The following is a 115,343-nucleotide window of genomic DNA, read 5'->3' on the forward strand; positions in this document are numbered from 1 at the left end:
ACCCCTGTTAGGCCATTATTAGTGACATGATAATAAACTTGGTTATTTAGGCCTTGAATACTGATGTCGTCAACAGTCAACTGAGTATTATTAGCAAGAGTTGTCAGAGTACTTGCGCCATCTTCGGTTGATGTCAATAATGCTAAACCACTTTCATTAGCTGCGTAAACTGTATCACCTGTCTGTGCGATAACTTTGTTTTCATCAACCAAGTCACTGCTTTCACCTTGATAGGCCCAAGCCTGCCACGTATCGTAGTCTCCAGCAAACACATAGCCTACAGTGCTGTTATGTTTAATTTTGTAATACCTTTCTTGGACGGGTGCTAACGCGACGACTAGATCTAAGATCTGATATGCAGTGCCGGTAACACTATCCTCGTTGGTATCTGTGCCAGCGGGAGTCTTACGAATATTAATATCTTTATCTGTGATAATGATATCTCCCACCGAAAAACCGTATTGTAAATTAGCCATACATTGATGGCGATCGTAGATTGTCTTTGGATAAAGCTGGCTTTGTGGCTCAGTTAAGGTAATCGCTTTGGCAATAGCAATACGTTCAAACATAGCACTTAAACACACAGCATCTTGCTCTTGTGCAATACAGTGAAATTTGCCTTGTTCTAACACACAGGTTTCACCAGTGCTTAATGTTAAAAAGTTATATCGCCAAATATCCTCATCTGTATTTTGATTATACTCGGGTGCTTGATAGTCAGGTAAACAAAACTCTACTCCTTCCATCAAACACTCTACATCAATTTCAGTGGGTAATTCAGCTTGGGTTATATAAAGTTGCCAACTTGCAGCTTGAAACTTGTTATAGAACCCCTCATCTTGCCATACCGGCTCATTTGCCCAGCGACAAATTCTAGTCGGGCCACCATTATAAGCTGCATAGGCAGCTTGGGTTCTTTCACTCCAGTTATTGGCCGCTGATACACAAGATGCTTGCTCTGCGTTCTGCCATTCAGAATAAAAAATTTCCATGGCGTATATCATGTTTTCAAATATCTGCCAGCCTTTGCCTTGATTAATTTCGCTGAAATGCCAACGGTCATCGACTTGCATCATGCCATGCCCATGCCCACTGTCACCGCGCATCATCTTAGTTTTGTTATCTACTATTGAGTGGAAATAATGACTCCAAAAAGTCTCTTGATTGGCCACGGTTTTTATGGCGTAGACCCAAGCAGCTACTTCTTCATCTGAGGCATCAGGCTTACGTACAGATAAATAATATTCTGCAGCCACTTTGATGACTGCGTTCAATTCGTTCATGTAGCGATTTCTTTCCGTCACTAGATCCTGACCACTATCGAAAATAACTTGGCTTAGGTAATCATCCACAAACTTAGGATCACCAAATGGATCAATATCACAGTAAGAAGGGGCTGTACCAAAATTCCAACTGGTGTTTTGGGTGGTTTTTCCTGCGCATAGGTAGTAGTTTTCAGTATCATTTGGCGCAGCTTGAGCTTTGATAAATGGCAACACACATAAAAGTAAAAGCAACAACTTGAGCATTTTTCCTCCTTATATATAAAAAAATATAAAAATATATAAAACTTATTTCTTAAACATAGGTATCAGACTTTAAAAATAATTTGCTTTTGATACAGCTTATAAAACACCAAATAACAAGCAGCACAGAAACATAAGGCGAACACCAACGAGCCAAAAGTAGGGGATATTATTTGGCTAAAATAATCCCGATATAACATGCCCTTAAGACTCGTTTCACCTACGGGTATCATTAATAAAGCTCGAGCAAATAATCCTGAAAACACAAAAAAACCAATGGCATTTACCCCAAACACCACAAAGGGTGCACTCCATTTTTTATAACCTTTAATATCCAGTAGCCAGATTAAGCCTGCTAATATGGCGCTTGCCCATCCAGAAGAAACCAATACAAAACTGGAAGTCCATAGCTGTTTATTAATTGGCACTACTAAGCTAATTAAATAACCAATCAGTAACATGGCAATACCATAAATAAGTAGTTGTTTGGCTTTATCAGCTGTTTGCAAAGATTGGTTAGTTAAAATGTTTGCCGCAAATACGCCAGTAAGTGCAGAGGCAACAGTTGGAACAGTGCTTAATACCCCTTCAGGGTCAAATGCGAAGGGTTGCGCAGTTTTGTAATATAGGTGCTGACTGCCAAGTATAAGATTATCAAGCCAAGCGGCTAAGCTATTACCATAAGCTAATTCGCCCATATAGGTATTGCCCACACTGTCTTGATAGGGAACAAATGCACTTATCGCCCAGTAGCCACTTAAAATGCTGACTAAAATATATTTTTGGGTTTTGCTGCTGACATAAAAAGCGATGTAATAAGCAATAACATAAACAATCGCTAAGCGTTGTAATACACCGAAGAATCTTATTTTATAGAGCCTATCCTCAACCCAACTAAATGTTTCGCTTTGAAAATTTATATAAAACAGAAATAAGAATAAGCCCAACCCGAAAAGTTTTAAGGTCCGAGTCCATACTTTTAAATGTTGTAATGGCTGGGTTTTAGCTCGATTAATGACGAGCCCTATGGAAATGCCCATCATAAAAACGAAAAACGGAAACACCAGATCAGTGGGCGTAAGGCCATGCCAATGGGCATGTTTTAAAGGTGCGTAAATGTTTGCCCAACTGCCAGGGTTGTTGACTAACACCATAGCGGTAATAGTCATCCCTCTTAATACATCAAGGGCTAACAACCGACTCTTAGAGCAACGAGACAACACACGCTCTGCATGAGCATTCAATAGTTTAATCAAGCTAATTCCCTCAATTGCTTACTCGCATATACACGCACAAATTTTTCTTTGGGGAAGCCACTTTACTGGCTAGCCAAAGATTTTATAAAACATGGATAACCTGAGATCGACTTAGTTGTTTAAAACTGCTTCGTAAATTAAGGAAATAATGCTGCCGTACTTACCCGTTTCAAACTGCTTTCCTTTGAAACTATAGTGTTTATCATCTCCCTCAATCAACGAATGTCGGGTATTCGTCAGCAGTACTATGGCTAAATCATGCTCCGGATCGATAACGGTTACTGTGCCTGTCCATCCAGTGTGTCCATAGGCCGATGAGCTAGCGTATGGACCAAAATGCCATTTTAATGCACCGTTATTATTACGGCGCCAGCCTAAGCCAAACGTACCATCACCGTCATCGGGCTTAGTGAACTGATCTAAAATACTTTTGTTGAAAAAGTGTTTGTCGCCATACCCTCCACCATTTAATAGGGTTTGCATTAATACGCCGATTTCAAAGGTGGTTGAAAACAAACCAGCATGGCCTGCCACCCCATCAAAAGAATGAAATGCTTTTTCATCATGCACTTCACCTTGCAATACGTATTTACGCACATTATCAAATTCAACCCGCCCGCCTCGAGTGGTGCCATGTACTTCAGTAGCAGCAAACTGTTGTTTATATTTACCTTTTTCAAGTGGGTTAAATAAAGTATTGGTTAAATTCAGTTTTTGATAAATATGTTGTTCAACATACGCATCGAGTGCTTGGCCAGTTAGTCGCTCAATTAACATACCGAGTAACATAAAATCTGTGTCGCTGTACATGCGCTTAGTGTGCCTACCAACGGTAAAAGGTACGTTATTAAGGATCAGCTTTTTGGTCTTTTTATCATTTTGCGAATAAAAACTTTCGCCCAAATTATTGTCTTTAGTAAAAAAGCGAACTTGAGGTGCATAACCCGCGGTATGAGTTAAAAAGTCTTTAACCAATCGAGAATCTCTGCCGCCATTTTGATATTCAGGTAAATAATAAGAAAGAGGTTTAGTCACATCCAACTTACCTTGATTGACTAGGGTCATTAGAGCGAAGTTTGTGGCAAACATTTTGGTATTTGAAGCAATATCAAAAATAGTGTCTGTTTGCATGGCAGCAGGTTGTGCTAACACTTCCCCACCGTCTGCAAATTTTCTAGCATAACCGTAGGCCTGATGTTTAATGATCTTACCGTCTTTTAAAACCAATAAAGCTGCACCAGGAAAACCTTGTTCAATATCTTGGGTAATTTGCTGATCAACTAAGGCAAAACCCTTTGCCATTTTTCCTTTGCTTTGTGAGGATTGATCCACCAGCTCTGGATAGGGAATGACGATATTAATGCTTGCCCCTTCAGGCATTACATTTTCGACTCTAAGAGTATTGTTCCCATTTTTTGTACGACGTTTTAAACTGTATTGATAACGATTACCCGCGACCATTGGCGAGGCAATAGACAATTTTTCTCCATTAATGAAAATATCAGCCGAGCTAGCATCTATATTCTGAATAATGATCTCACCACGACCTTGATAACTCTTAAATAATGCGCGGTCATTGACTAGCTCCCTACTACTGCGGTTTTCTTCTGGTTCGGGAAATTGTTGGTCGATTTGACCGCGCTTTGCTCGATAGACTATTTCAACTGCCGGCTCTAACTCAACTTGATAACGCCTCCATAAAATTTCCAGAGTTTTAGGTTTATATTTTTTTAATAATGCAAACAAGGTGGCAATGGTTTTGGTATCAGCTTTTCCATTGATATTCCAAGGCAGAAAGTGCATTTGAAAGGCTGTAAGGGTATCAATAGTAGCACTATCCAAAATCCCAGTTTCAGTGATCCCATAACCATAACGATTTAACGCTTTTTGTACTAAACCAATATTCGGCATATCCAGCTGAAATATTTGCCAGTATTCATCTACATCCGACTTTTCGTACCATGCACCTATGCCAGCTTTGTACAATTGATGCCATGGAAACCTAGGTCCAGGATCAGGCTTTCGTGAAGGGGCAATATCGGCATGCCCCACCACTTGGGTCGGACCAATATCAGGATTTCGAGCCAGTATATCTTGAGATAGTTTAATTAATAATTGAATTTGTTCGGGATCATAATCTGGATAAAGGCAGTTGACACTATCACTGCCGTCTTTTGTTAAGGCTGTATTTTCTGAACGTTTGCATTCGGGTATATTGACTATTTCGATACCGATAGATTGATCATTTAAATCTCTTCTCCCTTGCCAATAACTTGATCCCGCGTGCCATGCGCGATCTTGTTCATCAACCAGTCGATAAATTTTTAAATCGCTCTCAGCATAACTATTGTCATGTTTTTCTGGCAATAAATAATGAGAACTCACCCCACCTTCATTTACCAATTCCTCTACTGAGCGCTGATAATTTATCGCGGTATAGTGCATCACTAAAAATTTAATACGTTTGCTGTAATTTTTAGAGGGCAAATCTTCTATAGGCAGAGATGAACAACTAGTAACAAAAAGCAAACAAATTGCTATCAAAACCCCGAGAGTTTTTGTTGTGTTATCTAGACGCAATAAGTACCTGGAAAAAAAAGACTCTGGCTTCATGTGAAATATACAATTCCTAATTAATGTTATTGTTTGTAGCTATGGTGATGAATACCTGTAGTTATCGATGACACAGTAGTACTTAAAAAATCTATACAAACTAAAATTTATATCAAGCTACATCACTACCAACTTACCACACCAGATCTTAATGTAAATAATTTATTACATAAAAGTCAAAAATCAATAATATTTTAGTCGTAATGTTTAAAATATTTATTAGGCTCAATAACAAACTTAATTGCTTGAAAAACTAACTCACGATAAACCATCAAAATCATGACTGCCCTTTGACACACTGACTTGATCCAATAAATAGACAATAGATTGATAAGGCAAGCCGCTATGTTGGCTTAAGCCTATTTCACAAGTTCGACTATTGCTTATACCCCGCTGGCAATCCGCTGGTACTTGTTCCTTTAGAGGCATTAAGGCGCTTTTATTTAACGCTGGCAAGAAAAAGCCTTTATCCCCTGCAAAGCCACAACAGGCAATATCATTGGGAATAATCACCTTCTCGCTACATTGTTGAGCAAGGGTTGTTAGGGCCTTTGCTCCGTCTAACTGAATACTGCTACAGGTTTGATGCAACATAATAGGGTCTGACGTTTTTGTGATTGTTAGTTGAGGCACTACATAGCTGAGCAAATATTCAGATAGTTCCATCACGTCTGCTTGCTTCAATTGGCTTAATGTCAGTGCACACGGGCTTGCATCGGTAACGACTGGCCAACGTCCACCTTCAGATGCCATATCCACAGCATCAATAAACTCTTGGGCTTTTTGTTCCGCTAAGGTTTGATTACCTTTTGACAACCAAGGTTTACCGCAACACAAATTATCAACAGATTTTGGAATGATTAATTCTATCTTTGCCTTATCTAAAACAGAGGCTAAAACGGTGGAAATTGAACGTTTATCAACAGCTTTTTGATCAGCGGAAAACACTCGATTGGCACAGGAAGTGACAAACACTACTTTCTTGGTATATTGTTGATTTGCTTGAGTGTCTAAGATTAAGGTTGATCTAGTCGGGTTATGAACAACCAAATTATTTGCACTATCAGCGCCACTTGGCCAACTACTTTGCCACATAGGTATCTTTTTAAAACTAAGTTTATTCAACCCAGTAAATAAGATTTTTGTATTCTTAGCCCCCATTACACCAACAGTGCTGGCTAGTAACTTCAAGCCTTTATTAGCGGCCCAGACAAATTTAGCAAAATGTGTTGCGCTTAATTGCTGTATTGCTTGAGAGTGATTATTTTGCTCTCTCAATGCATGGATAAACTGCCCTGTATCAATACCCACTGGACATTGTTGCGCACAAAGCCCAGTGGCAGCACAACTATCAATCCCGTAAAACTGATAACTTTTTAGTAGTTCTTGATAATCAGCTATTTCTTCAGGCGTTAACAAGCCTTGCTTATTTCTTTGCTTTAAATCAGCTATATTGCGCCAAACAGCAATACGCTGTCTTGGGGTTAAGGTGTAATTTTTTGATGGGCATACAGATTCACAAAATCCGCATTCAATACATTTATCAATAATATAGTGAGATTTAGGTAAGGTTTTCAGATCTAACAAATGGGCGTTGGCATTGTCATTTATTATCACACCTGGGTTAAGTATGTTTAGAGGATCAAAGGCTGTTTTTATCGATCTCATGATTTGGTAGATATTTTCGCCCCATTCCATCTCGACAAAAGGAGCCATGTTTCTGCCTGTACCATGTTCAGCTTTCAACGAGCCCTCAAATTCAATAGCGATGAGACGGGAAACCACTCCCATAAATTGGCTATAACGATTAACCTCAGCTTCATCTTCAAATGACTGGGTAAATACAAAATGTAAATTTCCATCTAATGCATGGCCAAAAATTATCGCGTCATGGTACCCATACCGGTGAAATAATTGATGTAGTTTATTCACACCATTGGCCAACTCCTCAAGAGGTAAAGCAACATCTTCAATAATAACCGTTGTGCCTGCTTCTCTTGCTGCCCCTACTGCAGGGAACATACCTTTACGTATGCCCCATAGTCTTTCGATTTCATCTGTGTTTTGGGTAAAGGCTTTTGCTGCAATCAAATATGCATCACAATTATTAATGTGCCGCTCAATGTTGAGGAGTTTACTTTTTAGCTCCGACGCCGTTTTAGACGAGACTTCAATAAGTAAACCTGCATGACGGGAAGACAACTGCTCTACTGCAATAAAATCTTGCAGCTTATCTGTGACAGAATTTAATGCGGTGCCGTCCATCAATTCTATGGCAGACACAGATTCATCAGCTAATTTTCGCACTAACTCACAAGCAATTTGAATATCATCAAACACATACAAACCCACTGCTGAAAATGGTTCGACGGCTATAGTGTGATAAGTAATATCTGAGATAAAACCTAAGGTTCCTTCAGAGCCGATCATTAAATGACTGATGATATCTATTGGATCAGAGAACTCCAATAAGGCGTTAACCCCATACCCCATAGTATTTTTCAAACGATACTTATGGGCTATTTTTGCGGATAACTCTGGGTCTTGTTGCACTGAATTGGCTAAGTCCGACACCTGTTCAATTAACTCAGAATTGTTGCCAATAAACTGCTGCCGAGACAATAAGTTTGCGGTGTCTAATACACTGCCGTTGGCCATCACAATCCGCATATCAGCTAAAGTATGATAACTATTATTTTTTACTCCGCAGCACATACCCGAGGAATTATTAGCAGCTATTCCCCCAATTTTACAGCTATTAATCGAGGCTGGATCTGGGCCAATTTTACGCCCATAACTGGCTAGTGAACGGTTGGCATGTGCACCGATTACCCCAGGTTGCAGTTTTACCTTTTTACCTTTTTCTAAAATATTTATCTGGTTCCACTCATGGGACAAGATGATTAAAACGGAATCGGTGATAGCTTGACCAGATAAGCTAGTACCAGCAGCTCTGAAAGTGATGGGCACCAAATACTGATTAGCCAACTTGATCACTGCAATTAGTTGATTTTCATTCTGCAGTTTTAACACCAGTTTTGGTACTAAACGATAGAAACTTGCGTCTGTGCCAAAAGCGTACCGTTGCAGCTTATCTGAAATAATTACACTTTCATCAAGCATCGCTTCGATGGCACTAACAAAGACTGTGAACGAATTTCCTGTCATTTTTTTAGGCACTTTTTCTATTCCAATATTACACAACACAGTCTTTATTCCATGCAAAATCAGCACAGGAATAGTGTCGACCTATCAAACCAACGTTATTATTAATAAACTAACATAAAGTATGAATATTTTATTCTAAAACTTCAAATAAAAACTTAACTACCTATTACTTTTATATACTTAAGTCGTACTTTACAATAATTGTGCTGGAAACATCATTAAGTTCCATGTTATAAAATCAAAAATAATTTATTACTAAATGAAGTTATAGTAAATGTCAGCTCTTGTAAAAATTAAAGCGATACAAAACTCACTATCAACCAGCGAAGCAAAAATAGCTTCATTCGTATTAAAGTCATCAAATGCAATAAGAGACTTATCTTCTCAGGAATTATCTAGCGTAATTGGCATCAGCCAATCGAGTGTTATTAAGTTTACTCAAAAGCTGGGATATAAAGGTTACCCAGCATTTAAACTAGCCATAATAGATGCATTAAATAGCGAAACTAACGATCCTAAACTGCATGGCGAAATCACCCTCAAATCAAGTTTGCCACAAATATCGGACATATTACTGAATAGTAAAATGTCGGTACTGACAGAGACAAAAATACTAATAGAACAAGCGTCATTAGAACAAGCTGTAAAGTTAATTACCTCAGCAAATCGTATTCTTATATGTGGATTAGGCGGCTCCGCTCTAGTGGGTAAAGACTTTTCATACAAATTACAAAAGCTTGGTTTCTCCGCTTATGCAGAACCCGATGGACATGCACAATTAGCTTTTGTATCAACTTTCAAAAAGGGCGATTTAGTCTTTGCAATCAGTGAATCAGGACAAACAAGAGAAATTAAATCAGTAACCGAACAAGCAAAAGAAAACAATAGCTCGGTCATCTCATTAACCAAATACGGAGCAAACCCAGTTTCAGAAAATGCTGACGTCAAACTGTATTCAATCGCAGAGCAAGAATCATTGCGACTATCTTCAATTTTGGCCAGGACCTCACAAGAGTTTGTTATCGATATTTTGTTTATTGCCCTAACTCAAGCTTCTGGTCAGGGCCGTAAATTGCTAGAAAAAAGTAATCAGGCAGTAAAGAAGTTTCGAGGAAACTAGGGCCTGTTTATCTTTGCTGTATGTTTTTGCAGCGAGTTGCGCGGCATTTATACAATAAAGCACGATTGTGGTGTAGTTGTTCTACATGAATGAGTGCTGAAGCATTAGAAATGCCGCGCAAACGCTGTCCTACGGATTCGTTTTAAAAGCTTTTTACTCTTTGTTGCAGCATTTCGACTTAATCCATTAGGCCTTCAAAGCTGCGCCGCGATTAAAAAGCTTTTAATTAGAACAAAAAGTATACAGCAAAGATAAACAGGCCCTAGTTGTTATACTTGGTACAAGTTAGTCTTGATACAATAAATATTGGGCTCTTTGGCGTTTAAACTGATTAACGCCATTTTCCCAAGTATCACTAATTTCTTCAGCCGTTTTGCCTGCCATTATCATCTTCCGTAACTTATCCGTGCCAGCCAATTTATCCATAAAGCTTGGGGACTTGAAGAATTTAGCGTCATGCATTTGAAAACGTTGATACCATGCAATCAATAGGCTTAAATCAAGCCCCTGAATATTGACACTTCTCAAGTCTTGTCCTGTTAACGCTTTATCCATCAACTTAGGCTTGAGTGCGCTCCCAGGAGTTGAAATTGGCGTAAAATTAAAATCACCAATAAAGTATTGGTCATGACCTAAGACTTGAAAAGGAAACTCAGTACCGCGACCTAAACTCACATAACTTGCTTCAAAAAATGTCAGCGATGGATACAACTGAATTGATTGATCGTTTGGTAAATTGGGACTGGGCTTAATTGGCAATGAATAACGATCGGCTCTGGAATAATGCTTAACCGGTATTACCTCTAAATTAAGCCTGTTTTCTGTATTTAGCCAACCTTCGCCTTTAATCATCAAGGCTAACTCAGCTAAGGTCATGCCATGTAAAATTGGGATAGGGTGCATGCCCACAAAAGAGCTAAATTTTTCTTCTAAAATTGGTCCATCAACATACTGAATATTAGGGTTAGGCCGGTCAAGTACAACAAATTTTACATTCGCATCCGCTGCAGCTTCCATCATGTAATGCATAGAACTTAAGTATGTATAAAAGCGCAACCCCACATCTTGAATATCAAAAATAATCAGGTCTAAATTAGCTAACACTTCTGATGATGGCTTTTTGTTTTTACCATAAATGGAAATAATAGGCAGATTAGTTTTAACGTCGATATTATTCTCTACTGCCGCCCCCGCATCATGATTTCCTCTAAAGCCGTGTTCTGGAGCAAATATACTTTTGACCTCGACTTTTTTACTCAATAAAAAATCGACTAAATGTTGGCCATCAACCGTAGAGGTTTGATTAACCACTAAACCAACCTTTTTACCTTTTATTAAGTCTTGATATTCAGACCACTGTTCAGCACCTACAAGTATTGATTGTGCCTGAACTTTAAAGCTAAAAAACAAAAAACAGCAGAGCCAATTGATCAAAATATATTTAAAACATTTCATATTATTTTGACTCACTCACAGATTGGTCCACAGCTTTTCTTAAAAAACCATTGTTTTTATTTAATAGCAGCTTTGCTTCATCAACTGGCAAACCTGTTAACACCAATAAAATTGCAAGTTTGGCATTATTACCTGCATTGGCGAGAGCCTGGGTAGCGGTTTGTACATCACAGGTACTGGCTTGCATGACAATCCGTATTGCTCTAGCTTTTAATTTTTCATTACTGGCAAACACGTCCACCATTAAATTTTCATAACTTTTGCCGGTTTTTATCATGCTAGCAGTCGTAAGCATATTTAAGATAAACTTTTGCGCTGTGCCCGATTTTAGACGAGTGGAGCCGGTTAATGCTTCGGGTCCGACTTCAGCACAAATGCCAATATCTGCTTCTCTAAGTAAATCAGCATCTGGATTACAGGAAACCCCTACCGTTTTAGCCCCGAGCTGTTTTGCATACTTTAATGCAGAGATGGTATAAGGTGTTCTGCCACTTGCCGCTATACCTACCACTATATCGTTTTTAGTGAGTTGCTTTTGCTTAAGCTCAGTTATCGCTAGCAGTGGATCATCCTCCGCCCCTTCTACCGCTTTATACATGGCACTTTCACCACCAGCAATTAATGCTGTAATTTGCTGCTCAGTGACACTAAAAGTTGGTGGGCACTCAACTGCATCGAGTACTCCTAGACGACCACTGGTACCTGCTCCTATGTAAATTAATCGCCCCCCTTTAGCAAAGGTTTTGATAATTTCTTCAACTGCTAATGCAATTTCAGGAATAGCCTGCTGTACAACTAAGGCTACCTTTTGGTCTTCTTTATTTAACGATTCCAGTAGGGATTTTGTATCTAACAAGTCCAAATCCATGGTATCTGGGTTTCGGCCTTCCGAAGCCATGAATTGTAGCTCTTCAATCAATCTTGACTGTTCTTTGTTCACGTCGCCATTCATAACTACGCATTCTCCTTGTGTTCAATAAATAACAATTTTTCTGCTAAAAAGCAGGCTCCATCCAAAGCATCACCTTTAGCGGGAATTAACATTTTTTGGATTATCGGGTCGAGATAAGGCTTAGTTGGCTCAGCAAGCCCTCCCAGTAAAACCACAGGCAATTGATGGTTTTCTCGGGTTTTATAAATCAGTGTTTCTACATTTTTTACGTGTTGAGATAAAACAGCTTTTGCCACAGGGCAAGTTTTATTCAATTCAAAAACCAAAGGCGCTAAGCTGGCAAATTCGCTAGGCAAAGCCGTTGTTGACCACTGGATAAGTTTATCTCTGCCACCAGAAATCTTATGACACAAAACTTTGCCTAACTGGCTGACAATTTCGCCTTTTTCTTCTAGTTCTGAGAGTATAGTTTGAATAATTAAAACCCCTAACTTTGCTCCGCTACCTTCATCTCCAATGGTAAAGCCCCAGCCACCTTTTAATGTGCTGTTACCATCATCTGCTAGCGTAGCTCCAACTGACCCTGTACCTAATGCAACCACAGTTACAGAATCGCCAGCATTGGCACCATACAAGGATGTTTCAGCGTCAGTAAAAAGTGCAAAATGGGCAAACCCCTTAGATAAGTATTGGGTAAACTTAGCTGACTTATCTACACTACCCGCTCCTGCAAGTCCAAGCACAATAGCGATATTCTCTTTGTTAGCACCTGATAGCGCTAATAATTGCTCCACTAAACTTTCACAGGTTTTTAGAGCTAAATCAAAATCATTGGTTAAAGAAGAAGCGCCACCGCTCACTTGCCATTCTTGCTTGCTTGGCAAGTGTTGTAATCGAGCAAGTGTTTTGGTTCCTCCGCCGTCAACGCCTAGAATATACGTTGCATGGTTATCGATAGAATTCATATCTCACGTCTCACACAGGTATCAAGTGTAGGCTCTTTATGAGAGCCCAAACAACAAACTAAAAATGACACAAACGCACCTATACATAATTGCCAAGTAAAACCTAAATCAAATATCAAGTCTTCAGGCAACAGCATTGACATCACATAAGGTTGGAAGCACAAGGTAATTAGGAAACCGATTACCAAAGCTAAAAGGACTGAGCTTGCATTGCCACGTTTAGTAAACAAGGCAGTTAAAAACACACCTATCAAACCGCTATATGAAAATACCATTACGCTCAGGGCAAACTTTAATAACGGCATATCGGTATACCGCTGCCAATAAAAACAAAGGATTGCCATTAGACATAAAGTCACCGCAACTATCGCCATACCTACCTGGCCTGCTTTTACATAATGTACTTCTGGCACATTCGTAGTTTGCTTTTCCTTAAATGGCCGATATAAGTCGTTTACCAAAACAGACGACATTGAATTTAAACCAGAATTTAAAGTAGATAGCGCAGCAGCCACAATTCCTATAGTGACCAACCCACGCACGCCTGCTGGAATTTCATTCAACACGTAGTACATAAAGATAGTGACTTTTTCACCTTGAAAGCTTTGAACTAATTCACTACTAGCAGATATCTGCATAATGTCAGGGCGTTGGTACAGAATAAACAAAAGTAAACCAATTATGATAAACAACAACATCACAGGTATCACTAAAGCAACCGATAACAACATGGCTTTATTGGCTTCTTTAACATTTTTACAAGTTAAAATTCGCTGAGTCATATCTTGGTCGAGTCCAAAGGCTGCAAAGTTAAGTAACACAAACCCCGTAATCGCCGACCAAAAGTTAAATACCCCCGAAGATGAAAAATCCCAATCAAACTTTAACAAGGTTAATTTTGAATCAACTCCTGGTGCTGGATGTTGCAAAGCATCAATTATTTGGCCAAAACTAACAGGAATAGCCTGATACAAAAAATAAATGACGAACACAGCCGCACTGACATAAACAGCACATTGGATGACATCACCATAAATAACCGAACGAATCCCCCCAAACACGGTATATAACAGGCCTGCTCCAGTTAACACTAAAGTAGAAATAATAATACTCTCAGCGTGAATGTTGCCAAACAAAATCATTGATACCGCTAATGCAGCCATATATAAACGGGCTCCGCTGGCAAAAATGCGACCAAACAAATACATAATCCCTGCTTGTTTTTTAGCCGCACTACCCATACGTTTTTCGAGTAGTTCGTAGACCGTAAATACTTTATTTTGATAGAATTTCGGGATCAGTATAATACTGACCAGTATCGCTGCGACTACCGCACCAATATTGGTAGCTAAATAAGATAAATCCCCTTGATAACCTTGATCGGGGCCCCCCAAAAAGGTAGCGGCTGACTGCGAGGTTGCCAGGACAGAAATAGCTACCATCCAGGTTGGGATAGTGTTGCTTCCAAGAAAATAATCTTGGGTATTGGTCGATTTCTTACGATTAAAATAAAACCCTGAGCCCATTAACAAGGCGCCATAAAGTCCGAAAACAATCCAGTCCAATGCAGAATATACTGAAACCATAATCCCTCAATTAAAATAATAAAGTAAGAGTAAGAATAAATTATTCTTACTTTACCATAAAAATGTAATTAAATATATTTTTTTGACTATTCTATTAACAAGTTTATTACTGATAGCCTAAGCAAAATAATCAAATAGATATAGGTAAATTCCCAGTCGCTTTAATTTGTCCGGTAATGATTTCAGCTAAACTATTAAAAGCGGGCCCAGTATGTCCGGTTGAACCAAGTGCTTGATATGTCTTCCCATCAAAACTTGCTAATACCCAGTCGGCACTTTGATTAAATTTATCCAATTGATAAGGCGCTTTCAAAGAAACAAAAATACTCGTTAAGCCATTTTGTTTTGCATACTTTAAGATAGTCAGCGACAAGTCAGCGTTACTCTTATTATTGATTTCCTGACCTGCAATAACATCGACAGCCTGACCTAACTCCACAGCCGTTTCTTGGCTATCACTAGCAACAATCACCAAGTCGCTATCGTCAATTTGTTCAAAAGTGGTTAATAAATCTATATCCCTTAGGCTAGAACTTGTGATCTCCCAAGGCTGATTGCCTAATTTCAGAGAAATATTATTTAAAGCGTAACTCATCGCCTTCGCCTGATCTTCTTTTGGAAACACTAAATGTAATTTTTTGGCTTGCATAATTTGTTTTGGGATCGCTTGATTCGCTTTGATCTCAACAATAGATTGGTCGGCTAATGCCTTTTCCTCAAGGCGGTGCTCTGTTGAGGATAAAATAGTATTTGCCAGGGCAAGTTTGGTTGCAACTGTCTCGGTAGACAGATCTAACTCTTGTTTTAATTGACTCACTCTGGCTGCTGAATCTTCTATTTGCCCCAGAGATAACTCTCCAGATATGACTTTATCCACTAATAATTCGAGCAATGCTTTAAATTTGGGAATATCTGATGGTTGCCTAATACTCATAGGCATCATGGCAATGTCAGCCCCTGCATTAAAGGTCTGGATAACGGCTTCTTCTTGGGTGAAAAAATCGGCAACACCTGCCATATTTAATGCATCGGTAATAACAACACCGTCAAATCCCATACGTTCTCTTAGCAAGTCCGTTAAGATCTTTTTAGACAAGGTAGCCGGTTTCAACATACTCTCGCCGTGTCGATTAATTAATTCACTGTCATCTAACGCAGGGTACTGAATATGAGCCGTCATGATCATTTTCACATCACTATTATCAATGGCATATTGGAAAGGTAATAAGTCCACTGATTCCACTGTCTCAAAACTATGGTTTACTTTAGGTAATCCCGTATGACTATCGGTATCCGTATCGCCATGACCAGGAAAATGTTTTAAGGTACCTATTACCCCTTTTGCTTGCAGGCCTTCAAGCATAGCAGCACCTAACTGGGCGACCACATTTGGATTTTCGCCAAAAGATCGCACATTAATCACAGGGTTGTTGGGATTAATATTGACGTCAACATTAGGCGAGTGATTGACATTCACCCCTAACGCGGCCAGCTCAGAACCAATCACCTCGCCTACGACCCTTGCATACTTAGTCCCATGATTTTCATAGGTCGCGCCTATTGCCATATTGCCGGTAAAAGAGGTAGCAAGTTCACGGGGTAAACGCACCACTCTTCCACCTTCTTGATCAACAGAGATCAACAAAGGTTGGCCGCTTTTAGACGATAATGCAGCTTGCTGTAACTCTTGGGTTAATTGAATGGTCTGTTTAATATCAGTAAAGTTTTCAGCAAATAAAATAATTGAGCCTAATGAGGTATCACGGATTAAATCTTTTAAATCATCAGGTAATTCGTTGACTGGCGTAATGCATCTATTTTCGTATGTAAATTCCACATGCTCAGTTAAATCAGCACAATAATAACGAATATCGAGCATTATTTTTTGCGCTATTTTCTGTGCAATAACCTCCCGCGATGGAGGAGCCGAATACCAGACAATAAGGGCGACAAAAACAACTAACATAAACCCTAAAAATAATTTACTCTTAATTCGATTTAACATATTTCCTCGTAATTACTGTTTTTTATTGTGAAACTTTAAAAAGTGTGGGTATTGCTTTGCATTAGGCAATTTTAACTACTGGTTAATACGACTAAAATTCAAGTCGTCATAGTCAAAACTAGCATCGATATCATCATGCAAGCGCTCCATCATTAGACCAATGACATTACCCTTTTCATCTGTGTTAAAACGTGCGATTGCATCACCTTCTAAACTTCTATCGTCGTACCAAACAACAAACTCATGCCCTTGGTGTTCTAACATGTCACCTAACAATTTTTTTGATTTTAAGGATTGAAATCTAAGTTGACCATTTTTGAGGGAAACCTTTACTCGTCCAAACCAAGGATCTTGATAAATACCAGCATAGGCAGTTAAAGGTAAAAGTACTTTAGCTCTTTGCGGTTTGGTATTTGAGATAGATTTAGCGGCATTTTCTGCAATCCGTTGTGCTTGCCTTTCTTGCTGTTTCGACAGCTGAATTGCCAACCAATCTTGTTGTTGAACATCCATAAACATTTGCACTATGCTGTGCATAAGGGTACTGCGTGCATAATACGAACTTTGATTGATGAGTACGATAACGCCTAGGTCAAGTTCAGGAATTAAGGTGATATAAGCTAAGTTTCCAGATAACGTGCCTGTATGGGATACTCGCTTATAGCCATGCATATCAGCTAACCCCCAACCTAAACCATAAGATTTAAAATTTGTGTTGTGGTATTTTTTTTCATCGTCATACACAGATAAAATAGTATGCGGCGACCACATGGTAGCACTTTGTTCCTCACTAAAGAGCCTGACACCTTTAGCGGAAATACCTTTATTTAACTGAGTGTCAACCCAAGTCAATAAGTCACTCACACTACATTTAATCCCTCCTGCAGCCGCCATCACACTAGATTTATGATAAGTTTGATTACGTTTTACAATTTCAATTTTGTTATTAATTACACTATGAGGCTGAGCAATATTTGTCATCTGTTGTTGAGGTACGGGCCCAGCAAAACAACGCTGCATACCTAAAGGAGCCATAATGTTTTGTTCAACAAACTCTTCCCAAGACATACCTGTAATTTTAGCCACTACTTCGCCAGCCACGATATACAGTAAATTATCGTAGGCGTATTCACTTCTAAATCCAGAAGCAGGCTTTAAAAACTTTAAGTTGTTAATGATTTCTTCACGACTAAAACCCGCAGGTTCAGGCCACAGCATTAAATCGCCTGCAAAGCGCGCCAAACCACTACGGTGAGTTAACAAGTCAGCCACGGTAAACTCTTTTGTTACCCAATCGTCATACAGAGCAAAATTAGGCAGAAAGTCCACCACTTTACTGTCCCAACTGAGTTTGCCTTGGTCAATTAATATCGCCAAAGCTGCACTATTAAATGCTTTGGTGGTAGACGCTATTTTAAATAAGGTATCTTGATCAACAAGATCTGGCTGATTAATAGCTTGAAGGCCATAACCTTTATTCAATAAAATTTTGCCGTCTTTTATCACACCTATAGCCGCTCCCGGTACTTTAAATGTGGCCAGTGTTTGTTGTACTAACTGGTCTACTTTATGTTCACTAAAATATGGTTTTTGGGCAAATGAAGTTTGTGATATGGGCAAACAAGCACAGGCAAAAATAAGCGATAAAATTTTCATAAATAACAACCTATAGATAACGTTTAGATATTAAAAAACCATAATCCAGCGCTTTATAAAAAAGCAATACCGTAAAACGTATAAAGGATTAGCGTTAATGCCCCGCCGAACAATGCATAAGGCAATTGGGTTTTCACATGCTCTAATAATTCACAACCCGAAGCTAAGGCAGAAACTGCTGTTGTATCTGATATAGGTGAACAATGATCACCAAATACTCCACCGCCTAGTATGGCTGCTATGATAAAAGAAGGAGGTAGCTCTAGTGCTTGAATTAGAGGCACACCAATCGGGATCAAAATAGCAAAGGTTCCCCAAGAGGTACCAGTAGAAAAAGCAATAAAAGCCCCAGCTAAAAACAACATAGGTGCAATCATAAATATAGGTAATGAATCACCCACAATTTGCGCAACATACACACCAGTACCAAGCACTTTTAAACTAGCGCCTAGAGTTAATGACAAAAGTACAATACTGACTAACGGTAGTAATTCTCCCATACCGTTAAAGCCAATTTTAACCAGTTGATGATGAGTAAACTTTTTGCTCGACAACAGCATGGTGTAGGCAACTAAACATGCACTTACTGTTGCATACAATACCGACTTAGAACCACTTCCATTGGCTAATGTGCCGTTTCCGGTCCAAAACATAAAACCGATCATCCCAAGCACCATAGTCAACAAAGGAACAATCATAAATCTAGCTTTTGTAGGGACAAATTCGTGTTTGTGGGTTAACTCAGTTTCAACCTTTGATTCAGCACGGGCTAATGGGCCATGTAAATTGCCAGTGAAGGCCGTATACCAGACCATGATTAACGCTATGATTGGGTAGAAGTTTAAGAGAATGGTACCCCACATAATTTCAGCGGCACTTTGTTCTAAGTCATAGTTACTTAATAAACCTAAAACAAAAGCGCCCCAACCATTTAATAACACTAGAATACAAATAGGTGCGGCGCTACTGTCGATAATATAAGCCAACTTAGCTCGGCTCATTTTATAACGATCAAACAAACCTCTAGAGACGATACCTGCAGTTAAAATAGACAAGTTACTTTCAATAAAAATGGCCATGCCTGTGAAGTTAGCCATAAAGGCTACTTGCCGTTTATTTTTGCCTAAACCTTTAGAAATAACGTATTCAACCATAGCGGTTACACCGCCAGAGTGGCGCATGTAGGCTAATACTGCACCTATGATTAAACTAAACATCAGGATACGAGTATTGCCAGGTGAATTTAAAATAGTCACAATTCGTTCTAGGGTTGCCACGGCGCCATTAAAAACCATGCCAGCACTAGTGTCAGACAATAAAAGTTCAGAGCTGAAAATAGCCAGCAATAAGGCTAAAATAACTTCTTTTTTCCATAACACTATGACTACAGCAACAATTGGTGGTAACAACGAATACCATTCCATATTCAACCCTTTACATAAATATTATTAACCTAAGCATACTGACAAATAAAAATATAATATTCAACAAATAAAAATAATTGGTAATTATTTATTACTATGTAGTTCTTGCGCAAAATACGCTCGTTAATTGGTATTAGCTGTGATTGAATATTTCTTGATAAGCGAATAGCCCTTGGCTGCCACCCGTGTGAATAAAGAGTATATTGCTATCTTCATGGAAAACCCCTTGTCGACACAGATCTATCAGGCCAGCCATACCTTTTCCGGTATAGACAGGATCCAAAATGACTCCTTCGTGTTGAGCGCTAAGGGTTATGGCTTCAATCGTTTCATTAGTCGGAATACCGTAACCTTCACCATAATAGTCTCCATTAGCAAAAACTTTACCTTTAGCTAATTTTTTATCTAGGCCTAGTAAAATTAAGGTTTTCTCTAATAATACTGTTACTAAAGCCACTTGTTCGGCAGCAGGTCTACTGACACAAATCCCCATAACTGGAATATCTATTCCAGCTAATATCAGTCCAGCTAACAAACCTGCTTGGGTGCCGGCACTGCCCGTTGCAAGCACTATATGATCAAGCACAAGAGCTTGCTGTTTAATTTGGCTAACAATCTCTTGAGCACATTGTACATAACCTAAACTGCCAATTTCACTTGATCCCCCAACAGGGATCAAATAAGGTTTACGCCCTTCTTGCTTAAGTCGCTTAACCAGCTCCAAGGCGTATTCATTACTATTCACATCATCAGACACACAGTGGATCTTAGCTCCTAGCACCTTGTCTAATAAAATATTTCCATTTTGATGATAATCAATTTTAGGCGTACCTTTTACGTCCTCCAACACTAGCTCACAACTTAGACCAAATTTAGCGGCAGCCGCAGCAGTTTGACGGGCATGATTTGATTGGATGCCGCCAATAGTCAACAAGGTATCAGCGTTAGTGGCCAATGCTGCTGCCACTAAATATTCGAGTTTTCGGGTTTTGTTACCACCTCCGGCTAAACCAGTACAGTCGTCACGCTTTACATATAAGTTTCTGTTTAAAATGCTAGATAAATTAGGCATGGTCTCTAATACAGTAGGACTGTGCGATATTACAACTCGAGGAATAGCGTTTAAGTTTGACATGTATGGAACCTTAGCTTTAGAAGTGGTATTTATCTACAAACATATTGTTCATTAAATACTATAAAATTCCTAAAATATACAAATTCAGTAATAATTATTGTTTCCTGAAATTCCTTACTTTGTTATGTTAAAAACACAGTAGGAATAATTGTAAGTGATAAATATGAATGATAGACGGGCCTTTATTAAAGCATTAATTAGTTCTGCAATCGCAACAACCCTTTTACCCAATATAGCGAACGCCGAGCAAACAAACTTAACAAACACAGCATTACCAATGAAGCCCAAACGCTTGAAAGCCGGGCATACCATAGGTTTGATTACTCCGAGTAGCAACACTTGGGAAGACCAAGAAATCCATTTTGCTATAGATGTATTAAAATCATTTGGCTTTAAAGTAAAACAAGGTAAGTACATTTTTCAACGTCGCGGCTACTTGGCTGGAAATGACAAAGATCGCGCATGGGACATTAATAATATGTTCCAAGATAAAGACGTTGACGGTATTTTTTGCCTGCGTGGGGGTTATGGCTCGCCGCGGATTTTACCCTATTTAGATTATGATCTGATTGCAGCCAATCCTAAAGCCCTAATTGGATATAGCGATATAACAGCCCTATTAAACGCCATTTATGCAAAAACAGGGTTAATCACTTTTCATGGCCCTATTGCCAAGCAAAATTTTAGTGAATACACATTACAAGGTTTTAAAGATGTGCTTTTTACACCTCAAGCGAATATAGATCTTGGCACACCACCTTTATTTGAAGCAAAAGAAGGCCAAGCTGAGAAAAAGAACCGCTTAACTTTAGTCACCAAAGGAGTGGCTAAAGGCCGGTTAATTGGCGGCAACCTTTCACTTATGGTGAAACTTGTCGGTACGCCATTTGAACCAGATTACAGCGATAAAATATTATTTCTAGAAGATGTAGAAGAAGCCCCATACCGTGTTGATGGCATGTTAACTCACTTAAAAATAGCAGGCCGATTAAACAAATTGGCAGGTATAGTGTTTGGTAAATGTACCGACTGCACGGCTAGCGGTGATTCCTTAAGTATTGAAGAAGTCATCAAAGATCGATTAGGTGACTTAAATATTCCTGTCTTAAAAGGTGTGATGATTGGTCACATAAGCGATATGTCGACCATTCCAGTTGGTGCAATGGCAACCCTAGATGCCACCAACAAACGCTTGGTGTTAAATGAAGCTGCGGTTAGCTAGGAGTTTTTAATATGTTTACTTTACTCTTTAGCATGTCGAGTATATTGACATTTCAACAGCAGCCTAATATTCAACTAGAGGTAGTAGGTAATAGTAATGACTCCAAGCACTGGGCTTTTTTTGCTCCCCATGAAAACGAACATGTTTCCAATGATTACGTAGCGCAAAAAATCATAGAAAAAGGGGGGGTGTTTGTGGTGCTCAAGCAAGCTGGAAAAAGAACCGTCACCCTAGAAATTGATAACCACAAAATCAAAATCGATCCGAATAGAATGTTTACCCAAACAGGCAGGTTCGCCAGTATTAATAAGTTAAATCCAGAGCTTGCTAGCGATCCTTTGTCAATCCAAAAAGCTGAACAGCGCGCAAAAAAGTTAAGTGAATTTGTGCTGGATACACTTAGTGGAAAACAACCACCAAAAACCCTTATCGCCATGCACAATAATAGTAATGGTTATGAAGGCGACGGTAAACAAGGGATTGGCAATGTATCCATTGAGCGTTATCAAACTAAATTAAGCTCTGGTGCGCAGTATCTAATTGATGTCGCAAGTGGCCAACATGATGAAGACGACCTGTATTTTGTCACAGATAAACATGACTTTAGCACCATGCAATCACTTGGCTGGAATGCGGTATTACAAAACCCTAAGGTGGCCCATGATCCAGAGGAAGATGATGGATCTTTGTCTGTATACGCCGAAATGCAAGGTTATCGTTATATCAATATTGAAGCAGAACGTGTGACTGAAGGTTTTGGTGAAAATCATTTAGCTGTACAAAAACAAATGGTGGACTTTACCTTTTCACTACTTGAGCAAAACACGGCAAATTAGTGTGATTACCAAGGAAAAATAAGGAGCTAACTTGTCTTGTTCACCTAACAAGTTAAAACAATAAGGTTTACCTTACCTAACTCAGCTAGGTGGTAAACGAAACATTGTATTTCAATCATAAATATCTGTACTTAATGTGCACGTTCTGTGCTCATCACACACAAATATTGAATAATATTTATACCAACCAGCATAAATAATTGGCCTCTCAGCTAGGTTCTAAAAGGGCTTAATCAAAATCCGCTGGATGCATTCTGAGTGGTAACTTATTTATACCAACTGGTATTGTTTAATTATTTTCGCGACTTACTATTACTTTGACTGTAGGTCACCCTCAAATCACACTTTCTTAAAACCAGCTGACGAAAAGTATTGATAAAAACTTAAGCGCCCTTGTTCTTAACATCAACACACCATGGAATAAATTATTTTATTTTACACGCCACCATTGCCATTAATTATTCCATGTGCTAAAAGTATTTAACAAATACATTGGAAGCTCATCATTTCAACCTAGTTCCCTTTTTTTGTGGTAAGGGAAAACTGACAACAGAAGGACATTTTATGTCGAAAGTTAAGTTGGTGAAAACAGCGCTCGCTGTCAAAACCGCCCTATTAATAGGGACTAATTCTTTAGGAACTGTCTACGCTCAAGATCAAGCGTTGGAGCCCAAAGATTCAACGCAAGTTATTGAAAAAACCAAAACCAATAAACAAAAACAAGAAGAGCTTGAGATTTTAGAAGTAAAAGGCTATGCCGCCAGTTTACAAAAAAATCTCAATATTAAGCGATATGCAGATGTTGTGATGGACGCCATATCAGCTGAGGATATTGGTAAGTTTCCAGATCAAAATGTAGCCGATGCCTTAGCAAGGATAAGTGGAGTTCAAGTTGAGAGTAATTTTGGTGAAGCTGAAAGTGTTAGTATTCGTGGCACAGCTCCTGGCCTTAATCGTACATTACTCAATGGTCAGAATGTCGCCACATCAGACTGGAATGCTTTGTCACTAGGCAAAAGAGAGTTCAACTACACTTTGATTCCATCGGTTATGGTTAAACAGCTGGAAGTACATAAAAGTCCAACAGCTGATATTGATGAAGGCTCAATAGGTGGCACAGTCTTTATGAAAACTCGTAAGCCATTAGAAATGGAAACCAATAGCGGTTCCTTCGCCTTGAAAGGGCAATATAATGACTTGTCTGAACAATGGGATCCACAAGTCGAAGCCTTGTATTCCTTTAAAAACCAAGATTCTACTTGGGGCGCTTTGGTTACGTTGGCCAAGCAAGATAACCAAATCCGCCGTGACGCTATGCAGACCTATACTTGGGCTCAGGGAGACATTGGGGGTAAACAAGATGTGTGGTACCCCAGTTTAGTGGGCTCTGATCATTTTACCCAAACTCGTGAGCGTGAAAGTGGCATGTTAACGTTGCAATGGCTGCCTAGTGAACGCATGAATGTGGTGTTTAATGCACTGTATTCTCGAATGGATGCAAACAACGTGAGTCAAGCCTTTTATGGCATGGTGGGGCAAAGCATTGGCTTAGGTTCAGAGCCACAAAATGTGGTATTTGATCAAGTTAATGGCGACACAGTGTTGGCTATGGTGCTCCCTGAAATAGAAAGTGGCAGCCCATCTGAAGATGCCGAAGTTCAATTTGATACCCGTAATCGTAAGGCGTTTTTTAAGACCGAACACTATGATCTTAAGGTTGAATACGAAGGTGACAATTACTCTTTAGATGGACAAGTTGGTTACACCGAAGCTAACGGTGGTAACCGACTTGAATTTGCCACTGCATTTTTTGCCGACACTGCACTTGCTATCAATAATACCCAAGGTATTCCGCAAATGGAGTTGTTGGATATCAGTGTTCATGATACGGATGAATTCCGTTTACGTTTGATGAGTTTGTACGATCGCCCTCAGCATGATGACGAAACCTATGCCCAAGTTGATTATGAATACCACCTAAATGGCGATGTACTGACTTCCATTAAAGTAGGCGGAAAATTTCGTGATCACATGAAATCACAACGAGCTAACTTGTACGGTTCAAAAACGATCACCGATGGATATGACATCAGTTATTACGATGAGTTAGTAGTTGAGGGTGAAGCTTCATTAGCTGATTTTGATGCTGGCCCAGCTCCAGAAAACTTTATGGAAAATAGCGCATTGCCAGGTTCAATTACAGACTTCCACTTCCTAGATTTTGATGCTTTGGAAGAACAGTTTGTGGCCAATAGAGACCGTTTTAATATTATTCCGCTGTTAACCGCTGAATTTGATATTGAAGAACAAATCATGGCCAGTTACATGCGCGCCGATTTTAGCTATGAAGAATTACGCGGCAACCTTGGTTTACGTTACGTTAAAACCGACCTTGATAGCTCGTCTTGGACCTACTACGGCCCTTATCTAGATCCAGCTGAAAAACAATGGATAACTCACAGTAAAACTTATACTGATGTACTGCCTAGTGTAAACCTATCTTACAACGTTAGCCCTGAAGTAGTACTGCGCTTTTCGGCTGCTAAAGTCATGTCTCGCCCAGGTTATGGCAACTTATCTGGCTACCGTGGTTTGAACGAATCTCAATTGACCGGGGTTGGTGGCAACCCAGACTTGGACCCCTATCGTGCTACTCAATATGATTTATCCTGGGAATGGTATATCAACAAAACTGGAGGCTTTAATGCAGCGATATTCTACAAAAATATCGAATCCTATTTGACCTCTGAAGAAGTCATTGAAACTCATTATCACCAACCAAGTAATGCTGACCAAGAATATGTCATTAACCTTAAATCTAATGGTTCAGGTGGCAAAAACGTCGGGTTTGAGTTGAATTATCAACAAGATCTGTTTTATGGCTTTGGTGTTAATACTAATTATACCTATTCAAACTCATCCACCGAGTCTGGTGACATCATTCCAGGAAACTCTGAAGATACTTACAACTTAACCGTGTATTACGAAAAAGGCCCGATTAGCACCAGAATCGCCTACAACTATCGTTCTGAGTACTTCTTGTTCAATAGTCGAGGTAATGACGTATATGTTGACGGTAGCGAGCGATATGACGCGACCTTCAGTTACCGCTTTGGCAACAATACCTCTTTGGTATTACAGGCAATTAACTTAACCGACGAAGTACAAAGTCGTTATGCCGGTGAATATTACCGACATCTAGGTACTTTTGAAAATGGCCGTAAGTTTCGAGCCGGTGTGCAAATGAAATTCTAAACGATGAAGACATCGTTTCTAAAACATAACCGAATTAATGCTTGAGACATCTGTCAATCGAAACAGATGAAAATGGAGTAAATAATATGAAGTGTATAAAAATGGCACTGCTTGGATTAATAGCCTATCCATTGCTACCCGCCATGGCGGATACCGAAGATAATTATCTTTGTGGCCATCGTGTAGAGGGAAGTACAGCAACTTTTGGGCAAACTCATCATGCTTGTGATGTTGATCCCTTTGGTGATGTGGAGTTTGTAGAACAAAAGTTTTCGTCTTTAATATATGACGATCTAAACAGTGATAGCGCAAGCTACGTCGATACTCTTTATCCGGTATTACGTGATGCTGCCAGTTATTACATCAATCAGCGACAAGCTCAAGTCAGTGCTGACGAATTAGCGGCATGGCAAAATACTGTAATGGCCGTTGCCCAACAACAGTCTTATTGGACTCATTATCGTATGGGTTCTGATAGCCGTCTAAAAATGTCCCGTGGTAATAACGGCCATGGTCATGGTTTGATGCAAGTGGACGATCGTGAACACTTCAGTGATATCGAAGCTGGCAAAGGTTGGAACTTGTTTCAAAACCTGAGCTTTGCATTAGACAGTTTATATGCTGGTTGGATAGCCTATGATAGTGCCAGTTGTGCGGCGACTGAGACAGATTTATCCCATAGAGCTAAGTTTTCCTATGCCGTTTATAGCGGTGGTACTGAGCAAGGGTGCCGTTTTGAAGCCACAGATAACCAATGGCAAGCACTCGACCATGCTTTTGCAAGTGCCTGGCAAAATCAAGATTGGTTGAGCCATGTCACTGATCCCAATGCTGATGCCGTAGTTGATGCGGCCTGTTATATCGCCGGCGAAGAAGGTTGTGTGCCTTTAGGCCCCTTACCAGCGCCTAAAGCGGATATTGGCAGTATCGGAAAAATTATTGGTGAAAGCTTTGATGGTAACCCAAATACCATTGCTGCTTGTCGCGGTGAACCGAATGCCGATGCGAGTAATGTTGAATGGATACGTACAACTACCAACCCGTGGGCAACGGCCAGTATTTTAACCCTAATTGCGCGTCAAGGTGACTGGGCGCAAGTATCCTTTGAATATTCTGGCTTGGTAAATACCTGCTGGACACTGGAATACGCGATTACGTGGGATGGTTTTGAACCACCTCCTCCAGCCAACGACATACTATTTGCTTATAAACAACTAGTGTTAGACAGCGGAGAAACATGTTTGCATAACAATGGTGAATTCCATTGTGTTACACAAAGCAAAGATGCCCTTTGTTTGTTAGAAAAATTGGATCAAGTTGTTGAGCCAAATGCATTCCAATTAACTGCTGCACAATCAAGTTCACAGTCAAAAATGGTTTATGACAGACATAGTTGTTTGACTAATGTTAACAGCATTATGGTGGTAGGAGACAACCTCAAAGTACTGCAAGAGCTACCCGTTTATAACACTATTGGTGGCGACATGGTGGGTACGACTGAAGTGGGTAAAATTTATCAGATATTAGATGTGGTAGCAGATACCAAGTACCAAATAAATCGCTATTACAAAGTTTTACTGGCGGCTGCTTATACCGCTGAACCAGTCAATGAAGGTGAAGATGGGGTGGATATTCCAGCTGTTACGGGGTATTTCTTTGCAGGTGATATTAATACCTATGCAGAATATACCGAAGCGACAGACAGCCTTGCCGCTAATCCCGTCATTTTGACTACTGGTAGCCAATTCAAAGTAGATTCAGAAGAAGGTCTGAGTATGTTGGCGGAAGTCGGTGGTGCTGTCACCCTTACTATTCCAAACAATACCATTATTACTATCGAACACACCGAAGTATTAGGTGATACCAATCAAGTTTACTATCACATTCATCGTAAAGGTATAGATGGCGTGGTTTATGGCGGTACTTTAACACCACAGTTAGCACTTAATGCTGATTTGAGTGCCAGCAGTGAGCCTGCAACTACAGATGAAACCCCCAATATTGTTACCTCAGATTCTTCGCAAACTATTGTGCGTGGAGGCTCTGCTGGGTGGCAACTATTGCTACTGGGACTGATTGTAATGGTCTGCCGTATGAGCAGAAAAGCATAAAATTAACGGAGCCTTATTTAAAGACTCCCATCATTGTTTAAATGGAGACAACGATGAATAAAGTAATGAAAACCTTGGTATGTATGCTTACTTTGCCCGCGTTACAAAGTTGGGGACAAGCAGTCGATACCGAAGAGTATTATTTATGTGCCCACAAGGTGAGTAATACCACCTTCGATTATGGCACTATCCCGGCCTGGTGTGATGTCGATCCTTTTGGCTCACCTGATATTGTTAAGCAACATTTTAACGACATTATGTTTAATGGTTTTGAGTCTGAAGACACTGAAAGACAGCGTTATATGTCAGCTCTTTATCCTACTATTCGCGAAGCAGCAGAATATTATCTAGACATTCGTAAACCTAGTGCCTCAATCACCGAAAAAGCAGCTTGGCAACATGCTGTTATGGCAACAGCCAGCGTTGAAACTAAATGGAGTCACTATCTCAATTACGATCAAGATGAGCGTATTAAAATGATCCGCGGTGATAGCGGTCATGGTCATGGCATGATGCAAATTGACGACCGTTGGCATTTTAGTGCGATCAGTGAAGGTAAAGGCATGCAGATCTTTGAAAATATGGTCTACGCCTTGGATATTTTCTATAACGGCTGGCGTTACTCTGTGGCCCAAAGTTGTGTCAATGGTGAAAATGACTGGGAAGCACGCTCTCGCTCAGCCTACTCAGCCTACAACGGCGGACCGACCGACTGGTGTCGCTGGCAAGAAAGTCCTATCACACAAGATACTAATTTTAGTCAAAACTACAGCGCCAAAGCATGGGAAGCCTTAGTTGCAGATAAAAATGCCAGCGCCTCACTTGATGTGACATGTTATATGGAAGACAACATGGCTTGTATTGATGCTGCCGATGACGGTGGCACTAAGCTAAGAATTGGACTCTTATCTACTGGCAGTTTAGGCGCTCTATTAGATAATAAAGAGGGTACAAGACTTGAATACATTCGAGGTCCAGAAAATGCCTACCAAGCTGCTGATCGCTTTTTAGAGCTAGAGCGCGATGGTGAATGGGTAAAAGTAGAACTCATGAAGTACAACACTACCGATGAAACACCGCTTATTGGTTGGGTTCATGATGTAGGCAATATCACTTGGACAGATGTTAAAGCCGTGGGGTCGTTAAAATCATCATTCCCAGCTACTGTACTGGAATTACAAGATGATATTGACGGAAGTTTCATATCTGAATACGTGATCAGCTACTCAAATGCATGGAATCCAGCTGACCGAGTGGTGTTGTTACAACGCAGTGATAACTGGGTGCAAGTTGAAGTATTACGTTTCCTCGATAATAGCGAAACACCGTTAATTGGCTGGGTACCAGACAATGGCAACTTTGACTGGGTTGAAGGTTCGGTGTCATTAACTCAACAAATTGGTGAACTCACCAGTGGTACTTTAGGTTCATTACTGGATGACATAGACGGTACACGTTTGGAATATATCCGTGGACCAGAAAACGCCTATCAAGCTGCAGATCGCTTTTTACTTTTAGCCAGAGACGGTGATTGGGCAAAAGTTGAGCTAATGAAGTTCAACGATACCACTGAAACTCCACTTATTGGCTGGGTATTAGATGCTGGCACCATTACCTGGACTGAAGCTCAAGCTGTTGGCTCTTTAAAACAAGACTATGCAGCCACAGTATTAGAGTTGCACGATGCAGTAAATGGTGCGGCGCAAGGCCAATATGTGATCAGTTATTCTAATGCTTGGAATCCAGCAGACAGAGTTAAACTTTTAGAAGAAAATGGTGATTGGCTAAAAGTCGAAGTTTTGCGTTATTTAGATAAAGATGAAACGCCTAACATTGGTTGGGTTTTGGGTAAAGGTAGCTTTGACTGGATAGGTGGAGTAGACATAGTTGAAGAGCCTACAGATGCTGATCTTTGGCAATATCGCTATCTTGGTCTTGCCACGGGTGAAACCTGTATTTTGGAGCTAGGTGAGTTTCATTGTGTTGAAAACATGGCTGATGCCTTGTGTTTAAACACCATGTTTGACCGTGTAACCGAAGAAGAGGTGTTACCACTCGATTCAGAAACTAGTGCCGCTAAAGCCAAAGTGCTCCATGACCGTCACGAGTGTTTAGCTACAGTACCTTATATCCATAAAGTCGGTGACAGTATCCAAACTATGCAGGCCCTTAGCCTGTATGCACAGGTTGGTGGCGCAGATTTGGGGATCACCACAGAAGCTGAAGGTATTTATCAAATACTAGATGTTGTTGCACTTGGTCAAAATGTCTACAACCAATATTACAAAGTCAGTGTTAATGATACCTTAGGATACATTTATGCAGGCTCTGAAATATCTCCTACTGATGTTTACCTCGTTGAACATGATATGCTGCCGACCTCTAGCATCATTATTCCGCAAGTAGGTGATACCTTAAAAATCACCCAAGGCGACGGCATTGCTTTACGTGATGATACCGATGTATCAGGCAAGGTTCAGGCGCTGGTTAATTTTGACAAAGAAGTACAAGTTGAAGAGACCATCATCAAAGGCCAAGACAACCGTGTTTATTACAAAGTGACCTATCAAAATGTACTGGGTTTTATGTATGGCGGCATGTTGTCTGCAAATGAAAACACCTTAGCAGAATGGGCGGTATACACAGAACCAACACCCATAGAACCACCGGTAACGCCACCAACAACAGGTGATAAAGAGGTTGAAGTGAGACCTTTAGCATCAGGTGGTAGCTTAGACATGATGTTAGCCTTTATAGCATTATGTTTATTCATACGTAGCCGTAGATTTAGCTGATACCCAGCCCAATCTCACAGTATGATGTGGAGGCCTGTTTGTTTTTGTTTAATCACAAAAATAAGCAGGTGCTCTTTTTATCATTTTTAAATTTATATTTGTATAAGGACGCGCAATGAAGTCACTAAAGTGGACACTTGTATTGATACCTGTTGCTGGCCTGCTTTATTGGGTAGTGGCTGAAGATGAGCCTATCCGCTCTGATATCGAGTTAACTAAAAATGTTATGAGCCCGGTGTCTAATCAAGCAAATAACCCTTTCCAAACTAAAACGAGTCAAACAAACTCCAGCATCACAAACGCCGCGCCAGCAGCAGTAGCCGCGACATCCAATGGGCAAACTACTACTTTGTCACCTGAGACTCATGCGCAACGCGAAACCTTAACGCAAGAACTGGCTGAATTACGAAACTGCAAACAAACAGCAAGCTGCCCCATTGATGACAGTGACCCGCGGGCAAGTAGTTTTTTATTAGCCAAACAACTAAGCGAAAAATTACAACGCTACGCCGAACTACACAGCAGCAATCAATATTATGATCAGCAAACGGCACAAATAACCCAAGATTATCTCACCTATCCAGACGGCCATGTGCAATCAGCCGCGCTAGATTTAATGCAAGAACAAGCACCAAATACTGAGTCCGCTAAAGTGCTAATTGATGCTTTGCAAAGCAGTTATGATGGCAAATTAATGAAACAAGCCATGGAAGAATTACAACGTTATCCTGAATTAGAAGCAGCAATTACCGAACTATTTACCAATCATTTGCAAACTGGTGCATTTAACCTTGCCCAAGAATTAGCTAAAAACATTGATGATTTTATCCATGCCAATAACATTGAACAATACAAAGCGCTAGCCGATTCCCTTCCACCACGCAGTGCTAAATCCAAATACCTTAAATCTGCTATCTTAGAAGCCGAGTTTGGATTAACAGAGGTTAATCCGTAACGATTATTGGATTCAGCCGGTCAAATTAGGCTACATACTTTTGATGTCATAGGTAAATTTGCACTAGTAGTAGCAAGACCTAATGATACTGTAGAATTTATTTTGGCAAGTCTGGAACGTCTTTCAAACGCAATTCGGTTAACGATGCACGTATTTGCTTAATAAATGTTTCACCGGGGTCGGTTTTGTCAGTCAAATAATTCGGGTTCACTTCTTTCCATAAAGGATGATTAACGAAATTTTTATATTCGTAATGACCAATCACATAATCAATGGGAAATTCCTGACTCAGCTGTTTAATCAGCGCAATGTTTGCAGTTAACTGCTCAGCCGTTAAGGGTAGCGAACTGCCATTTCCGACATTTTCAATCCCAATAGCACTATGGTTTAAGCCAATAACGTGACGAGCAAAAGTGGTATTTGGCAGCAATTGGTAAACTGTGCCGTCACGATCCACTAAATAATGAGTTGATACATTTAATTGGCTGGCACTGCTTATTTTATCCCGCGAACTAGGCAACATAGGTGAGTTAAATGCATTAAATGAATCTTCTAATGTGGGAATAGAAGTCCAGTGCACCACCACCATTTTAGGTGTTATTTGGGCTTTTTGTGCTTCAATTCCATAACGAGTGTCTAGATATTCAAGTGACAACTGTTCTCGTTTGTCATTATAAATAATCGGCCATTGTACAATATCTAACGCTGAGCTTGATTGCATATCCTTATCTTGCTGCTCACCTTGTGGTGAACATGCCATAACTAAAAACAATAAAGAAATTGTACAAACACTTGCAACAATTAAACGCATAAAAACTCCTTTGAAGGCCTTAGTGAGTGTCGATTACCGCAAATTTAGAAACTCGTTTTAACTTTACAATTCCAAATGGAATAACCTATCAAGACTGAATAAAGCTTGAAAGCAACTAAGAGTGCAATATATTATTCCCCAATAACTTAATCATAGTAATTATTTAGTAATGAAAACACAAGCTCATATCTTTTATAAAGAAAATGCAATGTATATGGAAAACGTATCTATTACAGCCATTGCCCAAGATATTCCTACACCTTTCTATTGTTACTCTTATTCATCTATTTCAGAATCTTACCTAGATTATGAGCAAGCATTTTCTCAACTAGACACCTTAATTTGTTATGCAGTTAAGGCAAACTCTAATCAAGCAATATTGACATCCTTGGCAAAACTAGGTGCCGGAGCTGATGTGGTTTCTGAAGGTGAAATCCGCCGCGCATTAAAAGCTGGTATTCCAGCCAATAAAATTGTATTTTCTGGCGTCGCTAAAACCCACTCTGAAATAAGCTATGCGCTAAACCACGATATATTGCAGTTTAATGTGGAGTCTGAGCCTGAGTTACAATTAATTAGTGAGCTAGCGACAGCGCAAGACAAAATAGCGTGTATATCTATTAGAGTGAACCCAAATGTTAACGCCAACACTCATGCAAAAATCACTACCGGTAAATCAGAAAATAAATTTGGTATTCCGATCACAAAAGCTAGAGATGTCTATCAGTATGCGGCTTCTTTACCTAGCATAAAGGTGCAGGGTGTTGATGTGCACATTGGTTCTCAATTAACCGACCTAGCGCCATTTAAGCAAGCATTTGGTATGGTTGCAGAGTTTGTTAGCGTATTAAGAAAAGATGGTCATGATATTTCAATTATTGATATTGGTGGCGGCTTAGGTATCAATTACGCTGAAGACGAAACACCACCTAATAAAAACGATTACGCCCAAATAGTTAAGCAACAGCTTGGTCACTTACAGTGTAAAATTATCGTAGAGCCAGGACGCTCTATAGTTGGCAATTCAGGGATATTAGTCTCCAAAGTAGTTTATGTAAAAAAAGGCGAAGAGCGTCAATTTTTGATTATAGATGCGGGTATGAATGACTTAATTCGACCCAGTATGTATGACGCATACCATCAAATCAAACCGATAAATAGTCACAATGATAAGAATGCCTATTATGATGTGGTTGGCCCAGTTTGTGAAACAGGGGACACCTTTTCTAAAAATAGACAACTGCCAATCATGCAAGCGACTGACTTAGTTGCTATTCTTAGTTGTGGCGCTTATGGCAGTGTTATGTCTTCAACCTACAATACCAGAATGGCTGCACCTGAGGTTATGGTGAAAGATGATCAATACACTATTATTCGATCTCGCCCATGTTATGAAGAAGTTATTAAGCAAGATATCATTCCGGATTGGGTATAGAAGTCTACGGGCTACTAGCACTAAATCACTTTAATTATTTATAAATAAAAATTTAGTGCTTTTCAACATCTAGTGAGTATTTATTCCCCCTACTTCAAAGCTCCTATACCAAGACTCTCATTTCACATCGATTATATAAGAACCCCCTTATATTTATTTTTTATCCACCCGAAGTCGGCGTAATTAACCTTAGTTCAATTCTGTAGGCGCTTTCCTATACACCACTTTTCACTAACCTTATCTCATCACCAAGCTAAGTTAGTTGTATTACCTAGGGATAAGGGCAAGTTGACACTGCCGCCCCTTTGCGGGATATATTTTAACCAGTTCAAACTAAAATCAATCTCTCTTATTCCGTTAATTCAGAAATAATGAAAAACCACTGGAATAATTTATTATTTACTTTCCCGTCAGTTGTGATAATTTGATTATAAGGGAGAGTGTTTGCAGTAAATAACTATAATAATTAATAGCACTCTTCTGGCGATAAGACATTTAATGTTTATGCTAACCATACGGTGTAATGGTTGATAAAACCAAAACACCAAAAACAACTAAGGGGAGACTGCACTGTGAAATATAACAAAACCACACTAGTGCCAGTAATGTTTGGGCTTTCAAGCACATACGCTTTTGCCCAACAAACTAACGAAAACACACAACAAGAATCAACCATGGACAACTTAAGTGAGGTACTCCAATGAATACTAACTTTACTTCGAAAAGCTTAGTCCGCGAGCATACACTAAGGTGGTGCTCATCTATTCTCACCTTCTTTGCAGTGCTTCTGTTTACTGTCAATGTATCAGCACAGCAAGTGGGGGAAATTGTCGGTAAGGTCACTGGCCCTGACGGCATGCCACTGGAAAATGTTTCAATTAAGGCAAAAGGTGATGTACTGCCTAAACCTCGTTCTGCAGTGTCCAAAGCAAACGGTAGTTTTCGCTTACAACTACTTCCACCTGGCAGTTACCAAGTAACATTTACTTCGGCTAGTGGTGACACTCGAAGTGTTGATGTGGTAGTAAATCTTGACCAAAAAACGCCGTTGAACATTCAAGTGGGTGCAGACGTTGAAAAAATTGCCGTTTATGGTAATAAATTAACCACCTCAACCAATGCAGCATTGGGTAATTCACTTAATGCTGACACTTTAGCCCAGTTACCTATGGCTGTTGAATACAGCTCGCTAATTCGAATGATGCCAGGTGTACAAGTGACGTCTGATAGTGTTCGTGGCCCAAGTGCTGGTTCAAGTGGCCAAGACAATGGTTACAAATTTGACGGTGCTAATTTAGCTACGCCTTTATTCGGTATCTTAGCATCCTCTCCATCCACTCACGATGTTGCTCACGTTTCTGTTGAGCGCGGTGGCGCACGAGCCGTTGGTTTTAACCGTAATGCTGGGGTAACACTTAATACGGAAAGTAAATCAGGTACAGATAAATGGACCGGTGATATAACTTATCGTATACAAAAAGGTTCATGGCAAGCAGAAGATAAAGATGGTCTAAGCACAGAAGATGACATCGGTTTTGTGACTGCTGGCGTTGGCGGACCTATTATCGATGAGCAGCTGTACTTTTATGGTTCTTATTATACAAGAGACGATGCAAAAGAAAGTGGTACAAACGCTCGCGGCCAATTACCTGATATCACCAATGAACGTGAAGAATATTTTGGAAAGTTTACCTGGACACCAATCGAAGACATTTTAATCAATGCAAGTTATCGTAGTTCAGAAGTAACAACAACTAATCAAAGCATCGGCATCAATGATACAGTTTCAACTGCAGAGAATGGTGTAAATGAGTTTGAAGTTCTAGTATTTGATGGCTCTTGGCTGATCAATGACGATACAACCTTCAATATTTCATATGCAGAAACAACTCAATCAACCGGTTCATTTCCGATAAACGATCTTGGGTTTAGAGGTCAGTCTGGGGGCACATTAAACGTGAGTGACTTAGCGTCACAAGGCTTCTTTTCTGTACCATCTCTTGAAACACAGGAAGCCGCTGACGCTGCAGAACAAGCACTTAAAGACGCGTATAATGCAGGTGCAGCATCACTTATCGCAGCATTTGGTATAAACGGTGAAGCACTTGGTGGTGTGGGTGCAGCTTCGACTGTGAACGACAATAGATATTTGAGCAATACCTTTGAAATGACCCTTGACCACATTATTGATACCGATACTATGACCCATGAAATTCATATTGGTTATCAAGAAGAGGAAGGTTCTGAAGAGCTAACTCGTGTGTCAAATGGTTGGGGCGCAATCTCGTATTGGGGTGGCTTAGACCGTGAAGAAGGCGGTCTTGTGGCACCAACGGGTGACTCAGTTCCCCTAGGAACTATGTATCGAGCGAGAGTACAAACACGTGGTTTCAATGCTGGCGGATTAACTGGCCCACTTATTTCAGCAAGCAAATCTAAATCAATTGCGGTCAACGACACCATTTATTGGCAAGACTGGATCTTTGATCTTGGCTTCTTGGTAAGCCAAGATGAGCTTATTGGTCAAGGTCTGCGTGAGGCCGACACTACCTCTGGTTACGAAGAATCTCGTGGAACGCCATATGTAATGAAAAAAGTTGGCTTTAGTGAGACTTTCCAACCACGTTTAACTGCTACATGGGAATACAGCCATAGCGCTTCAGCCTTTGTTAGTTTTGCCAGATACAACCCTGCGGTTAGCTCACTTGCAAGAGCTGCTTCTTGGGATCGTAATACAGGCGGCAGTACGACCGATGTATACTTTGATGGGAGCGGAAACTTTCTTGATTCTCAAACCAATGTATCTTCAACAGGTAAACTGTTTGCTGATAACTTAAGCCCAAGAACCATGCAAGAATTTATTGTTGGTCATCAAATGCAATGGCAAAACAATTGGACGATCCGCAACCATTTACGTCATCGTAGAAGCTGGAACTATTGGGAAGATACTAACAACAATTCACGTATTGTTTATGATGCAGAAGACTACCAAGGCCGTGTAGATGGTTTTACTGATTTGTATCCTGATTTAGTGGCGGCAGCAAATGCAGGACAATTTGATTCACCTGAACCCAAAGAGCTTTATATACCGGTAAACAACCTAATTGGTGAGGGTACTTACGTAATTGCTCAGCTAGATGGTGCCTATACTAAGTATATTGAGGCCAGCACTGAAGTTGACTACCAATCTGAGAATTTCTTTTCGACAACATCGATTGTTTGGAGTCACTACTATGGTAATTTCGACCAAGATGGAACCACTCGATTTAGTAACGACCAAGGTACATTCATTGGCTCTTCGAATATTGCAGATAGCTGGTACGGCCAATTATGGGGTAGTTTCACCGATGGAAAAATGCGTGCAGATCGTACTTGGCAAGTTAAGAGCTTTGGTGCTTATCAGCTTCCATGGGATGCTTCACTAGGTTACTTAGCTTACTGGCAGTCTGGCCATACTTGGGCACATCAATGGGCTAGTACCTATTATTTGGAGCCTCGTGGTAACAGAAGAACACCAAGTCACTTCCAGTTGGATCTGAACTACACCCAAGACTTTGATATTATGGACAAATATAATTTGAAATTCCGCTTAGACGTGTTTAACGTATTTGACAAGCAAACAGGTTATAACCCTCAGCCACGTTACAATAGTGACGCTTTAGGTGAGTATCGTAGTCATGAAAATCCTCGCCGTATTCAAGCGACGGTATCTTTAAGCTTCTAACAGCTTAAAGTTAGTAATATGCCCGCCTTGCGGGAAATGCCAGTCAGTTCTGCTGACTGGCATTTTTTTTGATTACTTTTTGCTTATTTTCTTCACTATCTTTTCTGGGGATTTATTGAGTCCCACTAACAAAATAGCAATTTTAATTCCTACTTAAATTGAAACTAAGAATATTTTAAAACACAAAATGTAAAGCCTTTCATATAGAGAAAGATTGAAATATTTGTAAGTAAGCTCAAATAATGAGTTCATTCACAAAAAATCCACACCTCCCCTAGCCTTCCAATCAAACCTTATTAGACTAAGTTTAAAACCACTATAAACCTTAAAATACAACAACTTAAATGTATTTAACTATTTAGAAATAGCGCCATCTATCTATATATAAAACTAACCAAGGTGTTATTTCCAGTTTCTCCGTGTCACTCCCCCACCACAAATAAAATCAAATATTCCCAACAAAACAACAAAAAACAATAATTTATTCTTGTAATGATAAGTTTTATTGTTTAATTTACATACTGGTAATTTGATTAATCTACTTATTATCAAGAGACTGCCTCTGAGGCCTTTATTGAAGTGGAATACTGAAAAAAAGTCATGTCCTAAATCACTAAAAAACAAAAAACAATAAAAGTCAGAGAACTTTGAAACAACTAGTAACGTTAAAAGGAAAAGTATGAAAGCGATCAACAAATCCAAAATAGCAATGGCTGTGAATACAGCTATATTTTTAGGCTCTAGTATGGTTATACCTGCTTTGGCTGCTGAAGAAGTCTCTGAAAAAGAAGCGAAAGAAAAGGAACTGGAAATCATTCAAATCACGGGTATTCGTTCTTCGCTACGTGACAACTTAAACAATAAACGTTTTTCAGATGCCATTGTTGATTCAATTAATACCGAAGATATTGCCAAAAACCCTGACAAAAATATGGCCGAAGCCTTGCAACGTGTAGCGGGTGTGCAAATTGAACGTCAATTTGGTGAAGGTTCAAAAATCTCTATACGTGGAACATCACCTTCTCTTACTAATACCTTAGTAAATGGTCAATCCGCTAAGTCGGCTTCTTATCTACCCGGTCAAGCGGAAAGTAATGCTTTTGATTTTTCAAATATACCAGCTGAACGTGTGTCGAAAATAGAAGTCCACAAATCCGCTCGTGCAGATATAGATGCCGGAGGTATTGGCGGTACGGTTATTCTGCATACTAAAAAGCCGTTAGAACAAAAAGATGGCTATGGCTACTTCAATATAGAAGGGGAATACAATGACTCTTCAGAAAAGACCTCACCACAAATTTCAACTGCTTATAACTTTGTCAATGAAGACCAAACCTTTGGGGCATCAATAGCAGTCAGCTTACAGCAACGTAATGCCTTTCGTACGGGGTTTGAATCAGGCGGTGTGGGCAGTGGCACAGGCTTTCAACAAACTAATCCAATCGATTGCCCAACAGAGGAATGTTTAAGTAGTGATATTAAATTAAGGCATATGAATGGTCATAATTTAATTATCACCCGCCATATGGCATTAAACGGTTATACCTATGGCGACTTAGAAGCCGTTGCCGGAAACGGGGATTCTTATTGGCCAACATATGACCCAAGTAACTCTGGTGTTTGGAACAATAACACCCAAAACTGGGGCCAGTTAGATGAAGTCATGGATCCAACCTATATCGATCCAAGTTGGGGGCTTTTCTGGGGAAGTCGTAGAGACGGAGGTTTAGGTCAGACGTCTCCTTTACATGTTGGCAATATGCTTTATTCACCGGCATTTTCTAAAGAAGAAACTCGCCTAGATACTACGGTTAATTTACAGTGGGCTCCCACTGATGAGTTAAGTTTTAATCTTGAGTTAAACCAAAACAGCTCAGATCGCGATAATAAGAATGATAATTTATACGCGCAAACCTTCAGAATGAGTCAGCTTTTATATAGTAACGAAGTGCCGGGAGTCGATCCACGCTTAGTGATGGATCCAGTGCAAGATATTGTGCTGTCAGCAACCTACCCAATTGATGGGGTTAACTTAGTTCGAGGAGCTGGTTCAGTATGGAATGGTGAGAACTACTATGCTGGTGATACCAGATGGGGTGAAATGGTTCGTCGTGATTCCAATGACCGCAGCGGTACCGAAACTGAACAAAATAGAATCCATCTGACTATGGACTACGAAATAGATGATTTTAAAGTCAAACTTCAAACAGGGCGTACCACAGCTGAAAGTACCGTATTAGATCGTGCAACAACCTTGGCAACCCGATATGGCGACTCTGAAACACCTTATTCTGGTGATACTGTTGACCTTAAAATTCCAACCTATGAGGGTGTTAACCTAGGTTACGCTTATAACCCTGAAACGGGTAAAGTTTCTTGGGGTATAGAAGCCGATCCTTCTTTAACCGGTGATGAATTAGCAGCGGCACAGCAGCGCGCAGAAAACTTCTTGTTAGCGCCGACCAATGAGTTTTATGTGTTAACAGGTGGCTTGCGAAACACAGCTCGTTATCGTGAAAACACTGAAGATTTTTTCCAGGGTGATGTCACTTGGGAGTTAGATAACGACTTCTACATTGACAGTGTTAAATTTGGTGGAAAACTCCGTCAAATAAACCGCACAGAGAGCTATTACACAGATAATGCTAGGTTCCATGGTTACTCAAATGAAGTCAGCGAGTTTCCAGTTATTCTGGCAGGGGAAATTGCAGGCGGCACAGTATCAGGTTTAGATACCGCTGGTCATGACACACCAAATGAATATTTTGATATTGATCAGGCTAAGCGAGATGCATTACTAAATGATCACTTTTTAGTATTACATTCAGAAGGCACACCAAATAAAGGAGGTTGTGAAGACGCCATTGCTGCATATTCTGGTTCAAACGACTATTACGGTTGTCGCTCAGGTATGACTGAATCTGCCGGTGACTTTTATGATGTAGATGAAGAATATTTAGCCTACTATGCCATGGCCAATTTTAGCGGTGATGGTTTCCGCGGTAATTTGGGTCTTCGTGTAGTAGACACAGAGCGTAAATCTGTTGGTAATGAAGTAGCTAAAGATGAAGATGGTCAGCCATTATCTTATCCTTTAGACCCTAGTGAACCTGGCTATGTAGAAGAAAAAGCCGGCTTTAATATGTACGCACCATTAGTACAAACCAGTAGCACTAAAGACTATCTACCTAGCTTCAACTTAGCGGTTGATTTGGCAGATGATGTTATTTTAAGAGCAGCTGCTTCAAAAAATATTTCGCACCCTAGCCTAGGTCAGATGAGAAGTACCTTTTATTTGGCCACTGAGCGTTATAGGTTGTATACAGATGGGCGTCAGCAAGACCTAACTGAAGAAGGTTTAGCCGAACGTCTGCCTATGGCCTCACAACGTCGCGGGTCAGTGGGTAACTCTGACTTAGGTTCGTATACTTCAATTAATAGTGAGTTGGGGGTTGAGTGGTATTTTGATAAGTCTTCTATCTTCGCGATAACAGCGTTCCAGAAAGATATCAAGAATATGGTACGTTCTACATCTCAAGTACAAAACTTAGATCATTTAGGAGCAGAAGGCAAAACCGACAATAATGGCTACCCTGTTAATGGCGACTATGTTGTGAGCTCTTACTTCAATACTGGTGAGCAAAAAGTGAAAGGCCTTGAGTTCCAACTGCAACATGACTTGGGTAACGGCTTTGGTGGTATAGTTAACTACACCTACACAGATGTACCAGACCAAAAATTCACTAACTCAACATTCGCCTATGAAATCGGTGATATGAGTGATATTGAAACTCATGTGAGCGACCCATCGCAACGTGAGTATTTTGCGGTAACAGGTTTTAGCACCAAGACAACTGTACAAACAGAACCTATGTTTGGCCAATCGAAAGATACTTTGAATGCATCTATTTATTATGAAGATGAAAAATATTCAGCACGCTTGTCTTATAACTACCGCAGTGAGTATGCCAACCTGAGCAATAGCGAAGGAATTCGTTTTACCGACGCTCGCGCGCAGTTAGACTTTAAAGCTACGTATCAAATCATGGACAATTTAGTGGCTAGCTTTTCGATAACTAATTTAACCAACGAAAATGTCGTGTACTACTTGGATAGATCACAGATTGTGAATGATCCTGTGATTAACCATATGCAATGGATTGATGAAGTGGTTGATGGTGTTGCTACCGGTAATCGTGTAATCGCCAAAGATGAAGACGGTAACCAACTCATCGAATCTTCAATTACTGGCGAGGAAGCGTTTGAGATCTTATCTCAAGCCAGTGGCGTATCAGTAGCTGAACTGAAGCCATATTACGAAAGTACTCTTGACAAAATTACTGTTAATGAGTGGACCAACGGGCGTCGTTATTATGCTGGTATTAATTATACTTTCTAAAATGACCTGCAAGCTTATTAGCCATGCTAACAAGTTTGTTTGATGTGACGCTATATGGATCATGCTAAATTAGGTGATCGACTGATAGGCCAGCTTTCATAGCTGGTCTATTATATTGTGTAATACCATACAAAGCTTGAATTAAACTGGCTTTTAAAAGTCTCCAATTCAAAGATACGCATTCCCCTCGGTAAAAAACTTTAGCATTCTTGTTTAGAACAGGTTACATTTTAATCATGAAAAAACTGCAAACCATACAAATATAGATGAGTATCTTAACTATCACTTGTGTAAGACATTTATTTATAACCTTTCTTCATGTTTTTCTAATATTACTAGCAAGTAGTATTTCGCTCCTCGCTAAAGCCAGTACAGAAATAACGCCACAAAACAATCAAATTAACTTATCCCAAGTCCGCCATGTAGGTGAGAATGATTGTGCTTATAAAAGTCTAACCCAAGCTTATGAATCTATTGGTTATCAATTAAACTTTCAAATAATGCCATCTAAGCGGGCTTTAGTTGAATCTAACGCAGGTCGAACAGACGGCGAAACAGCACGGATCCAATACTTAGAAGAACGTTACCCTAACCTAGTTAGAATACCTATAGCCATTTGCCATATGCATCAAAATTTGTATGCTTTAAAAACCAACGCGAGTGTGGATAGGCTTGGCATTCAAGATATAAAATTAGGCATAATTAACGGTGGAGTATTTGTTGAAAAAGAGTATACCCATTACAACCCTGTCAGAGCGATCAACAACCAACAATTAGTCAACTTACTATTAAAGGGCCGTGTTGATGCTATTTCAATGGCAGACAAAACATTTTTAAAACAAGTTAATCAAGAGCAAGCATCGTTAGTTAAAACCTTGGATAGATATAACCCTACTGTGCCTTTATTTCATTACCTGCACAAAAAACATCAAGCGCTTATTCCAAAAATTACAGCAGCATTAAAGCGGTTGGAAGAATCAGGCTTTATAGCGGATGCCATTAAAAATCATCAGCCTTGAATAAATAAGGGTAGCCTAAGCTACCCATATTTAACTAACCTGATGTGATGGTCTCCTGCTCGGCATCTAAGCGTTAGCTATTTGACTCGGTGTTTGTTTTAGCCTCAGATTCTGGCTGTTCAACTTGTTTGGCTAACTCTTGATATTGGGCTCCGGCAAACTTTTCATATTCATATTTACTGATGTTAAACATGTGTGGTTTATCATCCCTACTAACGAAATAATCCTCATTTTCTTCAACAAACCGATAATGATAAGTTTTACCATTTTCAACCACAGCTAACTCAACCCCTTTTGCTGTGGGTTTCTTTTCAGAAATTTTTGTCACATTTAACTTAGAAAATGCATTCACTAATTCCTGAGCCTTATCTTTATCTAGTTCAGAATTTATATGCTCTTGTGTTTGGTTAACAGCTGAAAAACTCCAATCTTCTTGCTCTTTACTCAAGGTAAAGTCTGCACCTTGAATTTGCTCTATTGTTTTTACAGCTAATAACTTTTTATCCATCCATGCCTCTTGCCCTACAGGAAAGTCATACACATTGAGCTCCCCTGTATACACACTTTCTTGGTCTGGTAATCGATAATGCACTTGTCTAAAGCCGGGTGAAGTACCTAAATAAACTTCACCTAACACCTGCTCTTTACTAAATAGTTTCACATGGCGTTGAAAGCTATTTTCAGCGACTTCAAATCGCTGATGGCTAGCTTGTGTTGTCGCTACTGGCCACCCAGATTGAAGACTCAACAACTTGTCTTTAACTTCATTTAACTTATTTTGATCCACAGGCGATTGATGATAATCAGGTAAAACCCATTGCCCAGATGACTTCACTAAACTCAAGGTTTGTTCACCATCTTTGATGTCAATTTTATCAATTTGATTACTATCAAAATCAAAAATAGTCTGACTAATATCTGACGTATCAGGTTGCCAAACCTCTCCTTTTAAACTTACTGCAATCACTAATTGGAGAGCCAAAATCCCACTTAACCATAAAATTAACTTGTTCATATTTGCCTCCTATTGACCCGTTAATAATTGAAAATATGCTTTTTGTTTTACACGGCGGCGTACTGTTTGAATAACAGCAATCACACCTATTCCCAAAGCGGCCAACAGATAGTTTAGGTATTCCCAAAAGAGTTGACTGTCACGCTCCATAGGCGGTAGCGTGCGATTAAAATGTCCGCGGGCACGAATTGACAGTAAGCCAGTATCAGCTAAGGCATAATCCACTGCATTTGCCATTAACTGCATAGAGTGTAAATACTCACTACCACTGGCACTTCCAGCCATCCTAGTCACTTGATCTTCAAACAAATCATTAGAACTAAATACCAACAAACGAGATGACTCAGGAGAACGCTCAATTACGCTGGTTATAATGGGTGACGCATCTGTTTCTGTCGCCTCTTGTGCACTAGCAGACTCATCTTCATTACTGGCCTCTAGATTACTATCTTCAAGAAGCGGAGATGTTTTCCCAGCAAAATATGAATCAAAGCGCCCTTCTGACATCACCCCTAACAGATGGGAAGATTGCTCACCAGCGGGTGTATATGCGCTCACACCAAGTTGGGTAACCTTAGGCACAATATCAGTCGAAGACGTTAACCAGGCTTGTTCTGAGCTTTTAAATAACTCAGTTGTATTTCGACCTATCATCTTAGTTTTATCAAGTTCTATAGGTGACGCCCATGGCATAGTCACTTGAGGAATATTTGAGGTAATAATATTGTCTTGGTTAAGGGCTTCACCACGGATATCAACAAAATAAGGGTAATCAATCATGCGCATTTCTTGCACCCTTAAGCCACCCACACTTCGAGTTATGGGGATCGGAAATGCCGTACTTTGGGTATCCATCACCAGTTTATTGGATATTGATACACCATGATGCGCCAACCAGTCCTCTAGTCCACTGGTGTGTTGCTGTAAACTAAGTGATGAGCGAGATAAATTGCTAGCAAAAGGTGAGGTTGACGCAATCACAGTACCGCCTTGCATCAAAAACTGATCGACTGCAAATAAGGCTTTTTGATCTAAGCTTTCTGGTGCAGCTAAGACTAAAACATCTGCATCACCAGACACAGCACCATCACTTAAATCTTCAGATTTCACATTGAGTTCAGCCCCTAAAAACTCCTCTAATTGCCTAAATTGCTTTCCACCACCATATTGGCCGTAAGACGCTGGCGCAACTAAGGCAACAGACTTAGTAAAACCACTAGCAAAACGTTTGATTCCAGCTTCTAGGTTACTTTCAAAGGTAGATTTCTGCATATCTGCAAAAGGAATTTGTACTATCTGTTCATCCTTAATTAAGGTTAAGTAGAAATAAAACTTATCCTGGCTAAACAAGCTCGTTGCCAAGGGTTGAAAGCCATAATCTGTGGCGATTTGTGTTGCAAGATCGACATCAGAACTAGGATCAATAAATTCCACATTCAAGCGCCCTTGGGCTTGGTCGACAAAAGTTTTCAAGCTTTCATCAACTGTTTTCTTAAACTGTACAAGTTGTTCTGGCAATAAGTCATCACTCGAGACATAAGCCCTGAAGGTAAGATCGCCTTTGACTGTATCAAATAGGTTGCCACCAGCTTGGTAGGCATTTAGGACCTTTTTGATACCCCGAGTCATATCATGCTCAGGGTTACGCAACTTCACTTCAATATCACCTTGTGCTTTAGACTTAACTTCAATGAGTTCTCTAAAACCCAAGACTTGATGTTCGTCTGCATATTGCATTACCACATTAAAATAAGAGTTTACTATCGAAGACTCATACCTGTCTGCCACTTGGAACGGAACCGGTTGGATCCCATACTTTTGATTGGCTTCTTTTTCAGCCTCTGGGGAGCTAATAGGATTAATAATTTCAACTCTGACTTTTCCCTTACCCGCTATCTCATATTCCTTAATAAGATCTTTTATTTGCGGTACCAGCGGCGCTAATAATGGGTGTGTTTTATCGCTAAAATACCCTTTTATTACCAATGGCTCTTGGAGCTGCGCTAAATATCCATTGGTTGCCTCAGAAATTGAATATTGCTGACCTTCTGTGACATCTGTTCTAAGAGCAGTAAGTTGACCTAACCACAAATTTGCCCCTAAGATATTGGCAATTAACAATGCTACTGTGGCTTTCCAACGAAAATGATGCCGTGCTTTTTGGCGAGTGGCCCAACGCTCTTTTTCTAACACATACGTATTTAGAAAAATGAATACTCCAACTATGCTCAAGTAGTAATATAAATCTCTAAAATCGAGTACACCGCGAGTAATCGCATCAAATCTAGAGCCTGTGCCTAATTGTCGTAACCAGTCAGCAGCAGGACTGGCAAACAAAGATGTCACTGTGTCAGAGCCCACTAGATAAATCACACCACACAATGCACATGCACTGATTAAACTCACTATTTGATTTTCGCTTTTTGCAGACACATATAAGCCAATACTGAGGTATACAGCCCCCACTAAAAACGTCGCTAAGTATCCGGCAAAAACCGGGCCCCAGTCCAACTCACCAATTAACGACACTGTAATAGGCAAAGGTAAAGTGATAGCCAGTGCAATCAATAATAAAATTAAGCAAGCGTAAAACTTGCCTAGTACAAAACGGCTAATGGGTACAGGTTGGGTTAATAGGTGTTCTAAAGTGCCGCTACGTCTTTCTTCACTCCATAGTTTCATGGTTAAGGCACTGGCCAAAAAGATTAATAAGATTGGCATCCATTCAAACAATGGCCTCACATCGGCTATGTTTCTGGCAAAAAATGCTTCTCCCCAAAAGAAGGTAAATAAAGTCACGCCCACAAAGCTAGCTAAAAATAAATAAGCTACGGGTGATGCAAAAAATAAGGTCACTTCTTTGCTGGCAATTCGACGAATAACATTAGGAGCTTGATTAGGCTGCATGGCTAAACTCCTTATGCTGAGATTCCCCTTTTACCTTGGATAAGTTGGGGTCACTAATGTCTCTAAATACAGTTTCGAGATCTCGTTTGATTTCAGTTATTTCAAATAACTGCTGCTGTGCTGAAATCACAGTGTTGGCGATTGCCGCCATGACTTGTTGTTTTTTTTGGTTTTCAGCTATTTTAATTTCATATGAATACACATCCCTTGTATGGTTTTTGGCTGTTACCGGTTGCATATCTTCAATGCCTGCAATGGGGTTGATATGCAACAGCGCTTGCTCTCCATCCATAGAGGTAACTAAACGCACTGTTTTACTATTGCGTAGTTTATCTAAGGTGGAATCCACCACCAATTGACCACTATTGATAATCAATACACGATCACATAAAGCATCCACCTCTTGCATAATATGCGTAGACAAAATCACAGTAGCGTGTTTTGCCACAGACTTGATCAACTTGCGCATTTGTTCGGTTTGGGTAGGATCTAAGCCATTTGTCGGCTCATCTAAAATAAGTAGTTTAGGTTGGCCTAAAATGGCTTGTGCAACCCCCACTCTTTGTTTAAAACCTCTGGATAACGTATCTATGGGAGCCAGTAACTTAGAGGTAAGCTCAGTGGCTTGTATTGCCTTTTTGATCTCAGCTTTTTTAATATTTTTTGTTAAGCCTTTAATATCTGCCGCATAATCCAAATAATCAGCCACTGTCATTTCAGGGTATACAGGTAAACTTTCTGGTAGGTAACCTAGGCTAGACTGAATAGACTTGGCTTCCAACTCAAGGTTTTTACCATCTATAAAAATCTCACCTTGATTGGGTTCAATATAACCACTCAACATTTTCATAATAGTGGTTTTACCCGCACCATTATGACCAAGTAATCCCACAATCTCGCCCTGTTTAATATTAAAACTTACTTGGTCAACAGCCGTAAACGAACCGTAAGTACGGGTTATATTTTCAACACTAAGCATATGTCCTCCCATTTATCATTTTTTATATGCTTTTATTTTTTAAACGGAATGTTAGGCTAGCTAATAAAATGATTATTCAGAATACTGTGAAATCCAATGTGCATGGGCACCTAAAGGGAATGCTGCCCACACAAAAATTAGCTAACTACATTGGTGGTAGGGAATGAAAATTAATTTTCAAGGAAATTTGTGAGTTTTAATTAGCGGAATAATAATCCAATGAGGGAGTTGGAAATGATAAAGCGACGAGATCAACTCATCGCTTTACGTAAAACCTTTAAAGCTTGTTCTTCAAGTTGTCTAACCCTCTCTGCCGAGATATTAAATTTTTCACCAAGCTCATCTAGTTTTTTCTTTTCACCTTCCGCGGCTAACCAGCGGCTTTCAATAATGTACCTTTTTCTGTCATCTAACACATCTAAAGCGCCTCTTAGTGCAGCGCTATATTTGTGAATATAATCCTCTTTTTCAACTTCAGCATGAGGCATCATTGAACAATCTTCTAAAAATGTTTGATGATTGTCAAACCTAGACTCTTCTTCATTGGACTCTTGCCCTTCTCCGATAAAATAGTCTGGTTGATGAATTCTCGACTCCATATCAATGACATCAGCAGGCTCGACATCCAACTTACTCGCCACCTCATGAATTTCTTTATGGGTTAACCACTCTAGTTTCTTTTTCATCTTTTTAAGGTTAAAGAATAATTTGCGTTTTGCTTTGGTGGTGCCGAGTTTAACAAGTCGCCAATTTGCCAATATATATTCATTAATTTCAGCTCGAATATAATGAATTGCAAAACTAGTTAAACGATAGCCGTAAGATAAATCAAAACGAGGGATCGATTTCATTAAACCGACATTGCCCTCTTGTACTAAGTCTTCAATAGGTAATCCATATCCTTTGTAACCACGAGCCACATAAGCAACAAATCTTAAGTGACTCAAGATAATCTTACGCGCTGCATCTAAATCATTATTCTTTTGAAATTTTATAAATAAGGCTTTTTCTTCTTCTGCAGATAATTGGGGAATAGCCCTAACATAATTTAAATATGCCTGAAAATGCCCGACTGAAATGGCAGGCAAAGTGTTTGCTGTGATTGGCATAGTATTCATATATCACTCCTGTATTAGTATGATTTAAAGCATCAAACACAAAATAATAAGTTGAACAAAATGTCAAAAATTGACGAAAGATAAAAATATCTCAAGGCCCAAATGGGGACTGGTTTTAACTTTTCAAGGGGAAATGTCACAGAAATTAGTCACAATCTTCACTTGATATAGACACACTATAAACACTTAATTATGTGTAATACTGAGTGTATGTTATTTTATTAGCTTAATCATTAATTTAAATTTGGATGTATCAATGCTTAATAGAGATTTGGCAGAACACCATAAGCCCGTTTCTGACATATTTAGTAAAATCACTGGCGCAAAAGATTATGAGCCTTTCACGTTAAATAAAGAACAAATTGAACACTTCCATGAGTTTGGTTACCTCACAAATGTCAAAATATTTGAGCCTGAGCAGGTAGAAGTTTTACGCAAGGAATTAACCGAGATAGCTGATCCTGCCCATCCTAAACATGACTTATTTTATGAATTTCATAATAACCAATCTACCGATCCTGAAACCGTTTTGTTTCATTCACTAGGCCATTGGCGAATGACTCAAGGCTTTCATGATGCCTTATGGAATCCAGCCTTCGCTAAACCAGCCAGCCAATTGTTGGGTGACAAAGCCATACGTTTTTGGCACGACCAACTATTTTGTAAACCCGCTGGTCACGGTGGTGTAGTCGCTTGGCATCAAGATTATTCTTATTGGATAAGAACCGTGCCTATGCAGCACCTAACTTGTTGGATTGGACTAGATGACGCAACTACAGAAAATGGCTGCTTAAACTATATTCCAGGCAGTCATAAGTGGGGCTTACTGAAACGACTAGAACTAGGTGGTGAAATGGAAGCCATTTTTGAACAACTCACCGAACCACAGCAAGCACAAATCAAACCCGTACCTATGGAGCTGAAAAAAGGCCACGCCTGTTTCCATCATCCACTTATGTTACATGGCTCTTTTGCCAATAAATCGCAACGCAGCCGCAGAGCTTTGGTACTCAATGTATTTGCCGATGGCACCACAAGTGACACGGATGAAGTGATGTTACGGGGTACTGACATTAAGGTAACTAAAGGTGAAAAAATGCAAGGTAAGTACTTTCCACTTTTATATGATCCCAGCATATAACCTAATACATAAACCCTAGGAATAAATACTATAAAATAACAATTGAACTTAAACACACATTTTATTAACATTATTTTAACTTTAAAATGTGAATATCAGTAATGAAAAACCAGCACACCTTAATGTTAGTTTGTATGGCGCTAATTGGGTGTGCGCCTGTGCCAGAACCTTTAGACGACGCACCTCTTTACCCTATTCAAGATACAGTTTTGCACAGTACAGTAAAAACCTATTGTGTCGATTGCCATAATCCTGAAAATAGAGAAGCTAACTTAGATTTAGCCAGTGCAGTTAACGGCGCACTTAACGACGATCCGTACTTGTGGCAAGATGTTGCTTGGGCTATCCAAAACCAACAGATGCCACCTATAGATGCAAAAGATGTCCCCCGTCCTGACCAAGAAACCTATCAAGCCACTAGCGATTGGTTAAATGAACGCTTAATCAGCCAAGATCCCAGCCACAAAATCTTCGATGCATTTTCTCCCGAACAAGCCATGTTAGATGTGTACTGTATGAATTGTCACAATGACCCCACTCAAAAGGGACAGCTAAATCTCACCAGTTTACGAGATTCAGATATTGCTGATCACCCTGCGTTATGGGAGCAGGTTTTACGTAAGGTTAATGCTAGGCAAATGCCGCCTAAAGATCGTAAACGTCCTAACGAACAAGCCTATGCGTATTTAGTTGAGGAGATGAGCCAAGAACTAGACTCACATCACCAAGCAGATCCTAACTTAGGTCAAATTGAAACCTTCAGACGCTTAACCCGCGCAGAATATAAAAACGCCATTCGTGACCTACTAGGCCTAAATGTGGATGTAGCAAATTTACTGCCATCTGATCAAGAAAGTTATGGCTTTGACAACACCACTATGAGCAATTTAAGCGCGACTTTATTAGAGCGTTATATCACGGCTGCCCAGAAAATATCTCAACAAGTTATAGGTTTAGACACTATGCAACCCGATGGCAGTAACTACCGTAATCGCCCCGACCAGTCTCAAGAAAGCCATGTTCAAGGTCTTCCTTTAGGCACAGTTGGTGGCATGGTGGTTGATCATTACTTTCCGGTCAGTGGTCAATACCGAATTGACGTGCGCTTATCTCGGGATCGAGACGAAAAAGTAGAAGGTCTACATCAAAATCATCAAATGGAAATTTTAGTCAATGATGAAATTAAAAAGTCGATTCAGATTACGCCTGTTAAAGATTATAAAAACTATCATTTTGATGAAAGTCACTTATTCGCCGAATTAAACATAGCAGCGGGTGCTCAAAAAATTGGCGTGACCTTCCCCAGTTTATCTAATTCATTGCCAATCACTAAGCGTAAACCCTTTAACGTGGCATTTAACTTACATAGGCACCCTAGACAAACACCTGGCATTTACGAAGTATCGATAACTGGGCCATATCATACGCAAAATAGTTCAGACACAGACACCCGCAACCCAGAGCCTATTCGTTTAGCAGGATCCAATGCACAGGTTCAATATCAATGTGCGACAGAAAAATCCAACGCAGAAAGCCATTATACTTGCGCCAAACAAGTATTATCCAAATTAGCCAAACGCGCTTATCGACGACCTCTTGCTGAAAAAGACATAGCCAACTTTATGGGCTTGTTTGAACAAGCTTATCAAGCAACATCTGATTCCGATAAATATCATGCCGCACTACAAAAAGGCTTAGCAGCTATTTTAGTTAACCCTAACTTTTTGTTTAAAATTGAAACACCACCAGCTAATTTGAATCAAGATGTGTATGCGTTAAACGATTACGAACTGGCGTCTCGTTTGTCATTTTTTTTATGGAACAGTATTCCAGATGACGAACTGATGGCCTTGGCGGCTCAACAATCGCTGCACAATCCTCAAGTATTGCAGCAACAAGTGGCACGAATGTTACAAGATGATAAGAGCCAAGCCATGTTGCATAACTTTGTTGAGCAATGGTTACACCTCAGAAACATTGATAGTTTCACCCCTGATACCCGCGCTTATCCGGATTTTGATCACAACCTACGTGAAGCCATGAAACAAGAAACCCTATTGTTTGTTAACAGTGTGTTCTTGTCTGAGCAAAGTGTGTTGGACTTATTAAGCGCGGATTATTCCTACTTAAATGAACGTTTAGCTAAACACTATGACATCCCACATGTGTATGGCAGCCGGTTTAGAAAAGTGACCTTACCTGAAACCAGTCATCGTGGTGGATTACTTAGACACAGTAGTATTTTAGCCGTGACCTCATATGCGAATCGGACTTCGCCAGTATTAAGGGGGAATTGGATACTCGAAAACATTATTGGCACTCCAACTCCGCCACCACCAGCAGATGTGCCTTCGTTAGAGAACAGCCCTATTTCGGAAAGCCTACCGGTACGTATTCGCTTGGCCAAACACCGAGAAGATCCAAGCTGTGCCGGTTGCCATAATTTAATGGATCCACCAGGATTTGCCTTTGAAAACTATGATGCCGTGGGCCAATGGCGAGAAACCGAACTTGGTCATCCAGTAGATGCCACAGCAGGTTTACCAGACGGCACAGAGTTTGTTGGTGCACAAGGTTTAATTGACGGTTTAGTACAGCGACCCGAGTTATTTGTGCAAACACTAACCGAAAAGTTGATGATATTCGCCTTAGGCAGAGGCTTAACCCATAACGATGCTCCACAAATACGAGCTATAATTAAACAAGCAAAAGCCAATAATTATCAATTTTCGAGCATAGTTTCTGAATTAGTTCAAAGTCCACAATTTAAATATAAGCAGATAAAGCCTGAATCCATTGCTATGGCAAATGCAGCCAATCCACATTCATTTAAAAATAACGAGGTGCATTAATGTTTATCACTAAAAAGTCCATTTCCCGGCGCACCTTACTAAAAGGTATGGGCGTAGGCGTAGCACTACCATTACTTGATGCAATGATCCCAGCAGCCACTGCCTTAGAGCTCACGCCTGCCGCACCAGCGCTTAACACCCGACTGGGCTATATTTTTGTGGCTATGGGTGCAGACATGAGTCGATTTACACCTAAAAGTAAATCTAATCTAGACATTATGTCGCCTATTTTAGAGTCGTTGGCGGCTCACAAGGATCACCTAAATGTGATCACTAATACCTTTATCGAAAACGCTTATCCAGGCTCACATGCTACTTCAAACTCAGCCTTTTTGAGTTGCGCACGAGCTAAACTAACAGAAAGCACAGATTATTATTTAGGCACCACAGTCGACCAACTTGCCGCTCAACAAATAGGGCAACAAACTCAATTACCCTCTATAGAAATGGGTATGGATCTTCTGGAAACAGTAGGTCAATGTGACAACGGCTATGCCTGTGTTTATCAAAATAATTTATCTTGGTCGTCGCCTACCACACCTTTACCTTCAGAAGCTCACCCACGTTTAGTATTTGAACGACTATTTGGTGCCGGTGGCGATATCGCTGCTAGACAAAAAGCACTAAACTCAAGAAACAGTTTACTCGACTCTGTTATGAGCAGTACTCACTCACTTAATAACCAAGTTGGCTCACAAGATAAGTTACGCATAGACGAATACCTTACCAGTGTGCGAGAAGTGGAAAGACGAATTCAATTGGCTTATCAAGGGGTGGAAAAAAACCATCTACCCACTTTAAATAAACCTATGGGTGTACCTAAGTCTTATTCAGATCACGCAAAACTCATGCTGGACTTACAAGTTTTGGCCATGCAAGCGGATATTACTCGGGTGTCGACTTTACAACTAGTCAGAGAGGCCAGTACTCGCACTTATCCTGAAATTGGTGTGGCGGATTCTCACCATCCTCTTTCCCATCACGGCAATGACCCAACAAAACTAGCAAGAATGGCCAAAGTGAATGCCTATCACGCTTCGTTATTTGCCTATTTAGTAGATAAGCTGGCTAATACGCCAGACGGTGAAGGTAAACTAATCGACAATACTATGTATTTATACGGCAGTGGCATGGGAGATCCAAATTTACACGATCATCATGACTTACCCATAATAGTGGCGGGTGGGCAAAAGTTAGGCTTTAAAGGCAATAACCACGTGGTCTTTAACCAAGCCACACCGCTGGCAAATGTACATTTAACTATGCTTAAAAATGCCGGCATAGACATTGATAAGTTTGCTGATAGTACAGGTTTAGTTAGCGAGATGCTGGTGTAGTAATGAGTAAAAATCACGTTAAAAACTGGCTCCAAGTAGCCTGTGCTATTTTGCTATGTACAACATGGCCAACTGTAGCGGAGCCTATCAATCCACAAAACGTCAACCAGCAAACAAATGATGGTTCTACAGCTTTGTTACGAGCCACAGTAGCCAACGATATAAACAAAGTAAAACAATTACTTAGCCAAGGGGCGGAGGCCAATATTAATAACCGCTATGCCATTAGCCCTTTATATGTCGCGGCCTTAAATGGCAACGCTCATATCGCCAAACTACTGATAGACGCAGGTGCCAACACTTCACACAAAATAGCCGGAAACGAAACTATATTGATGCGCGCCGCTCGCACCGGTCATGGCGATCTAGTTAAATTATTAATTGACCAGCAAGTGGATATTCACTTAGTCGACTCTCGCAATCAAAACGCCTTGATGTGGGCCGCGGCCGAAGGTCATCTTGAAGTTGTTAACATACTCATTACCGCTGGCGCTGATATTAATGCTAAAGCTCAGGGAGAGTTTCATGCCCTAGCCTTTGCTGCTCGCCAAGGCCATATGGCTGTTGTAAAAGCAATAGTCGAAGCTGGGTTTGATGTAAACACCCCCATGTATCATGACAGACGAGGCCGCCGTTTTGCTAAAAGTGGCTCTAGTGCGCTGATCCTTGCTATTGAAAACGGTCACTTTGAATTAGCTGAATACCTATTAACTAAAGGCGCTGATGCCAGTGACCTACGTTCAGGCTTTTCACCCTTGCATACTATGGTAGAAGTCAGAAAACCAGATATTGGCGATAACAGTGACTTTCCCCCCAAAGGCTCTGGCAAACTCACTAGTTTAGAATTTATCGAAGTGCTGATCCAATATGGTGCCAAGGTTAACCTACAGCTCACAAAAAAATTCAACGCGTTTGGCGCAAGGGTCAATCTAGAGGGCGCTACGCCTTTATTTATGGCTGCTAAAACTGCAGATATTCCCTTTATAAACATACTGCTGAAACATGGCGCTGACCCTTTACTCACTAATATTAATAATGTTACGCCACTTATGATGGCCGCAGGTTTAGGTACAGCAGCAGCTGATGAAGAAGCCGGTACCGAGCAAGAAGCCATTCAGCTCATCAATTTATTAGTGTCATTAGGTGCAGATGTTAATGCGGTAAGCTTAACCGGCGAAACAGCTATGCATGGCGCGGCTTACAAAAACTTTCCATTAGTCATTAAACATCTAGATCAGCTGGGTGCCAATATTGAGCTATGGAATAAAAAGAACAAAAAAGGCTGGACGGCTATGTTGATCGCCCAAGGTTTTCGACCGGGTAACTACAAACCGAGTGAAAAAACCGAACAAGCTTTTAAAGAAGTCATGCTAGCTAAAGGTTTGACGCCACCTAAAGCCCCTTCCCGTACCCAAAAGAAAGTGTACTTATAATCCAATTATTATCACCCAGTTATTTGAGAAGTTTATGCCACTAGATCCTAAATACAAAGATAACCCAAATAGTTATGGATATATTTCAGTAATTAATCATTGGTTAATTGCAGTTCTGGTAATAGTTATGTTGTTTTTAGGCTTAAGCTTAGAGTTTGCTGATCTGGGAAGCCAAAAAAGAAACATGCTTTCACTACACAAATCTCTAGGCGCAATTGTACTTATTCTAGGCACATGGCGAGTGTTATGGCGAGTATTTAACGGCTTTCCAGCCCGTAACTTTGCTATCAAACACTGGCAACAAAACGCCGCTAAATTTACGCACATTCTTTTATTACTCAGTCTAATAATTATGCCACTTTCAGGTTATGTGATGACAGAAGCCGCTGGCCGTCCAGTCAATGTATTCATGCTGTTTTCTTTACCGCCCATTCCTGATTCAAGATATTTAAAAGAAGTAGCTGAGTTGATCCATTCAATTTGTGCTTATTCTATCTGTGGTCTGTTAATCGCACACATAGGTGGTGCGCTCTGCCATCAAATAGTTGATAAAAAGCCCATTTTAAAACGTATGTTATTTAAATAACCCCAGTTCTGGATAAGCAACGCCTTAACACTCAAAAACCTAACATCAACAACTAGCAAGGAGAAACTGTGAAACTAATTCTTACAACCCGTGAAATATTTTCACGGTCTTATTAATGCCCATAAGTTCAACCCCCTCTAAACTTCAAATAAAACCATAAAAATCAAACAGATAACAACAACATTTAAACTGGCACACATTACGCATAGTAAGTAGGTGTAAACAAATCAAACAAAACAAAAGGGGTTATATATGTTGAGCTGGGCATTAACATTTTTAATTATCGCGATAATTGCAGCAGTTTTTGGATTTGGTGGCATTGCTGGAGCCGCTGCAGGCATTGCAAAAATCATCTTTTTTATATTTGTTGTATTACTGGTTATATCTCTTGTAGCCAATGCCGTAAAAGGCAAAGCACCTAAGGTGTAAATCAAGCTTTTTTACTTTTTTACTTTTTTACTTTTTTACTTTTTTACTTTTTTACTTTTTTACTTTTTTACTTTTTTAATAAACGGAGAATATTATGAAAAACTTAACAAAACTTTCAACTTTACTTTTAACCTTAACCACAGTATTTGCATTATCAGCATGTGATGGAGAAGCTGAAAATGTTGGCGAAGAGGTAGACAGTGCAGTAACCAAAGCAGGTAACGCAATTGAAGATGCCTGTGAAGAAGTCAAAGAAGGTGTAAAAGCTGAAGACCAAGACTGTTAATCAGCGTTTACCAAAAAAAAGGGCGGAAGCCCTTTTTTTGTATTATAAATACTTAGCATCAACATTTACTTATTCGTATTTATCCATGACACCATAAACGATATAAACAAGTCAGTAATTGATTCCTATCACTTTGTAAAACCTTCACACCCATCTCTACCACCCAATAAAAAATACAAAACAAACCATATATATCAATAAGTTAAAAAACAAAAAGCTGGCATACATATCGCATTAGCAATATTAAATACTTCATGATTCGATAATCGATACGGACAAAAATGAAATCTAACCTTTCTTTATTAAACAAATTATTAAAAAAAATTCGCAACTACTCACTAATAACCTTTAGCTTGTATTGTTTCACTTGCTCGACATTGGCGACTGAAATAATAGAAACCGATAAGAAGCAAGTTGCAAAGAAACAGTCTGTTTTAGATACGCGAGTTAATTCGATACAAAGTGCTACCTCTAATCCTTTTGCTATTTCACAGCATAAACAAAACTATTTAATGCCATTTTCTTATGTCAGCAAACCGAGCCCAGATAACGTAAAAGGTTTAGAAGGAAATATTGACCCTATTGAAGCCAAATATCAAATTAGCGTTAAATTTCCTTTGTACTTAACGACCAAAGACGCGTCTGGTGTTTACTTTGGCTTTACCGCTAAGTCCTTTTGGCAGGTGTATAACAGAGAAGTATCTAAGCCTTTTCGCGAGACCAATTATGAACCTGAGGTGTTTTATTCTTGGTTTAATCAAATATCTATATTAGGGTTTAAATTTAACCAGTTACAGCTAGGACTAAATCACCAGTCAAACGGAAAATCAAATGAATTCTCTAGAAGTTGGAACCGTTTATATGCAGCAGCGACTTTTAGCGACCTTGATTCATTTTATTATTTAAGAGCTTGGTATCGTCTGCCAGAAGAAAAGAAAGAAACACCAACTAGCACAACCGGTGACGATAACCCTGATATCACCGATTATTTAGGGAATGTTGAATTAGGTTACGGTACCTACATAAACAAAGTAAAACTTACGGGCACCATACGTAATAATCTAAATCTAAGTGATAACAAAGGGAGTCTTGAGCTAAATGTATCCTACCCAATTAGTCAGCGATATGAATTAGTTGCACAGTATTTTAATGGTTATGGCGACTCACTGATTGACTACAATCAACATCAACAACGATTTAGTATTGGTATGCAACTGACCTTCTTTTAAGCTTTAAAAATAGGAATATTATTATGAGTTTTTATTACTTGATGGGCGCTATGCTGACATTCTACCTTGGTTTTAGAGCGGAGAATTTATACATATCACTTTTATTAATTTGGACTGGTAGCTCCCTCTTCGCGGTATCAATTGCCTATATATTTCAAGCGCCACAACTATTTAGAAAATCGAGCAATGGCGCAATACCTTTTTATATACGTTGGTTGTTCATTCCGTTTCTATTTGGCACCCAGCTCTACAATAGCTGGGCTCGCCGCGCAGATAAAGTGCCACCGATCCAAGAAATTGATAAAAATCTATTCTTAGCATGCCGACTTTTTCCATCAGATATAGACGAATTAAAACAAAATAATGTAACTGCTGTATTAGATGTGACCGCTGAGTTTGATGGCTTGGACTGGTCGTCAACCGAACAACAACTTAATTACTTGAATCTTCCGGTGTTGGATCACCAAAGTCCAACGGCCGAACAACTCATACATGCTGCAAACTGGATCCAAACTCACCTAGACAATAACCAAGGTGTAGTTGTGCACTGCGCGTTAGGTAGAGGCCGTTCGGTATTAGTTTTAACCGCCTATTTATTAATGCAAGCAAAACACGATTCGATCCAGAGTGCCTTAAGTCGAATTAAGGATATTAGAAAAACCGCCGGTCTGAATAAACATCAACTAAAAAAATTAAACAAGATAGTTCAAAATAAGTTAAAAGATTTTACTCCCAAAAGATTAGCGTTAATAGCCAACCCAGTATCTGGTGGTGGAAAATGGCAAGAATCAAAACATCAAATCATTCAAAGGTTAACAGCAAAATACGTGCTTGATATTTACGTCTCTACGCCAGAAACAAGTGCTAGCACACTAACCGAACAAGCAATTAAAGCTGAACATAATGTATTCATTGCCTGTGGAGGTGATGGCACTATTAATGAAGTAGCCGCTAAAATAGTCAACCAAAGACACACTCTTGGAATGATCCCTCTAGGTACAACCAACGCATTGAGCCACGTATTACTTGGCACTGTAAGCAAAGTACTTCCCATAGAAAAAAGTTGTGAGGTGATACTCGCTGAACAAACTCAAACTATTGATACAGCAATTTGTAATAACGAATTAGTGTTATTAATGGTTGGAATTGGAATGGGCCAAAAAATGATTGAATTAGCTGATCGAGAGCAAAAAAATAAAAACGGGCAATTAGCGTATTTGAAAGGTTTATGGCAATCCATACTCGATCAAGAAATCCAAGAAATCACATTAACCCTAGATGGAACTCCAGTCACTGCACGCGTAAAAAGTATTAATATCGCCAATGCCGCGCCGTTCTCAACCATACTGGCCCAAGGTAATGGCAGCCCTAATTGGAATGATGGTTTGTTAGATATAACGGTCGTGCCCGGTGATACCGATACGCTAGACACATTAGTTAATATGACTGAACTCGCCTTCTCAGGTTTAGTAAGTACTAGCGGCGATAACAAACTTTTACTTCAGCAAGCTAAAAATATAGAAATAAAAGGCCCAGGCTCTATTAAATATGTCATAGACGGTGAAGAGCGAGAAGCTGAAAAACTGAGTATTAAAGTGGTGCCACATTCTCTGCAAATACTTACCTAAACATGATTGAAAAGCACAAAGCTAATAACCACAGAGCTCACAGAGCGCTGCGCTACACAGAGAAAAAATGGTTAAGTGATTAATTTAACGATGGAAAAAATTTTGCACATGATTTTTAATAGGAGCAGCAAAGTCCCGTTAAAATCAGGTCGCCTTTTGCTTTTGAAATATGCTGTCTTCTTGATAGCAGAATAGTGAAAAATACATAATAAAATCAAAAGGTAAATGCTGATGGTGACTAAACTACAAATCGAATCGAGAAGTTACATATACGACATGCTCGATAATAAGCGTTAGCAGTTTTTGAGAGTTAGGTTGATTAAGTTAATAAAGGAAGTTCAATCGTGGACAATATACAATTAAGTAAAGTTATCCTAAATTATTTAGTACCATTTTTAATCGCATATCTAGGCTCAAAAGGTATTTTTTATTATTTCTCTTTTGAGTATTCGCTACTTACTGATGCATTTTATCTTCAAAAACTACTTATAGATATTGGCGTTTTTGTGGGGCTTTATTACATGGGAAGTTTACTGGTCAAATATTTTATAAGCAGTAAAAATTACCCAGCTCCATAAACTGCTAACAAATGAATTATATTTTCCGCAAGATCACAGTGAATTTTACTCGCTGGCCTTCGGCTAAAGCACGTATAAAATCCCCATATTCAAAGCGTTATGTTTAATAGTGGTAGCGAAGTTGCGCTATTAGGATTGCATCTTCCTGATATTTATAAACGAGCCTATGTTCATCATTGATTCTGCGTGACCAATAACCTGAAAAGCCGTGTTTTAAAGGTTCTGGCTTACCAAGTCCTTCGTAAGGTTCATGCTGAATATCTTTTATTAATGCATTAATCCGCTTTAAAATCTTTTTATCCGTAGTTTGCCAATACAGATATTGTTCCCAGACTTTCGTTGAGCAGGTTAACTTCATTCAAGCAATTCTCTTGGGGTGCCATTTCCAGCCTCTAACTCAGCGGCACATTTGAGACTGCCAGACTTGATGGGTTCTAACAATCAAACCTGGCAGTCTGCCCTAGTAATCACAAATCACACTTATTCAGTTAAACACTTAACAGCAAAGTTTAATTACTAGCTTTAGAGTTATGATTGTGACTCTTGATGTTTTCACTCAGCATGGTATTGAGTTTTTCTCCACCCTTGGCCGCAAAATCTAACGTACGTATTGGGAATGGTATTAAGATATCAGCTTCTTCTAGGGCTTTTTTTATTGCTACTACGGCTTTATGTCTTGCGATCATAAAGCCTGGTTCACCAGGGTAATCTATCCAGAACCAAACTAGTAAATTCACGCTACTGTCGCCAAAACCCTCGGCAAAGACATCCGTTTCATCATGTTTAATCACAAAGTCCAATTTGTTGATTGCCTTAACTATGACCTGTTGGGCTGTGGTTGGATCGTTGGCATAGGAAATACCGACTGGAACTTCAATTCTGCGGATCCCTGTCACTGTGAAATTAGTTAAAATATTTCTAAACAGGATTTTATTTGGCACTATCTCCAACTGACCAAAGAAAGTCTCTACTAAGGTGTTTCTCAGGTTAATGGTTTTGACTGTACCAAACACATCATCTGCTTTAATCACATCACCGATTTGAAAAGGTTTACGTACCCCCATTGCAATACCAGCAATCATGTTTTCGGTCATATCTTGGAAGGCAAAACCTATGGCTAAGCCGATAATACCCGCACCTGCAAGTAAAGACGTCACTGTGCCCGACAAGCCAACAAAATCTAAACCAATAAACATACCAGTAAAAAATATACAAACTTTCAATATGGAGGCTAACAAATTTGAAATTTGTTTAGATTCAATGGTTCGGTAAAGTAAATTTCTAACTAGCCTACCAGCCACTTTTGCCATAATGGCAAACATTATGGTTATCAGCATAGCAACAACTAAATTAGGTAAATGTTTCACTCCTGCTTCGAGCCAAGTTTCTAGTTTTTCAAAAATCAAACTCCAGAACTTGTCAACTTGTAAAAATTCCATGTAGGCTCCTAATGAATGAAAATGACTATAAATTTGCAGGTGCATATACTTTTATTGTTTAACACTAGGTTGAAACACTAATGTATGTGGATTTACTCATAATGGGCTTAACTTGCCTGCATATAAGCAGTGTATTCGTCAGCAAGTTCTAGCTTTTGCTTTTGATCCAGCACTTTTCCGGCTTGCTGAAAAAACCTTAGTTCTTCCTCTTCTAAATGGTGCAATACCTTGTGTTGCAGCTCTTTCATCACTTTTAACCAAATGGGTGAACTTAACTCAGTGTTTTCTAACTTGGCGACAAGCTTATCAATATCGTGATGCTCAGCAATACCATGACGACTTACCGTTACTGTTTGATCTGTTTTAATTAAAGGCACATAAAAATATCGCTCTTCTGCTATGGCATGTTCTGCTAGGTTTTGTTTTAAGTCTTTAAAAAATTCTTCTCGATTAGGAGAGCCCGCTTTTGTTTCTAGCAGAGCGCTCATTAATAAACGTTGTTTTTCATGATCTACCTTAAGTGCATTAAAAATATTCATAATATTCCTCATCTAATTAATTTTGATTCGAAACTAAATAAGCCAGTTTTACACCAAAACTATAAACCATTGATTAATATTGATTTTTTATAGATCACATACAGATAGCTTTAGTCGGGCTAGACTTAATTCAGAAAAAATTACATAGCTTTTGTATTCTTTTCATAGTTTAAATTGAACATATTTACTTATTGAATAAACCCTAACCAGCATGTTTGTAACACTTTCCAATACGAGGCGTCACGAGTCTGAAATTTTTACATTGGATATAGAACAAATTACTCATATCAGTATAAATATTTTTTAAATACAAAATATTTATCATATTTATCAATAACTTAAAAGTTGGCACCTTTATGGCATTAGTTACATTGAACTTCAAAACAGGAGATATTTATGAAACGTTCAACTCTTTCACTTTTAGTAGCAGCTGTAATTAGTACAACTTCTCTTAACGTCAATGCACAGAATAATTGGCAAGATAGTGCCAAAGATGCTTGGATAGACGGAAAAGCTGAATCAACCATTTTGTTTAGTACTCATTTAAATTCGTTTGACATTAATACAGATGTTAAAAATGGCGTAGTAACACTAACAGGTAAAGTTGAGACTGAAGTAGATAAAGCACTAGCTGAAGAACTCATGCTTTCTTTAGATGGTGTTCAAAACGTCAATAATGCACTTACTGTTCTCTCGAAGTCTGACATAAACAATGACAGTGAGATTGTACAAAAACTCAAAGACTCCAAAGTAGAAACAGTAGTAAAAACCCGTTTATTATTTGAGTCAGAAGTCGATGGCTTAGATATAAATGTTGAAGCAACAAATGGTGTAGTGACCTTAGAAGGTAAGGTCGATAGTGAAGCACAGCGCAAGCTAGCTATCACTATTGCCAAAAACACCAATGATGTGGAAGAAGTGGTAAATAAATTAGAACTTGTTGCTAACTCTTAAACCTAGCACCACGCCCCTTGGTTAACCCAAGGGGCGTTTTTCAATACCTTAAAGCCCTTTCTTTTGGAAATTTCAACTATGTTTAGGTTCATTTGCACTAAATACAAAACTAAAGCGGATAACATTCAAGTGGATGTTAAGACCTCCCCTGACAATCCTATGACCCATTACAATTGGTTTGCCAGGTACCATAAAGAGCCCCAAAAACCTACTTCAGAAAGTTAGTCAGACAAGATTCTGCGCAAACAAAGCCGTTAATTTATCTCTATTTAATGGCTTTAACACCGCTTTTGCACAACCATATTGCTGTAAGTTTGCTAAAGAGACTTCTTCACCCGATACAATCACGATTTCATCTATGGCAAAACTATTATTGATCTCTGTGGCCAACTCAAATCCATGACCATCAGGTAAATGTAAATCCAACAGTACCTTATGCCATTTAGCACAAGTAGGTAAAATATCTAAACAGGCTTGGGCTGTGTGAGCCACCTTAACTTTACAATTTAACGACTCTAACAACAATTTGGTAATTTCTGCGGCGTCATAGTCATCCTCCACTAATAGGATGTTTTGTTCGGGTAATCTTTGCCCGTCTTTAGGTGTTGCTAAAGTTGATTTCGGAGAAATTGATTTTGCAGAATCTGGATTATTAGCCGCCAATGCCTTAGCCAGTAACTTATTTAACAATACCTTGTCTACGGGTTTAGATATTACGTAATTGAACCCTAGACTTTTCAAAAGATCTGAGACACCTTTCATGGTAGCCGCTGTTAAGGCCACGACAGGCTTTTCAAAACCTAACTCTCTTATTTTAACTATGGCTTTTTTACCGTCTAATACTGGCATATGAATATCCATAATCACAGCATCGTACTGTGCCTGACCTTGAGCATTCAAATTAATTTTATCAATTGCCTCTTGTCCATTACTTGCAAAGTCGACTTCTAAGCCAAAAGAACCTACAAGATGCCCGACTAACTTGCGAATATCCAAAAGGTCGTCAACCACCAGCACTTTTCCCGTCAGGCTAACTATCTCTTTATTATTTGGCGTGTACTTGGTTTGTTCAAAGCTAGGCACAAAATATTCAACGCTTTCAGCTACTTCTAGATTTAAGGTTAAGGTAAAACAGCTGCCTTCATCTATAACAGAAGAAACAGAGATGCTCCCACCTAATTTGTTGGCTAATTCTGAAGAAATGGCTAACCCCAAACCTGCACCAATTTCTCGCCTAGAAATAATGTCGGCTACTTGTTCAAAGGGTTGAAAAATATTATCAAGCTCAGACTGAGCAATACCCGTTCCAGTGTCTACAACTTTAAACTCTAAACTCACTTTGCCGGTTTTTTCTTGGTGTGCCGAAACATATACTTCAACGCCTCCCGTTTCAGTAAACTTAATGCCATTATGGATCAGGTTAATTAAAATTTGCCTCAGCCGGGTAGGATCAGAATGGATCCTTTCTGGTAATTTAGTAGTGGCACTAATAACTAAATCAATGCCTTTGTCTATTGCAGACACTTGCATCAAAGTCAGAATGTCAGTTAAAAAGCTATCAATATAAATATTGGTGGGATTTAGTTCTAGTTTATTGGCTGCAATTTTTGACAGATCTAACACATCATTCAATAGACTCAATAAATGCTGGCTATTGTTTAAAATAATGTTGAGTTCAGAGTGTCCGACTGCCACTTCTTTATTTTCAAGTAGTAATTCGGTATAACCCAAAATAGAGGTTAATGGGGTACGTAGCTCATGACTTAGATGGGCTAAAAAACGATCTTTGGCTCGAATTTTTGTTTCAATATTAATTCGTTCCAAACGTTCTTTTTCAGCCTCATGCCTGGCTAGTGCATAAAGTATAGCCCTAGAAAATCTAGGACTATCAAATTCTGACTTGACTACAAAATCTACTGCACCTGCGTCAAGGGCTGCTTTATCGAGTACACTATCTGACTGGCCTGTTAACATAATAATAGGCGTTCGACATTGCATATCGCTCGCAGTTTCGAGTACGGTTAGGCCGGTATAAGCGCCCAGTTGGTAGTCCAATAAACAAATGTCATGCACATTGCTTTTTAAGTGAGTAATAGCGTCATCAGGTGTTGATACCCAATCAATAATAAAGCTGTAATTATCTAGGACATCTAGACAATCGCGAGCAATAACATAATCATCTTCATCGTCTTCAACAATTAATATTCGCGCAACTTTTTTAGCTTTCATGCTCTTATTTGCAGCTTTCATTGTCTTTATTAATCATAATTCGCTACCTGCGGTTATTCGGAAGCTCAACAAATTCAATCCAGTACCTACCTAATGCCTTCATCAAGCTAACTAACCCTTCAAAATTTACCGGTTTAGTAATATATGAAGCTGCACCTAAGCCATAACCTTTGACCATGTCTTCCTCTTGTTTAGAGGTGGTAAGTATCACTACAGGTATGGTTTTTAAGTCAGGATCCTGTTTGATTTCTTTTAATGCTTCACGGCCGTCTTTTTTAGGCATGTTCAAGTCCAATAAAATTAAGCTGGGTCGTGGGTATTTGTCTTCATCTTGGTACCGCCCCTGACGCTTTAAATAGTGCAGTAACTCTTCGCCATCTTCGACACAATACAGCTGATTTAACACTCTGCTTTCATCCAGAGCGTCTTTGGTTAATAGCCGGTCATCTTCATCATCATCAGCCATTAATATGGTTATGGGTTTCTTAGTTAAATCGTTCACTGTCTATCTCTTCTTGATTAAATAAGGTTGCGTCTACAGGAATATCAATAATAAACTGAGCCCCCTTGCCTTTTTCACTTTTGGCTTGGATTGTTCCGCCATGCCTTTCAACTATCCGGCGACACACAGCGAGCCCGATACCAGTACCTTTATATTCGCTTCGACCATGCAAACGCTGAAAAGGTACAAATATTTTGTCTGCAAACTCTTGGTCAAATCCAATACCATTATCCTCAACTATAAATCGATGAAATTGGTTCATGGCTTGGCTTTGCTCGTCTATACATTCTTGCAGAGAATAATGTACAGAAACCCGAGGTGGTTGCTCAGGCTGGCGAAACTTTACGGCATTGGATAGCAAATTTAAAAACAACTGGTACAGCTGACCTTCATCACCCGTTATTTCTGGCAAAGAATCGACTTTAATAACTGCTTGAGACTCTTCTATTGCAATATCTAGGTCACCTTCGACCTCTGATAATAATTTATCTAACTTAACTGAATTAAACGGCTTACCTCTAGTGGTAATCCGAGAAAACTCTAATAGATCATTAATTAAATTAGACATTCTTTCGGCGGCTAACTGCATACGATTTATATAGTCTTCGCCTTTTCCTTGTAACTCAGGGGCATAACTGGTTTTAAGTCTATCTCCAAATGCTCTTATTTTACGTAATGGTTCTTGTAGATCATGCGAAGCCACAAATGCAAAATCTTCTAACTCTCGGTTGCTTCGGGTGAGCTCTTCAGAATACAAGGTTAACGCTTCGGTTCTATCTGCCACTTGTTCTGCTAATTTTTCATTTTGTTGCTGTAAAGACACGCGTAATTTATTTTCATAATTTAAGTTTAACCGTGCTAATACCATCATACCTAATAGCAAGAAGCCACTTATGACGCCCGAAATTAAAAAATTAACCGTGGCTTCTTTCTGAATTTTCCCCAGCTCCGTATATAATTCGTTGCGATAGCTTATTTCAGATAACTGTATTTCCTGGATCACCTCGTAAATCGCGCGATATAAATCTTTACCACGCCCAGTCATGATCATTCGAAGTGCTGTATGGCCTTTATCTTTTAGTCCCAATTCGACCGTTTCTTGTAACTCCAACATTTTTTGATGACTGAGTTCGACCAATAATTCTACTTTTTCTTTGTTGTCATCATCATGTAAGTTGAGTTTTGACACTCGTTCCATTTGCTTGGTGACGGCTTTTAATGAACGCTGATAAGGCCGCAAATAATCTTCTACTTCGGTTAATAAATAACCTCTCTGCCCTGTTTCAGCCGATAATACAGATACATGAAGATCGCTGATAGCAATAGTGTTTTCTGAGGTTTGGTATAAACCTTTTTGAATAGCTGTTAGTTCTTTTATGGTGCTGATCGCCAAATAAGCGTTGCCAAATATTACGGTTAACACAATAAATGCAATCAATAGCCAAGTGGATTTTGCGTTACCTAATAAGCGCTTTGACTCGGTTGCCGAGTTCAAATCATTCATATTTTTGTTCACTTATATTTTGCAAAGAATCACTGCATTCTTGGCAAGCTGAAATAATTTTATCTAGCGCAACTAGGGCTTTATCTTTTGGCATATCGTTTTCTATGATCAACTTAATTAACTCAGCATTCATAGATATCCGATTTAATGGCCCTCTAGCATTGTGTATTTGTTTAGCCAAAGCTGTGGTTTTGTCTATAGACATTAAAATCCTCTGTTAAGATTATTCATTCAAATATTTAACTTACTCTTCAAAGTCCCCGTAGGCATGTAAACGGTTGTATAAGGTTTTAGTGCTGATACCTAACATGTCTGCGGCCGCCGTTTTATTTCCATCGACTTTTTCTAGGGTAATACGGATCAGCTCTTTTTCGACATCTTCTATGGTTTGACCTGCACTCACACTATTATTCGCTTTTTTAACTAATGAAAATGGCGACTGAAAGCTAGCGGGTAACTCAACTTGATTAGATTGAGGATCGCTCATAATAAATGCTCTATGCACACAATGACGTAACTCCCTTACGTTGCCAGGCCAATCATAGTCTTTGAGTTTGGATAGCTGCGCTTCACTCCAAGCAAATTGACTATTGTTTTCTTGATTCAGCTCATCTAAAAATGCATTGGCCAATAGTGGAATATCCTCTGCTCGTTGTCGCAAAGGCGGAATATCAATTGGAAATACCGCTAATCTAAAATAGATGTCTTCACGCAACACCTTGTCTGTGGCAATTGACTCAACAGCTCGGTTAGACGCAGATATAACTCGACAGTTTACTGGTATCTCTTTTGTTCCACCAACACGGACCACCTTTTTACTCTCTAGCACTCTTAATAGATTGGGTTGCATATCCATTGGCATTTCAGTAACTTCATCCAAAAATAGCGTGCCATTTTCAGCTCGTTCAAATACCCCGTCCTTTTTACTAACCGCACCGGTAAAAGCACCTTTTTCATGACCGAAGAGCTCACTGCCTATTAACTCTTTTGACAAGGCACCACAGTTTGTTGCGACCAACTCCCCTAGTGCGCCACTTGCTTGGTGAATAGCATGCGCGATAACCTCTTTACCCACGCCACTTTCGCCCATTAACATGACATTTGCTTGAGTACTTGCCACTCTTTGTATCATGGTATAGAGATTATGCATGGACTCAGATTCACCTAACAAACAACCAAAATGTTTTGTAAATTTTGTGGTTTTACTATTTGTTTTAGCTTTGGGCTTACGAGATAGGGCTGACTCAATATCTTCACGCTGTATTGGTTTAACTAAATAATCAATTTTAGGTCCACAGATCTCAGATAACATGCCTTTTACAGCGGGATGTCCAGTAATAAAAGTCACATAGGGTTGGGGGGCCAATGTTTTAAGTTCATCCAATAGATGCAGTCCACTGCCATCAGGCAACATGAAATCTAATAAAATATGGTCAAATGGCTGGCTAATTATCCATTGTTTTGCTTCAGTTAGCGAAGAGGCTACGCTGGTATTGTGTCCCAAAAACTCAATAATATTAGAAGCTATATCGGTAAATTCGGTATCATCATCCACTAACAGTACATTTAACAAATGTTCGTCCTTCTTTTTTAATTTGGTATAAACAAATCTAGCTTGGTAACAAACTAAATATATCCTAAGCACTATGCTTGCAAAAACCTTATAGGATATTACGAAGTAAGGGTATTTTTAAATCTTTAAAGTAGCAAAGTCACAATATACGATTTAATCCTTTGCTAGTCAGCCTCCAATAGTACACGGGTTTCATCTATTAATACTGAACTTGCAAAATAATGGAAAATGATCTGAGTCTATCGAGGGTAAACGTTCGATAGCGATTAAGCTAAATTCTTGACTGTGGAAAATATGATCTAGCGGCCATCGACATAAAGGGTAACTCGCATGGAAAGTATTAAAACAACCACGACCGACCCTAGGATCGAGTAAACCGCTAACCTTGCGAAATTCTCGTGTTGTTTTTGACCAAGCCACATCATTTAAATCACCAGTAACAACAGTAGGCAGCTCAGATTTCTGAACTAAATTAGCAATTTGAATAAGTTCTATATCCCTAGCCGTTGATGCTTCGTTTTCGGTTGGACTAGGTGGGGCCGGATGTAGGAAGTGACACTTAATGACATGTTGTTCGGACACTCTAACTTTACAGTGTACAGAAGGGATCCCTTCTTGTACTAACTCCAGTACTTCAGTATCAATTAATTTGTACTTGCTATATACATGCATGCCGTAAAGATTATCTAACGGTTGTTCAACCCGATAGGGGTATTCCTCAGCTAACACAGATAATGCCTGCTGCCACTTTATATCTGATTCTAGCGTGACAATGATATCGGGTTGATACTGATGAATTAAAGCTAAAAGTTTAGCCGTAGATTTATTATGCATATATACATTGGAGGTTAAAAAACTAATAGTCGTTGAGGTGGAATTACTCTCAACTAAATCAACTTCACTAGACGCAAACCATGTATATGGAAATATCCACCAAGCTTGATAACAAAATATACATAAGTTGATTACCAACAGTACAGAACTTAAACCCCCTTGGCCCCAAGTTAACACACATAAAAAATTAACACAGGTGAGTACCGAAAGTTGCAATCGAGGAAACTCCCATACCCTAAAAATCCAATGATCAAAAGAGGTAATTGGTAATAGGGTTAAAAGCAATAGAACAGAAGTAGTTATACTTGTTATCTCATTCACAAAATTATCACCCACTTAAATTAAAACTAATCCTAAGCAACTTTTAAGCCTTTGTTACACAATACATACAGCGGATTTTGCTTAAGACGTCACTATGCAGTAATAGTTGTTCCCTTTCACATAGCCAGAACCGGCGAGTTTTAAAAGAGTATCTCTGAGTTACATGACCTCGAAAAAGAACAGGCTCATATTTATCAAGGCTATCCTTTTAATCGAGAGCTATCAGCTATGCCTTTGATTAAGCCCTTTTAAATACTCGCTGAGTGACTACTTATTAAGAGCGAATGGTATTACTAAGTCATGAAAATGTTGCATACCGGTTTGTAGTATTTACACACATTTTTTCTTCACTCACTAAATACTAAAACCAACTTTGGTACTAAAGCCTTGTATAACATGCAATTAACGCACACCAAGTTCATTGGCATGGTGGTTGCAAAATTGATTGTGAGCCTGCTCATTAAGAGTAGAAACTTATCACAAGTATCAAAGGAACAACTTATGGCAACTCAAACATCATCAGCTAGAACGAAAAAAACGGATAACAATTCTGCTTCGAATGGGGATTCACCTGTTTCAGAAAAAGTGACCGAAACACTGCATCACTCAGTTGACCAACTAGGTGAGCAAGTGGCTAGAACGGAAGAAAAACTGAGAGAAACCGCTTCGTCCTCGGCTGAATCTATAAAGAAAAATCAGCTTAAAGCCAAAAAAATGTGGGATGACTCAGCTGTTGGCAAGTATACCAAAGAGCACCCTGTTGCTTCTGCAGGAATAGCCTTCGCAGCAGGCATGTTGCTCACAAGTTTAATTAAAAGAAAGTAATATTGATTATGAAGGCTTCGTCAGACAATCAGGCTGAACAAAGTGAAAACCAGGCGTCAGCTAATGACGCCGAGTTTTCAAAACCAATACCTGCTTGGGAGCAACTAATAAATGCTTACAAGATGCAAATACTTAAAGCCACTGAATTGGTTTCTTCTGAATTAGCCTTATCACTCAAAGCGATAACCTTTTGTTGGCTTAGCATCTTGGTTATGCTCGGATTAAGTGCGTTAATTTGGATAACCTTATGTGCTTCATTTGCCTACTGGATTTACACAATTACAGGGTATTGGATTGTAATGCCTATTGTTGTGATCACATTAAATGGTATTGGGGTGTGGTTTGCACTACAAATCTATAAAAAATGTAAGCCTGCTATAGGACTACCGAACTCAAAAAAAGCGCTGTTTTAACCGATAACCTGAAAAATGAGGTGCAAAATGTTTGATCCACTTAGTAAGCAAAAGAAGCAGTTAAATAGCCATAGACAAGATTACTTGATCTTAAAAGCCCACAAAGATTTTCAGCTTCGCTATGCTAAAAATCAAACAAATAATTTATTAAGCTCGCCTAAAGGCTTGCTAACTAGCTTTATTCTAGGCGCTTGCAACGGCGCTACTCCAGCTAAATCAGTCACCGGGCACACTAAAGCAATCACTTTACTCGAACGCTTTTTGACACTTTGAAAATTAGCATACCCGCAAATTGTGTTCTAACAAGCTTTCTTCTAACAAACTTTCTTCTAACAAGCTTTCTTCTAACAAGCTTTTATCTAAAAACTAGTCTCCTAATCTAAGTAAAGACAGTTTAACGTTTGTATACTTGCCCGTTTTTCATAACGAAAGAGACGCTCTCCAGTACTTCAATATTTTTCAGGGGATCAGCCGATACCGCTACCAAATCAGCAAACTTTCCTTTAGTCACACTGCCCAAGTTTTCTTGTTGTTTTAATAAAGTAGCAGCGTTAATTGTACTGGCCTGAATAGCTTGTAGTGGTGTCATACCAAATCTGACCATACGAGCAAACTGCTTAGCGTTATCACCATGAGGATAAATACCCGCATCAGAGCCTAACACCATATTTACACCAGCTTTAACCGCAGCGGTAAAACTAGCTCGTTGAATAGCGCCCACTTGGCGTTCTTTGTTTAGGTTTTCTTCTGGTACGCCGTTTTCTTCGCCTTTAGACAAGGTATATTCTGTGTTGTAGATATCCATAGACAAATAGGTGCCTTTTTCTTTAGCTAAAGCAATCGTTTCAGCATCTAAGAAACTGGCATGTTCAACCGAGTCTACCCCTGCTTTAATCGCGAATAAAATACCTTCGGTACCATGAGCATGGGCTGCCACGATTTTACCATGAGTATGGGCTTCATCGACTATGGCCTGCATTTCTTCCAATGTATACTGGCGCATGCCTACTTTAGTGCCTTTTGAAAACACACCGCCTGTAGCGCAAAATTTAATTACATCTACACCATACTTAATGTTTTTGCGTACCATCTTACGTACTTCCCAAGGGCCATCTGCCACACCATCAGCTTTAAGTTCATAACTTTGATTTAGCGAATTATCATCACAATGCCCCCCCGTAATCCCTAACGATGGGCCAGAGGCAAAAATTCTAGGTCCAGCAACTTCGCCATCAGCAATGGAGTTACGTAAGGCTACATCCATATAATCTGCAGAGCCAAGCTCTCTTACAGAGGTAAACCCAGCCATTAAGGTTTTTTCAGCATTCACTACACCTCCGATCACAGATCTATGGGGTGACTGAAACAAGCCCGCAAAAAAGTCGTTAGCTAAAGGCCCCATCATGTGGGTATGCATGTCCATAAAACCTGGTAATAAATACTGATCTTGTAAATCAATCACAGTAGCATTATCTGGGATTTTAGCCGTTGCCGAAGTAATTTGACTAATACGTTCATTTTCAATAAAAATCAGTTGGTCTTTTTGCCATTTTCCAGACTCAAAATCTAATACATGGCCTGCTTTTATTACTGTATTCGCCTGAGTAACAGGTAAAAAAACAAAAGAGAAAAGTACAAATAAAAATGTAATTCGGCTAAACATGGCGAGTACCTGCGTGAGTGTAAAATTAAGAAATCGTGTAACTGCATAATGCCTAATTTGAGTAAATTAGGCAATTGTCTGCAATTACGTTTTTATTTAGTCTTAATATTCAGTTAATCTGCTTACCTCAAGATCGGGATATTTAGCTTCTAAATGGTGGAAACAGATCATTAAATATTATTCAACTACAGCCTTAGCAAAACATTTAAAGATGGAGCCCAAGATACTCTTTTTTAAACTTGTTGAAGTCAATTTTATTGTGCGTGAAGATGACAAGTGGACGTTAACCGCCAAAGGTAAACTCGCTGGCGGTAAAATTAAAACCTCGGTTAAGCTAGGAGATTATATTGAGTGGCCTGAAGGTTTTAACTTAGAAAAACTCCCAGACCATCAAACTCCCGATACACAGATTGAAATGAAGACCTCCACTAAATTGGGTAAAGAATTAGGTGTGTCGGCAATTAAACTTAACCATGTTTTTGCAGAGCTTGGCTGGGTATACCGCAGTATGCGAGGCTGGGTAGCTACCGAGCGCGGGCTCAGTCAAGGTGCAGAACAAAATGAAGACTCTCGTTCTGGTATACCCTATGTAAAGTGGCCAATTACTATTACTCAGACACAGTTTTTATTAAACTCAATTGCCGCCGTTAAACCATCGAACATGTTAACAAAGGATGAAACCAATTCTCACAGTGACAAACACCAAGCTATCGACGGCCATAACCTTGATTCAATAGCTGAAATGTTAATTGATAACTGGTTATACATGGCAGAAATCCCCCATGCTTATAAACGCAGATTACCCATAGAAGAAGAGGTACATTGCTGCTTTTACATCCCAACGGGCAAGGTGTACATTGAATATTCGCCAGCCTATACCGATGCTAAAGACCAAGCCAGAAAGGATAAAAAATTGGCCATTTATCAAAAATACGGCTTTAACCTTATCGAGCTAAACGAGCAAGATATAGCAAATTTAGATGAAATCTTAGCTCGTTTATTACTCAAGTTTGGTGTATTGGCTTATTAAGCTGGTAAACTACATAAGCCTTTTTGTCACTTTTCTGACGTTAAAAAGAAGAGTTTAAAAACGTCCTATCTAATGTCCTTCGGTAACACACCTTGCAGACACACTCTAAAAATACTAGGCATATACAGAGTATATACACAGTTCCATTCTAAACTAAATTTAAAAATCCTTAAATTACAAAAACTTAAACTCCCCCCTACAAATAACGAATAAAATTCAAACAAATAATTTGCTAACTGTGCATACCTGTATATACTGTGCATATTGTGTATATACAGCGATGTTATTTAATGACGATTAAATTGTTTCTTTCGCAAACAGACAGTCGGCCCATGTATCAGCAGATCATGGTGCAAATAAAACAAAAAATCTCAGTTGGGGATTGGCAGACAGGATTTCATTTACCTTCCATTCGCGAGATGGCAGCAGCGACGGGTGTCAGTGTAATAACTGTTAAACGTTCTTATTCTGAGCTCGAGCGAGAAGGTGTGATTTACACCCAGCAAGGTAGAGGATCTTTTGTAGCTGAAACGACTAGCATACGCAGTGAACTGCAATTAGCTGAGTTAGACGAAAAATTAAAATTGGCGGTGGAACACGCTCGGCAACTTGGTTTGAGTGATGCGGAAACGGTCGAGAGGATTCAACAAGTGTTATTAAACACAGCAATTTAGTCATAGCTTTTTTAAAAGCATACGTTTTAAAAGTATATTTTTTTGAAAACTGACTATTTAAACGCGCTGACTAAACACAGATAATTTAGGTGAATGTAATGCAAGATTTAGCGATTCAACTACAAAATGTAAACAAACATTTTAGCTACTTCGATTTGGAAAATGTTGATTTAACCTTGCCTAAGGGGCAAATAATGGGTTTTGTAGGTGCCAACGGGGCGGGTAAATCCACTACAATCCGCCTCATTATGGGCCTAATGCAAGCTGATAGTGGCGATGTAACTGTTTTAGGGCAATCTATGCCGAAAATGCAAACTCAAGTGAAACAAGACCTGGGTTACAGCTCCGAAGAAATGAAGTTATATGGTGCACAAAACTTAGCTTGGCATATTAATTTTATTAAATCAGTGTATCCAAGTTGGGACGATAGTTACGCCAAAGAATTACTCCACAGGTTCGATTTAAACCTAGAGCAAAAGGTAAAACAATTCTCTAAAGGGCAACATATAAAAGCACAATTGTTATTAGTGTTGGCCCGTAAACCTAAGTTATTAGTGTTAGACGAGCCCACCACAGGCTTAGATCCTGTGGCACGCCAAGAAGTAAACAATGAACTGGCTTTAATCCTCAGAGACGAAGAAAGAACGGTGCTGTTTTCGTCGCACAATACAGCAGATGTTGAAAAGATATCTGACCAAATTACCTTTATTGATCGTGGCCGTATTATTGATAGCCATGACAAAGAGACTTATTTGGATAGCTGGCGCCGTATCCAACTGGAACTGCCATCTGAACTACCACTGCAACCTACTGGAAATGTCATTCAGATTGAACAAGAAGGGCGTATTGCTTCAGTTATCAGCAACAAATTTGATCCGTTAATTTTAGAGGCTTATCAACAACAAAATATTAAAATCAATGCCGTGGAAAACATGAATTTAGAAGAAATATTTTTAGCCAATGTTAACCGCTCTCGCATTGTTAGAACAAAAGGAGCGCAGCAATGAACACTTTGATGATCACAAAATTAATTAACAAAGACTGGCAATTATATAAGTTGTATATTGCGGGCTATATCGCTTTGGGCTGTATCGCAGCCATTCTAATGACAATGCCTTCGTATACTGTATTTTATATTGGAGTCGTATGGTTAATTACTATACTCATAGGCGCTAGTGCACATATAATTTTAAGTACAACGATAAGCGAAATTAAAGAGTCACAATTTTCATTCTTGATGGGCTTACCCATTAAACCCATTGACTATACCATCTCTAAACTTATCGGAGGTTTAGGCATTTACCTGGTCTGTTGGCTACCAATAGTAGCTGTGTTAATTGGACTCATACTAACCAGCAAGTTGCCTGATGGCATGGTGCCAATAGCTTTAATTCTGTGTTTAGAGATACTGGTTGCCGCGGCGATACTGCTATGTGTGAGCATACTGTCTAGCTCATTACCAGTCAGTATCATTGTTATGGTAATACTCAATGTTTTCTTTAACTTATTTATGTTTTATGTGGCAGGACTGAATGAAATTGGCCCCTTTATCGAACAACCTGATATCGCATTTAACAGTACGGTTTTCACCATAATTGCTGCTGAAATCGGAGTCATTGCACTTGTAGTTTCGGTAACACTTTATATCAAATCACGAAAGGCCTGTTTTCTCTAAACTGCTCCTTATTTAAGGCGCGTTGCGCGCCACCAAATTTATATAACTTTTACATAAGAGGTACTCATTATGGGTAGTCCCGATCGTGTCCATTACATGGACAACTTAAGGGCATTTGCCATGTTATTAGGCATATTCTTTCACGCTGCCTTGGCTTACAGTCCAATGTTACATCAAGTAATTCCTGTGGCGGATCCACAAAATTCAATCTGGGTTGATGTATTAGCGTTTTTTAGCCACACATTCAGAATGCCGTTGTTTTTTATCATAGCTGGATTCTTTGCCGCTATGTTAATCAATAAAAAAGGCTTAACACACATGTTTAAAAACAGGATGTTGCGGGTAGGCTTGCCCTTTGTGGTATTTTTGCCCCTATTATATGTGTCGCTTGGTCTTATGTTTGGCTGGGCCATAGAGGATGTTGAACACAAGTCTCCTATGTTAGAGATGATTGCCGCAATGGCCCAGATGCCTGATGCGCCTCCACCTGAGCCTTCAACGGTACATTTGTGGTTTTTATATTACCTAGTATTTTTCTATGTATTGAATCTTTTATTAGTCAAATTTGTCAAGGTGGATTGGGCTAAACGGGTGTTTAATCGTCCAAAGTTATTCTTGTTACTTAGCCCTTTATTGTTAGCTATGACCTTGGCCTCACAGCACGCACCTTTTCCTGCTCCAGAGAAATTTATACCCCAACTATGGGCAACTGTATTTTTTGGATTGTTATACTGCTTTGGTTACGGTTTATACAAATGTGAAGCATTTTTAGATAAGTTAAAACCCTACTTACCCATTATGTTTACTCTCTCAGTACTGGCATATGGACTACTGTACATACAGGTTGATACCCCAGCCACTATGCAGCAAATGATGGAAAACGGAGCACAACCACCCGCCTTCACCCTGAAACAATTTGGCTTAGGTCTATTACAAGCCATTCCGGCGCTATACCTGAGTCTATTTTTATTGGTAGTGGGTAAAACCTGGTGTAACCAACAAAGCTCTGTATTAAGACAAATATCCAATTCTTCCTACTGGATTTATATCATACATTTTCCACTTCTTTGGATGATCCAATTTTGGTTGTTAGATGTCGATTTACCGTTAATTGCTGAGTTCTTAATTAGCTCATTAGGCACTATCGCCATAGGGTATACCAGTTACTTATTATTGGTTAAAAACACACCAATAGGATGGTTATTGAATGGTAGAAAGAAGCCTACCTATATAGATATTAACGAACCTAAATTCATAAAATAAACAACTTGCTTACCCCTTTTTATTAAAGGGGTACTTGAGTATCACCACTGCATTGCAGTACTAACTTTTGTAAAAACACAATATTTATATTTTGGAGATTAAATAATGAAAAACTTAATTAATACACCTATTCAAATGGCAAAATATTTAGCCTTTTTTTCTATTATGGCTTTTTCTGGTAGCACTCTTGCTGCCTCACTAAGCGCCTTAGTTGATGACTTTAACCACAGCACTAACAACAATCTAGGGGTACAGCGTCAGTTTATGAATGATACAGTTGCAGGTGGTAAAACCAATACTGAACTTAAAATAACTGCAGGCGTTATGCATTATGAAGGTGATATTGTGCCGCCTCGCGGACAACCTGGCTGGGCGAGTTCAGTATTACTATTGGATCCACAAGGCTTACCTAAAGATGCCAGCGCTTTTGCAGGAGTAGAACTCAAAATCAGAGTCAATAAAGGCAACCTTTCGCTCTCTGCAAACAGTACTGAAATCACTAACTTCGATTACCACGCTGCAACTATTGTGACCGAAAACGACGGGGAATTTCATACTGTAAAAGTGCCATTTACATCCATGAAAAGAATGTGGTCAGAACAAACCGAACTCAACAAATCCACCATCAACAGCTTAAGCATCACAGCTTTCGACCTGCAGCAAGGTGCCTTTGATTTTGAAGTCGACGAAGTTCGTTTTTACTAGTGAATTAAACACCGGAGTATCTGCAATGAACAAATCAATATCAGTACCCATTCGAATGGACTACTTAGATGCAGTGCGAGCTTTCGCTTTACTATTGGGCATAGTTTTTCATGCTAGCCTGTCCTTTGTACCTATCTATATTGGTTGGGCGGTTATGGATATTAATACGAGTTCAGTCGTGACTGTATTTATGCTTATCAGCCACTCTTTTCGTATGTCATTATTCTTTTTCATTGCAGGTTTTTTCAGCCACATGACGTTTCATAAGCAAAGCACATCTGAATTTTTGAAATCTAAAGTGGTACGCCTTGGGATCCCTTTCGTCATTGGCTGGGTAATGTTACGTCCTTTACTGGTGTTGGGCTGGCTAGTAGGCGCAGAAAGCATGCGTGGCGACGTGGACTTTTTGTCATCATTAAACAACTGGCTGGCTTCGTCTATGGGTTATACCCATAACTTATTTACTGGTACCCATCTGTGGTTTTTATATTATTTGATGTTAGCCACTGGTGTTGTTTTAATTGCTCGATGTTTATTGGATTTAAATATTCGTCTTAAAGAATCCCTTGGTCAATATGCAGATAATATGGTTAGCTGGATCAGCCAATCTCCCTTTGCCTTAATATTACTAGCGGTGCCCACTGCAGCTTGCCTATGGTTTATGGCAAACCTAGGGATTGACACCCCCGACAAATCACTGTTCCCTTCCCTTCCAGTATTGCTCATTTACACTGCGTTTTTTCTACTTGGCTGGTTGTTTCATCGTCAAAAAAACATGATCGAAAAATTAGCTAAACTGACCCCAACTAAATTAGTAATTTGTTTATTAGCGATTGTAGCCACAGTTGTATTGTCTGATAAAAGCGACCAATCAAACAACCTAATGTTTAAAAGTGCACTGCTGTTTAGTTATGCACTAATGATGTGGTCATTAATTGTGGTAACAATCGGCGTGTTTAAACAATGGATAAATCGTCCCAACAAACTAGTGCGCTATATTGCGGATTCATCTTATTGGCTCTATCTCATTCATCTACCAGTGGTGATTGGATTACAAGTCGCTTTTGCTGAAATAGCACTGCACTGGTCATTAAAACTGCTGGCTATTTCTACCATCAGTCTACTTGCTTCAATTGTATTATATGACTTGTTAGTGAGAAGTACCTTTATCGGTAAAACCCTTAATGGCAAACGACAACCAAGAGTGTTATTCGCTAAACATAAGTCTTAAAAAATTGATGAATGGCCTGAAAATAAATGAGTGGAGGTCTTGAACTAGGAGCTAATTTAAATGCTCCTTTTTCACTTTCAAAAATGCAGTGGCAGCTTATACCATATATGGTATTACTTATGACGCGTGGCTATGGTTTAGTATGAGGATAAAATAGAAAACTTCACCTTTCCAAAGAGATAAGGATTTACTCGAAATTAGCGTTCAAAGAGTGTCAATACTATGCCGCATTGCTTTAACGTAGAGTTGATTACACCTAGAAAAACATTCGATGTTGGCATTGCAAAACTATTTAGATCGAGCTTAGAAAGTCATAACTTTCCAAGTGTTAATAAGGTTACTGTAAGTATTGGGGTAACAGAGTTTAAAAATGATACATTTTACATTACCTCGATCAACTAGGCTGACAAAGCCCTATGTTTGAGTTAGCACAATGGTAAGAATCAAATTAACTTTTTTGAAGGTATCCTTGCCCAATATTTTTCAAAGAATCTACAATTGAAAGTGGTGGCATAGATTTATTTTGAGAAAACAATTTTTAAAGGTGGACAAAATACCTAGGAATTACACTTTAACTAGTGTTTTAATTGAGCTATGAAGCAAAAATTTAAAAATATGCTATTTAAAAACCCAAAATACTATTCGTTAATCGTATTGTTTTTTGGCGTTTTATGTACAAGTTACATGTATCACTTGGGCTTAATTAAAGAACAAAATGAAACCTATGTAAAATATCAACAACGGGCAAAAATACACGCTAAAGATATTGAAGCAGAATTTAAGCGCTCATTTTTTCAAGTATCGTCAGTAGCGAACCTTTTTTCATCATCCACATGGGTTAGTTATGCAGAATTTGAAGAATTTATTACTAGAGTTTTTCCTGACTTTCCTGAAGGTCGTCGTATTAGTAGCATTCAAAGGTTTACGGCTGAAGATACCAGAATAATGATTGAAAAAGTTCAGCAAAACCCTGAACCTCAATTTAAAAATTTCAATATTTTTGATTATACTCCGCCCAATAAAGTATCTGCGCCCACCAGCACGGATGGCTATTATACAGTACTAAGCTACACCTTCCCTGCGATTAAAGATCAGCACTTCACAGGTAGGAATATCACTCCATCATCTCCTGTAGGACCTTTAATATATCCGGTCATTGAAAATAAATTGCCTTTAATTTCTAATTTTTCAAAACCAATTAAAGGAGTTCGAGACGAAGCATTTATACTGTATATTTTACCTATTTTAAGTAAAGTAACAGAACAGTCACCTACCTCAGAGGTAATTGGTTTAGTTTTATCGAGTCAATTTCTATCTAGCTTTTTTGTGAATAATATACAAAATAATGAGAATGATAATTTTAACTACACTCTGATAGATAAAAATAACAACCAATATCATTTTCCAACTAAAATTTTAGTGGCCCAAGCTGACAAAACTGAAGCCAAAGTTCAATTCACTTTTCCAATTAATCTTGTTAACAATAGGTTCACCTTACTTATCACCCCACGGGATCAGAGCTTAAATAACCCCAATAGTTTAATATTTTCACTTTTTGTTGCTGGTCTTCTATTATCGGCATTAGTTGCATTTATTATCCATGTATTATTATCGATACAAAGCAACCTAACCAAAGAAGTTTCTCGTCAAACGTCAGAGTTAGTCAAACAAAAAGACAGATTAAAAGACAACAATCAGCAATTAGCTAAAGCAGTAAAAGAAGCCAAAGTTTCAGAAAAAGCTAAATCTGAGTTTTTAGCCAATATGAGCCATGAAATACGTACCCCATTAAATGGTGTAATAGGACTTACTGGATTATTAAAGCAAACCAAGCTAGATACATTGCAACTTGAATACTTAGATAAATTAACCTTTTCTGGAAAACATTTATTAACCGTTATCAATGATATTTTAGATTATTCTAAACTTGAATCAGGGCATATAGAATTAGAACAAAAAACCTTTTCGATTCATAATGTAATTGATTACCTTAAAGTATCATTTGACCAAGCAACACAAGCCAAAGGCATCAATTTCAATATCAATTTAGAGGGTGAGGTATTCCCAGATTTAATAGGAGATGTGTTTAGAATCAATCAAGTATTGATTAACTTATGTGGTAACGCCATTAAATTTACTGAGTCCGGCAGTGTAAATGTCGCCATTTCTATGCAACCACAAACAGACTCTGATAGTCATTATATTATTTACTTTAGAGTATCCGATACTGGTGTAGGTATGTTACAGAGTGAGACAATTAACCTCTTTAACAAGTTCAGCCAAGCTGATACCTCAACCACACGAAAATATGGCGGCACTGGACTGGGTTTATCAATTAGCCAAAAGTTATGTCGTGCAATGGGTGGGGAAATAACAGTTACAAGCGAAAAAAATAAAGGCAGCACTTTTACTGCCAGCATGATTTTGAAGCTGAATAAAGACATATTGACAAACCACGAACCTAAAGACTTTAATTTTGAAAAAATAGATATTCTATTGGTAGACGATAATCCTATTGCATTAAGAATTGTCGGGGACTTCTTAACAAATGCAGGTGCGACTGTCATCAAAGCCAATTCTGCAGCACAAGGCTTAACACTGCTAAAAAGTAATAATTATGCTATCAAAATAATCATATCTGATTGGACTATGTTCGATATGGGTGGTAATCAATTTATCAAAGAAGTCGGTAAATTAGGCCTTGTTAACCTACCTAAAATAATCATTCTATCTGCCTACGACATTTCAGTTATAGAGAGTTATAAAACTCAGCTAGGGATAGATCACATTCTAAGTAAACCTTGCCCCGCAGAGGTACTTTTTAAAGCCATAAATACATGTTTGTCTGAGGAACCGCTTAAAAACGACTTAAGGCCTTTAGATAATAGATTAAAAGACGTGAACATATTAGTGGTGGAAGACAATGAAATAAATCAGGTTGTTATTAATCATTTATTAACTGAAGAAGGCGCTATCATAACAACTGCTAACAACGGCAAAGAAGCAATTGATTTACTTAATTCAGCGAATAACATTCAAATTATTTTAATGGACATTCAAATGCCTGTGATGGATGGCATTCAAGCTACTAAAATTATTCGAGCTCATCAAAGCCCACAAATAGCCAATCTACCCATCATTGCATTGTCAGCCAATGTACTTGAACATGAGGTATCTAGTTATCTTGCGGCCGGTATGAATGCCCATAGCGGAAAACCGGTTGATATTGAAAAATTAATCGTCGCTTTAACCCCATTCTTAGACAATATTAGTTAATACTGATCGGCCTATACAATTAAAGGTATTGCTCTAATAATGTCATCAAGTTGTCTATTTCTATAGGTTTAGCTAGATAAGTAATAAAACCAGATTGTTTGTAAGTAGCAATATCCTCAGACATAACATTAGCAGTTAATGCAATAATGGGTATTGAATCTAATTCTGCAAGAATTGCTTTACAGGCGTTTATTCCATCCATCACAGGCATTTGAATATCCATTAAGATCAAATCAGGTTGTTGCAATAAGGCTTGTTTAACGGCGTCTTTGCCATTTGGCACAATAGTGAGCTTTACGTTAGTTGATTCCAACATTGCTTGAATCACTAGTTGATTAATCTCATTATCTTCTGCAATCAATATATGTTTATTAGCATAGTTTTTTGGCAAAACACTCGGAGCATCGGCGTCTTTTTCAATTAGCTCATTATGATCTTTTGCCAGAGGTAGCACTACCTTAACTTCAGTTCCCTCACCAATTTGGCTTTTGACAAAAATTTCCCCTTGCATCATATGAATTAAAGACTGGGTAATAGACATACCTAAACCAGTACCGCCAAATTTTCTAGTAATTGAGCCATCAGCTTGTTTAAACTTAGCAAAAAGAGAAGCTAAACCTTCTTCATCCATGCCAATTCCCGTGTCAACCACCTCAATTATTATCGGCTCATTTGGATTGTCAGACTGATTTTGAGATAAACAAACTATGACTTTTCCTTGTTGGGTAAATTTAATGGCGTTAGATATGAGGTTTAATAATATTTGACTGACTCGAACACTATCACCTATCCATAGATCATGCTTTAGCTGATTACTAATTTCAAAATCAATACCTTTTTTGAGTGCAGTCGGTAACAAATCAGAAGACAAATTTTGTAGTAGTTTTGCTAAATTAAAGTTTGCTGTTTGTATTTCTAACTTGCCTGCTTCAATTTTAGAGAAGTCCAAAATATCATTGATAATAGTGGATAAGTTTTTACATGAATATTTGGCATTTTCTAATAACTCATAAGCTTTGTCTGAGAGAGGTTCGTTTTGCAATAATTGTAAGGTGCCAAAAATACCATTCATTGGAGTTCTTATTTCGTGGCTCATATTAGCCAAAAAAAGGCTCTTAATTTTGCTAGCTTGTTCAGCATCCAATTTAGCTTGTTGCAAGTCCTGTTCATATTGCTTACGTTGGGTAATGTCTCTAATCAATCCCACAATATGTTTTTCGTTTTTAATAAACATAGGGGTAATAGTGATTTCGACAGGAAATACACTTTGATCATTTCGCTTAGCCATTAATTGCCGGTTCTTCCCCATAAGGTGGGTGCCTTTGTTGGCAGAATAATTAGCCATGTACCCAGCGTGATGAGCTGCAGCATCTGAGGGCATTAATTGTTCAACAGATTGACCAATAATTTGTTGTTGTGAATACCCAAACATTTTTTCTGCTGCAAGATTAAATAAAGACAACTTTCCCTTACCGTTAGTGATCACCACAGCATCATTTAAACTGTTTAAAATAGTACCTAAGTGTATCTCCTTATTTTCTATAGAGTTTTGCAAGGATTGTAATTGTGAATCACGCTCCTTAATTTGAATGTCTAAGCTATTTTCTCTTTTAATACTTAACACCTGTGAGATTAAATCACTCGATAGCGCGAACCAAAGTGCAACCCCGTATGCAACAAGACGCAAAACATGCCAACCCCACCAAGGTAAATCCCATAATGTAGATTGTTCAAACATAATGGCTGCCAAACCAAACATACTGCAATGTAAAACAAATAATAAATCATCGGTTTTTTGAGAGCGTCTAAAGGTCAAAAATAACTTTACGGCCACGATTAATAACAATACACCGCCAATAATATTGAGTAATTCAGCCACTAAACTAAAGCCATTTTGGTTTAGCATAACGGGAAGAATTTCTGGGAAATACAAAGATACAAGACAGAAAAAAAATGAAACAATAAATACCTTAAACGGTGTTTTGCTGGACAACTTTTTTTGTATTTTTATTGGCAGGAAAATTAAGCTAAATAACAGTCCACCAAGAAAAGTAGCGGTTGAATGTAACCAAACAAATACTTGGCCCGGCAACACCAAAGCATGCATACCGTCAAGCACCCCCATACCCACCATAGCGCAGGCAATTGGAATATTGAAACTAGTGCCTTGATTTTTGCGCTCTAACACCACTAAAAGATATGCCACAAAGAAAGCAATAAACGAACCGGCTACTTCAACCGCGCTGTGAAATGGAATGTTCTCCCAATAAAAGTTGGCGTATAAACTTTGCCCCAAATATAAAGTTGAAATATGAATTAGAACACTAACAAAAATAACAAAATAGATAATTCTTTGAGTGAAGGGATTGGCTATTTTAGACAATGACTGAACTCCGTCCTAGTATTAAGTTTCTGTGTATATTGATGTCAATCAAGGTATCTTAGTTGGATTGATTATTTATACACATTAACCCCTTAAATGATTAAGGGGTTTATCTTATATAGAACAAATTGAATAAATTACTAGGAAACTTTATCTAAGGCTTGGCTTACGTCGGCAATAATATCTTCAATGTTTTCAATGCCAACCGAGATCCTAACTAGATCTGTGCTCACCCCAGCTTTGGCTAACTCATCTTCATTTAATTGCCTATGAGTAGTAGATGCAGGATGACAAGCAAGTGATTTAGCATCACCAATATTCACCAAACGCAAAATCATTTGTAGCGCATCAATAAACTGACCGCCACCTTCAATTCCACCTTTAACCCCAAAACTTAAAATACCCGAGGCTTTACCACCCGTTGTTTTTTGACACACTGCATTAAACGGGCTATCAGCTAAAGCAGCATAATTGACCCAATTAACTTTAGGGTGGTTTTGTAAAAATGCAGCTAATTTTTCAGCATTTTCACAATGACGCTCCATTCTTAAGCCTAAAGTCTCCAAACCTTGTAAAATCAAGAATGCACTGTGAGGAGCTAAGGCTGCGCCAGTGTTTCGTAACGGCACCACGCGGCAGCGACCGATAAATGCAGCTTCACCCAATGCTTCGGTATATACCACGCCATGGTATGAAGGGTCGGGTTCATTCATCATTGGAAAACGCGCTTTATTAGCCACCCAGTCAAACTTTCCAGAATCCACTATCATGCCACCAATACTTGTACCGTGACCGCCAATATATTTGGTTAAAGAATGCACGACTATGTGAGCACCAAGCTCAAACGGACGACACAAGTATGGTGTAGCCACTGTATTATCAACAATCAGCGGCACACCATGTTTATTAGCGATCTCGGCTAGTGCCGCAATATCCACAATATTGCCAGCTGGGTTGCCAATAGACTCACAAAATATCGCCCGAGTATTGTCATCTATGGCTTTTTCGAACCCAGCTAAATCATCAGCAGACACCATTCTGGCCTCAATTCCTTGTTTAGGCAGGGTATGCGCTAATAAATTGTATGTGCCACCATAAAGCTGACTAGTACTCACAACATTCGAACCAACATCACAAATACACTGCAAAGCATAAGTAATTGCTGCCATACCAGAAGCTACGGCTAATGCGGCCAGTCCACCTTCCATAGCAGCGACTCTTTGCTCGAGCACATCTGTAGTAGGATTCATGATCCTAGTATAAATATTACCTGGTACTTTTAAATCGAATAAATCAGCTCCGTGCTGAGTATCGTCAAAAGTAAACGAAGTGGTTTGGTAGATGGGAACAGCCGCTGCTTTGGTGGTTTCTTCCGACGTGTACCCATGATGTAACGCAAGTGATTCTAATTTCATACTTCACCCCTAATGTGAATTAAATGTTATATATAAACAACAATTCACTTTACTAGGGAATAAACAATTTGGCTATGAGAAGTGCTCAATCTGCCAAAATTAACTCAGGTAATTTTACCCCTTGAAAGGAAGCAGGTTTGTCAATTTGTTGGGCAATTAAATTATGGGGTAAGTGTGGGCTCATTAAATCGTTAAACACAGAAACATCTGACAGCGAAGGATCCAACCACATATGCATAGTGTCATCGTCTTGCCTTAACATAAGCGGTGAGGATTTTTGATGATAATTAAATAATTTTGGATGTGGAGGCAAGGTAATAATAGAACAAGAAAGAACACACTCTCCTGTTTTTTCATGTCGCCATTCTCGGCACAATCCACCTAAAGCTAAAGCCCCAAATTCTGCAGTAAAATCAGTATAGACAGCTTGCGCACCCTTACCTTGAGTTTCACCAAACCCCTTCACCGGTACAATACATCTCGAATGGCGAAAAGCTCTAAACCCTGCACTGCCAGGTACATTTAATTTATCGTAGCGAGTGTTAAAACTTGTCCATTTAGACGCTTTAAAGCTAGATTCAGTTGGCTCTAACAATAACCACCAAATAGCTTGGTCTAATTGTCGTTGGCCGCATACTTCACGAATAATCGAGACCTGATTGGCCACCCGAGTAAAACGATTAAACAACATAACTTGTTGTGCCACAGAACTATCGTCCTGCGGATACAATTTAATGCCCAAGGCTTCACAAAGCTCTCGAACCGCTGGATCGTCTATTACATTTAATCGCCCGCACATGACTTTTTACCTCACTGTAATACTGGCCGAAATTCCTTGAGTAGCTGATGTTAAATCTTGGCAACTTAGTTCAATTTCTAAGCCTCGTTTACCTGCACTTACAAAAATGCTGGGTAATTCACTAGCAGAATCATCAACAACAGTTTTTAAGCGCTTTTTTTGTCCTAAGGGGCTAACGCCGCCTAACACATATCCAGTGGATCGTTGCACCTCTAACTTATCAGCCATTTCTGCCTTCTTGGCTGACAAGGCTTTAGCCACCAATTTCATACTCAACTTTTTATCCACTGGCAAAATAGCAACCGCAAGTGCCCCAGAGTCCAGTTTAACGACTAAGGTTTTAAACACCCTCTGCGCTTGTACATTAAGTTTATCTGCAGCTTCTAATCCATATGAATCGTAACTTTCATCATGCTCATAACTATGTACTTTATGCTCTATTTTTAACTTTTTAAGTAAATTAATGGCTGGTGTCATTTTTCAAATCCTTTTTGAGTTGATTTGGCTGATAAATAAAAGCTCACTCATTTTACCTTTTGTAGACATTGCATGATCCAGCTTTTAAGTTGAGATTCAGCTAAACCACCAGATACTCTATCAATCTCATTTCCTTGGTGAAAAAAGATCAGGGTTGGAATACTGCGGATCCCTGCATCAGCGGAAATCTGCTGGGCATGTTCAGTATTTAGTTTAGCAAACAAGATCCCCTCAGATTGCCCCGCTACTTTTTCAAATACCGGAGCCATAGTTTGGCAGGGCCCGCACCAGCTTGCCCAAAAATCCACTATCACAGGCGGATGATTACGCTCAATATAAGCATAAAAATTGTTACTGCCTAACACCACTGGTTTATTTGAATAAACGAGCTGTTTACACTTTCCACATTTAGCCTCAATTAGTTGTTTTTCTGATGGAACCCGATTCGTCGCAAAACATTGAGAACATACTATGTGCATATCTATTTCCTATTTTTTGATGCTTTACATGGTGCAACTAGCCTGTTATTTTGCCTCTAGATTAATATTTTTGAAACAAATTAAGGAGACATTTGATGTTTGTAATTACCCACCCTAAAAATACCCAACGGGTAGCGACTCTTTAAGCACTAGGATTTTTCCTACCCGTTGTCTATAGGGCGTATGCCTATTTGATTTGGTTTTGATACCAATTAATTAATATGACAGCAGGATTTATCATGTCTGAAAAACAATATTCACTTAGCCAACTAGGCTGGAAACCTTATTTTAATCAACAACTTAATTTGGATGAATTAGAAAATTGCGCACCATTTAGAGTGGTGCAAGTATTTCGTAATCGGCTCCTTGTGTGGGGCGAAAATGTTGAAAAATCTATCTCATTAGCTGAACATCCAGAGTTAACCGAATGTACGGTTGGCGATTGGATTTTATTTTCGCAAACATCAGAGTCACACCAAACAGATCAAACAATACGAATTTTAGAGCGAGCTAGCTTTTTTCAACGTAAAGCACCAGGCTCAATAAGTGCGCAACTTATAGCAGCTAATATTGATACCGCCTTTATTGTTAGCTCTTGCAATCAAGACTTTAACCTTTCGCGGATCGAACGCTATTTAGCTTTAGCCAAAGAAGCACAAACCGAAGCTGTATTAGTACTGACTAAATCTGACTTGGTAGATCAAGAGCAGCAATATGCGTACTTAGATCAACTCAATGATCTTCAGCCTCATCTAATGGTAGTGTTAGTCAATGCACTCGATCCAGAGTCATGTAAACCATTATTAGATTGGTATAAAACAGGCCAAACCTGCGTGTTATTAGGTTCATCTGGTGTAGGTAAAACCACACTCACCAACACCCTTTGTGCAACGGAAGAAAAGACCGCCCCGATACGAGAAGATGACAGCAAAGGTAGGCATACAACCACAGCAAGAGCTTTATTTTTCACCCAAAGTGGAGGGCTAATTTTAGATTGCCCTGGCATGCGTGAATTACAGTTAACTGACTGTGAAGAAGGCGTAAAAGCGGTATTTGATGACATTCAGCAACTGGCATTAAAGTGTAAATTTAGTGACTGCCAACATCAACTAGAGCCTAAATGTGCGGTACAAGCTGCGATAGTAGCGGGCACACTAGACGAACGTAGATTAGTTAATTATCAGAAAATGCTAAATGAACAAACCAGAAACACTATGAGTTTGGCTGAGTCTCATCAAAAAGACCGTGAATTCGGAAAGTTGATAAAAAGCAGTCAACAGCTCAAAAAAACAACTAGGGAAACATAAAGCTTAAAAATAAGCGAATAAAGTAAATCTAATAATAAATATTAAATTTTACCCTTTAGAACGTTAACGATATATTTACAAATATTATACATTAAAGATCGTTTATTATGCGTACTTGTGTTTTTTATTTAGTTCTTATATTGACCTTAAGCACCGCCTGTGGAGGCGGTGGTGGAGATACCCCAACACATACACCGCCTGTCCCTGCGCCTGAACCGACACCCACACCAGATCCAACACCAGAGCCAGAACCCACTCCTGAACCAGAGCCCGAACCTGAGCCTGAGCCTGAACCAACTCCAGAGCCAGAACCTAGGTCAAACAAGATATTAGTGTTTTCAAAAACCGCTGGATTTAGGCATGATTCTATTAGTGCAGGGCAAACTTTATTAGCAGAGCTTGCCATAAAACATAATTGGCAAGTCACATTAACCGAAGATGCAGAGCTATTTACCAGCACAAATTTAGACCAATATGCGGTAGTCGTTTGGTTAAACACCACAGGAGATGTACTTAATGCAGAGCAACAAACGGCATTTGAAACTTATATTGAACAAGGAGGCGGTTATTTCGGCTTACATGCCGCTAGTGATACAGAATATTCATGGCCTTGGTATGGCGATTTAGTCGGAGCTTATTTTAAGTCCCACCCCCATATTCAAGATGCTAAATTAAGCATAGACGACCACAATCACCTAGCTACACATCATTTAGCCGAAGAGTGGCAACGCACTGACGAGTGGTATAATTTTCAAGAAAATCCCCGTACAAACGTCAATGTGCTCTTGTCTTTAGACGAAACCAGTTATTCAGCAGGCAATGATGCCATGGGTGATCACCCCATAGCTTGGTACAACACTATCGGACAAGGCCGCTCTTTTTATTCTGGTTTAGGACACACAAACGCTTCCTATTCTGAACAAAGTTTTATCCAACATGTAGAGGGAGGACTTGCATGGGCAGGTCGCCTGACTTTAGCCGCTCCAGAATGGACTGGGGCAGCACCTACTCAAAGTCAATTTAGCACTGATGTGTTAGCTAGCTCTATCAATCAACCCCAAGAATTAGATATCTCCGAGCAAGGTGAAATATACGTGATTGGCCGCACGGGCCAGTTTTATGCCATAGTAGACAACACCTTAACTGAGACCTCAAGCATCGAGGTTAATGAAATACATGAAGGGGGGCTAATAGGTTTTGCACTTGATCCAGGTTTTACTGAAAACCGACTGGCCTATTTTCATTACACTCACCCTAGCCTTGCTCAACATCAAGTGACGCGCATCCCTATCAATAATGATCACTCCTTAGATTTAGACAATGAAAGTGTATTGCTAACTTACCCTGTACAGTTATCACAATGTTGCCACACTGGCGGCTCTATGGCTTTTGACAGTCAGAAAAACTTGTACATCGCCACTGGCGACAATACTAATCCATTTGCTTCAGAAGGGTATGCGCCAATCGATGAACAAGCAGGTAGAAGTGCTTGGGATGCACAAAAATCGTCTTCTAACACCAATGATTTAAGAGGCAAGATATTACGTATTCGCCCTACGTCTGATGGCAGTTATACCATTCCTGATGACAACTTATTTGCCGAAGACTCACAGCATAGAGGTGAAATTTATGTCATGGGCAACCGTAATCCTTATCGTATTGCCATTGATTCTGCCGACGATAGTTTAGTTTGGGCAGACATTGGCCCAGACGCAGGTAGCTCCAATCCTGACCGAGGCCCGTCAGGTTTAGACGAATTAAACAAAACTTCAGTCGCTGGCAACTTCGGTTGGCCTTATTTTATTGGTAATAATCAAGCCTATAACGACTACAACTTTGCCACTCGATCTTCCGGCGCTAAGTATATTACTAATAATGTGATAAATGATTCACCTAACAATTCTGGCGCAACTGAACTACCCGATGCCACACCAGCATGGGTAAGTTTGAGTCATAGAGCTTTAATGGTGGCAGATGTCTATCGATACGATCCAGGTGTGTTAGACAAACAAAAACTTCCGAGTTATTTCCACGGCAAACTTTTATATTGGAACTTTAACAACGACCGCATGTTTGAAGCCGATATTAGCGATGACAGTCCTGCTTTAAATAGTTGGTTAAACACCTCTGTGATGGCGGGCATAATAGACGGCAAAATATCTCCCCATAATAACCGTTTATATTTGATTTCTTTTGGCGGTAATTGTTGTGGTAAGCCCAATGACGCTGGTTTATTAGTAGAAGTAAATTATACCCACGAAGACGCTGAAGGGCCCCTCCCTAACGATCCATCCATAACAAGTTACGCGATTAATGCTGGCGGAAATAATTACACAGCCATAGATGGTACTGAATATCAAGCTGACAATTTTTATGGCGGAGGCAATCAAGCTAGCAGTAATAGTACAATTTCAGCTACTCAAGACGACACTATTTACCAAACCCACCATTGGCAAAGTGGCACATTGTCTTATGCATTACCAATTCGAAATGGGCAATACAATATCACTCTACAATTTGCAGAAACCTATCAAACCCAAGTAGGCATGCGCACATTTAATGTAGTAATAGAAGATCAAAGTGTAATCTCTAATCTTGATCTAGTGGCGACAACTGGCATAAACACTGCCTATGACCAAACCTTCTCGGTAGAAATAACCGATGGTTTACTGAATATAGATTTTGAAGCTGTGATAGAAAACCCGTTAATTAGCGGAATTAGAGTAACGCCCAAACCACTATTTACCAGCCAAGCACAAATACTGCTTTTCTCTTCTGAAAACGGCCAATACCTAGGTCAAAGCACCGATACCAATGCACTAACGGCTAACTTTGAATATGCCAACATACAGCAAACTTTTATTGTTGAAGAAGATACAGACGGCTACGTCAGACTAAGGTCACAATTTGATAACCAGTTTCTAGAAGTCAACAGTGATGGTGTTCTAGTATTTACCCCTTCAGCTAACACTGATCAATCGCTATTTTTAATTGTGCAAAACGAAAACGGCTCTTTTTCAATACAAGCCAAAGAGAATGCTAAATACCTGATGGTAAATTCAGATCTAAACTTGTCGGCTGCTAGTGACGACATAACCGCTGCCACTGAGTTTGGAATTTCTAAGGCTGAAACCTGTGACACAGGCAATGGCAATGCAATTGAATGTCGGCCCAATGCCAAACCTTATTTGGACATGCCAGCTATGGCCAATGACGACTTTAGTAACGTGCCTCAATTGTTATCTGAAACTGGCGCATTTATTAACGTAGCAGACTTAAGCCCAGCACCTAGCCTGATCCCCTACGCGCCGATAACCAGTTTATGGTCAGATAGAGCAGAAAAACTGCGCTGGGCGTCTATCCCGTCTGGTGAAAAAATCCAATGGGCAGAACAAGACAAATGGCAATGGCCAGCAGGAACTGTGTTAGTCAAACATTTTGCATTACCTACTGATTCGAACGACCCTAGCCAGCTGGATCGTTTAGAAACCCGCTTAATCGTTATTCGAGAAAACGGTTTGTTATATGGCGTAACCTACAAATGGCGAGACGATAACTCAGATGCTGAGCTTCTCAAAGACGCACTAAATGAAGACATAGACATCATCACAGCTTCAGGCAGCGAAATACAAACTTGGACCTATCCTAGCCCAACCGACTGTTTAACCTGCCACAATGAAGAAGCCGAGGGAGTATTAGGTATTAAAACCGCAGCCTTAAATGGTAAATACACTTACGAGTCAGAAATAACAGCCAATCAGTTATTAACTTGGAATAATCTAGGCTTGTTCGAAGCTGGATTTTCGGCGGTAGATATTGCTAACTACCCGGCTCACGCGAGCCTCAGTGACAGTAGTAAAAGCCTTGAACACAGAATGCGTTCCTATTGGGATATCAACTGCGCTTCTTGCCATGGACCACAAGGTATTGCCTCCCAATGGGATGCCAGATATGCCACACCACTCGCAGAACAAGGCATTATTAATGGGGAACTCGCCAATCAAAGAGATTATTTACATGACTATGGCTTAACCAATCCTTATGTGGTCGAGCCAAAAAATGCTGATAACTCAATTTTGTACATTCGGGATAAAAGTACTAACCCTGAAGACAGGATGCCACCAGTGGGACGCAATTTAGAACACAAGGAATATATAGAATTGCTTAAGCAGTGGATTGAAAGTCTAGAGTAAAGTTTACCAAGGCCATGGTACATGGCCTTAATTCAAATCACCTACACTGAAAACCAACGAGTTATGCTTCTAGTGGGATAATTCTAAGCTCCACACGGCGATTTTTCGATCGACCTTCCACTGTATCATTGCTGGCCACAGGTTGAGATTCACCAAAACCTAGGGTTTGTAATCTAGCTGGCAAAACAGCAGTAGACTGTAGATAATTGGCAACACTGTTTGCCCGCAAAATAGATAAATTCTGATTATATTGCTCATCACCTTGCGAGTCAGTGTGACCTTCAATGCTCAATTTAGTTTTTTCGTAACGATTAAGTACTTTAACCACATCATTAAGGACCGGGTAGAAACCGGTCACGATAGAAGAACTCCCAGTTCCAAAGGTAATATTACCTGGAATGGAAAGCCTGATACTGTCTCCTTCTCGATACACTTCAATACCACTGCCGGCTAACTCTTCTCGAAACGCTTCTTCTTGCTTATCCATGTACGAACCAATTGCTGTACCAGCAATTGCCCCCAACGCGGCCCCCCAAACATAACGCTTTTTATCGTGGTCACCTGTTCCTTTGCCCGCTATTGCGCCAATGACGGCACCAATACCTGCGCCTTTTTGGGTATTATTCATGGTAGAGCCACAGCCAGTTAAAATAAGCCCGATTAGGCTTGTAACAATAAGAGTTTTATTTAAATTGTTGGTGTTTTGCATTGATATCTCCTGTCAAATTACGAAGGGAATAGTTAGATCTAGGTTCTGAACAGTTGCTTTGATAGTCACATCTAATAACTACAGCCATTGTTACTAATTTAATAATGCACAGACCATTCCACATTTCACCAAATATTAGGTTTACTATTTAATTCATATAGTTACAATAAATTTGAAAGATAAAAAACTTGATAACTCACAAAATACGTCTGTAATTAAAGACCTCCAAGTATTGTATTTTGTAAATTTTACAAAAGGTTAATTAATCCTTTAGGCTATAGTAATAATTGGTTAAGTTTTCTTAATAATGGTGTTTAGCCTATTAAAAAATATGGAATGGTATATTGATTAATGTAACCAAAATCAAAGCTTGGCTCAGTCTGATGATATTCAGCGCAGCTTGGATCGTTATCTCACCTGCAGTAATTGCTTCTGAAAATAAAAAATATCACATCATTAAATACCCTAAAGTAATAGATACCAATCTCTATCAAAATCAATCGAACTACTTTGTGGATGTGTTGAAACTTGCATTAGACAAGACTGGCATCAACTACAAAATTGAATTCGTCAATATTCCGAGTTTAGCTCAAAGCCGCAGCCAATCTTTAATCAAGCAAGGGGTTTACGATATTCATTGGCTCACTACAAGCGAAGAAAGAGAGTCTGCACTTAAGCCTATTAGGATCCCCTTATATAGAGGGCTGTTAGGCTTGCGCATTGCTTTCATCAACAAAACAAATCAGGATTTATTTGCTAATACACATAATTTAGCAGATTTAAGTCAATTTTATAGTGGTCAAGGAAGAGACTGGGTTGACACTAAGATCCTAAATTTTAATCGATTAAAACTAATGTTAGCCAGCACATCACCTGCACTTTTCGATATGTTACGTATCAATCGAATTGACTATGTTCCTAGGTCAATTCTAGAAATATGGTGGGAAACTGAGTTAGCAGAGACATCTGGATTAGCCGTCGATCCTTATATCGCTCTTCATTATCCAGAGCCTGTTTATTTCTTTGTACGAAATGACAAAACAGATTTACATGAATACGTATTTAAAGGTTTAAATATCGCAATTAACGATGGTTCATTCCAAAAAATATTTAATCAGTATTTTGGGGAATATATTAAAAAATCACAACTAGATAAGCGCAGAATATTTAATTTGATCAATCCTTACTTACCAACTAAAACACCTTTAAACGATAGCCGTTTGTGGCATCAACTATCCACTGGAAATTAAGCAAATAATTAAACTTAAATTTCTGGAATATTAATATCCCCATCCTAATACCAATTCATCTTGATATGTGATCACTCAGAATGCATCCAGCGGATTTTGATTAAGGCGTCGCTGTGCAGTAATGGTTGTTCCCTTTCAAATAGCGAGAACGCAAAGCAAAAGCCGCTGGGGCATTCCTTTCAGGCGAGTTTTAAAAGGGTTTACTCTGTGTTGCATGACCTCGAAAGAGAACCACTATTCCTTCAATCATACGCCTTGATTAAACCCTTTTAAACTCTCGCTGAGTGACTACATATCAAGATGGATTGGTATAATCATACCCACAACCAATAAGCCAAACTGACTGAACAGCCCAAACAAATCAAAGCAAAATATTGCGGCGCTAGTTTTACTTTTTCTGATTGAGAAGTTTGCTCTATATTTTTGTCGCCACTAAACATAGCCTTGACCAAGTTGTCTTTTTTAACCAATACATAAAAAAACACAGCCACTAAATGGATCCATACAATGAACAAAATAAAATCAAAACTTAAGCTATGTAATTGAGTAAAAGTATCAGACATACCTTTACTCACATAATCAGATAATGCCCCGCTGAAGCCCAAATCATTATTACTCAACATGCCAGATATAACCTGAAAGCCTAGAATAACCAACATCACTATTACCATCCAACCACCCGCTGGATTATGTCCTGTAGAATGGGGAGTGCTAAACTTTACTGAATTAATTAAATAACGGATTGCCACTCTGGGATATTTAATAAACTGAGTAAACCTAGCAGTTGATGAGCCAATTACACCCCACAAGACTCTAAATACCAACAAAGCTAACAGACTATGCCCAGCGATTTCATGTAATTCAATCATGCGATTTTCAATAGTGTACCAAGCTAAAAAGATATTCAGCACCAAAACCCAATGGAATAATCGCGTGGCTAAATCCCAAACTTTTATTTGCATAAATACATCCTCATTTTACGCCTACTAAAGTGATAGAAGCTTGTTCGAATTTAGCCTGCACACTAGGTGTGATTAATGTTTTATCTACTAGCACTTTTTCCAAACTAGCTAAAGAGACTAATTGTATTAGACCTTCAGCTGAAATTTTTGTACCTGCAATATTCAGCTCTTTTAATTGCTGACAAGTCAGTAAAAACCGCATGGATAGATCACTTATAGCTGACTGATAAAGGTTTACTTCTACCAACTTTGATTTGACCGAAGCAAACTCAGTTAATAATTGATCATTAAACCTATTTCCAATAACAAAGCTGTTGAGTATAAGATCAGCCGATGTACGAGCTTGATATTGCAAACTAAAACCGTACTCTTGTTGTAAATGCTGCACTTCTTGGGCTAACGGCGCACGAGCCTTCTCGATAGCTTGCCAATCAATTGGCTCGAAACTAATCTTTTTAGCCTTAGGTGGCGCTTCAGGGAAATCCACTTCCGTTAACTGTCCAGAGCCACCTTTATCTAACCATAATTTTATCAAAGCTAAATCTGTATCTGAGTGACGCTCTCTGCCATAAGGTGGCATAGCTAATCTATGCTCTGCAGGTAAACTCATACGTTCCAACAACAAGTTATTTTCGGCTACAGTTAAATTAGTCTCACTTTTCCCAGAGAAGTTGAGTTGTCGAAAACTATCTAATCTAAGTTTACCTTTTTGTTTATTATCGTTATGACAAGCTGCGCAATATTGTTCAAAAATGGGGTCGATGCGCTGCTCATAAAAAGAGTCAGTTTGGGCTTTTAATACTGGAGTTAAGTGCAGGCTTTCAGCTGCCACTTGCAGCCATTCTGGTTTTCCTTTTAAAAACAAAACGCCCCAAATTAAGCTAAGTATTAACACACCGAAAAAATAGCGTTTAACGGTAATGTAGGATGTAGCTTGATAGCTTAAATGTTCAGCTGGTTTGCCTTGCGCAGACATATTCTGCTCTAAATGTTTATCCATGGATATTAAGCCAACAACTGAGACACAATATGGGCATCATGCACGCCTGTTAAACGCTGATTTAGTCCCTGATAGGGGTAAGTAAAATTTTGATGATTAAAACCTAATAAATACAAAATTGTGGCATGTAAATCATGGATGCTGACTGGATCTTTGACTATGTCATAACCCATTTCATCTGTTTCGCCGTGAGTGTACCCACCTTTGACTCCACCGCCTGCTAACCACATAGTATATGCATTAGGGTGATGATCACGTCCAGGTAAAATATTGTCCTGTCCACCACGGTTTTCTTGCATGGGCGTTCTGCCAAACTCTCCGCCCCAGATCACTAAGGTATCGTCTAACATGCCTCTATCTTTTAAATCAGATAACAATGCCGCTATAGGCTTATCAATATGACTACATTTTTTAGCCAAGCCATGACTGACATTCTCGGTATCGTTGGTACCATGGCCGTCCCAGTCCCAATCGAATAATTGAATAAAACGCACACCTGACTCGGCCAGCCGTCTTGCTACTAAGGCATTATTGGCAAAACTTTTCTTGCCTACCTCAGCGCCATAATTCGCCAGAGTTGTTTCACTTTCTAAGCCAATATCAAATGCATCAGATGCTTCTACTTGCATCCTATAAGCCATTTCATATTGAGCAATGCGGGTCAATGTTTCTGGGTTACCCATTTCTTGGTAGTTTTGTTGATTTAATTTGGCTAAGGCATCTAATACATGACGCCTAAGAGGACGGTTCACGCCTTTAGGGTTACTTAAATACAAAACAGGATCACCTTGTGATCGACACTTCACCCCTTGATAGGCGCTGGGTAAATAACCAGAGCCCCAAAGCGGCTTGCCGCCATCTGGCGAACGCGAGCCAGATATTAATGAAACAAAACCAGGTAAGTTCTGATTCGCGGTACCTAATCCGTAAGTGGTCCACGCCCCAAGAGAAGGGTGTCCTGGACGAGCATTCCCCGTTAGCGCGAGTATTTGAGCAGGAGCATGATTAAACTGATCCGTATGCATAGATTTAATAAAACACATATCATCGACATGTTTGGCTAAGTGGGGCAAACGATCTGATATCCAAGCGCCGCTTTCACCTTCTTGCTTAAAAGGAAATTGTGGGCCAAGTAATTTAGGTACCCCCGAGATAAAGGCAAAACGTTTGCCTTTTAAAAACTCCTCTGGGCATAGCTGGCCATCATACTTTTTAAGCTCAGGTTTATAATCAAACATTTCCAGTTGGCTAGGCGCACCTGCCATATGCATATATATAACCCGCTTTGCCTTGCCGGGATATGGTGGCGCAAGTGGTGCTAATGGCCGACCTAAAGGACGAGTGTAATCAAAAGGATTACTGCCACTAGCCGCAACATTTGGCGCCAGCATAGAAGATAAAAACGCGCCTCCTAACATAGCACCGCTTTGTTTTATAAATTCTCGACGGGTTTTAGCTTTTAAGGTTTCTATCTCAAGGGCCTCTATCTCGGCTTGACTCGCGTATTGGTTTTTAAATAAATTCATTTTGATCTCCGAGTTAACGCGTCAAAGCATTGTCTAAATTGAGTAAAATAGAGGCAACTGCTGTCCAAGCGTTTTTGTCATCACCTTGCTCTACTTCGGCATAAGCCATATCCAATGCCTCAGAAAGAATGTTCAGGGTATCTTCGTCTGGCATTTGACTTAGTACCAGCTGATAACCGTGCCTAATAGCAGCTTGTTTATTCTGACTAGGAGAGACTTTATAAACTTCAAGCATTAGTTCAGCTAGTGACTGTGCTGCTTCGTGATATACCGGATCATTTAGGGTAACTAACGCCTGTAATGGTGTATTGGTGGGAATACGACGGGCGTGACTTAACTCTCTCGACTCCATGTCAAAGGTTTCAAAGCTAGGATAGGCGTATTGACGTTTAATAAAGGTGTAGACAGCTCTTCGATATCTGTCTTCGCCTTTGGCTGTTTTCCAGTCCTTTATTTTTACGCCTTTACGACCCCAAACATTGTCAGGTTGAGGAGGCATTACTGGCTTACCATGCATTTTAGTGGTCAGTAACCCACTCACTAACAAGGCTTGATCTCGCACCATTTCTGCGGTTAAACGCTGCATAGGGCCACGAGCCAACCAAACATTATTCGGATCTTGCTCTTGTAGTTGCTCGGTTATTTTAGACTTTTGTTGGTAAGTGTGACTCGTCACTAACAGGCGTATCAGTTGCTTCATATCCCATTGCAAATCCTGTTGAAATTGAATCGCTAACCAATCCAATAGCTCTGGATGAGAGGGCTTTTCACCTATACTGCCAAAATCTTCCAGTGTCTCCACTATGCCCCGACCAAACAAGGTATGCCAAAATCTATTAACTGCAACTCTAGCGGTTAAAGGCTGATCTTCTTTAAAAAACCATTTAGCCATGGCTAAGCGATCCACTGAGGAGTCTGGTTCAAAGGCTGGGAATAACTTGGGCGTAGCCGGCTCTAATAATTCGCCTTCTTTGGCTAAGAAATTACCTCGGCCAAATAAAGCCGTGCCTCTTTGGTCCCAACTATCTTGTTGATACATAACAGGCACATCTATGCTGGCGATATTTGAAAGTTGAGGCTTAAGCTCGGTGTATCGATTGATATTGGCTAAGCGATCTGGATCTGCGGTTAACTTAAGCCAATCATTATTAGTCGTTGCCGATATTGCTAAATGCCGTACTTTTTGATCAAGGCGGTGAACATCTACCTTTAAATAGTCTCCATTTTCTAAGGCGATAGGCTCAGCCAACACAGCCACTGACCAACGAGGATTAAACAAATGGCTAGCAGATAATGCGATAGCCGACCCCATAGAATCTCCCTCTGCCAAAGGTTGATTCGGTTTCAGTCCTTGTTTTTCTCTTTGTTTATGAAGGCTGAACAATTTAGAGAGTTGCCCATCCAGTACTTCAGTATTACCTACCACTATGCCTGCAAAAGATATGGGTTGCTCGCTACCATCAGGTTTAACATGCCACACCTTAATTTCATTCACTTTATAGCCGGCTTCAGGAGTATGAGGTGCAATCTCAGGATCCAGCCCAGCGACTAAAAACTGAAGAGCCGAAATGTTTTTTAACTGGCTGTTTACCTTAAGCTTGTATATGGCACTGGCAGCTAATCCTTCACTGGTTTCGTAAACTTCACCGTTTTTGATACCGAGTATTGCTAGTGGCTGGTCTTGAATCGCAGCAATATCTTCATTCAAACGTTTAACTTTAAGTTGCCATTGGCCGTATTTCCAAGACTTTTTGTCGTCAGCCTGATCAATCTGCTTTTGGATATAATCTCTATTTTTGATTAGCGCAGTAAGCTCATCGATTTTTCCACTTTCTATGTCCAGTTTTTCCCAATCCACTTGGTCATTCAGCTTTACAGCTTGATAAGCGATATTTTCTTTTATCTGAATAAGTTGCTCTTGAATATCAAAAGCCTGCTGACGTTTTGTTGGATCAACCGCATATTTAAGATGTGGAACATCATTCGATTTATCCGAGTCCTGCGTGGTGTTTAAGAAACTGTAGAAGCTATAAAACTCTTCATGTTCAATAGGATCGTAAGGATGAGCGTGGCACTGCACACAATTCATGGTAACGCCATTTAATACTGACCATGTGGTAGACACTCGATCCAAAATAGACACAGTCCTAAACTCTTCATCGTCAGTTCCACCTTCGTCGTTTGAGGTGGTTTGTCGATGAAATGCCGTAGCTATCATATTATCGACAGTACGGTTAGGTAATAAATCACCTGCCAACTGTTCAATCACAAAGTCGTTATAAGGTTTATTTTGGTTAAACGCATCGATAACCCAATCTCGATAAGGCCAAGTATCTCGATATTTATCCCAGGTATACCCTTTAGTATCTGCATAGCGAGCTAAATCTAACCACATACTAGCCCAACGTTCGCCAAAGTGTTTTGATGCTAACAATCGATCAACTTGTTTATTGTAAGCTTCAGGACTTTCATCGTTTAAGAATGCATTGAGTTCATCAAGGGTGGGAGGTAAACCGGTAAGATCTAACGATAGACGTCTTAACAAAACTCCTTTCTCGGCCTTATCAGCTGGTGTCAATCGTTGTTCGTGCAGGCTTTGTTGAATGAATAGATCTATTTCGTTATTGACCTTACTCTCATCAATTGACTGAGGAATAGCTTGAGCTGTAGGTTTTTCAAAAGCCCAATGTTCTTCCCACTCAGCTCCTTCTTCGATCCACTGTCTAAGTAACGCAATTTGCTCAGGCTTTAAAGGCGGGGCTTTATAGGGCATACGAATATTTGGATCTTTAGATTCAATACGTTCAATAAGCCCAGAAGCATCTGGATCACCTGGCACCACAGTTAACCGTCCCGAGTGGCCTCGGCCTAAGGCTTCTTCTCTATAAATAAAAGACACACCCGACTGCTTACCCACCCCACCGTGACACCCTGTGCAATTTTCATTGAGTATGGGGCGAATGTCTTTATTAAATGAAATAGTTATCACTTGGTCTGGATCAGCTTGAGTATTAACACTTTGATATGCCACAACACTCAGACCAGCTAGCGCTAGCATCACTGCAACTTTAAAGGCTTTCATATTCTTAACTTACCTAGATTAATCACTGAATTAACAGTTTAATGAGTTAAATCAAATCGAAGAATACGGCCCCATTTGTTCCATTCGGTAATGTAAATATTACCTTGATGGTCAAAAGTAATGCCATGTGGGCTGGTAAACACACCTTCACGCCATTTTTCTGGTGACACTTTATTAGTACTGATTTCGTTAGCCACCTCATTGGTACCCAAGGCGACTAAGACTTTACCTTGTTTATCTAATACACTGACTCGGCCTTTAATTTCGGCCACTACTATCTTGTCACCATAAAAGTCTACGGCACTAGGACGGCGTAAATCATCAGCAAAAGTTCCGATTAAACTGCCATCTAATTGCATGTGCACTAAACGAGCATTGTTGCGGTCGGTGCATAAAATTCGGTTTGGTTTAAAGCGCGGGTCGATAGAGATTTTATGACAATTATTAAAGTTGTAAGGAGCGTCTTTGCCGCCAAAGCTCGCAATGTATTCACCTTTGGGGTTCAACTTATGAATAAAATCTCGACTGTAACCGTCTACCACGTATATGTTGCCATCTTGATCTACATCTGCCGCAGTTAAACTCAATGCATTACGGTCTTTGTTTGGATTATGAAACTTAGTTGGGATCACTTGAGTCGCGTCAATATCTAACACTTTTACGCCATTTAAGTGCATTTTGATAATACGCTTCTTATCTAATTGCGCAGCATAGATATACTCCTGCCCATCTGCATCTAGATGAATAACAAAACCATGTAAATCTTTAGGAGCATTAGGCACATTACTTTTATATTCACCTTGTGGCGAATAAATCTGAACACCACCTTTTTCACCCATAATGCTCACATACACATCGCCGCTTTTTGCTACGTCAATTTCACCGTGAGAATTCCCCACAGCATGAGAGCCGTCAGCTAAGTCGCTCCATTTTGCCGACAGTTTATATTCTGCGTTTTGAAGAGAATTTTTATGAGACGGCCCGTGAGCATGAGAAAATGCGTTTGAGCTAATTAATACACTGCTAAATATAGCTAAAAATAGCCTTGGAAAAGTGTTGGTTTGATGAGTAGACATTAGATACTTTATTGTTATTAAAAATCTAAGTTAAGTTTAGCTAATGCCTTGTTAGGTCACCTTTAATATAATGACAAACTCACCTATAAAATAGTGACATGAAATTTAAGTCAATATATTCAATTAGTTAGAGAGTTCTTCTTTATACACAATTGGAGATTTTCCAGTGATTTTTTTAAACACTGTACTGAAATAATTAGAATTATTATATCCCACGGCAAAGGCTGTATCGGTTACAGACTGACTCAATAGAATTTGTTTAGCTAATTCGATTCGCCACTCGGTCAAATATTGATTAATGGTTTGTCCAGACTGCTGTTTAAAAGTACGCATCAAATACGCCCGACTGATATTGAGTTGTGCGGCTAACTTATCGATATCAATATCTTCTTGATAGTGTGATTGAATATAAGATTTGGCACTTTCTACCATATCTGTTGCTCGTTTGGCTGGCATGGTTTGGATCATGTTAGATAACTGCAACACTTCTTGTTGAGCAATTTGCCGAATGAGCTGACTGTCTGAGCTATTTTCAATGGCTTGGCTGTGTTGGCTGTTACGAACAACTAAACTGTCTATATCTCCACCCGCTTCAATACTGGAATCAGTTAACCTATCTAAGATTTCTCTGATCCTAATTTTGTATACCGCCAGATTGCCATTGGAAATAGTTTCTAAATTAACCAGTAACTTTTCAATTTCTGAGCCTAGGTCAGCACCACCACCTTTAACTAAATACAAGAGCTCTTCTTGCAATAACATAGCTTTACTTTTTAAACCTTGTAAATCTCTATATACAGCAAAGGCCCAGCATAGTGCAGTGACAATAGAACCTAGATAATACACCCAATAATTTTCGGTAAATAATGAGCCATATACAAATAATACTCCGTAAATCCAACCACCAGCTATAAACCATATGAGGTGTGGGTTAGTTTTATGCTGTAACTCTTTGATCAATAAATAGCTACAGGGCAACACAGCTAACACCATAGCAGCTAGTGACTGAACTATATGAGAATGTTTTCTGCCGAATAATTCAGGCCAATTCAATTGAAAAGTATCTGGAATAAACAAATGGCGCTGAAACAATTCTTCAAGTACTACATAAACAATAGAAAATAACAAACCCGATACCACAGGTAACCAATACCAAGAGCGACTTATCAACTGTCCACTGCTTTTACATGCTGCAATGAGTAATGCCGGCATACCTAGAGTAAACAGAAAAGACACTCGGCCATATAAAACCCAAGCTGCAATATCCGGCATTAAGTAACTTTGTGCACTTCGGCCCAACAAAAAGAAAACTAAACTGGCTAGAAAACAATTATATAAAAGGTATTCGCTACCAATACGCTTACGCACCACTGAAATATAAATGATCACAGTGAGCAACATCTGCGATGAAACAATTGGCATGAGTAAATAATTTAAAGTTTCGGCGGGAATAGACAGCATATACAAACCAAATGAATTAAATGAATAAAGCTAGTTTCCTTCAAGTAATCATAATGGAAACCAGCCTTACAATTTAACCTAAAACATTGGTTTTAGATACTAGAGCTGTTTTAAAAACGAATCGACACACCTAATCCGGGAAACATCTCATCAGGGAATTCATAATCAGGAATAAAATCACTGTAATCCGCGTTCCACTCTTCTTCTTGTAAACGTTCATTTCCTAACAAGTTCAAGATATCTAAATAGGCATTAACTGGCACACCAAATACATTTGTATAATAGTCCACTCGCACGTCAATTCTATGTCCTGCTGAACGTCTTAATGCATTAAATTCACCGTAGGTAGGCTGATAAAATATAGGTTCATCAGAAACGTTAGCTGGATCATCAGCATCTGAATAAACCGGTGTCGCACCTATTATATCGGTGTAGCGCCTACCACTTCGATAAGTCCACTTGATCCCAAAGTGCCAGTTGTCGTTCCATTGATATTTAGCGACTAAGTTGGCTATTACAGGAATATCAAACTCGTAATTGATGACTTGGTCATTAGCGCCATTTTTACGTTCGGATTTTGTGTAAGCCAATGAAAACCATCCATACCAATTATCCACCAAAGACTTATTAATAAACAACTCTGCGCCTACCGCTTCGCCCTCACCTTTGTCACTAAAACCTACATCCTCAGGGTTTTGTGTTTGTAAAGATAAGGGAATAGGCAAATTCTTTAGCGTTTTGTAGTACAGATCCAGTTTCCAATCCCAACCGCCTTGCAAAGATTGCTCATAGGCGATGCCAGCCATAGTGGCTTCGCTTAAGGAAAGTTCGGGATTACCAAATACCGGACTCAACAAATCAGTATCACGAAACCATTGATGGTATTGTCCGGCAGATAAACGTAAACGTTGATCTGCCGCTAACTGATAGCTAGCCGCCACCCTTGGTTCTATTTGAGTTTGGTCGGTAAAGTCATCTCGACTGACTGCTAAGGTAAAGGTAGCATCCCAATGTTTAGAAAGTGGCACGGCCCAATCAGAGAAAACCGCCATGGAGGTCACGTCCAAATCCACTTTATCTTCTACAATTGGAAATAGCGCACTCGATTGGCAAGTTGAAAATTCTGCAACACAAGTCACCAACCGACTCCTGTTGGTATGCTTCAAGGACTGCTGGCGATAATGCCCTCCCCAACTCAATTCACCTAACCCTAATTGCCCAAAAGATAGATCTGTGACTGTTTTCCATTTGAATAAGGATTCTGTATTTTGTGACACACTTTGTTCCACTATTCCTTCACCTATGTCTACTTCGGTATCCAATATATTCAGCGCCAAGATGGTGTCACCTAATCCTGACTGGTTTTCTAGTAACACCCCCACATTATCGTATTTTGAAGTAAAGCCTTCGCCACTGGCTAAATCTGGGTTTCTTTGTACTTCTCGTGAGCCAGGTTTAAACTCAATTCGAGCAATATCTTCGGCTCCCGTGGCAACTAATCTTAGGGTATTATTTGAGTTAATATCCCACACCAACTTTGCTTGATAATCGTGGTTTCTGGGGGGCGTTGAAAACACAAAGTCTTCATCTTCGGTAATGTCATCAATAAAGTGATGCACTAAAGATTCTCGATAGGATGCATAAAATGCGATGTTTTCAGAGATAGGCGATTCAATTAACAGCCCAGATCGAATTTGACTCAAATCTAGAATAAGATTGGTTTGCTCGAATGAGGGATCCCGTAATTGGGTTTTAATCACCCCGCCAATAGAATCATTGTATTGCCCAGACCAACTAGAGGTATACAAATCAAAGGTTTCAATCAACTCGGGATTAAACACACTTAACCCTTCCCGATGAAATACATACCCAACTGGCAAAAAGTCACTTTCGTATTGATTATCACCTGGGGAACTCCCGCGAATGGCAGGTTGCGCAATAGGCCCGCCACTTGACGGCAATGCCAACACCACTCCAGGCAGTGCATCTAATGCTTTAAGAGGATCGCCAAATCCCCCCGGCATGGTGGTTATTTGATCTGAGGAAATATGAATACCTTGAGGTCGAGTAGATATGACTTCAATTTTTTCAACTTCTACTGTCGCTGATATTTTACCTGTATCTTGAGGCGCTACCTGTGCTACTGCATCCAGCGCCCCAACACTTAATATTACACTTACCCATTTACTGTTTTTCATATTCAAACCCTTTGTTAAATCCTAGGGTTAGCTTGCCTGCTTAGTTGTCAACTAAGTGGCAATTAGCTGTGAAGCAAATGTGAAATGCCAAAAATAATTAATAACGACTGTGATAAATTAAAAAAGTAATAAACTAGGCCCTAAAACCGAATAGTCACCTGCACGTCTTCATCTTGAACACAAAACTCAAACCGCCAGCCCACGCGTTTGCATATTTGTTTGACTATATCTAGCCCTAAACCAAAGTGTTTGCTTTTTAATGCTTGTATGTTTTTATTTTGAGTATTGCTAATTGACAGCTGCTTTGTAGTTAACTGTAAAACTAAACTTTTTTCTTGGCCATGCTCCAAAGCATTACGAATTAGGTTACTTAGCAAGATCCGAAACAATATGTCTGGACAATATAATTTTATGTGCGGCTGTATGTCGCAGGCTATCTCATTACCTTGTAAACTAGGATGGCCAGCAAGATCCTCTATTACTCTTTGTATTTCTAGATCGGCTTGAATCGCCTCCTCTGTCGGCCACTTTTCTCTTCCCAACCATAAAATAGCGTGAATAATGGACTCTAACTCACTACATGCACGTTTTAATTTGGCGATATGATGGGAAAAGTCTATCGCATCTTGTTCATTTGTGAGCTGATTATTTCGTAGTACCATCATATCTAAAGTACTACGAATAACAGTAATAGGCGTGCGTAACTCATGGCTAATATTGCGGGTCACTTTTCTCTCGCGTTTTACATATTTAGCTAAGCGATCACTCAACTCATCTAACGAACACGCCAAAACACGTAAATCGCTCCTTTCAAACTGCTCAGAAAAATGACTTGGTTGTCCATCGAAGTCCCAGCTATCCACGTTGTTTATTAAACGTTGTAGTGGATGCAATAAATGTCGGCGTAACAACCATATAGACACTAAGCCCAACAAAGCGATGATAAACAAATAACTCAGCAAAAAACCTAAGGTTTTATCTAACAATAATAAAACATCATCAGGCTCAGACACCTGTGATACAAATATTATTCGCTGCTCGTTTACTGCCACAATCAATACTTGTAATTCCTGTTCCAACTCAGAGATTTGGCCTTGATCGATAATATGTAAGCCTAATGGCAGTTTTTCTACACTCGCAGACACATTTTTAGGCAACGGCTGTGACGCTAAATACACACTAAAAGATGGGGTGTTGGCATGTGTGTAATTAGGATTCTTTTGGTAAGCCCATATAAAATCATTAGCCAGTTGAGTTAACAAAGCTGAGTGCAACACCTCTTGCCCAGCCAAAAAGCTTTTCACTACAAAAATTAAACCGACAATCAACTGTAAAGTAAAAAAAGCCAATAATAAACGAGTAAAAATGCGCCTCATAGAAGATGTACTAGCCCTAGTCATTATTCAACTACCAACCTAAAACCTAATCCATGCACGGTTTCTATCCACTCCCCACTAACCACTTCTTTAATTGACTTTCTAAGAGCAAACATATGGCTACGCAAGGCATCACTGGCTGGAGGAAGATCTCCCCACAACGCACGTTCAATTTCCTGTCGGTTGACTAAATCCGGATAATTTTGCGCCAACAATTTAAATATTTTAAACCCTGTCTGGGTGACTTTTAATGCCTCGTCTTGATAAAAAATCTGCATTCTGGATGAGTCTACACGCCATTCACCTACCACCAACTTATTAGTTATATTACCATAGGCACGCCTAGCTAACGCAGAGATCCGCAATTCGACCTCCTGTAAATCAAAAGGTTTAGTTAAGTAATCATCACCACCAAAACTAAAACCTTCCACTTTATCTTCTAAAGTATCTCTTGCAGTTAAAAATAGAATAGGCACGGATAAGTTGAGGGTTTGCCGGATCTTACGAGCCAAAGTAAAACCATCCATACCCGGTAACATCACATCTAAACACAACAAGTCATAATGATTATGGGTTAACAATTGATAGGCACGTTGGCCAGAATGGATAGAATCCACCTCATGTCCACATTGCTCTAGATAAGTCACTAGGTTTTCTGCTATGTCCCGATTATCTTCCACAATTAAAATACTTAACGATTGCACTCATCCTTCCTTACGTAACGAGATATTGATCAAAATCATAGTGACATTTAAGGGTTTATACCACTCTAGAGATTTAGCGCGAGTATAAATCAAGGAATGTGAATCAAGTGTGAAATGCTGGGTGACAGCACTATAAGTAAATCAATAAAAAACCCGCCATAAAAAATTAAGGCGGGTTTCTTTTAGTTAATTAAATAGCTAGTAAGCTAACTATAGATTATTCAGCTTTGGCAGCTTCTTCTTCAGGCTTTTCAACTTGAAGCCTTAAACCTTGTACTGGATTTTCAGAATCTGATGTCAATTGCACAATACGATTTAATTGACCTAGAGACATAAGAATTGCATAAATAGCACCTAAGTATCCTGCTTTATGCAACTCAAGAATAGCTTCATCACTTAATGCTTTTAAACGCGTTTCGTTTATGGTTTTCATGCCATTCACGTTACGTTGTTGACCATTCACATATTTAGCTTGGATTACAATTGGATCCAATAGATCTAACTCAACAATTTTCTTAACGAAGTTTTGCGTAGCCATTTCGCTGTTAGCTAAATCAGACAACAACTGCTGACGATTTTCTAAGAACGGGCTTGGCTCGCCAGTTTCAGTGAATAACATCTCACCTTCTTCACCGCCAACTAAATCACTGTTTTCGTCGATGAAAACACCTAATTTTTCGCCGTCTGGACGTACATCAAATGGGTAACGTTGTACGTTTAATGGCACAACATGACCAGCCCATTTGTTGTCTTTCATGAACAAGTTCACGCCTTGCTCTATGCCTAACATGGCAACTGTATGAGTATTATTACTTGCTGGATCAGTAATAAATACAATTGGCATACAACTAGCTATTTGGGCATATTCAAGAATTGAAGCCGCTGCAATATGAGCTTGTTTAGCATGAGCAAATTCATTGCTTAGCTTAACTCGAGTGGCTTTATGTTTTTCTTTGTCTAGTGGAACGTAACTCATTGTCATTGAAATATTCTCTATATTATTTTTTAACTCGATATCAAGTCATGTGTCAATTTCGACTAACTAATTTAATCGAAATAATTGCGTTGTGAAAGTAATCTGGGGACTAAGCGTTAATATTCAATACATCATATTCAAAATGTTAAAAAAAAGTTAGGGCGTGAGTGTTTAACGTACGATTTTCATTGAATTTGTATGCATTTACTTTTCAACGTCAATCTATAAACTGGACAGGGGTTATGGTCTTGGGTGTATTGTTTTACAGCTGTGAACAGTATTTATACACCTAAGGTTAAAAGCCATAAATTTCATATCGAACAGACATTCCTATAAAGGTTTGCTGATTGACTTAACTATTAAACTAGCGGGGAAAACTATGCCTTTTAATACAAAGTTAACTAAAACACTTTCTATGGCCAGTGTGTGTTTAATTAGTGTATTAACAACGAGCCAAACACATGGCATAGAAGTATCAGATAAAGCACACAAATTGGCGCAGGACAATATTATTGTAGATACCCACATAGATGTACCTTATCGCTTAAACCAAAAATGGCAAGATGTCACTAAAGCCACAGAGGGTGGAGATTTTGATTACCCTAGAGCAAAGCAAGGCGGCTTAAATGCGCCCTTTATGTCTATTTATATTCCAGCCAGTTTAGACAATTCAGCTAATTCAACAAAACTAGCAGATAAACTTATCGATTACATGGAAGCTTTAGTGGGTAGAGCCCCAGATAAATTTGCCATTGCCAAAAGTGTTGCTGACGTCAAACAACAATTTAGTAAAGGTTTGATTTCATTACCTTTAGGTATGGAAAATGGCTCGCCTATTCAGGAAGATTTAGCTAACTTACATCACTTTTATGACAGAGGAATTCGTTACATCACCTTAGCTCATTCTCAAAGTAATCATATTTCAGACTCATCTTACGACCTGCGTCGTCAGTGGAAAGGCCTTAGTCCGTTTGGTAAGGAACTCATTGTGGAAATGAACAAATTAGGCGTGATGGTGGATATTTCTCATGTGTCTGATGCTGCCTTCTATCAGGCGATTGAGATCAGTAAAACGCCTGTTATTGCTTCACACTCTTCATTACGTGAATTTACCCCTGGGTTTGAACGTAATATGGACAATGACATGATCAAAGCCCTAGGTAAGAATGGTGGGGTTATTCAAATTAACTTTGGTTCAACTTTTGTGACTAAACGAGCTAATGCGTGGAGCAAAAAGCGCAGTGCCGAGCAAAAATTAATTGAAGAAAAATTTGGCAAAGACAGTGCACAGGCTAAAAACTTTAGCGCTGCGTTTAGTGAAAAGAACCCTTTACCTTATGCCACCTTAAACAGTGTGTTAGATCACATTGATCATGTAGTTGAATTAATTGGCATAGATCACGTGGGTATTGGCTCTGACTATGACGGTGTAGGTGACTCATTACCTACTGATTTGAAAGATGTCTCTACTTATCCAAACCTCATTCAAGGCCTATTAAATCGCGGCTACAGCGACCAAGATATTATCAAAATTTTAAATGGTAACTTGTTAAGAGTTTGGCAACAAAACGAAGATTACGCAGCCAAGCACTAGAAGCTGTTATACCAATTACAGTAAATAATGAATCTAAAAAATAGCCGCATTAATTTGCGGCTTTTTTATAGCTCAGTATTTTTTATAAACGATAACAAGGCCTATCAGAAAACTTAGTAAGAGAGCCTATAAAAAGGCTTCAGCAGCAATACTTCCCTCACCAATTTTACACACTGCACCTTGCATGGTAGCTAGCATATTTTGGTCGATACGAATGTTTATCACGCCACCTGGCATATTAACTTTGATTTTTGGCTCACATAAACCCAAGCCATAAGCTACCGCAGCGGCGGCTGTGCTACTACTGCCCGAGGCCAAGGTATAACCTGCGCCTCGCTCCCAAATTTCAATTTGAATGGTATTTTTGTCAATCACCTTCAAAAATTGCACATTGGTACGATTTTCAAACCTGGCTTCATGTTCAATCATAGGACCATAAGCGTAGGTTTGGTCGGTATTTAAATGATCCACAGGGATCACAAAATGGGGATTGCCTACACTAGCCCGATAACCTTCAAATGTCGCATCATCGAGTTGGATAGATTCCTTCTGGATAGCTACCTCATGATCATTCCCATGGGTATAACGCACTTTCCCCATATCAACTGTGACACTTCTACCTTTTTCATCAACTTTCGCCTGAACTTGTCCGCCTTTAGTTTCGATACTAAAGGTCTTATCGTTGACCAGCTTGCCATCCCACAGATAACGAGCAAAAATCCGTAAGCCATTGCCACTTTTTTCAGCTTCCCCCCCGTCTGGATTAAATATTCGTAATTTAAAATCACTAGTTGCGCTGGCCTCTGGGCCAAACAATATACCATCAGAACCAATGCCATAATGCCTATCACAAATGATTTTAATTTCGTTTTCAGTTAATTCCCGACCTAGGTCTGTTGGATCAATCACAATATAGTCGTTGCCCAAGGCATGGTATTTAGTAAATTTCATGGTCTGTGCTTATCGCTGTTTGCTAAGTTCAATTCTACTAATCATTGTATAACTTCTGATTTACCCTTGCCTAGGAGCTATTGACCATTGGTGTATAAATTTTATATCTATTCGAATCTTTCAACACTTACTCAATACTTACAGAGATTTAGTTAAATCTGACAGTCGTAACTAAAAAATTAGCTAATACTGTGAATACGGAATGTAGGGTTAAGTTAGATAATATATTTTTTAAGGTTAACGGTTTTAGTGTTGTTTTATCTGGTTGTGGAGGAGGTAGCTCATCAAGCCCAGCAGCTACCACACCACCAACTATTAGAGATGGCACTGGTAGCGAATAAGAGCCGTTTACGGTTATTACATTACCAAAAGTACCCCCTATGTTTTAGCCTGTTTTAGTGGCCCCCCAGATAATTGTTTTAATGTGTGCCCAGTAGCAATGTAAATTAGCATTAATGTTGCTTGGCAACTATACAATTTAGAATAACGTACTTGTATCTAAGGTAAATAGAAGGGATAAACGTGACTTAAGGGCATGAATAACAGAAATTGGTGCGTATGTAAGGCATACGCACCACACAAGAGAATATCTTATTTTTTAATTTTACGGCGGAATGCCAAACCAGCTAATCCAAGACCTAATACAGCTAATGAAGCTGGCTCTGGCACTGGGTTTGCACCTGGATTTGGTGGATTAGGGATGGATACACATTGCGGTAAGGTTGGATCCTGAACACATACATCAACGGCTTCTTGACCAATACCAAACGTAAAGTTATCCCATGTTGTAATGCCACCAGGATCTGTTCCACCAACTCTCAAAGCAGATACAAATACATTTGGATCAAACACCACACCAAAAAACTCTGAATGAGTAGAGCCAGTAGAAGAACTAAAACTAAATAAAGTTTCAACTCCAGTATCAGCATCAGTTAAGGTTAGCTCCATACCGCCACCGTCATTATCATAAACATCAAAACCGACAGCATTAACTGGTGATGCAAAGTCAACGTCAAAGCTAATCAATGACGCACCACTACGATTTCCCCCAATAGCTGGAGCAGAGCCAAGAGAGTTCGAACCACTAATACTAATTGAACTGCCATTACCTGTATTAGTATAGGTATTACCAGCTGCGGTATTAATTCCTGTGGCTCCAGTACCAGTCGCACCGTCAATCGTGTCAACAGTAAAAGAGAATAAACTTGCTTCCCAAGCTGCTCGTGCTTCGGCTAATGTCATAGTGACGCCGTTATTTAAGACACTAGAACCTTGAAATGTCATAATTGCGCCGTTACTCGCTGCAGAAGTAGACAAAGCTACAGCTGCAATAATTGGTTTAAGTAATTTCATTAATATATTTCCTTTATAATTAAATTCTTATTTTTTGTAGCATGCTGTAACTAGCATTAATCGCACCAAAATTATAACTATTTAATTTTTATAACTTTTATTATTTTACTTTGATTAATGTGTAAAAATTTCTGACAAATACCTTTAGCTGGTTATGAAAAATTAACCACATACAGAGTAGAGGACAGGGCAGCGCACTCTAATCAGTTAAAGTACTTTAAATAAAAAGCAAACGAGCCTTTAACTCTGAGTAAAAGAGCTATTAAAGTTCAATTTTAGTATTCATTATCATTTGGCCATTTACATCTTTAATACTCATCATGATTGTGGTGTTCTCTTTAACCAAAACTTCAACAACCCCATAGTTTGCTTGACTATAACTTTCACCCACTCTGTGTTTATTTGGGCTGACTTGTTTCCATTCTTCGGTTAAGCCAGATGCGGTCATTTCCCATAAAGTTTGATTGCTTTTACGCTTGAACTTACTAAGTTCACTCCAATGAGTATCCCCGCTGACAATCACTAAATTATCTATTTTGTA

General features: G+C 39.3%; 85 protein-coding genes (2 of these 85 running past the window's edge). 39 read left to right on the top strand and 46 right to left on the bottom strand.

Features of this window, described 5'->3' with window-relative positions; genetic code table 11:
- The 4 genes from L0668_RS06760 to L0668_RS06775 all read right to left on the bottom strand — a co-directional run.
- A protein-coding gene (locus L0668_RS06760) for a lysozyme family protein (protein ID WP_235311333.1) crosses the window boundary here: on the bottom strand, positions 1–1,529 show its 5' portion. It extends 214 nt beyond the left edge of the window; only the first 1,529 of its 1,743 coding nucleotides appear in the window; it begins with the start codon at positions 1,527–1,529; its stop codon lies beyond the left edge, outside the window.
- Positions 1,530–1,591: 62 nt separating this feature from the next.
- Positions 1,592–2,782: an acyltransferase family protein gene (locus L0668_RS06765; protein WP_235311334.1), complete on the bottom strand. Its 1,191-nt coding sequence runs from the start codon at positions 2,780–2,782 to the stop codon at positions 1,592–1,594.
- Between the two features lie 111 nt (positions 2,783–2,893).
- Positions 2,894–5,395, bottom strand: a complete 2,502-nt coding sequence (pbp4b, locus tag L0668_RS06770) for a penicillin binding protein PBP4B (protein ID WP_235311335.1) — start codon at positions 5,393–5,395, stop codon at positions 2,894–2,896.
- Positions 5,396–5,653: 258 nt separating this feature from the next.
- A complete protein-coding gene (locus L0668_RS06775) occupies positions 5,654–8,602 on the bottom strand; it encodes an FAD-binding and (Fe-S)-binding domain-containing protein (RefSeq protein ID WP_349815631.1) in 2,949 nt (982 codons plus the stop codon).
- 235 nt (positions 8,603–8,837) lie between these two features.
- Between L0668_RS06775 and L0668_RS06780 the strand changes: the two genes are divergently transcribed.
- Positions 8,838–9,683 (top strand): MurR/RpiR family transcriptional regulator, encoded by an 846-nt coding sequence (locus tag L0668_RS06780; RefSeq protein WP_235311336.1) that lies wholly within the window; start codon positions 8,838–8,840, stop codon positions 9,681–9,683.
- A 285-nt stretch (positions 9,684–9,968) separates the two neighbouring features.
- Here L0668_RS06780 and L0668_RS06785 read toward each other — a convergent pair whose 3' ends face one another.
- The 8 genes from L0668_RS06785 to L0668_RS06820 all read right to left on the bottom strand — a co-directional run bounded on the left by L0668_RS06785 (position 9,969) and on the right by L0668_RS06820 (position 20,801).
- Positions 9,969–11,138: an exo-beta-N-acetylmuramidase NamZ family protein gene (locus L0668_RS06785; RefSeq protein ID WP_370659886.1), complete on the bottom strand. Its 1,170-nt coding sequence runs from the start codon at positions 11,136–11,138 to the stop codon at positions 9,969–9,971.
- Position 11,139: 1 nt separating this feature from the next.
- Positions 11,140–12,090 carry an N-acetylmuramic acid 6-phosphate etherase gene (gene murQ, locus L0668_RS06790; protein ID WP_235311338.1) on the bottom strand — a complete coding sequence of 317 codons (951 nt, stop codon included), beginning with the start codon at positions 12,088–12,090 and terminating at the stop codon, positions 11,140–11,142.
- Positions 12,091–12,092: 2 nt separating this feature from the next.
- On the bottom strand, positions 12,093–12,995 hold the full coding sequence (locus tag L0668_RS06795; RefSeq protein ID WP_235311339.1) for a glucosamine kinase nucleotide-binding domain-containing protein: 903 nt from the start codon (positions 12,993–12,995) through the stop codon (positions 12,093–12,095).
- Positions 12,992–14,581, bottom strand: a complete 1,590-nt coding sequence (locus L0668_RS06800) for a sodium:solute symporter (protein WP_235311340.1) — start codon at positions 14,579–14,581, stop codon at positions 12,992–12,994. The genes L0668_RS06795 and L0668_RS06800 overlap by 4 nt, the downstream gene beginning before the upstream one ends.
- A gap of 130 nt (positions 14,582–14,711) precedes the next feature.
- On the bottom strand, positions 14,712–16,586 hold the full coding sequence (locus L0668_RS06805; RefSeq protein ID WP_235311341.1) for a glycoside hydrolase family 3 protein: 1,875 nt from the start codon (positions 16,584–16,586) through the stop codon (positions 14,712–14,714).
- Between the two features lie 75 nt (positions 16,587–16,661).
- Positions 16,662–18,242: a serine hydrolase gene (locus L0668_RS06810; RefSeq protein ID WP_235311342.1), complete on the bottom strand. Its 1,581-nt coding sequence runs from the start codon at positions 18,240–18,242 to the stop codon at positions 16,662–16,664.
- A gap of 53 nt (positions 18,243–18,295) precedes the next feature.
- Positions 18,296–19,666, bottom strand: a complete 1,371-nt coding sequence (locus tag L0668_RS06815) for a Na+/H+ antiporter NhaC family protein (protein ID WP_235311343.1) — start codon at positions 19,664–19,666, stop codon at positions 18,296–18,298.
- Between the two features lie 133 nt (positions 19,667–19,799).
- A complete protein-coding gene (locus L0668_RS06820) occupies positions 19,800–20,801 on the bottom strand; it encodes a D-cysteine desulfhydrase family protein (RefSeq protein ID WP_235311344.1) in 1,002 nt (333 codons plus the stop codon).
- Positions 20,802–20,964: 163 nt separating this feature from the next.
- On the opposite strand from L0668_RS06820, the gene L0668_RS06825 reads away from it, so the two are divergent.
- The 6 genes from L0668_RS06825 (at position 20,965) to L0668_RS06850 (ending at position 31,975) form a co-directional block, all read left to right on the top strand.
- Entirely contained in the window at positions 20,965–22,023 is a 1,059-nt protein-coding gene (locus L0668_RS06825) for a S66 peptidase family protein (protein ID WP_235311345.1), read from the top strand.
- An 11-nt stretch (positions 22,024–22,034) separates the two neighbouring features.
- A complete protein-coding gene (locus L0668_RS06830; RefSeq protein WP_235311346.1) occupies positions 22,035–22,859 on the top strand; it encodes a hypothetical protein in 825 nt (274 codons plus the stop codon).
- A 564-nt stretch (positions 22,860–23,423) separates the two neighbouring features.
- Positions 23,424–26,114, top strand: a complete 2,691-nt coding sequence (locus L0668_RS06835) for a TonB-dependent receptor (protein ID WP_235311347.1) — start codon at positions 23,424–23,426, stop codon at positions 26,112–26,114.
- 86 nt (positions 26,115–26,200) lie between these two features.
- On the top strand, positions 26,201–28,225 hold the full coding sequence (locus L0668_RS06840) for a hypothetical protein (protein ID WP_235311348.1): 2,025 nt from the start codon (positions 26,201–26,203) through the stop codon (positions 28,223–28,225).
- A gap of 53 nt (positions 28,226–28,278) precedes the next feature.
- The gene (locus L0668_RS06845; protein ID WP_235311349.1) at positions 28,279–31,020 is read left to right on the top strand and encodes a hypothetical protein; all 2,742 of its coding nucleotides are present in this window, start codon (positions 28,279–28,281) and stop codon (positions 31,018–31,020) included.
- Positions 31,021–31,135: 115 nt separating this feature from the next.
- Positions 31,136–31,975, top strand: a complete 840-nt coding sequence (locus L0668_RS06850; protein ID WP_235311350.1) for a hypothetical protein — start codon at positions 31,136–31,138, stop codon at positions 31,973–31,975.
- 97 nt (positions 31,976–32,072) lie between these two features.
- On the opposite strand, the gene L0668_RS06855 is transcribed toward L0668_RS06850, so the two are convergent.
- Positions 32,073–32,786 carry an N-acetylmuramoyl-L-alanine amidase gene (locus L0668_RS06855; RefSeq protein WP_235311351.1) on the bottom strand — a complete coding sequence of 238 codons (714 nt, stop codon included), beginning with the start codon at positions 32,784–32,786 and terminating at the stop codon, positions 32,073–32,075.
- A gap of 169 nt (positions 32,787–32,955) precedes the next feature.
- Between L0668_RS06855 and lysA the strand changes: the two genes are divergently transcribed.
- The 5 genes from lysA to L0668_RS06875 all read left to right on the top strand — a co-directional run bounded on the left by lysA (position 32,956) and on the right by L0668_RS06875 (position 43,363).
- Complete coding sequence (lysA, locus tag L0668_RS06860; RefSeq protein WP_235311352.1) at positions 32,956–34,221, top strand: diaminopimelate decarboxylase; 1,266 nt, start codon at positions 32,956–32,958, stop codon at positions 34,219–34,221.
- Between the two features lie 572 nt (positions 34,222–34,793).
- A complete protein-coding gene (locus L0668_RS20680; RefSeq protein WP_268820232.1) occupies positions 34,794–34,925 on the top strand; it encodes a hypothetical protein in 132 nt (43 codons plus the stop codon).
- Positions 34,922–37,945: a TonB-dependent receptor gene (locus L0668_RS06865; RefSeq protein ID WP_235311353.1), complete on the top strand. Its 3,024-nt coding sequence runs from the start codon at positions 34,922–34,924 to the stop codon at positions 37,943–37,945. The genes L0668_RS20680 and L0668_RS06865 overlap by 4 nt, the downstream gene beginning before the upstream one ends.
- Positions 37,946–38,624: 679 nt before the next feature.
- On the top strand, positions 38,625–42,344 hold the full coding sequence (locus L0668_RS06870; RefSeq protein WP_235311354.1) for a TonB-dependent receptor: 3,720 nt from the start codon (positions 38,625–38,627) through the stop codon (positions 42,342–42,344).
- Positions 42,345–42,610: 266 nt separating this feature from the next.
- Positions 42,611–43,363: a substrate-binding periplasmic protein gene (locus tag L0668_RS06875; protein ID WP_235311355.1), complete on the top strand. Its 753-nt coding sequence runs from the start codon at positions 42,611–42,613 to the stop codon at positions 43,361–43,363.
- A gap of 73 nt (positions 43,364–43,436) precedes the next feature.
- Here L0668_RS06875 and L0668_RS06880 read toward each other — a convergent pair whose 3' ends face one another.
- The 4 genes from L0668_RS06880 to rpoH all read right to left on the bottom strand — a co-directional run bounded on the left by L0668_RS06880 (position 43,437) and on the right by rpoH (position 49,382).
- Positions 43,437–44,378, bottom strand: coding sequence for a DUF4340 domain-containing protein (locus tag L0668_RS06880; RefSeq protein WP_235311356.1), 942 nt, complete (start codon positions 44,376–44,378; stop codon positions 43,437–43,439).
- Between the two features lie 9 nt (positions 44,379–44,387).
- Positions 44,388–47,285, bottom strand: a complete 2,898-nt coding sequence (locus tag L0668_RS06885) for a Gldg family protein (RefSeq protein ID WP_235311357.1) — start codon at positions 47,283–47,285, stop codon at positions 44,388–44,390.
- Positions 47,275–48,264: an ABC transporter ATP-binding protein gene (locus L0668_RS06890; RefSeq protein WP_235311358.1), complete on the bottom strand. Its 990-nt coding sequence runs from the start codon at positions 48,262–48,264 to the stop codon at positions 47,275–47,277. Before L0668_RS06890 ends, L0668_RS06885 begins: the two co-directional genes overlap by 11 nt.
- A gap of 251 nt (positions 48,265–48,515) precedes the next feature.
- Positions 48,516–49,382: an RNA polymerase sigma factor RpoH gene (rpoH, locus tag L0668_RS06895; RefSeq protein ID WP_235311359.1), complete on the bottom strand. Its 867-nt coding sequence runs from the start codon at positions 49,380–49,382 to the stop codon at positions 48,516–48,518.
- 256 nt (positions 49,383–49,638) lie between these two features.
- On the opposite strand from rpoH, the gene L0668_RS06900 reads away from it, so the two are divergent.
- The 10 genes from L0668_RS06900 to L0668_RS06945 all read left to right on the top strand — a co-directional run bounded on the left by L0668_RS06900 (position 49,639) and on the right by L0668_RS06945 (position 60,881).
- Positions 49,639–50,523 carry a phytanoyl-CoA dioxygenase family protein gene (locus L0668_RS06900; RefSeq protein WP_235311360.1) on the top strand — a complete coding sequence of 295 codons (885 nt, stop codon included), beginning with the start codon at positions 49,639–49,641 and terminating at the stop codon, positions 50,521–50,523.
- A gap of 101 nt (positions 50,524–50,624) precedes the next feature.
- Positions 50,625–53,375, top strand: coding sequence for a DUF1592 domain-containing protein (locus tag L0668_RS06905; protein ID WP_235311361.1), 2,751 nt, complete (start codon positions 50,625–50,627; stop codon positions 53,373–53,375).
- Positions 53,375–54,712, top strand: coding sequence for a DUF1552 domain-containing protein (locus L0668_RS06910; RefSeq protein WP_235311362.1), 1,338 nt, complete (start codon positions 53,375–53,377; stop codon positions 54,710–54,712). The genes L0668_RS06905 and L0668_RS06910 overlap by 1 nt, the downstream gene beginning before the upstream one ends.
- A gap of 2 nt (positions 54,713–54,714) precedes the next feature.
- Positions 54,715–56,145 carry an ankyrin repeat domain-containing protein gene (locus L0668_RS06915; protein WP_235311363.1) on the top strand — a complete coding sequence of 477 codons (1,431 nt, stop codon included), beginning with the start codon at positions 54,715–54,717 and terminating at the stop codon, positions 56,143–56,145.
- 34 nt (positions 56,146–56,179) lie between these two features.
- A complete protein-coding gene (locus L0668_RS06920; RefSeq protein WP_235311364.1) occupies positions 56,180–56,731 on the top strand; it encodes a cytochrome b in 552 nt (183 codons plus the stop codon).
- Positions 56,732–56,983: 252 nt separating this feature from the next.
- On the top strand, positions 56,984–57,160 hold the full coding sequence (locus tag L0668_RS06925; protein WP_235311365.1) for a DUF1328 family protein: 177 nt from the start codon (positions 56,984–56,986) through the stop codon (positions 57,158–57,160).
- 94 nt (positions 57,161–57,254) lie between these two features.
- Positions 57,255–57,446: a hypothetical protein gene (locus L0668_RS06930; protein ID WP_235311366.1), complete on the top strand. Its 192-nt coding sequence runs from the start codon at positions 57,255–57,257 to the stop codon at positions 57,444–57,446.
- A gap of 281 nt (positions 57,447–57,727) precedes the next feature.
- Positions 57,728–58,675 (top strand): phospholipase A, encoded by a 948-nt coding sequence (locus tag L0668_RS06935; RefSeq protein WP_235311367.1) that lies wholly within the window; start codon positions 57,728–57,730, stop codon positions 58,673–58,675.
- A 23-nt stretch (positions 58,676–58,698) separates the two neighbouring features.
- Entirely contained in the window at positions 58,699–60,303 is a 1,605-nt protein-coding gene (locus L0668_RS06940; protein ID WP_235311368.1) for a diacylglycerol kinase family protein, read from the top strand.
- Positions 60,304–60,647: 344 nt separating this feature from the next.
- Positions 60,648–60,881 (top strand): hypothetical protein, encoded by a 234-nt coding sequence (locus tag L0668_RS06945; protein ID WP_235311369.1) that lies wholly within the window; start codon positions 60,648–60,650, stop codon positions 60,879–60,881.
- A 103-nt stretch (positions 60,882–60,984) separates the two neighbouring features.
- On the opposite strand, the gene L0668_RS06950 is transcribed toward L0668_RS06945, so the two are convergent.
- The 3 genes from L0668_RS06950 to L0668_RS06960 form a co-directional block, all read right to left on the bottom strand.
- Positions 60,985–61,239: a Txe/YoeB family addiction module toxin gene (locus tag L0668_RS06950; protein ID WP_235311370.1), complete on the bottom strand. Its 255-nt coding sequence runs from the start codon at positions 61,237–61,239 to the stop codon at positions 60,985–60,987.
- Between the two features lie 151 nt (positions 61,240–61,390).
- Positions 61,391–62,320, bottom strand: coding sequence for a mechanosensitive ion channel family protein (locus L0668_RS06955; protein ID WP_235311371.1), 930 nt, complete (start codon positions 62,318–62,320; stop codon positions 61,391–61,393).
- Between the two features lie 107 nt (positions 62,321–62,427).
- Complete coding sequence (locus L0668_RS06960; protein ID WP_235311372.1) at positions 62,428–62,859, bottom strand: hemerythrin domain-containing protein; 432 nt, start codon at positions 62,857–62,859, stop codon at positions 62,428–62,430.
- A gap of 396 nt (positions 62,860–63,255) precedes the next feature.
- Between L0668_RS06960 and L0668_RS06965 the strand changes: the two genes are divergently transcribed.
- Positions 63,256–63,813, top strand: coding sequence for a BON domain-containing protein (locus tag L0668_RS06965; protein WP_235311373.1), 558 nt, complete (start codon positions 63,256–63,258; stop codon positions 63,811–63,813).
- Positions 63,814–64,038: 225 nt separating this feature from the next.
- On the opposite strand, the gene L0668_RS06970 is transcribed toward L0668_RS06965, so the two are convergent.
- The 6 genes from L0668_RS06970 to L0668_RS06995 form a co-directional block, all read right to left on the bottom strand.
- A complete protein-coding gene (locus L0668_RS06970; RefSeq protein WP_235311374.1) occupies positions 64,039–66,042 on the bottom strand; it encodes a response regulator in 2,004 nt (667 codons plus the stop codon).
- A gap of 43 nt (positions 66,043–66,085) precedes the next feature.
- The gene (locus L0668_RS06975; protein ID WP_235311697.1) at positions 66,086–66,508 is read right to left on the bottom strand and encodes a response regulator; all 423 of its coding nucleotides are present in this window, start codon (positions 66,506–66,508) and stop codon (positions 66,086–66,088) included.
- A gap of 19 nt (positions 66,509–66,527) precedes the next feature.
- A complete protein-coding gene (locus L0668_RS06980) occupies positions 66,528–68,048 on the bottom strand; it encodes a sensor histidine kinase (RefSeq protein WP_235311375.1) in 1,521 nt (506 codons plus the stop codon).
- Positions 68,041–68,253, bottom strand: coding sequence for a histidine kinase (locus L0668_RS06985; protein ID WP_235311376.1), 213 nt, complete (start codon positions 68,251–68,253; stop codon positions 68,041–68,043). The genes L0668_RS06980 and L0668_RS06985 overlap by 8 nt, the downstream gene beginning before the upstream one ends.
- 39 nt (positions 68,254–68,292) lie before the next feature.
- Positions 68,293–69,621, bottom strand: a complete 1,329-nt coding sequence (locus tag L0668_RS06990; protein ID WP_235311377.1) for a sigma-54-dependent transcriptional regulator — start codon at positions 69,619–69,621, stop codon at positions 68,293–68,295.
- A 192-nt stretch (positions 69,622–69,813) separates the two neighbouring features.
- Complete coding sequence (locus L0668_RS06995) at positions 69,814–70,671, bottom strand: endonuclease/exonuclease/phosphatase family protein (RefSeq protein ID WP_235311378.1); 858 nt, start codon at positions 70,669–70,671, stop codon at positions 69,814–69,816.
- Between the two features lie 606 nt (positions 70,672–71,277).
- Here L0668_RS06995 and L0668_RS07000 point away from each other — a divergent pair.
- From L0668_RS07000 to L0668_RS07010, 3 genes are read left to right on the top strand one after another with little or no spacing between them, the layout of a single operon-like run.
- Positions 71,278–71,601, top strand: a complete 324-nt coding sequence (locus L0668_RS07000; protein WP_235311379.1) for a DUF883 domain-containing protein — start codon at positions 71,278–71,280, stop codon at positions 71,599–71,601.
- Positions 71,602–71,609: 8 nt separating this feature from the next.
- Complete coding sequence (locus tag L0668_RS07005) at positions 71,610–72,014, top strand: DUF2244 domain-containing protein (RefSeq protein ID WP_235311380.1); 405 nt, start codon at positions 71,610–71,612, stop codon at positions 72,012–72,014.
- A gap of 27 nt (positions 72,015–72,041) precedes the next feature.
- Complete coding sequence (locus L0668_RS07010) at positions 72,042–72,287, top strand: hypothetical protein (RefSeq protein WP_235311381.1); 246 nt, start codon at positions 72,042–72,044, stop codon at positions 72,285–72,287.
- A 121-nt stretch (positions 72,288–72,408) separates the two neighbouring features.
- Here the strand turns inward: L0668_RS07010 and L0668_RS07015 are convergent, their stop codons facing one another.
- Complete coding sequence (locus tag L0668_RS07015) at positions 72,409–73,677, bottom strand: Xaa-Pro dipeptidase (protein ID WP_235311382.1); 1,269 nt, start codon at positions 73,675–73,677, stop codon at positions 72,409–72,411.
- A gap of 211 nt (positions 73,678–73,888) precedes the next feature.
- Between L0668_RS07015 and L0668_RS07020 the strand changes: the two genes are divergently transcribed.
- From L0668_RS07020 to L0668_RS07055, 8 genes are all read left to right on the top strand, one after another.
- Entirely contained in the window at positions 73,889–74,707 is an 819-nt protein-coding gene (locus L0668_RS07020) for a glycerol kinase (RefSeq protein WP_235311383.1), read from the top strand.
- Positions 74,708–74,997: 290 nt separating this feature from the next.
- Positions 74,998–75,381, top strand: coding sequence for a GntR family transcriptional regulator (locus L0668_RS07025; RefSeq protein ID WP_235311384.1), 384 nt, complete (start codon positions 74,998–75,000; stop codon positions 75,379–75,381).
- A gap of 98 nt (positions 75,382–75,479) precedes the next feature.
- Positions 75,480–76,388, top strand: coding sequence for an ABC transporter ATP-binding protein (locus L0668_RS07030; RefSeq protein WP_235311385.1), 909 nt, complete (start codon positions 75,480–75,482; stop codon positions 76,386–76,388).
- The gene (locus L0668_RS07035; RefSeq protein WP_235311386.1) at positions 76,385–77,056 is read left to right on the top strand and encodes a hypothetical protein; all 672 of its coding nucleotides are present in this window, start codon (positions 76,385–76,387) and stop codon (positions 77,054–77,056) included. Before L0668_RS07030 ends, L0668_RS07035 begins: the two co-directional genes overlap by 4 nt.
- Before the next feature lie 69 nt (positions 77,057–77,125).
- Positions 77,126–78,319 carry an acyltransferase family protein gene (locus tag L0668_RS07040; protein WP_235311387.1) on the top strand — a complete coding sequence of 398 codons (1,194 nt, stop codon included), beginning with the start codon at positions 77,126–77,128 and terminating at the stop codon, positions 78,317–78,319.
- 105 nt (positions 78,320–78,424) lie between these two features.
- Complete coding sequence (locus L0668_RS07045) at positions 78,425–79,024, top strand: CIA30 family protein (protein ID WP_235311388.1); 600 nt, start codon at positions 78,425–78,427, stop codon at positions 79,022–79,024.
- A gap of 25 nt (positions 79,025–79,049) precedes the next feature.
- Entirely contained in the window at positions 79,050–80,255 is a 1,206-nt protein-coding gene (locus L0668_RS07050) for an acyltransferase family protein (RefSeq protein WP_235311389.1), read from the top strand.
- Between the two features lie 594 nt (positions 80,256–80,849).
- Positions 80,850–83,531: a response regulator gene (locus L0668_RS07055; protein WP_235311390.1), complete on the top strand. Its 2,682-nt coding sequence runs from the start codon at positions 80,850–80,852 to the stop codon at positions 83,529–83,531.
- Between the two features lie 19 nt (positions 83,532–83,550).
- On the opposite strand, the gene L0668_RS07060 is transcribed toward L0668_RS07055, so the two are convergent.
- From L0668_RS07060 to trxC, 5 genes are all read right to left on the bottom strand, one after another.
- Complete coding sequence (locus L0668_RS07060; RefSeq protein WP_235311391.1) at positions 83,551–85,914, bottom strand: ATP-binding protein; 2,364 nt, start codon at positions 85,912–85,914, stop codon at positions 83,551–83,553.
- 140 nt (positions 85,915–86,054) lie between these two features.
- A complete protein-coding gene (locus tag L0668_RS07065; protein ID WP_235311392.1) occupies positions 86,055–87,329 on the bottom strand; it encodes an O-acetylhomoserine aminocarboxypropyltransferase/cysteine synthase family protein in 1,275 nt (424 codons plus the stop codon).
- Between the two features lie 85 nt (positions 87,330–87,414).
- On the bottom strand, positions 87,415–88,128 hold the full coding sequence (locus tag L0668_RS07070) for an SOS response-associated peptidase family protein (RefSeq protein WP_235311393.1): 714 nt from the start codon (positions 88,126–88,128) through the stop codon (positions 87,415–87,417).
- Positions 88,129–88,134: 6 nt separating this feature from the next.
- Entirely contained in the window at positions 88,135–88,605 is a 471-nt protein-coding gene (gene ybaK, locus L0668_RS07075; protein WP_235311394.1) for a Cys-tRNA(Pro) deacylase, read from the bottom strand.
- A 47-nt stretch (positions 88,606–88,652) separates the two neighbouring features.
- On the bottom strand, positions 88,653–89,084 hold the full coding sequence (gene trxC / locus L0668_RS07080) for a thioredoxin TrxC (RefSeq protein ID WP_235311395.1): 432 nt from the start codon (positions 89,082–89,084) through the stop codon (positions 88,653–88,655).
- 239 nt (positions 89,085–89,323) lie between these two features.
- Here trxC and rsgA point away from each other — a divergent pair, with 239 nt between their 5' ends.
- Both rsgA and L0668_RS07090 read left to right on the top strand, forming a co-directional pair.
- The gene (rsgA, locus tag L0668_RS07085) at positions 89,324–90,391 is read left to right on the top strand and encodes a ribosome small subunit-dependent GTPase A (RefSeq protein ID WP_235311396.1); all 1,068 of its coding nucleotides are present in this window, start codon (positions 89,324–89,326) and stop codon (positions 90,389–90,391) included.
- A 107-nt stretch (positions 90,392–90,498) separates the two neighbouring features.
- Positions 90,499–94,584, top strand: coding sequence for a ThuA domain-containing protein (locus L0668_RS07090; protein ID WP_235311397.1), 4,086 nt, complete (start codon positions 90,499–90,501; stop codon positions 94,582–94,584).
- A gap of 61 nt (positions 94,585–94,645) precedes the next feature.
- On the opposite strand, the gene L0668_RS07095 is transcribed toward L0668_RS07090, so the two are convergent.
- Positions 94,646–95,293 (bottom strand): YiaD family glycine zipper/OmpA-like lipoprotein, encoded by a 648-nt coding sequence (locus L0668_RS07095; RefSeq protein ID WP_235311398.1) that lies wholly within the window; start codon positions 95,291–95,293, stop codon positions 94,646–94,648.
- 344 nt (positions 95,294–95,637) lie between these two features.
- Here L0668_RS07095 and L0668_RS07100 point away from each other — a divergent pair, with 344 nt between their 5' ends.
- The gene (locus L0668_RS07100; RefSeq protein WP_235311399.1) at positions 95,638–96,543 is read left to right on the top strand and encodes a substrate-binding periplasmic protein; all 906 of its coding nucleotides are present in this window, start codon (positions 95,638–95,640) and stop codon (positions 96,541–96,543) included.
- 314 nt (positions 96,544–96,857) lie between these two features.
- Here L0668_RS07100 and L0668_RS07105 read toward each other — a convergent pair whose 3' ends face one another.
- The 10 genes from L0668_RS07105 to L0668_RS07150 form a co-directional block, all read right to left on the bottom strand.
- On the bottom strand, positions 96,858–97,505 hold the full coding sequence (locus tag L0668_RS07105) for a cytochrome b/b6 domain-containing protein (RefSeq protein ID WP_235311400.1): 648 nt from the start codon (positions 97,503–97,505) through the stop codon (positions 96,858–96,860).
- Between the two features lie 10 nt (positions 97,506–97,515).
- On the bottom strand, positions 97,516–98,505 hold the full coding sequence (locus L0668_RS07110) for a c-type cytochrome domain-containing protein (protein WP_235311401.1): 990 nt from the start codon (positions 98,503–98,505) through the stop codon (positions 97,516–97,518).
- Positions 98,506–98,510: 5 nt separating this feature from the next.
- Positions 98,511–100,031 (bottom strand): DUF1501 domain-containing protein, encoded by a 1,521-nt coding sequence (locus L0668_RS07115; protein ID WP_235311402.1) that lies wholly within the window; start codon positions 100,029–100,031, stop codon positions 98,511–98,513.
- 13 nt (positions 100,032–100,044) lie between these two features.
- Positions 100,045–103,113: a DUF1553 domain-containing protein gene (locus tag L0668_RS07120; protein ID WP_235311403.1), complete on the bottom strand. Its 3,069-nt coding sequence runs from the start codon at positions 103,111–103,113 to the stop codon at positions 100,045–100,047.
- Positions 103,114–103,151: 38 nt separating this feature from the next.
- Complete coding sequence (locus L0668_RS07125; RefSeq protein ID WP_235311404.1) at positions 103,152–104,189, bottom strand: NHL repeat-containing protein; 1,038 nt, start codon at positions 104,187–104,189, stop codon at positions 103,152–103,154.
- Positions 104,190–104,312: 123 nt separating this feature from the next.
- Entirely contained in the window at positions 104,313–105,650 is a 1,338-nt protein-coding gene (locus L0668_RS07130) for a helix-turn-helix transcriptional regulator (protein ID WP_235311405.1), read from the bottom strand.
- A gap of 110 nt (positions 105,651–105,760) precedes the next feature.
- Positions 105,761–107,848: a TonB-dependent receptor plug domain-containing protein gene (locus L0668_RS07135; RefSeq protein WP_235311406.1), complete on the bottom strand. Its 2,088-nt coding sequence runs from the start codon at positions 107,846–107,848 to the stop codon at positions 105,761–105,763.
- 140 nt (positions 107,849–107,988) lie between these two features.
- Positions 107,989–109,248 carry a sensor histidine kinase gene (locus L0668_RS07140; protein WP_235311407.1) on the bottom strand — a complete coding sequence of 420 codons (1,260 nt, stop codon included), beginning with the start codon at positions 109,246–109,248 and terminating at the stop codon, positions 107,989–107,991.
- Positions 109,248–109,928 carry a response regulator transcription factor gene (locus L0668_RS20880; protein WP_235311408.1) on the bottom strand — a complete coding sequence of 227 codons (681 nt, stop codon included), beginning with the start codon at positions 109,926–109,928 and terminating at the stop codon, positions 109,248–109,250. Before L0668_RS20880 ends, L0668_RS07140 begins: the two co-directional genes overlap by 1 nt.
- A gap of 217 nt (positions 109,929–110,145) precedes the next feature.
- Positions 110,146–110,910 (bottom strand): SapC family protein, encoded by a 765-nt coding sequence (locus L0668_RS07150; protein WP_235311409.1) that lies wholly within the window; start codon positions 110,908–110,910, stop codon positions 110,146–110,148.
- Positions 110,911–111,319: 409 nt separating this feature from the next.
- Here L0668_RS07150 and L0668_RS07155 point away from each other — a divergent pair, with 409 nt between their 5' ends.
- The gene (locus L0668_RS07155) at positions 111,320–112,498 is read left to right on the top strand and encodes a dipeptidase (RefSeq protein ID WP_235311698.1); all 1,179 of its coding nucleotides are present in this window, start codon (positions 111,320–111,322) and stop codon (positions 112,496–112,498) included.
- Positions 112,499–112,624: 126 nt separating this feature from the next.
- Here the strand turns inward: L0668_RS07155 and dapF are convergent, their stop codons facing one another.
- Positions 112,625–113,449 (bottom strand): diaminopimelate epimerase, encoded by an 825-nt coding sequence (gene dapF / locus L0668_RS07160; protein ID WP_235311410.1) that lies wholly within the window; start codon positions 113,447–113,449, stop codon positions 112,625–112,627.
- A gap of 191 nt (positions 113,450–113,640) precedes the next feature.
- Here dapF and L0668_RS07165 point away from each other — a divergent pair, with 191 nt between their 5' ends.
- Positions 113,641–113,790 (top strand): hypothetical protein, encoded by a 150-nt coding sequence (locus tag L0668_RS07165; protein WP_235311411.1) that lies wholly within the window; start codon positions 113,641–113,643, stop codon positions 113,788–113,790.
- Between the two features lie 250 nt (positions 113,791–114,040).
- On the opposite strand, the gene L0668_RS07170 is transcribed toward L0668_RS07165, so the two are convergent.
- Both L0668_RS07170 and L0668_RS07175 read right to left on the bottom strand, forming a co-directional pair.
- Positions 114,041–114,802, bottom strand: coding sequence for a PEP-CTERM sorting domain-containing protein (locus L0668_RS07170; RefSeq protein WP_235311412.1), 762 nt, complete (start codon positions 114,800–114,802; stop codon positions 114,041–114,043).
- Positions 114,803–115,064: 262 nt separating this feature from the next.
- Positions 115,065–115,343, bottom strand: partial view of an alkaline phosphatase D family protein gene (locus tag L0668_RS07175; protein ID WP_235311413.1) — the 3' end only. It continues 759 nt past the right edge of the window; only the last 279 of its 1,038 coding nucleotides appear in the window; its start codon lies off the right edge, out of view; its stop codon occupies positions 115,065–115,067.

The sequence above is a fragment of the Paraglaciecola algarum genome, assembly GCF_021532655.1.
GTDB lineage: Bacteria > Pseudomonadota > Gammaproteobacteria > Enterobacterales > Alteromonadaceae > Paraglaciecola > Paraglaciecola algarum.

Bases quoted from the DNA above. Each gene is read 5' to 3' on its own strand.
- L0668_RS07130 (WP_235311405.1), bottom strand. From the start codon at position 105,650: ATGCTGTCTATTCCCGCCGAAACTTTAAATTATTTACTCATGCCAATT.
- L0668_RS07155 (WP_235311698.1), top strand. From the start codon at position 111,320: ATGGCCAGTGTGTGTTTAATTAGTGTATTAACAACGAGCCAAACACAT.
- L0668_RS06805 (WP_235311341.1), bottom strand. From the start codon at position 16,586: ATGTTAAATCGAATTAAGAGTAAATTATTTTTAGGGTTTATGTTAGTT.
- L0668_RS07055 (WP_235311390.1), top strand. From the start codon at position 80,850: ATGAAGCAAAAATTTAAAAATATGCTATTTAAAAACCCAAAATACTAT.
- L0668_RS06935 (WP_235311367.1), top strand. From the start codon at position 57,728: ATGAAATCTAACCTTTCTTTATTAAACAAATTATTAAAAAAAATTCGC.
- L0668_RS07105 (WP_235311400.1), bottom strand. From the start codon at position 97,505: ATGCAAATAAAAGTTTGGGATTTAGCCACGCGATTATTCCATTGGGTT.
- L0668_RS07010 (WP_235311381.1), top strand. From the start codon at position 72,042: ATGTTTGATCCACTTAGTAAGCAAAAGAAGCAGTTAAATAGCCATAGA.
- L0668_RS07110 (WP_235311401.1), bottom strand. From the start codon at position 98,505: ATGGATAAACATTTAGAGCAGAATATGTCTGCGCAAGGCAAACCAGCT.
- L0668_RS06885 (WP_235311357.1), bottom strand. From the start codon at position 47,285: ATGCAGCCTAATCAAGCTCCTAATGTTATTCGTCGAATTGCCAGCAAA.
- L0668_RS07135 (WP_235311406.1), bottom strand. From the start codon at position 107,848: ATGAAAAACAGTAAATGGGTAAGTGTAATATTAAGTGTTGGGGCGCTG.
- pbp4b (WP_235311335.1), bottom strand. From the start codon at position 5,395: ATGAAGCCAGAGTCTTTTTTTTCCAGGTACTTATTGCGTCTAGATAAC.
- L0668_RS06965 (WP_235311373.1), top strand. From the start codon at position 63,256: ATGAAACGTTCAACTCTTTCACTTTTAGTAGCAGCTGTAATTAGTACA.
- L0668_RS06960 (WP_235311372.1), bottom strand. From the start codon at position 62,859: ATGAATATTTTTAATGCACTTAAGGTAGATCATGAAAAACAACGTTTA.
- L0668_RS07070 (WP_235311393.1), bottom strand. From the start codon at position 88,128: ATGTGCGGGCGATTAAATGTAATAGACGATCCAGCGGTTCGAGAGCTT.
- dapF (WP_235311410.1), bottom strand. From the start codon at position 113,449: ATGAAATTTACTAAATACCATGCCTTGGGCAACGACTATATTGTGATT.
- L0668_RS06815 (WP_235311343.1), bottom strand. From the start codon at position 19,666: ATGGAATGGTATTCGTTGTTACCACCAATTGTTGCTGTAGTCATAGTG.
- L0668_RS07045 (WP_235311388.1), top strand. From the start codon at position 78,425: ATGAAAAACTTAATTAATACACCTATTCAAATGGCAAAATATTTAGCC.
- L0668_RS06840 (WP_235311348.1), top strand. From the start codon at position 26,201: ATGAAGTGTATAAAAATGGCACTGCTTGGATTAATAGCCTATCCATTG.
- L0668_RS07065 (WP_235311392.1), bottom strand. From the start codon at position 87,329: ATGAAATTAGAATCACTTGCGTTACATCATGGGTACACGTCGGAAGAA.
- L0668_RS06950 (WP_235311370.1), bottom strand. From the start codon at position 61,239: ATGAAGTTAACCTGCTCAACGAAAGTCTGGGAACAATATCTGTATTGG.
- L0668_RS06855 (WP_235311351.1), bottom strand. From the start codon at position 32,786: ATGCGTTTAATTGTTGCAAGTGTTTGTACAATTTCTTTATTGTTTTTA.
- L0668_RS06940 (WP_235311368.1), top strand. From the start codon at position 58,699: ATGAGTTTTTATTACTTGATGGGCGCTATGCTGACATTCTACCTTGGT.
- L0668_RS06780 (WP_235311336.1), top strand. From the start codon at position 8,838: ATGTCAGCTCTTGTAAAAATTAAAGCGATACAAAACTCACTATCAACC.
- ybaK (WP_235311394.1), bottom strand. From the start codon at position 88,605: ATGACACCAGCCATTAATTTACTTAAAAAGTTAAAAATAGAGCATAAA.
- L0668_RS06795 (WP_235311339.1), bottom strand. From the start codon at position 12,995: ATGAATTCTATCGATAACCATGCAACGTATATTCTAGGCGTTGACGGC.
- L0668_RS07040 (WP_235311387.1), top strand. From the start codon at position 77,126: ATGGGTAGTCCCGATCGTGTCCATTACATGGACAACTTAAGGGCATTT.
- trxC (WP_235311395.1), bottom strand. From the start codon at position 89,084: ATGCACATAGTATGTTCTCAATGTTTTGCGACGAATCGGGTTCCATCA.
- L0668_RS06925 (WP_235311365.1), top strand. From the start codon at position 56,984: ATGTTGAGCTGGGCATTAACATTTTTAATTATCGCGATAATTGCAGCA.
- L0668_RS07015 (WP_235311382.1), bottom strand. From the start codon at position 73,677: ATGTTTAGCCGAATTACATTTTTATTTGTACTTTTCTCTTTTGTTTTT.
- murQ (WP_235311338.1), bottom strand. From the start codon at position 12,090: ATGAATGGCGACGTGAACAAAGAACAGTCAAGATTGATTGAAGAGCTA.
- L0668_RS06905 (WP_235311361.1), top strand. From the start codon at position 50,625: ATGAAAAACCAGCACACCTTAATGTTAGTTTGTATGGCGCTAATTGGG.
- lysA (WP_235311352.1), top strand. From the start codon at position 32,956: ATGAAAACACAAGCTCATATCTTTTATAAAGAAAATGCAATGTATATG.
- L0668_RS07115 (WP_235311402.1), bottom strand. From the start codon at position 100,031: ATGAATTTATTTAAAAACCAATACGCGAGTCAAGCCGAGATAGAGGCC.
- L0668_RS06835 (WP_235311347.1), top strand. From the start codon at position 23,424: ATGTCGAAAGTTAAGTTGGTGAAAACAGCGCTCGCTGTCAAAACCGCC.
- L0668_RS06880 (WP_235311356.1), bottom strand. From the start codon at position 44,378: ATGAACAAGTTAATTTTATGGTTAAGTGGGATTTTGGCTCTCCAATTA.
- L0668_RS06975 (WP_235311697.1), bottom strand. From the start codon at position 66,508: ATGGCTGATGATGATGAAGATGACCGGCTATTAACCAAAGACGCTCTG.
- L0668_RS06980 (WP_235311375.1), bottom strand. From the start codon at position 68,048: ATGAATGATTTGAACTCGGCAACCGAGTCAAAGCGCTTATTAGGTAAC.
- L0668_RS07095 (WP_235311398.1), bottom strand. From the start codon at position 95,293: ATGCAAAACACCAACAATTTAAATAAAACTCTTATTGTTACAAGCCTA.
- L0668_RS07120 (WP_235311403.1), bottom strand. From the start codon at position 103,113: ATGAAAGCCTTTAAAGTTGCAGTGATGCTAGCGCTAGCTGGTCTGAGT.
- L0668_RS06785 (WP_370659886.1), bottom strand. From the start codon at position 11,138: ATGAAATGTTTTAAATATATTTTGATCAATTGGCTCTGCTGTTTTTTG.
- L0668_RS06870 (WP_235311354.1), top strand. From the start codon at position 38,625: ATGAAAGCGATCAACAAATCCAAAATAGCAATGGCTGTGAATACAGCT.
- L0668_RS07020 (WP_235311383.1), top strand. From the start codon at position 73,889: ATGGAGCCCAAGATACTCTTTTTTAAACTTGTTGAAGTCAATTTTATT.
- L0668_RS06800 (WP_235311340.1), bottom strand. From the start codon at position 14,581: ATGGTTTCAGTATATTCTGCATTGGACTGGATTGTTTTCGGACTTTAT.
- L0668_RS07005 (WP_235311380.1), top strand. From the start codon at position 71,610: ATGAAGGCTTCGTCAGACAATCAGGCTGAACAAAGTGAAAACCAGGCG.
- L0668_RS07125 (WP_235311404.1), bottom strand. From the start codon at position 104,189: ATGTCTACTCATCAAACCAACACTTTTCCAAGGCTATTTTTAGCTATA.
- L0668_RS06985 (WP_235311376.1), bottom strand. From the start codon at position 68,253: ATGTCTATAGACAAAACCACAGCTTTGGCTAAACAAATACACAATGCT.
- L0668_RS06850 (WP_235311350.1), top strand. From the start codon at position 31,136: ATGAAGTCACTAAAGTGGACACTTGTATTGATACCTGTTGCTGGCCTG.
- L0668_RS06825 (WP_235311345.1), top strand. From the start codon at position 20,965: ATGAATGATAGACGGGCCTTTATTAAAGCATTAATTAGTTCTGCAATC.
- L0668_RS06970 (WP_235311374.1), bottom strand. From the start codon at position 66,042: ATGAAAGCTAAAAAAGTTGCGCGAATATTAATTGTTGAAGACGATGAA.
- L0668_RS06915 (WP_235311363.1), top strand. From the start codon at position 54,715: ATGAGTAAAAATCACGTTAAAAACTGGCTCCAAGTAGCCTGTGCTATT.
- L0668_RS06920 (WP_235311364.1), top strand. From the start codon at position 56,180: ATGCCACTAGATCCTAAATACAAAGATAACCCAAATAGTTATGGATAT.
- L0668_RS06865 (WP_235311353.1), top strand. From the start codon at position 34,922: ATGAATACTAACTTTACTTCGAAAAGCTTAGTCCGCGAGCATACACTA.
- L0668_RS06875 (WP_235311355.1), top strand. From the start codon at position 42,611: ATGAGTATCTTAACTATCACTTGTGTAAGACATTTATTTATAACCTTT.
- L0668_RS07035 (WP_235311386.1), top strand. From the start codon at position 76,385: ATGAACACTTTGATGATCACAAAATTAATTAACAAAGACTGGCAATTA.
- L0668_RS06810 (WP_235311342.1), bottom strand. From the start codon at position 18,242: ATGAAAATTTTATCGCTTATTTTTGCCTGTGCTTGTTTGCCCATATCA.
- L0668_RS07000 (WP_235311379.1), top strand. From the start codon at position 71,278: ATGGCAACTCAAACATCATCAGCTAGAACGAAAAAAACGGATAACAAT.
- L0668_RS07090 (WP_235311397.1), top strand. From the start codon at position 90,499: ATGCGTACTTGTGTTTTTTATTTAGTTCTTATATTGACCTTAAGCACC.
- L0668_RS06845 (WP_235311349.1), top strand. From the start codon at position 28,279: ATGAATAAAGTAATGAAAACCTTGGTATGTATGCTTACTTTGCCCGCG.
- L0668_RS07150 (WP_235311409.1), bottom strand. From the start codon at position 110,910: ATGACAATGAGTTACGTTCCACTAGACAAAGAAAAACATAAAGCCACT.
- L0668_RS06830 (WP_235311346.1), top strand. From the start codon at position 22,035: ATGTTTACTTTACTCTTTAGCATGTCGAGTATATTGACATTTCAACAG.
- L0668_RS07140 (WP_235311407.1), bottom strand. From the start codon at position 109,248: ATGACTAGGGCTAGTACATCTTCTATGAGGCGCATTTTTACTCGTTTA.
- L0668_RS07170 (WP_235311412.1), bottom strand. From the start codon at position 114,802: ATGAAATTACTTAAACCAATTATTGCAGCTGTAGCTTTGTCTACTTCT.
- L0668_RS07030 (WP_235311385.1), top strand. From the start codon at position 75,480: ATGCAAGATTTAGCGATTCAACTACAAAATGTAAACAAACATTTTAGC.
- L0668_RS06890 (WP_235311358.1), bottom strand. From the start codon at position 48,264: ATGCTTAGTGTTGAAAATATAACCCGTACTTACGGTTCGTTTACGGCT.
- rpoH (WP_235311359.1), bottom strand. From the start codon at position 49,382: ATGAATACTATGCCAATCACAGCAAACACTTTGCCTGCCATTTCAGTC.
- rsgA (WP_235311396.1), top strand. From the start codon at position 89,324: ATGTCTGAAAAACAATATTCACTTAGCCAACTAGGCTGGAAACCTTAT.
- L0668_RS06910 (WP_235311362.1), top strand. From the start codon at position 53,375: ATGTTTATCACTAAAAAGTCCATTTCCCGGCGCACCTTACTAAAAGGT.
- L0668_RS06900 (WP_235311360.1), top strand. From the start codon at position 49,639: ATGCTTAATAGAGATTTGGCAGAACACCATAAGCCCGTTTCTGACATA.
- L0668_RS06955 (WP_235311371.1), bottom strand. From the start codon at position 62,320: ATGGAATTTTTACAAGTTGACAAGTTCTGGAGTTTGATTTTTGAAAAA.
- L0668_RS06820 (WP_235311344.1), bottom strand. From the start codon at position 20,801: ATGTCAAACTTAAACGCTATTCCTCGAGTTGTAATATCGCACAGTCCT.
- L0668_RS07050 (WP_235311389.1), top strand. From the start codon at position 79,050: ATGAACAAATCAATATCAGTACCCATTCGAATGGACTACTTAGATGCA.
- L0668_RS06930 (WP_235311366.1), top strand. From the start codon at position 57,255: ATGAAAAACTTAACAAAACTTTCAACTTTACTTTTAACCTTAACCACA.
- L0668_RS07025 (WP_235311384.1), top strand. From the start codon at position 74,998: ATGACGATTAAATTGTTTCTTTCGCAAACAGACAGTCGGCCCATGTAT.